The 115,343-nt window shown below is 56.1% G+C and carries 105 protein-coding genes, 5 tRNA genes and 1 riboswitch (1 of these 111 only partly in view); of the genes, 42 read left to right on the top strand and 68 right to left on the bottom strand.

Annotated features, from left to right (window positions below):
• The 3 genes in view from O1721_RS11005 to O1721_RS10995 are tightly spaced (at most 21 nt apart) and all read left to right on the top strand, a layout consistent with a single transcriptional unit that may run on beyond the window.
• Window positions 1-1,996 carry the 3' portion of a fimbria/pilus outer membrane usher protein gene (locus O1721_RS11005; protein WP_139152758.1) on the top strand. It extends 548 nt beyond the left edge of the window, so 1,996 of the gene's 2,544 nt are visible here — the last part of the coding sequence; its start codon lies off the left edge, out of view; its stop codon occupies window positions 1,994-1,996.
• A 21-nt stretch (window positions 1,997-2,017) separates the two neighbouring features.
• Window positions 2,018-3,007, top strand: coding sequence for a fimbrial protein (locus O1721_RS11000; protein WP_032647776.1), 990 nt, complete (start codon window positions 2,018-2,020; stop codon window positions 3,005-3,007).
• A 5-nt stretch (window positions 3,008-3,012) separates the two neighbouring features.
• Window positions 3,013-3,516, top strand: coding sequence for a fimbrial protein (locus tag O1721_RS10995; protein ID WP_017693769.1), 504 nt, complete (start codon window positions 3,013-3,015; stop codon window positions 3,514-3,516).
• Here the strand turns inward: O1721_RS10995 and dinG are convergent.
• Together dinG and rhlE are read right to left on the bottom strand one after the other, a co-directional pair.
• Window positions 3,503-5,680 carry an ATP-dependent DNA helicase DinG gene (gene dinG, locus O1721_RS10990; RefSeq protein WP_032647773.1) on the bottom strand — a complete coding sequence of 726 codons (2,178 nt, stop codon included), beginning with the start codon at window positions 5,678-5,680 and terminating at the stop codon, window positions 3,503-3,505. The genes O1721_RS10995 and dinG overlap by 14 nt on opposite strands.
• 97 nt (window positions 5,681-5,777) lie before the next feature.
• Window positions 5,778-7,160 carry an ATP-dependent RNA helicase RhlE gene (rhlE, locus tag O1721_RS10985; RefSeq protein ID WP_017693771.1) on the bottom strand — a complete coding sequence of 461 codons (1,383 nt, stop codon included), beginning with the start codon at window positions 7,158-7,160 and terminating at the stop codon, window positions 5,778-5,780.
• A 204-nt stretch (window positions 7,161-7,364) separates the two neighbouring features.
• On the opposite strand from rhlE, the gene cecR reads away from it, so the two are divergent.
• From cecR to O1721_RS10960, 5 genes are read left to right on the top strand one after another with little or no spacing between them, the layout of a single operon-like run.
• On the top strand, window positions 7,365-8,042 hold the full coding sequence (cecR, locus tag O1721_RS10980; protein WP_003858489.1) for a transcriptional regulator CecR: 678 nt from the start codon (window positions 7,365-7,367) through the stop codon (window positions 8,040-8,042).
• The gene (gene hlyD, locus O1721_RS10975; protein ID WP_032647772.1) at window positions 8,039-9,034 is read left to right on the top strand and encodes a secretion protein HlyD; all 996 of its coding nucleotides are present in this window, start codon (window positions 8,039-8,041) and stop codon (window positions 9,032-9,034) included. Before cecR ends, hlyD begins: the two co-directional genes overlap by 4 nt.
• Entirely contained in the window at window positions 9,027-10,766 is a 1,740-nt protein-coding gene (locus O1721_RS10970) for an ATP-binding cassette domain-containing protein (protein WP_032668742.1), read from the top strand. Before hlyD ends, O1721_RS10970 begins: the two co-directional genes overlap by 8 nt.
• Window positions 10,756-11,889 carry an ABC transporter permease gene (locus O1721_RS10965; protein WP_023296150.1) on the top strand — a complete coding sequence of 378 codons (1,134 nt, stop codon included), beginning with the start codon at window positions 10,756-10,758 and terminating at the stop codon, window positions 11,887-11,889. The genes O1721_RS10970 and O1721_RS10965 overlap by 11 nt, the downstream gene beginning before the upstream one ends.
• Window positions 11,890-11,946: 57 nt before the next feature.
• A complete protein-coding gene (locus O1721_RS10960) occupies window positions 11,947-13,053 on the top strand; it encodes an ABC transporter permease (RefSeq protein WP_017384932.1) in 1,107 nt (368 codons plus the stop codon).
• Here O1721_RS10960 and O1721_RS10955 read toward each other — a convergent pair.
• The gene (locus O1721_RS10955) at window positions 13,015-13,425 is read right to left on the bottom strand and encodes a YbhQ family protein (protein ID WP_003858499.1); all 411 of its coding nucleotides are present in this window, start codon (window positions 13,423-13,425) and stop codon (window positions 13,015-13,017) included. The two genes, O1721_RS10960 and O1721_RS10955, sit on opposite strands and share 39 nt — an antisense overlap.
• A gap of 133 nt (window positions 13,426-13,558) precedes the next feature.
• Between O1721_RS10955 and O1721_RS10950 the strand changes: the two genes are divergently transcribed.
• The 3 genes from O1721_RS10950 to O1721_RS10940 are packed head-to-tail and all read left to right on the top strand — an operon-like array spanning window position 13,559 to window position 16,517.
• Window positions 13,559-14,320 carry an endonuclease/exonuclease/phosphatase family protein gene (locus O1721_RS10950; RefSeq protein ID WP_017384933.1) on the top strand — a complete coding sequence of 254 codons (762 nt, stop codon included), beginning with the start codon at window positions 13,559-13,561 and terminating at the stop codon, window positions 14,318-14,320.
• Window positions 14,317-15,555, top strand: coding sequence for a cardiolipin synthase ClsB (gene clsB, locus O1721_RS10945; RefSeq protein WP_015571079.1), 1,239 nt, complete (start codon window positions 14,317-14,319; stop codon window positions 15,553-15,555). Before O1721_RS10950 ends, clsB begins: the two co-directional genes overlap by 4 nt.
• Window positions 15,555-16,517 (top strand): lysylphosphatidylglycerol synthase domain-containing protein, encoded by a 963-nt coding sequence (locus O1721_RS10940; RefSeq protein WP_015571080.1) that lies wholly within the window; start codon window positions 15,555-15,557, stop codon window positions 16,515-16,517. The genes clsB and O1721_RS10940 overlap by 1 nt, the downstream gene beginning before the upstream one ends.
• Window positions 16,518-16,643: 126 nt before the next feature.
• Here O1721_RS10940 and O1721_RS10935 read toward each other — a convergent pair whose 3' ends face one another.
• The 6 genes from O1721_RS10935 to moaA form a co-directional block, all read right to left on the bottom strand.
• On the bottom strand, window positions 16,644-17,351 hold the full coding sequence (locus tag O1721_RS10935; RefSeq protein ID WP_015571081.1) for a Bax inhibitor-1/YccA family protein: 708 nt from the start codon (window positions 17,349-17,351) through the stop codon (window positions 16,644-16,646).
• A 58-nt stretch (window positions 17,352-17,409) separates the two neighbouring features.
• Window positions 17,410-17,862 (bottom strand): molybdopterin synthase catalytic subunit MoaE, encoded by a 453-nt coding sequence (gene moaE / locus O1721_RS10930; protein WP_015571082.1) that lies wholly within the window; start codon window positions 17,860-17,862, stop codon window positions 17,410-17,412.
• Between the two features lies 1 nt (window position 17,863).
• Window positions 17,864-18,109 carry a molybdopterin synthase sulfur carrier subunit gene (gene moaD / locus O1721_RS10925; RefSeq protein WP_003858510.1) on the bottom strand — a complete coding sequence of 82 codons (246 nt, stop codon included), beginning with the start codon at window positions 18,107-18,109 and terminating at the stop codon, window positions 17,864-17,866.
• Window positions 18,102-18,587 carry a cyclic pyranopterin monophosphate synthase MoaC gene (moaC, locus tag O1721_RS10920; protein ID WP_017384934.1) on the bottom strand — a complete coding sequence of 162 codons (486 nt, stop codon included), beginning with the start codon at window positions 18,585-18,587 and terminating at the stop codon, window positions 18,102-18,104. The genes moaD and moaC overlap by 8 nt, the downstream gene beginning before the upstream one ends.
• Before the next feature lie 3 nt (window positions 18,588-18,590).
• Entirely contained in the window at window positions 18,591-19,103 is a 513-nt protein-coding gene (gene moaB, locus O1721_RS10915) for a molybdenum cofactor biosynthesis protein B (RefSeq protein WP_015571084.1), read from the bottom strand.
• Window positions 19,104-19,127: 24 nt separating this feature from the next.
• Window positions 19,128-20,117 (bottom strand): GTP 3',8-cyclase MoaA, encoded by a 990-nt coding sequence (gene moaA, locus O1721_RS10910; protein ID WP_032647768.1) that lies wholly within the window; start codon window positions 20,115-20,117, stop codon window positions 19,128-19,130.
• A riboswitch (molybdenum cofactor riboswitch) is annotated at window positions 20,105-20,238 on the bottom strand. (Overlaps the previous gene by 13 nt.)
• A gap of 226 nt (window positions 20,239-20,464) precedes the next feature.
• On the opposite strand from moaA, the gene yvcK reads away from it, so the two are divergent.
• Window positions 20,465-21,373 carry a uridine diphosphate-N-acetylglucosamine-binding protein YvcK gene (yvcK, locus tag O1721_RS10905; RefSeq protein ID WP_017384936.1) on the top strand — a complete coding sequence of 303 codons (909 nt, stop codon included), beginning with the start codon at window positions 20,465-20,467 and terminating at the stop codon, window positions 21,371-21,373.
• A 78-nt stretch (window positions 21,374-21,451) separates the two neighbouring features.
• Here the strand turns inward: yvcK and uvrB are convergent, their stop codons facing one another.
• Complete coding sequence (gene uvrB, locus O1721_RS10900; protein ID WP_023303330.1) at window positions 21,452-23,467, bottom strand: excinuclease ABC subunit UvrB; 2,016 nt, start codon at window positions 23,465-23,467, stop codon at window positions 21,452-21,454.
• Window positions 23,468-24,215: 748 nt separating this feature from the next.
• Between uvrB and O1721_RS10895 the strand changes: the two genes are divergently transcribed.
• On the top strand, window positions 24,216-24,938 hold the full coding sequence (locus tag O1721_RS10895; protein WP_017384938.1) for an ABC transporter ATP-binding protein: 723 nt from the start codon (window positions 24,216-24,218) through the stop codon (window positions 24,936-24,938).
• On the opposite strand, the gene bioD is transcribed toward O1721_RS10895, so the two are convergent.
• The 4 genes from bioD to bioB are packed head-to-tail and all read right to left on the bottom strand — an operon-like array spanning window position 24,901 to window position 28,528.
• Window positions 24,901-25,602 (bottom strand): dethiobiotin synthase, encoded by a 702-nt coding sequence (gene bioD, locus O1721_RS10890; RefSeq protein WP_072258129.1) that lies wholly within the window; start codon window positions 25,600-25,602, stop codon window positions 24,901-24,903. The two genes, O1721_RS10895 and bioD, sit on opposite strands and share 38 nt — an antisense overlap.
• On the bottom strand, window positions 25,595-26,350 hold the full coding sequence (gene bioC / locus O1721_RS10885) for a malonyl-ACP O-methyltransferase BioC (RefSeq protein WP_017694114.1): 756 nt from the start codon (window positions 26,348-26,350) through the stop codon (window positions 25,595-25,597). Before bioC ends, bioD begins: the two co-directional genes overlap by 8 nt.
• A complete protein-coding gene (gene bioF / locus O1721_RS10880; RefSeq protein ID WP_032647763.1) occupies window positions 26,334-27,491 on the bottom strand; it encodes an 8-amino-7-oxononanoate synthase in 1,158 nt (385 codons plus the stop codon). The genes bioC and bioF overlap by 17 nt, the downstream gene beginning before the upstream one ends.
• Window positions 27,488-28,528 carry a biotin synthase BioB gene (gene bioB / locus O1721_RS10875; protein ID WP_479953842.1) on the bottom strand — a complete coding sequence of 347 codons (1,041 nt, stop codon included), beginning with the start codon at window positions 28,526-28,528 and terminating at the stop codon, window positions 27,488-27,490. The genes bioF and bioB overlap by 4 nt, the downstream gene beginning before the upstream one ends.
• 86 nt (window positions 28,529-28,614) lie before the next feature.
• Between bioB and bioA the strand changes: the two genes are divergently transcribed.
• Together bioA and O1721_RS10865 are read left to right on the top strand one after the other, a co-directional pair.
• Window positions 28,615-29,904, top strand: coding sequence for an adenosylmethionine--8-amino-7-oxononanoate transaminase (gene bioA, locus O1721_RS10870; RefSeq protein ID WP_032647761.1), 1,290 nt, complete (start codon window positions 28,615-28,617; stop codon window positions 29,902-29,904).
• A 47-nt stretch (window positions 29,905-29,951) separates the two neighbouring features.
• Window positions 29,952-30,428, top strand: coding sequence for a kinase inhibitor (locus O1721_RS10865; protein ID WP_003858531.1), 477 nt, complete (start codon window positions 29,952-29,954; stop codon window positions 30,426-30,428).
• A 103-nt stretch (window positions 30,429-30,531) separates the two neighbouring features.
• On the opposite strand, the gene hutH is transcribed toward O1721_RS10865, so the two are convergent.
• The 5 genes from hutH to hutI all read right to left on the bottom strand — a co-directional run bounded on the left by hutH (window position 30,532) and on the right by hutI (window position 36,777).
• Entirely contained in the window at window positions 30,532-32,052 is a 1,521-nt protein-coding gene (hutH, locus tag O1721_RS10860; protein ID WP_032647759.1) for a histidine ammonia-lyase, read from the bottom strand.
• On the bottom strand, window positions 32,049-33,737 hold the full coding sequence (hutU, locus tag O1721_RS10855; protein ID WP_003858533.1) for a urocanate hydratase: 1,689 nt from the start codon (window positions 33,735-33,737) through the stop codon (window positions 32,049-32,051). The genes hutH and hutU overlap by 4 nt, the downstream gene beginning before the upstream one ends.
• 127 nt (window positions 33,738-33,864) lie before the next feature.
• On the bottom strand, window positions 33,865-34,599 hold the full coding sequence (locus tag O1721_RS10850) for a histidine utilization repressor (RefSeq protein ID WP_017384945.1): 735 nt from the start codon (window positions 34,597-34,599) through the stop codon (window positions 33,865-33,867).
• A gap of 19 nt (window positions 34,600-34,618) precedes the next feature.
• Window positions 34,619-35,557 carry a formimidoylglutamase gene (gene hutG, locus O1721_RS10845; RefSeq protein ID WP_032647757.1) on the bottom strand — a complete coding sequence of 313 codons (939 nt, stop codon included), beginning with the start codon at window positions 35,555-35,557 and terminating at the stop codon, window positions 34,619-34,621.
• Window positions 35,554-36,777, bottom strand: coding sequence for an imidazolonepropionase (gene hutI / locus O1721_RS10840; protein WP_015571093.1), 1,224 nt, complete (start codon window positions 36,775-36,777; stop codon window positions 35,554-35,556). The genes hutG and hutI overlap by 4 nt, the downstream gene beginning before the upstream one ends.
• A gap of 223 nt (window positions 36,778-37,000) precedes the next feature.
• Here hutI and O1721_RS10835 point away from each other — a divergent pair, with 223 nt between their 5' ends.
• On the top strand, window positions 37,001-38,284 hold the full coding sequence (locus O1721_RS10835; RefSeq protein WP_032647755.1) for a putative acyl-CoA thioester hydrolase: 1,284 nt from the start codon (window positions 37,001-37,003) through the stop codon (window positions 38,282-38,284).
• A gap of 103 nt (window positions 38,285-38,387) precedes the next feature.
• Here the strand turns inward: O1721_RS10835 and pgl are convergent, their stop codons facing one another.
• A complete protein-coding gene (gene pgl, locus O1721_RS10830; protein WP_015571095.1) occupies window positions 38,388-39,383 on the bottom strand; it encodes a 6-phosphogluconolactonase in 996 nt (331 codons plus the stop codon).
• 119 nt (window positions 39,384-39,502) lie between these two features.
• Between pgl and O1721_RS10825 the strand changes: the two genes are divergently transcribed.
• Entirely contained in the window at window positions 39,503-40,321 is an 819-nt protein-coding gene (locus O1721_RS10825; protein ID WP_017384949.1) for a pyridoxal phosphatase, read from the top strand.
• Here the strand turns inward: O1721_RS10825 and modC are convergent, their stop codons facing one another.
• The 4 genes from modC to O1721_RS10805 form a co-directional block, all read right to left on the bottom strand.
• Entirely contained in the window at window positions 40,322-41,380 is a 1,059-nt protein-coding gene (gene modC, locus O1721_RS10820; RefSeq protein ID WP_032647753.1) for a molybdenum ABC transporter ATP-binding protein ModC, read from the bottom strand.
• Window positions 41,380-42,072 carry a molybdate ABC transporter permease subunit gene (modB, locus tag O1721_RS10815; RefSeq protein ID WP_003858545.1) on the bottom strand — a complete coding sequence of 231 codons (693 nt, stop codon included), beginning with the start codon at window positions 42,070-42,072 and terminating at the stop codon, window positions 41,380-41,382. The genes modC and modB overlap by 1 nt, the downstream gene beginning before the upstream one ends.
• Entirely contained in the window at window positions 42,069-42,845 is a 777-nt protein-coding gene (modA, locus tag O1721_RS10810; RefSeq protein WP_017384951.1) for a molybdate ABC transporter substrate-binding protein, read from the bottom strand. The genes modB and modA overlap by 4 nt, the downstream gene beginning before the upstream one ends.
• Before the next feature lie 178 nt (window positions 42,846-43,023).
• On the bottom strand, window positions 43,024-43,176 hold the full coding sequence (locus O1721_RS10805; RefSeq protein ID WP_003858549.1) for an AcrZ family multidrug efflux pump-associated protein: 153 nt from the start codon (window positions 43,174-43,176) through the stop codon (window positions 43,024-43,026).
• Between the two features lie 127 nt (window positions 43,177-43,303).
• Here O1721_RS10805 and modE point away from each other — a divergent pair, with 127 nt between their 5' ends.
• The 7 genes from modE to gpmA all read left to right on the top strand — a co-directional run bounded on the left by modE (window position 43,304) and on the right by gpmA (window position 51,113).
• Entirely contained in the window at window positions 43,304-44,092 is a 789-nt protein-coding gene (gene modE / locus O1721_RS10800) for a molybdenum-dependent transcriptional regulator (RefSeq protein ID WP_015571099.1), read from the top strand.
• Window positions 44,093-44,159: 67 nt separating this feature from the next.
• Window positions 44,160-45,632 (top strand): molybdate ABC transporter ATP-binding protein ModF, encoded by a 1,473-nt coding sequence (gene modF, locus O1721_RS10795; protein WP_032647751.1) that lies wholly within the window; start codon window positions 44,160-44,162, stop codon window positions 45,630-45,632.
• A gap of 201 nt (window positions 45,633-45,833) precedes the next feature.
• Window positions 45,834-46,850: a UDP-glucose 4-epimerase GalE gene (gene galE / locus O1721_RS10790; protein WP_003858554.1), complete on the top strand. Its 1,017-nt coding sequence runs from the start codon at window positions 45,834-45,836 to the stop codon at window positions 46,848-46,850.
• A gap of 9 nt (window positions 46,851-46,859) precedes the next feature.
• A complete protein-coding gene (gene galT / locus O1721_RS10785; RefSeq protein WP_017694127.1) occupies window positions 46,860-47,906 on the top strand; it encodes a galactose-1-phosphate uridylyltransferase in 1,047 nt (348 codons plus the stop codon).
• A 3-nt stretch (window positions 47,907-47,909) separates the two neighbouring features.
• Window positions 47,910-49,058 (top strand): galactokinase, encoded by a 1,149-nt coding sequence (galK, locus tag O1721_RS10780; RefSeq protein ID WP_023324336.1) that lies wholly within the window; start codon window positions 47,910-47,912, stop codon window positions 49,056-49,058.
• Window positions 49,052-50,095 carry a galactose-1-epimerase gene (galM, locus tag O1721_RS10775; protein ID WP_032647749.1) on the top strand — a complete coding sequence of 348 codons (1,044 nt, stop codon included), beginning with the start codon at window positions 49,052-49,054 and terminating at the stop codon, window positions 50,093-50,095. Before galK ends, galM begins: the two co-directional genes overlap by 7 nt.
• A gap of 265 nt (window positions 50,096-50,360) precedes the next feature.
• Complete coding sequence (gene gpmA, locus O1721_RS10770) at window positions 50,361-51,113, top strand: 2,3-diphosphoglycerate-dependent phosphoglycerate mutase (RefSeq protein WP_006809557.1); 753 nt, start codon at window positions 50,361-50,363, stop codon at window positions 51,111-51,113.
• Between the two features lie 61 nt (window positions 51,114-51,174).
• Here the strand turns inward: gpmA and aroG are convergent, their stop codons facing one another.
• A complete protein-coding gene (aroG, locus tag O1721_RS10765) occupies window positions 51,175-52,227 on the bottom strand; it encodes a 3-deoxy-7-phosphoheptulonate synthase AroG (RefSeq protein ID WP_003858564.1) in 1,053 nt (350 codons plus the stop codon).
• 304 nt (window positions 52,228-52,531) lie between these two features.
• On the opposite strand from aroG, the gene O1721_RS10760 reads away from it, so the two are divergent.
• Both O1721_RS10760 and zitB read left to right on the top strand, forming a co-directional pair.
• Complete coding sequence (locus O1721_RS10760) at window positions 52,532-52,891, top strand: protein YbgS (protein ID WP_003858566.1); 360 nt, start codon at window positions 52,532-52,534, stop codon at window positions 52,889-52,891.
• Between the two features lie 99 nt (window positions 52,892-52,990).
• The gene (zitB, locus tag O1721_RS10755) at window positions 52,991-53,929 is read left to right on the top strand and encodes a CDF family zinc transporter ZitB (protein ID WP_015571102.1); all 939 of its coding nucleotides are present in this window, start codon (window positions 52,991-52,993) and stop codon (window positions 53,927-53,929) included.
• Here the strand turns inward: zitB and pnuC are convergent.
• The 20 genes from pnuC to mngA form a co-directional block, all read right to left on the bottom strand.
• Window positions 53,926-54,645, bottom strand: coding sequence for a nicotinamide riboside transporter PnuC (pnuC, locus tag O1721_RS10750; protein ID WP_017694131.1), 720 nt, complete (start codon window positions 54,643-54,645; stop codon window positions 53,926-53,928). The genes zitB and pnuC overlap by 4 nt on opposite strands.
• Window positions 54,646-54,667: 22 nt before the next feature.
• The gene (gene nadA, locus O1721_RS10745; RefSeq protein ID WP_032647746.1) at window positions 54,668-55,711 is read right to left on the bottom strand and encodes a quinolinate synthase NadA; all 1,044 of its coding nucleotides are present in this window, start codon (window positions 55,709-55,711) and stop codon (window positions 54,668-54,670) included.
• Window positions 55,712-55,941: 230 nt separating this feature from the next.
• Window positions 55,942-56,017, bottom strand: a tRNA-Lys gene (locus O1721_RS10740).
• A gap of 31 nt (window positions 56,018-56,048) precedes the next feature.
• Window positions 56,049-56,124, bottom strand: a tRNA-Lys gene (locus O1721_RS10735).
• 41 nt (window positions 56,125-56,165) lie between these two features.
• Window positions 56,166-56,241 (bottom strand) — tRNA-Lys (locus O1721_RS10730).
• Window positions 56,242-56,244: 3 nt separating this feature from the next.
• Window positions 56,245-56,320: transfer RNA gene (locus tag O1721_RS10725), tRNA-Val, on the bottom strand.
• A 27-nt stretch (window positions 56,321-56,347) separates the two neighbouring features.
• Window positions 56,348-56,423, bottom strand: a tRNA-Lys gene (locus O1721_RS10720).
• A 161-nt stretch (window positions 56,424-56,584) separates the two neighbouring features.
• The gene (gene cpoB, locus O1721_RS10715) at window positions 56,585-57,373 is read right to left on the bottom strand and encodes a cell division protein CpoB (protein WP_003858574.1); all 789 of its coding nucleotides are present in this window, start codon (window positions 57,371-57,373) and stop codon (window positions 56,585-56,587) included.
• A 9-nt stretch (window positions 57,374-57,382) separates the two neighbouring features.
• Window positions 57,383-57,904, bottom strand: coding sequence for a peptidoglycan-associated lipoprotein Pal (gene pal, locus O1721_RS10710; protein WP_003858578.1), 522 nt, complete (start codon window positions 57,902-57,904; stop codon window positions 57,383-57,385).
• 34 nt (window positions 57,905-57,938) lie between these two features.
• The gene (gene tolB / locus O1721_RS10705) at window positions 57,939-59,231 is read right to left on the bottom strand and encodes a Tol-Pal system beta propeller repeat protein TolB (RefSeq protein WP_017384962.1); all 1,293 of its coding nucleotides are present in this window, start codon (window positions 59,229-59,231) and stop codon (window positions 57,939-57,941) included.
• A gap of 100 nt (window positions 59,232-59,331) precedes the next feature.
• Window positions 59,332-60,564 (bottom strand): cell envelope integrity protein TolA, encoded by a 1,233-nt coding sequence (tolA, locus tag O1721_RS10700; RefSeq protein ID WP_059452746.1) that lies wholly within the window; start codon window positions 60,562-60,564, stop codon window positions 59,332-59,334.
• A 28-nt stretch (window positions 60,565-60,592) separates the two neighbouring features.
• A complete protein-coding gene (gene tolR / locus O1721_RS10695; RefSeq protein ID WP_032647739.1) occupies window positions 60,593-61,021 on the bottom strand; it encodes a colicin uptake protein TolR in 429 nt (142 codons plus the stop codon).
• Window positions 61,022-61,024: 3 nt separating this feature from the next.
• Window positions 61,025-61,717, bottom strand: a complete 693-nt coding sequence (tolQ, locus tag O1721_RS10690; RefSeq protein ID WP_003858590.1) for a Tol-Pal system protein TolQ — start codon at window positions 61,715-61,717, stop codon at window positions 61,025-61,027.
• Window positions 61,714-62,118, bottom strand: a complete 405-nt coding sequence (gene ybgC, locus O1721_RS10685) for a tol-pal system-associated acyl-CoA thioesterase (protein WP_003858593.1) — start codon at window positions 62,116-62,118, stop codon at window positions 61,714-61,716. Before ybgC ends, tolQ begins: the two co-directional genes overlap by 4 nt.
• A 148-nt stretch (window positions 62,119-62,266) precedes the next feature.
• On the bottom strand, window positions 62,267-62,557 hold the full coding sequence (gene ybgE, locus O1721_RS10680) for a cyd operon protein YbgE (protein WP_003858596.1): 291 nt from the start codon (window positions 62,555-62,557) through the stop codon (window positions 62,267-62,269).
• Window positions 62,557-62,670 (bottom strand): cytochrome bd-I oxidase subunit CydX, encoded by a 114-nt coding sequence (gene cydX / locus O1721_RS10675; RefSeq protein ID WP_003858598.1) that lies wholly within the window; start codon window positions 62,668-62,670, stop codon window positions 62,557-62,559. Before cydX ends, ybgE begins: the two co-directional genes overlap by 1 nt.
• A gap of 14 nt (window positions 62,671-62,684) precedes the next feature.
• A complete protein-coding gene (gene cydB / locus O1721_RS10670) occupies window positions 62,685-63,824 on the bottom strand; it encodes a cytochrome d ubiquinol oxidase subunit II (protein ID WP_023303309.1) in 1,140 nt (379 codons plus the stop codon).
• 15 nt (window positions 63,825-63,839) lie between these two features.
• Window positions 63,840-65,408 carry a cytochrome ubiquinol oxidase subunit I gene (gene cydA / locus O1721_RS10665; RefSeq protein WP_003858601.1) on the bottom strand — a complete coding sequence of 523 codons (1,569 nt, stop codon included), beginning with the start codon at window positions 65,406-65,408 and terminating at the stop codon, window positions 63,840-63,842.
• A gap of 679 nt (window positions 65,409-66,087) precedes the next feature.
• Complete coding sequence (gene mngB, locus O1721_RS10660) at window positions 66,088-68,724, bottom strand: mannosylglycerate hydrolase (protein ID WP_032668738.1); 2,637 nt, start codon at window positions 68,722-68,724, stop codon at window positions 66,088-66,090.
• 23 nt (window positions 68,725-68,747) lie between these two features.
• A complete protein-coding gene (gene mngA, locus O1721_RS10655; RefSeq protein WP_032647735.1) occupies window positions 68,748-70,664 on the bottom strand; it encodes a PTS 2-O-a-mannosyl-D-glycerate transporter subunit IIABC in 1,917 nt (638 codons plus the stop codon).
• Window positions 70,665-70,835: 171 nt separating this feature from the next.
• Here mngA and O1721_RS10650 point away from each other — a divergent pair, with 171 nt between their 5' ends.
• Window positions 70,836-71,552, top strand: coding sequence for a GntR family transcriptional regulator (locus tag O1721_RS10650; protein WP_017384967.1), 717 nt, complete (start codon window positions 70,836-70,838; stop codon window positions 71,550-71,552).
• A gap of 86 nt (window positions 71,553-71,638) precedes the next feature.
• Here the strand turns inward: O1721_RS10650 and sucD are convergent, their stop codons facing one another.
• From sucD to sdhC, 8 genes are all read right to left on the bottom strand, one after another.
• A complete protein-coding gene (sucD, locus tag O1721_RS10645) occupies window positions 71,639-72,508 on the bottom strand; it encodes a succinate--CoA ligase subunit alpha (RefSeq protein ID WP_003858609.1) in 870 nt (289 codons plus the stop codon).
• Window positions 72,508-73,674 carry an ADP-forming succinate--CoA ligase subunit beta gene (gene sucC / locus O1721_RS10640; RefSeq protein WP_017384968.1) on the bottom strand — a complete coding sequence of 389 codons (1,167 nt, stop codon included), beginning with the start codon at window positions 73,672-73,674 and terminating at the stop codon, window positions 72,508-72,510. Before sucC ends, sucD begins: the two co-directional genes overlap by 1 nt.
• A gap of 85 nt (window positions 73,675-73,759) precedes the next feature.
• On the bottom strand, window positions 73,760-74,986 hold the full coding sequence (odhB, locus tag O1721_RS10635) for a 2-oxoglutarate dehydrogenase complex dihydrolipoyllysine-residue succinyltransferase (protein ID WP_032647733.1): 1,227 nt from the start codon (window positions 74,984-74,986) through the stop codon (window positions 73,760-73,762).
• Between the two features lie 14 nt (window positions 74,987-75,000).
• Window positions 75,001-77,808, bottom strand: coding sequence for a 2-oxoglutarate dehydrogenase E1 component (gene sucA / locus O1721_RS10630; protein ID WP_003858615.1), 2,808 nt, complete (start codon window positions 77,806-77,808; stop codon window positions 75,001-75,003).
• A gap of 238 nt (window positions 77,809-78,046) precedes the next feature.
• Window positions 78,047-78,763 carry a succinate dehydrogenase iron-sulfur subunit gene (locus O1721_RS10625; RefSeq protein ID WP_023303307.1) on the bottom strand — a complete coding sequence of 239 codons (717 nt, stop codon included), beginning with the start codon at window positions 78,761-78,763 and terminating at the stop codon, window positions 78,047-78,049.
• A 15-nt stretch (window positions 78,764-78,778) separates the two neighbouring features.
• On the bottom strand, window positions 78,779-80,545 hold the full coding sequence (sdhA, locus tag O1721_RS10620) for a succinate dehydrogenase flavoprotein subunit (protein WP_003858619.1): 1,767 nt from the start codon (window positions 80,543-80,545) through the stop codon (window positions 78,779-78,781).
• The gene (gene sdhD, locus O1721_RS10615; RefSeq protein WP_003858621.1) at window positions 80,545-80,892 is read right to left on the bottom strand and encodes a succinate dehydrogenase membrane anchor subunit; all 348 of its coding nucleotides are present in this window, start codon (window positions 80,890-80,892) and stop codon (window positions 80,545-80,547) included. Before sdhD ends, sdhA begins: the two co-directional genes overlap by 1 nt.
• Window positions 80,886-81,290 (bottom strand): succinate dehydrogenase cytochrome b556 subunit, encoded by a 405-nt coding sequence (gene sdhC, locus O1721_RS10610; protein ID WP_026080740.1) that lies wholly within the window; start codon window positions 81,288-81,290, stop codon window positions 80,886-80,888. Before sdhC ends, sdhD begins: the two co-directional genes overlap by 7 nt.
• A gap of 639 nt (window positions 81,291-81,929) precedes the next feature.
• Here sdhC and O1721_RS10605 point away from each other — a divergent pair.
• Window positions 81,930-83,213, top strand: a complete 1,284-nt coding sequence (locus O1721_RS10605; protein WP_006809584.1) for a citrate synthase — start codon at window positions 81,930-81,932, stop codon at window positions 83,211-83,213.
• A 41-nt stretch (window positions 83,214-83,254) separates the two neighbouring features.
• On the opposite strand, the gene O1721_RS10600 is transcribed toward O1721_RS10605, so the two are convergent.
• The 4 genes from O1721_RS10600 to O1721_RS10585 form a co-directional block, all read right to left on the bottom strand.
• On the bottom strand, window positions 83,255-84,034 hold the full coding sequence (locus tag O1721_RS10600) for an oligogalacturonate-specific porin KdgM family protein (RefSeq protein ID WP_032647731.1): 780 nt from the start codon (window positions 84,032-84,034) through the stop codon (window positions 83,255-83,257).
• Window positions 84,035-84,115: 81 nt separating this feature from the next.
• Entirely contained in the window at window positions 84,116-85,306 is a 1,191-nt protein-coding gene (locus O1721_RS10595; RefSeq protein ID WP_032102685.1) for a glycoside hydrolase family 88 protein, read from the bottom strand.
• Window positions 85,307-85,327: 21 nt separating this feature from the next.
• The gene (locus tag O1721_RS10590; RefSeq protein WP_479953831.1) at window positions 85,328-86,590 is read right to left on the bottom strand and encodes an oligosaccharide MFS transporter; all 1,263 of its coding nucleotides are present in this window, start codon (window positions 86,588-86,590) and stop codon (window positions 85,328-85,330) included.
• Window positions 86,591-86,626: 36 nt separating this feature from the next.
• The gene (locus tag O1721_RS10585) at window positions 86,627-88,408 is read right to left on the bottom strand and encodes a DUF2264 domain-containing protein (protein WP_162875192.1); all 1,782 of its coding nucleotides are present in this window, start codon (window positions 88,406-88,408) and stop codon (window positions 86,627-86,629) included.
• 197 nt (window positions 88,409-88,605) lie between these two features.
• Between O1721_RS10585 and O1721_RS10580 the strand changes: the two genes are divergently transcribed.
• Window positions 88,606-89,454, top strand: a complete 849-nt coding sequence (locus O1721_RS10580) for an AraC family transcriptional regulator (protein ID WP_032647729.1) — start codon at window positions 88,606-88,608, stop codon at window positions 89,452-89,454.
• Window positions 89,455-89,456: 2 nt separating this feature from the next.
• Here the strand turns inward: O1721_RS10580 and nei are convergent, their stop codons facing one another.
• The 7 genes from nei to O1721_RS10545 form a co-directional block, all read right to left on the bottom strand.
• Window positions 89,457-90,248: an endonuclease VIII gene (gene nei / locus O1721_RS10575; RefSeq protein ID WP_032647727.1), complete on the bottom strand. Its 792-nt coding sequence runs from the start codon at window positions 90,246-90,248 to the stop codon at window positions 89,457-89,459.
• An 18-nt stretch (window positions 90,249-90,266) separates the two neighbouring features.
• Window positions 90,267-91,007: a 5-oxoprolinase subunit PxpA gene (gene pxpA, locus O1721_RS10570; protein WP_032649995.1), complete on the bottom strand. Its 741-nt coding sequence runs from the start codon at window positions 91,005-91,007 to the stop codon at window positions 90,267-90,269.
• Window positions 90,994-91,926 carry a 5-oxoprolinase subunit PxpC gene (pxpC, locus tag O1721_RS10565; RefSeq protein ID WP_032647725.1) on the bottom strand — a complete coding sequence of 311 codons (933 nt, stop codon included), beginning with the start codon at window positions 91,924-91,926 and terminating at the stop codon, window positions 90,994-90,996. Before pxpC ends, pxpA begins: the two co-directional genes overlap by 14 nt.
• A complete protein-coding gene (gene pxpB, locus O1721_RS10560) occupies window positions 91,920-92,576 on the bottom strand; it encodes a 5-oxoprolinase subunit PxpB (RefSeq protein ID WP_003858633.1) in 657 nt (218 codons plus the stop codon). Before pxpB ends, pxpC begins: the two co-directional genes overlap by 7 nt.
• 14 nt (window positions 92,577-92,590) lie before the next feature.
• Window positions 92,591-93,334: a type 2 GTP cyclohydrolase I gene (locus tag O1721_RS10555; RefSeq protein WP_026094364.1), complete on the bottom strand. Its 744-nt coding sequence runs from the start codon at window positions 93,332-93,334 to the stop codon at window positions 92,591-92,593.
• A 10-nt stretch (window positions 93,335-93,344) separates the two neighbouring features.
• Window positions 93,345-94,757 carry a deoxyribodipyrimidine photo-lyase gene (gene phrB, locus O1721_RS10550; RefSeq protein ID WP_032647724.1) on the bottom strand — a complete coding sequence of 471 codons (1,413 nt, stop codon included), beginning with the start codon at window positions 94,755-94,757 and terminating at the stop codon, window positions 93,345-93,347.
• A 598-nt stretch (window positions 94,758-95,355) separates the two neighbouring features.
• A complete protein-coding gene (locus tag O1721_RS10545) occupies window positions 95,356-95,562 on the bottom strand; it encodes a YbfA family protein (protein WP_003858637.1) in 207 nt (68 codons plus the stop codon).
• 309 nt (window positions 95,563-95,871) lie between these two features.
• Here O1721_RS10545 and kdpF point away from each other — a divergent pair, with 309 nt between their 5' ends.
• The 9 genes from kdpF (at window position 95,872) to potE (ending at window position 107,804) form a co-directional block, all read left to right on the top strand.
• Window positions 95,872-95,961 (top strand): K(+)-transporting ATPase subunit F, encoded by a 90-nt coding sequence (gene kdpF, locus O1721_RS10540; protein ID WP_080337305.1) that lies wholly within the window; start codon window positions 95,872-95,874, stop codon window positions 95,959-95,961.
• A complete protein-coding gene (gene kdpA / locus O1721_RS10535; RefSeq protein ID WP_023296127.1) occupies window positions 95,961-97,640 on the top strand; it encodes a potassium-transporting ATPase subunit KdpA in 1,680 nt (559 codons plus the stop codon). Before kdpF ends, kdpA begins: the two co-directional genes overlap by 1 nt.
• An 18-nt stretch (window positions 97,641-97,658) precedes the next feature.
• Entirely contained in the window at window positions 97,659-99,707 is a 2,049-nt protein-coding gene (gene kdpB, locus O1721_RS10530; protein WP_032647720.1) for a potassium-transporting ATPase subunit KdpB, read from the top strand.
• Between the two features lie 12 nt (window positions 99,708-99,719).
• A complete protein-coding gene (gene kdpC / locus O1721_RS10525; protein WP_015571119.1) occupies window positions 99,720-100,295 on the top strand; it encodes a potassium-transporting ATPase subunit KdpC in 576 nt (191 codons plus the stop codon).
• Window positions 100,296-102,983, top strand: coding sequence for a two-component system sensor histidine kinase KdpD (kdpD, locus tag O1721_RS10520; protein ID WP_023303300.1), 2,688 nt, complete (start codon window positions 100,296-100,298; stop codon window positions 102,981-102,983). It begins immediately after the preceding gene.
• Window positions 102,980-103,657, top strand: a complete 678-nt coding sequence (gene kdpE, locus O1721_RS10515; RefSeq protein WP_003858643.1) for a two-component system response regulator KdpE — start codon at window positions 102,980-102,982, stop codon at window positions 103,655-103,657. Before kdpD ends, kdpE begins: the two co-directional genes overlap by 4 nt.
• Before the next feature lie 278 nt (window positions 103,658-103,935).
• On the top strand, window positions 103,936-104,040 hold the full coding sequence (gene speFL / locus O1721_RS10510; protein WP_003858645.1) for a leader peptide SpeFL: 105 nt from the start codon (window positions 103,936-103,938) through the stop codon (window positions 104,038-104,040).
• Between the two features lie 255 nt (window positions 104,041-104,295).
• Complete coding sequence (gene speF / locus O1721_RS10505; RefSeq protein WP_032647717.1) at window positions 104,296-106,494, top strand: ornithine decarboxylase SpeF; 2,199 nt, start codon at window positions 104,296-104,298, stop codon at window positions 106,492-106,494.
• Complete coding sequence (gene potE, locus O1721_RS10500; RefSeq protein WP_003858648.1) at window positions 106,491-107,804, top strand: putrescine-ornithine antiporter; 1,314 nt, start codon at window positions 106,491-106,493, stop codon at window positions 107,802-107,804. The genes speF and potE overlap by 4 nt, the downstream gene beginning before the upstream one ends.
• Window positions 107,805-107,949: 145 nt before the next feature.
• On the opposite strand, the gene pgm is transcribed toward potE, so the two are convergent.
• Together pgm and seqA are read right to left on the bottom strand one after the other, a co-directional pair.
• Window positions 107,950-109,590, bottom strand: coding sequence for a phosphoglucomutase (alpha-D-glucose-1,6-bisphosphate-dependent) (gene pgm, locus O1721_RS10495; protein ID WP_032647715.1), 1,641 nt, complete (start codon window positions 109,588-109,590; stop codon window positions 107,950-107,952).
• Between the two features lie 24 nt (window positions 109,591-109,614).
• Window positions 109,615-110,160 carry a replication initiation negative regulator SeqA gene (seqA, locus tag O1721_RS10490; protein WP_003858650.1) on the bottom strand — a complete coding sequence of 182 codons (546 nt, stop codon included), beginning with the start codon at window positions 110,158-110,160 and terminating at the stop codon, window positions 109,615-109,617.
• A 183-nt stretch (window positions 110,161-110,343) separates the two neighbouring features.
• Between seqA and ybfF the strand changes: the two genes are divergently transcribed.
• From ybfF to fur, 4 genes are all read left to right on the top strand, one after another.
• Complete coding sequence (gene ybfF, locus O1721_RS10485) at window positions 110,344-111,117, top strand: esterase (protein WP_023296122.1); 774 nt, start codon at window positions 110,344-110,346, stop codon at window positions 111,115-111,117.
• Between the two features lie 128 nt (window positions 111,118-111,245).
• Window positions 111,246-111,533, top strand: a complete 288-nt coding sequence (gene ybfE / locus O1721_RS10480; RefSeq protein ID WP_003858652.1) for a LexA regulated protein — start codon at window positions 111,246-111,248, stop codon at window positions 111,531-111,533.
• A 155-nt stretch (window positions 111,534-111,688) separates the two neighbouring features.
• Complete coding sequence (gene fldA / locus O1721_RS10475) at window positions 111,689-112,219, top strand: flavodoxin FldA (RefSeq protein WP_003858653.1); 531 nt, start codon at window positions 111,689-111,691, stop codon at window positions 112,217-112,219.
• 291 nt (window positions 112,220-112,510) lie between these two features.
• On the top strand, window positions 112,511-112,957 hold the full coding sequence (fur, locus tag O1721_RS10470) for a ferric iron uptake transcriptional regulator (protein ID WP_010428651.1): 447 nt from the start codon (window positions 112,511-112,513) through the stop codon (window positions 112,955-112,957).
• A gap of 142 nt (window positions 112,958-113,099) precedes the next feature.
• On the opposite strand, the gene chiQ is transcribed toward fur, so the two are convergent.
• Both chiQ and chiP read right to left on the bottom strand, forming a co-directional pair.
• Entirely contained in the window at window positions 113,100-113,426 is a 327-nt protein-coding gene (gene chiQ / locus O1721_RS10465; protein ID WP_032649993.1) for a ChiQ/YbfN family lipoprotein, read from the bottom strand.
• A 47-nt stretch (window positions 113,427-113,473) separates the two neighbouring features.
• On the bottom strand, window positions 113,474-114,871 hold the full coding sequence (gene chiP / locus O1721_RS10460; RefSeq protein ID WP_032647711.1) for a chitoporin ChiP: 1,398 nt from the start codon (window positions 114,869-114,871) through the stop codon (window positions 113,474-113,476).
• Window positions 114,872-115,343 lie beyond the last annotated feature (472 nt).

Raw genomic sequence — 115,343 nt, 5'->3', positions numbered from 1 at the left:
CAGCCAGAGCCATGCGCGCCAGCAGGGTGAAGAGGATAGCAGCAGCCAGTACGTTAACCTGCGTCCCGGCTTCAACCTCGGGGCATGGCGCGTTCGTAACTACTCCACCTGGAATCGCAGCACCACGGGCCACGAGGAGGAACAGAAATTCACCTCCGTTTATACCTATGCGCAACGCGATATGGTGGCGATGAAAAGTGACGTGACGGTGGGTCAAAGCACCTCACCTTCCGACGTTTTTGACAGCGTCCCCTACACCGGCGTGGAGCTGAAATCCGACAACGACATGCTGCCGGACAGCGAAAAAGGCTATGCCCCTATTATTCGCGGCACCGCCCACAGTAACGCGCTGGTGATGGTCCGCCAGAACGGGTACGTGATTTATCAAAACACGGTCGCGCCGGGCGCATTCGAAATTAACGACCTCTACCCCACCGGCAGCAGCGGCGACCTCCAGGTCACGGTGAAAGAAACTGACGGCAGCGAAAGTCATTTCGTGGTGCCGTTTGCCTCCGTGCCGGTATTGCAGCGTGAAAAAAACCTGCGCTACAGCGTAACCGCCGGGCGTTATCGCTCTTATGACAAAGACGTTGAAAAGACCCCGTTTGCCCAGGGAAGCGCCATCTACGGTTTACCTCACGGCTTCACGGCCTACGGCGGCGTGCAGCAGAGCAGCCATTATCAGTCCCAGGCGCTCGGCGCCGGGAAAAACATGGGCGATTTGGGGGCGTTCTCCATTGACGTGACGCGCGCCAGAGCCCTGCTGAAAAAACAGCAGTCCAGCAAGGGCCAGTCGTGGCGCGTACGCTACAGCAAAGATTTCGCCGGTTCAGGCACCAACTTTTCGCTTGCGGGCTATCGCTATAACAGCAAGGGGTTTTACACCCTGGACGACACCATGGAGTCGTATACCCGCTCCGACGACTGGTCTGCTCCCCAGCAGCGCCGCGCCCGTACCGAAGCCACCGTTGACCAGACGCTGCCAGAAGGCTGGGGGTCGGTCACGCTGAGCATGGTGAAGGAAACCTACTGGAGCCAGAGTCAGGACATGACTTCCCTGAGCGTCAGCTACAACAACAGCTGGCACGGCGTGAGCTACAGCCTCAGCTACAGCATGAACAAAAACACCCACGACAGCGATGAAGACGGTAATGAGGTAACAAACGACAACCAGTTCTCGCTGAGCGTTTCGGTTCCGCTGGATCGCTGGATGCATAACACCTGGGCCACCTACAACCTGAACAATACCAAAGACGGCACCACGCAGAACATTGGCCTGAACGGTACGGCGCTGAAAGAAGACAACCTGAACTGGAATATCCAGGAAGGGCTGAGCAGCACCGGCAGCGGTAACTCCACCAGCATCAACACCGATTACAAAGCGACCTACGGCGAAGTGAGCGCAGGCGTCAGTCAGGATAAGTATCAGCAGACCCTGAACGTCGGTTTGCAGGGCGGCGTGGTGGCCCACGCTAACGGGATAACCCTGAGCCAGCCGCTCGGTGAAACCATCGCGCTGGTGAAAGCGCCAGGTACGCACGGCACCCATATCACCAACCAGACAGGCGTGGAGACTGACTTCCGCGGCTATACCGTCGTGCCGTTCGTGACCGCGTATCGCCATAACACCATCGCACTGGATACCGAAACGCTGCCGGAGGATGCCGACGTCACCCACGCGGCGCAGATCGTGACGCCGACCCGAGGGGCCGTGGTGCGCGCCAGCTTTACTACCCGCGTGGGTAATCGCGTCCTGATGACGCTTACACAAAATGGTAAACCGCTGCCCTTCGGCGCAACGGTCACCACCGGGGATAAGGACAGCGAATTTATTGTCGGAAATGACGGCCAGACTTACCTCTCGGGTCTGCCACAGCAAGGGCATCTCAACGTTTCCTGGGGACAGGAGGCGAGCGAGCACTGCGTCGCTGACTATGCGCTAACGGATGAGAAAGAGAAAACCAGCATCATTAACGCTGCCGCGCAGTGTCATTGATTACCGTTCAGGCTAACGATTATGCAAATGATTAAACAGTGCTTTTTCTTACTGGTTCTGGGAACCGCCGCGTTATTTATGCCGCATGCGAAGGCGACCTGCACCACGCCGGATCTGCCCAAAATGATTAACGTGGCCTCCATCTCTGTCCCGACGACGCTGGCCGTTGGCGCAACTATCCCGGGTACAGAGCAAAGCGTTCATGTTGCCGGGCACTGCGATCAGAGTATCGACAGCGGTCTGGAAATTGTTTCCTGCTACTACGGCACCGGCGCGGAAATTCCTGGGCTCAGGGGCGTTTATGATTCCGGCGTACCGGGGATTGGGGTCGCACTAATGAACGATCAGGGTCAGCGAATCAGCGGAGCCGGCGGAGTACAGTGCGATTCACGCGGAACGCCTGTTGCCTATGTTTCTACCGATGGCACACAGTCGTTTAACTTTGACGTCACGCTTGAACTGGTGAAAACAAGCGACGCCGTGACATCCGGCACGCTGGTGCAGTCTCAGACCGAATTCGGCATTGGCGTTTTTGGCCATGAAGGGATCGGCAGCCCTAACCATATTGCGTATTCAGGTAACGTCATTTTGCATCAGGTCACCTGCTCTGTTTCGCCAAAAAATCTCACCGTTAATTTGGGCGATTTTCCCGTCAGTGATTTTATGAGCGTGGGGTTTTTATCCAGCCCCGCTCAGACGTTTAATATCACCGTTAACTGTGACACAACCGTTCAGCCTGAGCTAAAAATCACCAGTGCTAACGGGTACGAAACGGCATTTGAGGGAGTGGTCAAACTGACGAAGCAGACGGGCATGGCAAGGGGCGTCGGGGTAAGAATGCTGTTTGATGACCATATCGCGACCTTTGACTCCTACGTCAACACCCAAAGCCAGGCCGTTGCCAATGAAACGCTGGATATCCCCTTTCAGGTTCGCTACGAGCAGACCAGCGATGTGGTGACGCCCGGCCCCGCCAACACCGTAGCAACCATCACTCTCGCCTATAAGTGACAAACATGAAAAAGACAATCGCGTTTCTGGCGGTGGGCTTACTGGCCCGGGCTCACGCAGACGACATTCAGATCCAGATGACGGGAAATATTTACGCCAATACCTGCGTTATTGACAGCGCCAGCCGCAACCTGACGGTGGACTTAGGCCAGGCGGTGTCGGGCAGTTTTAGAGACGTGGGGGATACCGGCGAGTGGAAAGACTTTTCCCTGTCAGTATCGCACTGCCCAGCCACGCTGGCGCTTGCCACGGCCTTTTTCTATGGCCAGGCAGACAGCGTGCATCCGACCAAATTTGCCAATATCGGTAGCGCAAAGGGACTGGCGCTGGAGCTGGCAGACCGACAGGACAAAATACTGATTGCCCCGCAGGCCGCCTTTAACGCCGCCATCAATCCGAGCGACCACACGGCAACCTTTCCTCTGTCCGCACGCTACTACGCCACCTCAATGCCCGTCACTGCCGGGACGTTCAGCAGCGTGATTCAGGTGACATTCACTTACCAGTAGGACCGCGCCTCTTTGCACGGATGCTTTTTGTACGCCCGGCAGAGGGTTTTGCCGGGCGTTTTTTTACCTCCGGCACGTCCGGCTGCTCAATCGGGAAGATCGGCAGCGCATTCAGCAGCCGCTGGCCATAGTTTTTGGTAAGCAGGCGTTTGTCATAAATCACCACCTCGCCCCAGCAGCCGTGGCTACGGATCAAGCGCCCGACCTGCTGGATCAGGTTAAACGACGCCGCAGGCAGGCTTTGCACTTCAAACGGATAACGGTTAAGGCTTTTCAGCCATTCGCCTTCGGTGATCACCACCGGGCTGTCGATGGGCGGAAAAGCGATTTTATGGATATGCACCTGCGTCAGGTAGTCGCCTTTTAAATCCAGCCCTTCCGCAAAGGACTGTAGCCCCACCAGCACGCTACGCTCGCCGTTATCAATGCGTTTACGGTGGGTTTCCACCAGCCGATAGCGCGGCTGATCGCCCTGCACCAGCAGGAGTAAGCGCAGATCGGTGACGTGCTCCAGAAAGCGTTGCATCGCGCGGCCGCTGGCAAACAGCACCAGCATACCGGGGTATTTTTTACTCTCAACCTGCTCGCGGAAGTAGGCCGCCATTTCCGCAATATGCTGCTCTTCGTTATCGATAAGCGGCTCATAGTTCATGCGCGGGATCACCAGCTTGCCCTGCTCACAGTGGTTGAACGGCGAGTCCAGGGCCACAAAACGGTCCCCCGCTTTCTCTTTCAGGCCGCTCATTTCCTGCAACCTTGAGAAGCTGTTCAGTGAACGCAGGGTCGCCGACGTCACTACCACGTGCGGCACGCTGCGCCAGATCAGCTTTTCCAGCTGATCGGCCACGCGGATGCCCACGCAGTGGAAGAACAGATGTACCTGCCCGTCTCGCACTTCGCGGGTGGCCCACTTTGTCACTGGCGCCCCGGATGCCTGCGCCATCGAGGCCAGCCGCCAGAGTTTGCTCTGCGCCTCAAACATGCCCAGCGCGCGGTTCATTTGCAGCAGAATGCGGTGCAAGCGCACCACGTCATGGGTACCGGTTTTCTCGCTGAGATCGTTTAAGAACATCTCCGCCAGCCCGCGCAGCTTTTCAAGGTGCTTCGCCAGCTGCTGGCAAATCTCCATCACTTCCTGCGGCAACTCCCCCATCGCAAAGCGGTGTTCCGCTTCCTGGGTGGCGGGGAGATACAGGTTGAGAATGTTATTCAGCGAGGCGATGAGGCCGTACACCTCTTCACAGTGCTCGCTCAACCGCTCCGGGACCGCCAGCGGCGGCGTGGTTTTCGGGCGGAACTGCTCCATGCAGGTTGCCACCAGCTTGCAGAACAGATCGAGTTGCAGGCGAAACCACGGGGCGGTAATTTCCGCACTCATCTCCAGCGCATCCCTCGCCACGTCGGGCAGATGATGACCTTCATCCAGCACCAGCAGCAGGTTTTTGGGCTCCGGCAGGACCGCTTCACTCTCCAGGGCAGCCATCACCAGCGCATGGTTGGCGACAACCACCTCCGCTTCCTGAATCTCACGCCGGGCGACAAAGAACGGGCACTCGCGATAGTAGTGACAGTTGCGGTTCAGGCAGCTCGCTTTATCGGTGCTGAGCCTGCGCCACAGGTCGTCGCCGATCGCCTGGCTGGTGTGATCCCGCAGGCCGTCCCACCTGTAGCCGTCGAGATCGGCCTTTAGCTTTGCGCACTGCTCCTGCTCCGCCTTGTTGTTTGGCGTCAGCTCGTCATCAAGAAACGCGAGCAGATCCTGCTGGGAGGGTTCACTGCTGGCCAGCGCCGCCAGATTGCGCGGGCAGACGTAGCGCCCGCGACCAAAGGCGGCGGTGAACCGTAAATCGGGGATAATTTTGCGCAGCAGCGGCAAATCTTTGCTGAAGATCTGATCCTGCAAGGCCACGTTAGCGGTACTGACCACCAGCGTTTTGTCGTCTTCCCGCGCGATGGCAATGCCGGGAATGAGATACGACAGGGTTTTCCCGACGCCGGTCGGGGCTTCAATCGCCAGATGTCGCCCGTCGTCCCCGGCGAGCGTTTTCGCCACGTCGGCAATCATCTGCCGCTGCGGGGCTCGGGGGATAAAATCGGGGATCTGCTGTTGTAGCGCCTTATACCATGCGCCAATTTGCGCCTTGAGCGCAGCGGTTAAAGCCATTGGAAAACCTGAAACACTGTATAAACAGCCACTATTGTGGCACTTTCTCTTCGCTGCCGCAAAAAGAAAAGCCCGGCTTTACGACCGGGCTTCCAGATTACTGCGGGTTAGCAGGTTTACGCGGGCGGCGTCGGCGCTGCCCCTCGCCTGCCGGTTTCCCTTCGCCGCTACGCCACGGGTTTTCACCGGCTGGTTTGCTGTCGTTATTACGACGCGGCGGTTTGCCCGAAGATTTCGGCGCGCCACCTTCGGCACGACGCGGCTGCTGACCGCGACCGCCGCCGCCCTGACCGCGACCGCCGCCCTGACGACCGTTCTGAATTGGCTCAGCTTTGATCGACGGGTCCACTTCATAACCCGGGGTTTCAATGCGCGGGATCTCTTTCTTCAGCAGGCGTTCGATGTCGCGCAGCAGCTTGTGTTCATCCACGCAGACCAGAGAGAGCGCTTCCCCGGTTGCCGCCGCACGGCCGGTACGGCCGATACGGTGCACGTAGTCTTCCGGCACGTTTGGCAGCTCGTAGTTCACCACGTGCGGCAGCTCTTCAATGTCCAGGCCACGGGCGGCGATGTCGGTTGCCACCAGCACACGTATGTCGCCGGATTTAAAATCAGCCAGCGCGCGGGTACGCGCACCCTGACTCTTGTTGCCGTGGATCGCCGCGCTGCGAATACCGTCTTTATTGAGCTGTTCCGCCAGGTGGTTAGCGCCGTGCTTGGTGCGGGTAAAGACCAGTACCTGCTGCCAGTTGCCCTGGCCGATCATCTGGGAGAGCAGTTCCCGCTTGCGCTTCTTATCCACAAAGTGCACGTGCTGCGTCACCTGCTCGGAGGCGGTATTGCGGCGCGCGACTTCCACTTCCAGCGGGTTATGCAGCAGCTTTTCCGCCAGTGCCTTGATCTCGTCGGAGAAGGTTGCCGAGAAGAGCAGGTTCTGACGACGCGTCGGCAGCTTCGCCAGCACGCGGCGAATATCGTGGATGAAGCCCATATCCAGCATACGGTCGGCTTCGTCCAGCACCAGAATTTCGATGTTATCGAGCTTCACCGCGTTCTGGTGTTCCAGATCCAGCAGACGCCCCGGCGTTGCCACCAGCACGTCCACGCCGCCGCGCAGCTTCATCATCTGCGGGTTAATGCTTACCCCGCCGAAAACCACCAGCGAACGAATGTTGAGGTAGCGGCTGTATTCACGCACGTTCTCGCCAATCTGGGCCGCCAGTTCGCGGGTTGGGGTGAGGATCAGCGCACGCACCGGACGACGGCCTTTGGCGTGCGGCTGGTTTTTTACCAACAGCTCCAGCAGCGGCAGGGTAAAGCCTGCGGTCTTACCGGTACCGGTCTGCGCGCTTGCCATCAGGTCACGGCCCTGCAAAACGGCCGGAATGGCCTGCTGCTGGATAGGGGTTGGCTCAACGTAGCCCTGCTCTGCGATGGCGCGCAGAATTTCCGGGTTCAGACCAAGGGAATCAAAAGACATAAAAACTCCGAACCGCCCCGACCATCACAGGTGTAGTTTTCAGGGAGATATAACGAATAGAAGGACAAAAACCACAATGTCGCGAAGGAGCGGAGTGTAGCAGCTTTTGTGACGTGGCGCATAAAATATCCCCGGCCATGACTCGACGTTTGCGCAAATCAGGCATAATCTTAATCAATCGATTGATTAATTTTTAATGCAGCTATGAATACAACCCCAACGACAACCAAAGGCGAACAGGCGAAAAGTCAGCTTATCGCCGCCGCGCTGGCGCAGTTTGGCGAGTATGGTCTGCATGCCACCACGCGGGATATCGCCGCTCAGGCCGGGCAGAATATTGCGGCCATCACCTACTATTTTGGCTCAAAAGAGGATTTATACCTCGCCTGCGCCCAGTGGATCGCGGATTTTATCGGCACCAGCTTTCGCCCGCACGTGGAAGAAGCCACCGCGCTGTTCAGCCAGCCAGAGCCTGACCGGGCTGCCATCCGCCAGCTGATCCTTAACGCCTGTCACAACATGATCCGCCTGCTGACGCACGACGATACGCTGAACCTGAGCAAATTTATCTCCCGCGAGCAGCTCTCCCCCACTGCCGCGTACCAGCTGGTGCACGATCAGGTGATCGCCCCGATGCACAGCCATCTGACCCGGCTGATCGCCGCCTATACCGGACGGGACGCCAGCGATACCGACACCATTTTGCATACCCACGCCCTGCTGGGCGAAGTGCTCGCCTTCCGTCTGGGGCGTGAGACCATCCTGTTACGTACGGGCTGGACACAATTCGATGAGGATAAAGCCGCGCAAATTAGCCAGGTCATTACCTGTCACGTTGATCTGATCCTGCAAGGCTTAACGCAAAGGAGCCAGAAGTCATGAAAAAACCTGTCGCCATCATTCTGGTGGTTGTTGTGTTACTTGCTGCGGGAATCGGTGGCTGGCTGTGGTATCAGAGCCAGCAGGATCGTGGCCTGACGCTGTACGGCAACGTGGATATCCGCACCGTGAACATGAGCTTCCGCGTCGGCGGACGGCTGGCCTCGCTGAACGTTGACGAAGGCGATGCCATCAAATCCGGGCAGACGCTGGGAATGCTGGACAAAGCCCCGTTTGAGAACGCGCTGATGCAGGCAAAAGCAGGCGTCTCCGTCGCACAGGCGCAATACGACCTGATGCTGGCGGGCTACCGTGACGAAGAGATCTCCCAGGCGGCCGCTGCCGTTAAGCAGGCAAAAGCCGCCTATGACTATGCGCAGAATTTCTATAACCGTCAGCAAGGCTTATGGAAAAGCCGTACTATTTCCGCCAACGACCTGGAAAACGCGCGCTCATCCCGCGACCAGGCACAGGCGACGCTGAAATCTGCCCAGGATAAGCTAAGCCAGTACCGCACCGGTAACCGTGCGCAGGACATTGCCCAGGCGAAGGCCAGCCTTGAGCAGGCGCAGGCGCAGTTAGCCCAGGCGGAGCTGGATCTGCACGACACCACGTTAGTCGCCCCGTCTGACGGCACGCTGATGACCCGCGCCGTGGAGCCGGGCAGCATGCTCAGCGCGGGCAGCACCGTGTTAACGCTCTCATTAACCCGTCCGGTGTGGGTGCGCGCTTACATTGATGAGCCAAATCTTGGCCAGATGCAGCCGGGCCGCGAACTGCTGCTCTATACCGACGGTCGCCCGGACAAGCCGTATCACGGCAAAGTGGGCTTCGTCTCCCCTACCGCCGAGTTCACGCCAAAAACCGTTGAAACCCCGGACCTGCGTACCGACCTGGTGTACCGCCTGCGCATCATCGTCACCGATGCGGACGACGCGCTGCGTCAGGGCATGCCTGTTACCGTGACCTTAAACGACGGGGAACGACATGAATGATGCGGTTATCCAGCTCAACAATCTGGTCAAACGCTTCCCGGGAATGGCCAAACCGGCAGTCGCACCGCTGAATTGTACGATTCAGAAAGGCTATGTGACCGGGCTGGTGGGGCCGGACGGCGCGGGTAAAACCACGCTGATGCGGATGCTGGCGGGATTGCTGAAGCCGGATGAAGGCAGTGCCAGCGTGCTTGGCCTCGATCCGATCAAAGACGACGCGGCGCTCCACGGCATGCTCGGCTATATGCCGCAGAAGTTTGGTCTGTACGAAGATCTGACGGTAATGGAAAACCTCAACCTGTATGCCGATCTGCGCAGCGTTACCGGCGAAACCCGGCAGAAAACCTTCCAGCGTCTGCTGGCGTTTACCTCCCTCGGCCCGTTCACCGACCGGCTGGCGGGCAAACTTTCCGGCGGGATGAAGCAGAAGCTGGGGCTGGCCTGCACGCTGGTGGGCGAACCGAAGGTGCTATTGCTGGATGAACCCGGCGTGGGCGTGGACCCGATTTCCCGCCGCGAGCTGTGGCAGATGGTGCACGAGCTGGCGGGTGACGGCATGCTGATCCTCTGGAGTACCTCTTACCTTGATGAAGCAGAGCAGTGCCGCGACGTGCTGCTGATGAATGAAGGCGAACTGCTCTATCAGGGCGAACCCACCGAGCTGACGCAAACCATGGCCGGGCGCAGTTTTCTGCTGCACAGCGCGCAGGAGTCCAACCGCAAGCTGCTGCAACGGGTACTGAAGCTGCCGCAGGTGAGCGACGGGATGATTCAGGGCCGTTCGGTGCGCGTGATCCTCAAAAAAGAGACTACCGCCGACGATATCCGCCGTGCGCAGGGTATGCCAGAGATCGACATGACAGAGACCGCGCCGCGCTTTGAAGATGCGTTTATCGATCTGCTGGGCGGGGCGGGAACCTCAGAATCACCGCTTGGCGCCATCCTGCACACGGTGGAAGGCACGCCGGGCGAAACGGTCATTGAAGCGAAATCGCTCACCAAAAAATTCGGCGATTTCGCCGCCACCGATAACGTCAATTTTGCCGTGAAGCGCGGCGAGATATTTGGCCTGCTCGGGCCGAACGGCGCGGGGAAATCCACCACCTTTAAAATGATGTGCGGCCTGCTGGTACCAACCTCCGGCAAAGCGCTGGTGCTGGATATGGATCTGAAAGTCAGCTCCGGCAAGGCGCGCCAGCATCTCGGGTATATGGCGCAGAAGTTTTCGCTGTATGGCAACCTGACGGTCGAGCAGAATCTGCGCTTTTTCTCCGGCGTGTACGGCCTGCGCGGGCGGGCGCAGAACGAAAAAATCCGCCGCATGAGCGACGCCTTCGCGTTAACCAACATTGCGTCCCACGCCACCGACGAGCTGCCGCTCGGCTTTAAGCAGCGGCTGGCGCTGGCCTGCTCACTGATGCACGAGCCGGATATCCTGTTTCTTGATGAACCGACTTCAGGCGTGGACCCCCTCACCCGCCGAGAATTCTGGTTGCATATCAATAGCATGGTGGAAAAAGGCGTGACCGTGATGGTCACCACCCACTTTATGGACGAGGCAGAGTATTGCGACCGCATCGGGCTGGTCTATCGCGGCAAGCTGATTGCCCACGGCACGCCGGATGACCTGAAAGCGCAGGCCGCCGACGACGCGCAGCCAGACCCGACCATGGAGCAGGCGTTTATCACCCTCATCCAAGACTGGGATAAGGAGAATACTCATGCGCAGTAACACCCTTTCCTGGCGCCGGGTGCGCGCCCTGTGCGTCAAAGAGACGCGGCAGATTGTGCGTGACCCCAGCAGCTGGCTGATTGCGGTGGTGATCCCCCTGCTGCTGCTGTTTATTTTCGGCTACGGGATTAACCTCGACTCCAGCAAGCTGCGGGTCGGGATTTTGCTGGAGCAGCAGAGCGAAGAGGCGCTGGACTTCACCCACGCCATGACCGGCTCGCCCTACATCGATGCCACCATCAGCGACAACCGGCAGGAACTGATCCAGAAAATGCAGGCCGGAAAAATTCGCGGTCTGATCGTCATTCCGGTCGATTTTGCCGCCAATATGGCACGCCCGGGCGCCGATGCGCCAATTCAGGTGATCACCGACGGCAGCGAGCCGAACACCGCCAACTTCGTGCAGGGCTACGCGGAGGGTATCTGGCAGCTCTGGCAGATGCAGCGCGCCGAAGACCGGGGGGAGGAGTTTGAACCGCTGATTGACGTGCAGACGCGCTACTGGTTTAACCCCGCCGCCATTAGCCAGCATTTTATTATTCCGGGGGCGGTCACCATCATCATGACGGTGATTGGCGCGATCCTCACCTCGCTGGTGATCGCCCGCGAATGGGAGCGCGGCACCATGGAGGCGCTGCTCTCGACCGAAGTGACGCGCGTCGAGCTGCTGCTCTGCAAGCTGATTCCCTACTACTTCCTCGGCATGCTGGCGATGCTGCTCTGTATGCTGGTCTCGGTATTTATTCTTGGCGTGCCGTACCGCGGCTCGCTGGTGCTGCTGTTCTTTATTACCAGCCTGTTTTTGCTCAGCACGCTGGGGATGGGGCTACTCATCTCCACCATCACCCGCAACCAGTTTAACGCCGCGCAGGTGGCGCTTAATGCCGCCTTCCTGCCGTCGATTATGCTCTCCGGCTTTATCTTCCAGATAGACAGTATGCCGGCGGTGATCCGCGCCGTGACGTACATCATTCCGGCGCGCTACTTTGTGAGCACCCTGCAAAGCCTGTTCCTGGCGGGAAATATTCCGGTGGTGCTGATTATCAACACCCTGTTTTTGCTGGCGTCGGCGGTGATGTTTATCGGGCTGACGTGGATGAAAACGAAAAGAAGATTAGATTAGCCATCGGATTTTGTAGGTCGGGTAAGCGCAAGCGCCACCCGACAGGAGGACGACGCGATGTTTCACCGTTTATGGACATTGATCCGCAAAGAGCTGCAATCCTTGCTGCGCGAGCCGCAGACCCGCGCCATTCTGGTGCTGCCGGTGCTGCTTCAGGTTGTACTGTTTCCGTTTGCCGCCACGCTGGAGGTCACCAACGCCACCATCGCCATTTACAACGAAGACAACGGCAAGCATTCCGTCGAGTTGACGCAGCGTTTCGCCCGCGCCAAAGCCTTTACCCATGTCCTGCTTCTGGAAAGCCCGCAGGCGATCCAGCCCACCATCGACACGCAGAAAGCATTATTGCTGGTGCGCTTCCCGGCGGACTTCTCCCGCAACCTGGACACATTCCAGACCGCGCCGATGCAGCTGATCCTCGACGGACGTAACTCCAACAGCGCCCAGATTGCGGCGAACTATTTGCAACAGGTGGTGAAGGATTACCAGCAGGAGCTGATGGCAGGCAAACCCAAACCCAACAACAGCGAGCTGGTGGTGCGCAACTGGTACAACCCGAACCTGGACTATAAATGGTTTGTGGTGCCGTCATTAATCGCCATGATCACCACCATTGGCGTGATGATTGTCACCTCGCTGTCCGTGGCGCGCGAACGTGAGCAAGGTACGCTGGATCAGCTGCTGGTCTCACCGCTCGCCACCTGGCAGATATTTGTCGGCAAGGCGGTGCCGGCACTGATTGTCGCGACGTTCCAGGCCACCATCGTGCTGGGAGTGGGAATATGGGCGTACCAGATCCCGTTTGCCGGATCGCTGGCGCTGTTTTACTTCACGATGGTAATTTACGGCCTGTCGCTGGTGGGGTTTGGGCTGCTGATTTCCGCGCTCTGCTCAACGCAGCAGCAGGCGTTTATCGGGGTGTTTGTCTTTATGATGCCGGCGATCTTGCTTTCAGGGTACGTTTCGCCAGTGGAGAACATGCCGGTGTGGTTACAGGATTTGACGTGGATAAACCCGATTCGTCACTTCACGGATATCACCAAGCAAATCTATCTGAAGGATGCGAGTCTGGATATTGTATGGGGAAGTTTGTGGCCGCTACTGGTCATCGCGGCCACAACGGGCTCAGTGGCCTATGCGATGTTTAGACGAAACATCGCGTAGTTTTTTCTCTTTGGTGAGCAATGACACCACCGCAGGCCCTGCGAGGATAGCCAGACCCGCCAGGGCCAGCAGCAGGTTGTTTTGCAGCACGCGTGACAACAGCCACAGGACGATCATTGCCGCACCAAAATACCAGGTGGTGGTGAGCTCTTCGAGCACATCACCCACTTCACGCCAGCGCGCGTCGTGGTGACGCTGTAAAAACAGCATCGACAGCACGGTCACGCCGTAAACCACGCATAACCCTAAGCCGACACGCACCAGCGTGCCGCTCATCCAGCCCATCACCAGTACGGCCACGACCAGTAAATGCAACATTATCTGCCAGCAACTCAAACCGGTTGCGACACGAACGCGTTGTTGCCACTTCATGGCTTCTCTCCTGAAGGATTTTTCTCTGCTAATTCAGACTACCGCACTTTACGGAAAATTCCGTAACGCCGCATCTTTTTGTGACGCCTACTACACTTTATTTTCATCGGGATAGTCACCCAGGAAGGTGTTTATGAGCAAAAAAACGCAGCATTTCTCGCTTAAGGTGCTGACGATAAACATTCATAAGGGCTTCACAGCATTTAACCGCCGCTTCATTTTACCGGAGCTGCGCGACGCGGTGCGCACCGTCAGCGCCGATATTGTCTGCCTCCAGGAGGTCATGGGCGCGCACGAAGTGCACCCTATGCATTTCGAAAACTGGCCCGACACGCCCCACTACGAGTTTCTGGCGGATACCATGTGGAGCGATTACGCCTACGGGCGCAATGCGGTCTACCCGGAGGGGCATCACGGTAACGCGGTGCTGTCGCGTTTTCCTATCGAGCATTATGAGAACCGCGACGTCTCCGTTGGCGAGAGCGAAAAACGCGGGCTGTTATACTGTCGTATCACCCCCCCGGCGCTCGATTTTCCCATTCATGTGGGCTGTGTTCATCTTGGCCTGCGTGAAGCCCACCGTCAGGCCCAGCTACAGATGCTGGCAGACTGGACCAATGCGCTGCCGGAGGGCGAGCCCGTCGTGGTGGCCGGTGATTTCAACGACTGGCGACAGCGGGCCAACCATCCGCTGAAGGTGAAGGCGGGGCTGGAGGAGATCTTTACCCGCTCACGCGGTCGTCCCGCGCGGACGTTTCCGGTGCGCTTCCCCCTACTGCGCCTTGACCGCATTTACGTAAAAAATGCCCACGCCAGCAGCCCGACTGCGCTGGCTTTACTCAACTGGCGACATCTCTCCGACCATGCCCCACTCAGCGCGGAGATTCACTTATGAAATGCACATGGCAGGAAGGTAACCGTATTACGCTGCTGGAAAATGGCGATAACTTTTATCCGGCGGTTTTTGAGGCGATTAGCCACGCACAGCAGAAAGTCTTTCTCGAAACGTTTATCTGGTTTGAAGACGATGTGGGCAGGCAGTTGCACAGCGCACTGCTGCATGCCGCCCGTCGCGGTGTAAAAATCGAGGTTCTGCTCGACGGATATGGTTCGCCGGATCTCAGCGACGAATTTGTTAACGAGCTCACCGCCGCAGGTGTGGTGTTCCGCTATTACGATCCCGGCCCGCGTCTGTTCGGCATGCGCACCAACCTGTTCCGCCGAATGCACCGCAAAATTGTGGTGGTGGATGAAACGGTGGCCTTCGTTGGCGGCATTAACTACTCCGCCGAGCATATGTCGGATTACGGTCCCGAAGCTAAACAGGACTACGCGATCCGTATCGAAGGACCGGTGGTTCAGGACATCCAGCTGTTCGTGCTGGAAAACTTACCCGGCAAAGAGGCCGCTCGCCGCTGGTGGCGACGCCGTCATCGCCCGGAAGAGAACCGCAAGCCCGGCGAGGCGCAGGCGCTGTTCGTCTGGCGGGATAACGAGGAGCACCGGGACGATATCGAGCGTCATTACCTGAAGATGCTGGCGAATGCGAAGCGTGAGGTGATTATCGCCAACGCCTATTTCTTCCCCGGTTACCGGATTTTGCACGCCATGCGCAACGCGGCCCGACGCGGCGTGAGCGTGAAGCTTATCGTGCAGGGTGAGCCCGATATGCCGATTGTGAAGGTCGGCGCGCGTCTGCTCTATCGCTATCTGGTCAAAAGCGGCGTGCAGATCTATGAATATCGCCGCCGCCCGCTGCACGGCAAAGTCGCCGTGATGGATGACCACTGGGCGACCGTTGGCTCCAGCAACCTCGATCCGCTGAGCTTATCGCTCAATCTGGAAGCGAACCTGATCATCCACGATCGCCAGTTTAATCAGACCCTGCGCGATAACCTTCAGGGTCTTATCAATAAAGACTGCGTGCGTGTGGATGAGTCCATGGTGCCGAAACGGAGCTGGTGGAACGTGGGCATCGGCGTGGTGGTGTTCCACTTCCTGCGCCACTTCCCGGCCATGGTGGGCTGGCTGCCCGCGCATACGCCGAAACTGGCGCTGGTGGATCCGCCTGTGCAACCCGAAATGGAAACCCAGGACCGCGTAGAGGCGGAAGATGGAGGGAAAACCTGATGTCGAAATCTCATCCTCGCTGGCGGCTGGCGAAAAAAATCCTGACCTGGCTGTTCTTCATTGCCGTCGCGGTCCTGCTGGTGGTGTATGCCCAAAAGGTGGACTGGGAAGAGGTGTGGAAAGTTATTCGCAACTACAACCGGACAGTCCTGCTGGGGGCCGTTGGGCTGGTGATTGTGAGCTACCTGATGTACGGCTGCTATGACCTGCTGGGACGTGCCTACTGCGGGCATAAGCTTGCCAAACGGCAGGTTATGCTGGTGTCATTCATCTGCTATGCCTTTAACCTGACGCTGAGCACCTGGGTGGGCGGGATTGGTATGCGCTATCGCCTGTACTCCCGCCTTGGCTTACCGGGCGGCACCATCACGCGTATTTTCTCCTTAAGCATCACCACCAACTGGCTGGGGTATATCCTGCTGGGCGGGGTGATTTTCACCATCGGCGTGGTGCAGCTGCCTGCGCACTGGTACATCGATGAGGCTACCCTGCGCATCCTGGGCATCGTACTGCTGCTGATCATCGCCGCCTACCTGTGGGCCTGCGCCTTTGCCAAACGTCGTCACATGACCATTAAAGGCCAGAAGCTGGTGCTGCCGTCATGGAAGTTTGCCGTCCTGCAAATGGTGGTTTCCAGCGCTAACTGGATGGCGATGGGGGCCATTATCTGGCTGTTGATTGGCGAAGATGTGAACTACTTCTTCGTGCTGGGCGTGCTGCTGGTAAGCAGTATTGCCGGGGTGATTGTGCATATTCCGGCGGGTATTGGCGTACTGGAGGCGGTGTTTATCGCGCTGCTTGCGGGGGAGCATGTGTCTCACGGGACGATTATCGCCGCCCTGCTCGCGTACCGCATGATCTACTACTTCCTGCCGCTGGCGCTGGCAACGGTCTGTTATCTGGTGCTGGAGAGTCGGGCGAAGAAGCTGCGCGCGAAGAACGAGAGGATGTTGGCGAAGTGAGTTGTGTCGGGTAGCGCTGCGGTCTGATGCCCTCACCCCGGCCCTCTCCCACGGGGAGAGGGAGAAAAGCCCGCACCGTGCAATCCCCTCTCCCTGAGGGAGAGGGTTAGGGTGAGGGGGAAATAACTAGCGACGGTTGCCGAAGATACGCAGCAGCATCAGGAACAGGTTGATGAAGTCCAGATAAAGCGTCAGCGCGCCCAGAATCGAGTATTTGCGCAGATTTGAACTGTCGCGAACATCAATTTGTTCACCGATGTTTTTCAGCTTCTGGGTATCGTAAGCGGTTAAGCCCACGAAGATCACCACCCCGATATAGGTCACCGCCCACATCAGCGCGTCACTCTTCAGCCACAGGTTCACCAGCGACGCCAGCACAATCCCAATCAGCCCCATAAACAGCATGTTGCCGAAGCCGCTCAGGTCACGTTTGGTGGTGTAACCGTACAGGCTCATCACACCGAACATCCCGCCGGTCACCACAAACGTGCTGGCGATGGAAGAGTAGGTGTAAACGATGAAAATACTGGAAAGCGTCAGCCCGGTCAGCGCCGAATAGAGCATAAACAGCGTGGTCGCCATACCCGCGCTGAGCTTGTGCACCAGCCCGGAGAGCACGAACACCAGCGCCAGTTGCGCAATAATCAGCCCAAAGAAGGTGATTTTGCTTGAGAAGATAAACATCATCAGTTCAGGCGTATTTGCCGCATACCACGCGATAAACGCGGTAAGCAGCAGGCCAACCGTCATCCAGCCATACACCTGAGCCATGTAGGTTTGCAGCCCGCTACGGGTCTGCTGAACTATCGAATCGGAACGCGGAAATCGGTCCATGATTCACTCCTGATTAAGTAAACACACACGTTAAGAGTAACACATCCGCGTAAACCAACTACCAACGGCTGGCGGCATGTTTATCGCTGTCGCGTGATTCCACCCAGCGCTCACCTTCCGGCGTCGCTTCACGCTTCCAGAACGGCGCTTTGGTTTTAAGGTAATCCATGATGAACTCCCCCGCCGCAAAAGCACTCCCGCGATGGGCGCTGGTGACGCCGACAAACACAATCTCTTCGCCGGGCCACATTTCGCCGATGCGATGGATAACCGTAACGCGCCCTAGTGGCCAGCGGCCTCGCGCCTCTTCCACAATGGCCGCCAGCGATTTTTCGGTCATTCCCGGATAGTGCTCCAGCGTCAGCGCTTTTACGCTGTCGCCGAGATTATGATTACGCACTTTCCCGGTAAACGTCACGACCGCGCCGTCTTCGTCGCGCCCGGCCAGCCAGTCATATTCCGTGCCCACGTTAAAACGCTCATGGCCGACCAGAATTCGGGTTTCCGTCATCTTAACCCCCTGTGACCGGCGGGAAGAAGGCCACTTCGTCCCCATCGGCCAGCGGGTGGGTCAACTCCACCAGCGTCTGGTTCACGGCGGCCAGCAGTTTGCCTTCGTCCAGCGCCAGCGCCCAGCGGTCGCCTTGCGCCGCCAGATGCGCACGCAGGGCGGCGACATTTTCGAAAGAGCCGTCCAGCGTCAGGCTGTCGGTATTGACCAGCTCACGGACCTGGGCAAAAAAGAGCACCTTAATCATGGCTTTCCACCTTAAAATCACCGGATTTGCCGCCGCTTTTTGCCAGCAGACGCACCGGGCCAATCACCATATCTTTCTGTACCGCTTTACACATGTCGTAGATGGTCAGCGCCGCCACGGAGGCCGCCGTCAACGCCTCCATCTCCACGCCGGTTTTCCCGGTTAAGCGGCACAGGGACTCGATACGCACACGGTTATGCGCCGGCTGCGCCTGCAAATTTACCTCCACTTTGCTGAGCATCAGCGGATGGCAGAGCGGGATGAGGTCCCAGGTACGTTTAGCGGCCTGAATACCGGCGATGCGGGCGGTGGCAAACACGTCACCCTTGTGATGGCTGCCGTCGATAATCATCGCCAGCGTCTCCGGCAGCATGGTGACGAACGCTTCAGCACGCGCCTCGCGCACCGTTTCGGCTTTGGCGGAGACATCCACCATATGCGCTTCGCCAGCGGCGTTTATGTGGGTCAGTTGTGACATAGCTTATTTCTTTAAATGGGGATGAAAATTACACGGACGGGTACGGGCATCCAGCTGCGGGGCAATAATGTTTTCCCACGCGGTGCGGCAGGCTTTGGTCGACCCCGGCATGGCGAAGATCAGCGTCTTATTCGCCACCCCCGCGACGGCACGGGACTGAAGCGTAGAGGTGCCAATCTCTTCAAAGGAGAGCATGCGGAACACTTCGCCGAAGCCTTCCACTTCGCGATCGAACAGCGGGAGCAGCGCTTCCGGTGCCTGGTCGCCTGCGGTAAAGCCGGTGCCGCCAGTGATCAGCACCACCTGGACGTCATCACCCGCAATCCACTGTGAGACCTGAGCGCGAATGGCGTAACGGTTTTCTTTGACGATCGCTTTATCAACAATCTGGTGTCCGGCTTCGTGTGCCGCCTCGCGCAGCCAGTGGCCAGAGGTATCATCCTCTTCACCACGACGTTCGGAAACGGTAAGAATAGCAATGCGTGTCGGGATAAATTCCGCGCTTACCTGACTCATCTTCTGGTTCCTTCTAAAGCCTGATTACCCGCCGATATAGGACAGGTTCTGAGTAATGCCGGTGTTGCCCTGATGCAGGAAATGGGTCTGCTTTTTGTGCGTCAGCGCCTCGGAAATACGTGCTTCAAGCGCGTCCTGCTGGGCGTCATCTTCCAGCAAATCGCGTAGATCGACGCCGCCATCCCCGAACAGGCAAAGATGGAGCTTGCCGACGGAGGAGACGCGCAGGCGGTTGCAGCTGGCACAGAAGTCTTTTTCATAGGGCATGATCAGGCCGATTTCGCCTTCATAATCCGGATGACAAAAGACCTGCGCCGGGCCATCGCTGCGCTGGCGGATCTGGTGGATCCAGCCGCGTTTCAGCAGTTCGTCGCGCAGAACCATGCCGGAGATATGATGGCGACGGAACAGCTCGCTACCCTCCCCGGTCTCCATCAGCTCAATAAAACGCAGTTGAATGCGGCGCGGTTTGATCCACGCCAGGAAAGTGTCCAGCTGATGGTGGTTCACATCACGCATCAACACGGTATTGACTTTGACCTTGTCGAAACCGGCGGTGAACGCGGCATCGATGCCGTCCATCACCTGCTGGAACTTATCCTGGCCGGTAATGGCGTGGAACTGATGGGCGTCCAGGCTATCGACGCTGACGTTGATCGCCGTCAGCCCCGCATCGCGCCAGTTCGCCACGTCACGCGCCATGCGGTAACCGTTGGTGGTCACCGCGATCTGGCGGATACGTTCGTTTTCACGCACGGCGGCAATGATGTCAGGGAAATCACGGCGCAGGGAGGGCTCTCCCCCGGTAAGACGCACTTTTTCCGTGCCAAGTTCAGAGAACGCGCGCGTGACGCGGCGTACTTCATCCACGGAGAGAAAGCCATTATTGGTGACGCTGCCCGGCTTGTAGCCATCGGGCAGGCAGTAGGTGCAACGGAAGTTACACACGTCGGTAATCGACAAACGTAAGTAGAAAAACTTACGCGCGAAAGCATCAGTAAGTTGTGAAGCCATGTACACCTTTCCAGATCGGGAGGCACAGTCATTTCTTTCTGTACCCTGGTGGCAAATCCGCCACGGCCAGGGCGCCATATCTCTCGACACAGGCGCCAGGGCTAGAGTGTATGTTTTCAGTTTTGAAAACGGGGTTATGGCGATAGTAGCGTGGAAATCGCCACTTCGCCATTGTCGCTTTTCGCTATATAAATTTATATATAACGATGTTATCGTGCATTTTCACTACAGAATACGCAAAAACAGCGCTTTCGCATTGATATACGTCATTATGGTTTGTGAGAGGCATCGTCTTTTAGGAGTAGTTGCGTTACTGTGACGCAAGCTTAACAGGATAAGGAATAGGTATGCGCAATCGCACTTTTGCGGATCTGGACCGTGTGGTCGCTCTTGGCGGAGGTCACGGTCTGGGACGAGTGATGTCGTCGTTATCGTCACTGGGCTCGCGCCTGACGGGCATCGTGACAACAACGGACAACGGCGGCTCAACCGGGCGGATCCGACGTGCTGAAGGCGGGATAGCCTGGGGTGACATGCGCAATTGCCTCAACCAGCTCATCACGGAGCCAAGCGTGGCCTCGGCAATGTTTGAGTACCGTTTTGGCGGAAATGGTGAACTTTCAGGCCATAACCTTGGAAATCTGATGTTAAAGGCGTTGGATCACCTGAGCGTGCGCCCTCTGGAAGCGATCAATTTAATTCGTAACCTGTTAAAGGTGGATGCATTCCTGATCCCGATGTCCGAACAGCCGGTGGATTTAATGGCGATCGATGCCGACGATCACGAAGTGTATGGTGAAGTGAATATCGACCAGCTTCTTCTTCCGCCAAAAGAGCTAATGACCTACCCCAGCGTACCCGCAACGCGTGAAGCGGTAGAAGCGATTGCCGAGGCCGATCTGATCCTGATTGGGCCGGGAAGTTTTTATACCAGCCTGATGCCGATCCTGCTGGTGAAAGAGCTGGCGCAGGCGCTGCGCAGAACGCCTGCGCCCATGGTCTATATCGGTAATTTAGGCCGCGAACTCAGCCCGGCGGCGGCAAGCCTGTCGCTGGCGGATAAGCTGGACCTGATGGAACAGTACGTTGGTAAGAAAATTATCGATGGTGTCGTGGTCGGGCCGAAAGTGGATGTATCGGGGATTGGCGATCGCGTGGTGGTGCAGGAGCCGCTGGAAGCCAGCGATATTAAATATCGCCACGACCGCCATCTGCTGCGCGAGGCGCTGGAGAAGGCGATTCAGGCATTAGGTTAGGTTCGTTTTGTGCGGCCTGATGCCCTCACCCCGGCCCTCTCCCACAGGGAGAGGGAGAAAACGCCACCGGGCAAAAAACTACGATGCCGCAATAAACAGATCCCGCAGCTGATGCAGCTGATCGCGGATTTGCGCGGCCTCTTCGAACTCCAGGTTCTGCGCGTGCTGCATCATCTGCCCTTCCAGCTCGTGGATCTTCTGCTGCAACGCTTTCGGCGTCAGCGCGACGGTATCCTCTTCCACCACTGAACGGGCCTTGCTGCGGCCTTTCGCTTTGGTCTTCGCAATGTTCTGACCCAGCGCCAGGATATCCACCACCTTCTTGTTCAGCCCCTGCGGCGTGATGCCGTGCTCTTCGTTGTAGCGCTGCTGCTTCTCGCGACGACGTTCCGTTTCGCCAATCGCTTTGGCCATCGACGGGGTGATTTTATCCCCGTACAGGATCGCCTTCCCGTTGACGTTACGCGCGGCGCGGCCTATGGTCTGGATCAGCGAGCGCTCGGAACGCAGGAAGCCCTCTTTGTCCGCGTCCAGAATCGCCACCAGCGACACCTCAGGCATATCCAGCCCTTCTCGCAGAAGGTTAATACCGACCAGCACGTCGAACTCGCCCAGACGCAGATCGCGGATGATCTCCATACGCTCCACGGTATCGATATCCGAGTGCAGATACCGCACCTTCTCACCGTGTTCTTCCAGATACTCCGTCAAATCTTCCGCCATACGTTTGGTGAGCGTGGTAACCAGCACGCGCTCGTTGATGGCGGAACGGGCACGTATTTCCGAGAGCAGATCGTCCACCTGCGTCGCCACCGGACGAACCTCGATAATTGGATCCAGCAGCCCGGTCGGACGCACCACCTGGTCCACCACGTCATCACCGGATTTTTCCAGCTCGTAGTTGCCCGGCGTCGCCGATACGTAGATGGTCTGCGGAGCAAGCGCCTCAAATTCTTCAAACTTCATCGGACGGTTGTCCAGCGCTGACGGCAGTCGGAACCCGTACTCCACCAGCGTCTCTTTACGCGCGCGGTCACCGCGGTACATCCCGCCGATCTGGGGGATCGTAACGTGGGATTCGTCGATCACCAGCAGGCCGTCCGCCGGAAGGTAGTCAAACAGCGTCGGCGGCGCTTCGCCCGGCCCGCGCCCGGAGAGGTAGCGCGAGTAGTTTTCGATGCCGGAGCAGTAGCCCAGCTCGTTCATCATCTCCAGATCGAACTGGGTACGCTGGCTCAGGCGCTGCTCTTCCAGCAGCTTATTGTTCGCCAGCAGCACCTTACGGCGGTCCGCCAGCTCGGTTTTGATCTCTTCCATCGCCTGCACAATACGCTCGCGCGGCGTTACATAGTGCGTTTTCGGGTAGATGGTGAAGCGCTGGATCACCGACTCGACGTGACCGGTCAACGGATCGAACAGCGACAGGCGTTCAACCTCTTCGTCGAACAGCTCCACGCGCAGCGCCATATCGTCCGACTCCGCCGGGAAGATATCAATCACCTCGCCGCGCACGCGGAAGGTCCCGCGCTGGAACGCCTGATCGTTACGGGTGTACTGCAACTCCGCCAGACGGCGCAAAATCGCACGCTGATCGATGATCATCCCCTGCGTCAGGTGCAGCATCATCTTGAGATAGAGATCCGGATCGCCCAGGCCGTAGATCGCCGACACCGAGGCCACCACCACCACATCACGACGCTCCAGCAACGCCTTGGTCGCCGACAAACGCATCTGCTCGATATGTTCGTTCACCGAGGCATCTTTCTCGATAAACGTGTCGGAGCTGGGAACGTAGGCTTCCGGCTGGTAGTAGTCGTAGTAGGAGACGAAATACTCCACCGCGTTTTCCGGGAAGAACTCTTTCATCTCACCATACAGCTGCGCCGCCAGCGTTTTGTTCGGCGCGAGAACCATCGTCGGACGCTGGAGATCGGCAATGACGTTGGCAATGGTGAAGGTTTTGCCCGAACCGGTAACCCCCAGCAGGGTCTGGTGCGCCAGCCCGTCCTCCAGCCCCTCTTCCAGGCGACGAATAGCCTCGGGCTGATCCCCGGAAGGACGGAAAGCAGAATTCAGTTTAAACGGTTTACTCATGGGCGACGACCTGATGACAGAATAAGCGGCAGGTGAGTAATTTTACTCGTTGTGGCCAGGATTGCCAGTAAAAAACACTGGATGAAAAACCAGTAGCGTGTCAGGATATTTAGCGTAGCGCAGAGAGGATTAGTGCGTTCGCGAGCCAAATTTCGACTGTGACAAAATAAAACACCAGCCTCAGGGGGTTATCCCCAGAACTATTACTTTTTTAACATTTGTCAAGGGCGGTTATGAAAGTTTTATGGCAACAGGTCTCGCTGGCGTTGAGGGAATTGCTTTTATCTAATTCGTTAAAAAATAAAGACTAATTTATTAAGCCGCGTTTCGCATCAATTTGGTTGTAACCCGCGTATTCTCTCGCTTATCGCGGGTTTTCTAACTCTAATGCACAAGGTTATCCACAGGAATAGTGGATAACTGCCTCCAGCCCGTACAGCATGCACTCCAGCAAATTCCCGGTTTTTCCCACGAAGCGGCAGTAAAAAATTTTTATCACTCTTTTTTGCCTGGAAAACGTTCATTTTTTCATAAGCGACTGGCGAGATCTTAATCACAATTCTGTCATTTCTCCTGCACCACAATTCGACATACGCAGCACCGGGAGTGTGCAATTCGTATAAACGTTCAGCTTTTGATAGTGAGTTATTCCTAAAAATGGCCTTTTTTTAATCATTATGAAGTTCCTGGCAGGCGTTTTGCAGACATCACTCTGTGCATCACCCCACACATTTTTAAGGAGAGAAAGATGTTGAGTCTGCGTGCTGTAAATCAGTTTTACGGAAGCCAACATACGCTATGGAACGTGAATATCGATTTCCCGCAAGGCATCTGTACGGGCATTGTTGGCCTGCCTGGCATGGGCAAATCCACGCTTATGAACTGCATTACCGGAAAGGTGCCCGTCGAGAGCGGCACCATCATCTGGCATGAGGCTGGCGCGCCGCCGCATAACTTGCTCAGCCCTGCGTCCGCATTCCCGGCGCCGCCGACGATAGGCTACGTCCCGCAGGATCGGCGAATATTTTCCCAGCTGACCGTCGATGAAAATCTGCATATCGCTATGCGGGCGACGGGGAAACCCGATCCGGCATCAAAAAGTGACGTGTATGCCCTGTTTCCGGAGCTCTATCCGCTGCGACAGAGCCGTGCCTCTGCGCTGTCCCCTGACGACCAGTATCAGCTGGCCCTCGCCAGTGCGCTGGTTAATCGTCCGCGCGTGTTGATTCTGGATGAGCCCATGCATGGCGCAGGGCACGGTTTCGCGCGCAGGCTGGGGCAGTTGCTGGTGCGGTTGAATCGGGAGCTGGGAATGACGGTGCTGTTAGCGGAGCAACAGCTGTCGTTTATCCGCCGGGTAGCGGATCGTTTCTGCATGCTCTATCGCGGACGTAACGTGGCACAGGGCCACGTTAACGAGCTGGATGACGACCTTATTGCGCACTGGATGGCGCGGGACATAAGGCGCTGAGGTCGAGATAGCGTCCGGTTTCCGCCTGCTCTGCGCCGTCGGCAAGCCACGGGATCTCGCCGAGAAACGGCGCAGGCAGCACCCGCTTCAGCGTCGCCAGATACTCAGCATGACGTTTACCCGGCGCTACCACGTCATTGGCAATCCACCCTGCCAGACGCAACCCGGCCTGCTGCACGGCCTGGGCGGTCAGCATGGCGTGATTGATACAGCCAAGCTTCACGCCAACCACCAGAATGACCGGAAGCTGCTCGGCCTGCACCCAGTCAGCAAATGTCTGCTCGTCGGACAGCGGGGTAAACCAGCCGCCAGCCCCCTCCACCAGCACCCAGTCGGCCAGTGTTTCCAGGTCGCGTAACCCGGAAGAGAGCACCGAAAAATCAATCGGACGATCTTCATCGGCGCTGACGATGTGCGGCGAGGTGGGTTCAGCAAAGGTATAGGGGTTCACCGCAGAATAGGCCAGCGCAAGGCTGCTGTTACGCTGTAGCGCCAGCGCATCGGTATTACGTAAGCCTTCCGGCGTCATCTCGCTGCCGGAGGCTACGGGCTTATACCCGGCCGTTGTTTTCCCCAGCAGACGCGCCGCCTGCAACAGCGCGGCGCTGGCAACCGTTTTACCGACTTCAGTGTCCGTGCCGGTAACAAAATAACGTTCAGTCACGTTCAATAATCCCATGAAAAAGATGATAAGAGAGCGGGAACCGGCCCCGCTCCTGCGGCCAGGCCAGCTCGAGACGCTGGAGTTGGCCACGGGTAAGGGGTTTCTTCTCCCGTCCGGCGTGCAGGTGCGTCGCGCCTATGCCCTTAAGCGATCGCATGGCGCTTAACGCATCGCTAAATTCGAGGGTGACGGTCTGGACCACGCTGCGATAGCGCCAGCCTGCCAGCGCCTGAGTGACCTGTACGTGCGAGAGAAACCGGTTGGCGTGCGGCTGCGCATCCACTGCCCTCCACGCCTGATTCAACTCTGGCAACGAACTTTCCAGCAGGGTGGTAAAGGCCACCGCTCCGCCGGGCCGCGCCACGCGGTACAGCTCGCGTAGGGCCTGCGGCAGGCTGGCGCACCACTGCACCGCCAGATGGCTCCAGACAAGGTCAAACAGCGCATCCTCCAGCGGGATGGCCTCGATATCGGCCACCAGATAACGGTCTGCTGACTGCTGCTGGCGGGCCTCATCCAGCATCTGCGCGGATAAATCCAGCGCCGTGACGTGGCTACCCGTTGCGCGCCAGTAGCGGCTATTGCCGCCAGGCCCGCAGCCAGCGTCGAGCACCTGCGCAAAACGCCCCTCACCGAGCGCGGCCAGCAGCCCGCGGGCGCTCAGGCGTTGCAGCTCATCGTGCTGTGAATAGCTTTGCGCAGCCCGGCCAAACGCGGCGGCAACGGCCTGTTTATTGACGGGAGACATACAGTGCCTCCAGAAGCGTATCGATATCCTGCGGCTCGTGCGCTGCCGTGAGCGTCAGACGCAAGCGCGCGGTGCCTGGCGGCACGGTGGGTGGGCGGATCGCCGTGACCCACTGCCCGCGTTCTCGTAGCGCCTGTGCCAGCATCAGCGCCCGATGGTTTTCACCCACAATCACGGGCTGAATGGCGCTGTGCGAGTCGGTAAGCCGGTAAGGCAGTGCGCTTACCCCCCGGCGAAAACGCTGAATATGGTCGGCCAGGCGCGCCCGGCGTTCAGCGCCGTCTTCGCCGCGGATCACCGCAAGCGACGCAGAGAGCGCCACGGCCTGCGCCGGGGGCATGCTGGTGCTGTAGATCAGGTGCCGGGCGAACTGCACCAGGTAATCGGCCACCGGCTCGCTGCACAACACCGCGGCGCCGCTGACGCCGAAGCCTTTGCCGAAGGTGACCACCAGCAGTTCCGGCCTGACGCGTTGCTGGTGCGCGCTTCCGCGCCCCTCCTCGCCGGTGACGCCAATGCCGTGGGCATCGTCGACCAGCAGCCAGGCGTTCTGCTGTTTTGCGACGTCATGCAAAGTGGCAAGCGGCGCGCTGTCGCCGTCCATGCTGAATACCCCTTCCGTCACCGCCAGCTGAAGCCCTGAACAGGGTTTACCCAGCAGGACGTTCAGCTGAGAGGCATCGTTATGGGCAAAACGCCGCAGCTGCGCCGGGCTGAGACTGGCCGCTTCAAGCAGGGACGCGTGGCTCAGGCGGTCCGCGATGATGCGGTCGTCTTTGCCCATCAGGGCGGTAATCACCGCCTGATTCGCGGCAAAACCGGAGATAAACAGCAGCGCCCGCGGGTAGCCCAGCCAGCCGGCCAGCTCTTCCTCCAGCGCCTGATGCGCCGTGGTGTAGCCGCTGACGTGCCCGGAGCCACCGCTGCCCACGCCGTAACGATCCGCGCCCTGCTGCCAGGCGCGAACGATCTGCGGGTGCTGGCTCAGGCCCAGATAATCGTTGCTGGAGAAATTACAGAACCGCTCTCCTTCCCGGGAGAGAAAACGGCCTGCACCGTTTTCCACTACCCTGCGCACCCGAAACGCATCCGCCGCCCGCCGCTCGTCGAGCGCGGTCCTGATACGTGCCTGCCAGGTCATACGGCTGCCGCGTTGTAGAACTGGTCGGTGTCGGCGTTAAAAATCTGCTGCTCCAGCTGCTGCTGTTGCTCGTTATCCCCCGCCTGTACCTCGGTCTGGTGTGGGTTCAGCCCCAGCTTGCGGAACAGCTGGACATCTTTGTCCTCTTCCGGGTTTGGCGTGGTCAGCAGTTTGCAGCCGTAGAAGATGGAGTTGGCCCCGGCCATGAAGCACATCGCCTGGGTCTGCTCGCTCATCTGCTCGCGACCGGCAGAGAGGCGAACGTAAGAGGTCGGCATCATGATGCGCGCCACCGCGATGGTGCGGATGAAATCGAAGGCATCCACGTCCTCGTTATCCGCCAGCGGCGTCCCTTTTACCTTCACCAGCATGTTGATGGGCACGCTTTCCGGCGGGGTCGGCAGGTTTGCCAGCTGTAACAGCAGGCCGGCACGATCTTTTACCGTCTCGCCCAGTCCCACGATCCCGCCGGAACAGACCTTGATCCCCGCATCACGCACTTTATCCAGCGTGTCCAGACGCTCCTGATAGGTGCGCGTGGTGATGATGTTGCCGTAGAACTCCGGCGAAGTATCGAGGTTGTGGTTGTAGTAATCCAGCCCCGCCGCCGAGAGACGCTGCGCCTGCTCCTCGTTCAGCGTGCCGAGGGTCATGCAGGCTTCAAGCCCCATCTCCTTCACCCCCTTCACCATCTGCTCCAGATAGGGCATGTCGCGGTCATGCGGATTTTTCCACGCCGCGCCCATGCAGAAGCGGGTCGAGCCAGCGTTTTTGGCCTTGCGCGCGGAGTCGAGCACCTGCTCGACTTCCGTCAGGCGCTCGGATTCGAGACCGGTTTTATAGCGCGCACTTTGCGGGCAATATTTGCAGTCTTCCGGGCAAGCCCCGGTTTTGATCGACAGCAGCGTGCTGACCTGAACATGACGCGGATCGAAGTGCTGGCGGTGCACCTGTTGCGCCTCAAACATTAGCTCCAGGAAAGGTTTGTTGAATAATTCAGTGACTTGCGACATCGTCCAGCGTGCGTGGTGAGCCATCGGGCTTCTCCAAAGGGTTTTGTTAATTGTCGGTTCGGTTTATACTTGTAAACCTAAAACTTTTCAAAATGGTTTACAAGTCGATTATGACCCAGGACGATCTCGCCTTCGACAAGCAGCATATCTGGCACCCTTATACCTCCACGACCCGCCCCCTTCCCGTCTATCCGGTGGCCTCTGCCCACGGCTGCGAGCTGCATCTCGCCAGCGGCGAGCGGCTTGTTGACGGGATGTCCTCCTGGTGGGCAGCGATCCATGGCTACAACCACCCGCGACTGAACGCGGCGATGAAAGCGCAGATTGACCAGATGTCACACGTGATGTTTGGCGGGATCACGCATCAGCCCGCGGTGGATTTATGCCGTCGCCTGGTAGCGATGACGCCTGAATCGCTGGAGTGCGTTTTCCTGGCCGACTCCGGCTCGGTGGCCGTGGAAGTGGCGATGAAAATGGCGTTGCAGTACTGGCATGCGAAGGGCGAAACGCGCCAGCGGTTCCTTACCTTCCGCAACGGCTATCACGGCGACACTTTCGGCGCGATGTCGGTATGTGATCCGGACAACTCCATGCACAGCCTGTGGAAAGGCTATCTGCCGGAAAACCTGTTTGCGCCAGCCCCGCAGAGCCGCTTCGACGGCGAATGGGACGAGATGGACATGGTGGGCTTCGCGCGGCTGATGGCGGCCCATCGCCACGAGATTGCCGCCGTTATTCTCGAACCGATTGTGCAGGGCGCGGGCGGAATGCGGATGTACCATCCCGAGTGGCTGAAGCGCATTCGGAAGATGTGCGACCGCGAAGGGATCCTGTTGATTGCCGATGAGATCGCCACCGGCTTTGGCCGCACCGGGAAATTGTTCGCCTGCGAGCATGCGGGGATCGCGCCGGATATTCTGTGCCTGGGGAAAGCGCTCACCGGCGGCACCATGACGCTCTCCGCCACGCTTACCACCCGCCAGGTTGCCGATACCATCAGCGACGGCGACGCGGGCTGCTTTATGCACGGCCCGACGTTTATGGGCAACCCGCTGGCCTGCGCCGTGGCAAGCGAAAGCCTCGCCATTCTGGAAAGCGGCGCATGGCAGACGCAGGTGGCGGCGATTGAGGCGCAGCTGAAGCAGCAGTTAAGCGCGGCGGCGGAGGCGGAATACGTCGCGGACGTCCGCGTACTGGGCGCCATCGGGGTAATCGAGACAACGCATCCGGTGAACATGGCCGCGTTGCAGCGCTTCTTCGTTGACCAGGGCGTGTGGGTGCGACCTTTCGGTAAGCTGATTTACCTCATGCCGCCGTACAGCATTTCTGCGGATCAGCTCCGCAAGCTGACCGGGGCAGTGGTTAAAGCCGTTAACATTTCAGCGCATTTCACGATTTAACCCCATGCGTTACACTTTCTGAATGAGTGAGTAACGAGGGAAATCGGATGAAAATCATCAGTAAAGATTTGCGCGACGGCGAAAAGCTGCCGGAACGTCACGTGTTTAACGGGATGGGTTATCAGGGGGATAATATCTCTCCCCATCTGGCGTGGGACGATGTGCCAGCGGGAACCAAAAGTTTTGTCGTGACCTGCTACGATCCGGATGCGCCAACCGGGTCGGGCTGGTGGCACTGGATCGTGGCAAACCTGCCCGCCGACACGCGCGTGCTGCCGCAGGGCTCCGGTTCCGATCTGGTTGCTCTGCCTGACGGTGCGATTCAGACGCGCACTGACTTTGGCAAAGCGGGCTACGGCGGCGCGGCGCCGCCAAAAGGGGAAACGCACCGCTATATCTTCACCGTGCACGCGCTGGATGTGGACAAGATTGAGGTCGACGAAGGGGCGAGCGGCGCGATGGTAGGCTTTAACGTGCATTTCCATTCGCTGGGTAGCGCGTCGATTACGGCGATGTATTCGTAATCGTGCGGGCTGATGCCCTCACCCCGGCCCTCTCCCACAGGGAGAGGGAGAAAACCTAACAATTCCCTCTCCCTGTGGGAGAGGGTTAGGGTGAGGGTAAAAATCACAGCACCGAAGGTAACAGCCCCACCAGCCGTCCTTCCTCCAGAAGTTGCATAGCCTTATCAATATCCGGCGCAAAGAAGCGGTCGTCATCGTAGTGCGTAACGTGCTCGCGCAGTGCCTGGCGCGCCTGCTCCAGCAGCGGGCTGGATTTTAGCCCTTCGCGCAAATCAATACCCTGACACGCCGCCAGCCACTCCACCGCCAGCACGCCGCGGGTGTTAGAGGCCATCTCCCAGAGGCGACGCCCGGCAGCCGGGGCCATCGAAACGTGATCTTCCTGGTTGGCTGAGGTTGGCAGGCTGTCCACGCTGTGCGGATGCGACAGGGCTTTGTTCTCGCTTGCCAGTGCCGCGGCGGTGACCTGGGCGATCATAAAGCCCGAGTTTACGCCGCCGTTACGCACCAGGAACGGTGGCAACTGGGACATGTGCTTATCCATCATCAGCGCGATTCGACGCTCAGACAACGCCCCGATTTCGGCAATCGCCAGGGCGATATTATCTGCGGCCATCGCCACCGGCTCGGCGTGGAAGTTACCGCCAGAAACCACCTCGTTTTCCTGAGCAAATACCAGTGGGTTATCGGACACCGCATTGGCCTCCACCAGCAGCACTTCTGCCGCCTGGCGCAGCTGCGTCAGGCAGGCGCCCATCACCTGCGGCTGGCAGCGCAGGGAATACGGATCCTGCACCTTCTCACAGTTGTGATGCGAATCGGCAATGTCGCTGGTATCGGTAAGTACGTGGCGGTACATGGCAGCGGCATCAATCTGCCCGCGCTGGCCGCGCACCTCGTGGATGCGGGCATCGAACGGACGACGCGAGCCGAGCACCGCCTCAGTGGTCAGTGCACCGCACACCACCGCCGAGGCGAACAGATCTTCCGCTTCAAACAGACCGCGCAGCGCGAAAGCGGTCGACGCCTGCGTGCCGTTGAGCAGCGCCAGCCCCTCTTTTGCCGCGAGGGTGATCGGCGTTAAGCCAGCTTTTTTCAGCGCCTCTTTCGCAGGCAGCCACTCCCCTTGCCAGCGCGCCTGGCCTTCACCCAGCAGGAGCAGCGACATATGCGCCAGCGGCGCCAGATCGCCGGAGGCGCCGACGGAGCCCTTCGCCGGGATCCACGGATAAACTTCCGCATTGACCAGCGCCATCAGCGCCTGGATCACGCTCAGACGAATGCCGGAAAACCCACGCGCCAGGCTGTTGATTTTCAACACCATCATCAGGCGGACGATCTCATCGTCCAGCGGCTGGCCAACCCCCGCCGCGTGCGACAGCACCAGCGAACGCTGTAAATTCTCCAGATCGTGCGTGGCGATGCGGGTCTGCGCCAGCAGGCCAAACCCGGTATTGATGCCGTAGGCGGTGCGCCCCTCCGCCACAATCGCCTCCACGCAGGCCACGCTGTCGTTAATGGCACGGTGGGCGCTTTCATCAAGGGAGAGTGTCACCGGATGACGCCAGACGTGACGCAGCTGTTTGAGCGTCAGCGAGCCGGGAGTAAGTGTTAACGCGTTCATGCAGGCTTTCCTTGTGTGGCGGGGATCATCGGCAGGTTCAGGCCCTGCTCTTTGGCACAATCAATGGCAATCTCGTAACCCGCATCCGCGTGACGCATCACGCCGGTTGCCGGGTCGTTGTGCAGCACGCGAGCGATACGCGCGGCCGCTTCATCAGTTCCGTCACAGACGATGACCATCCCGGAGTGCTGGGAGAAGCCCATCCCGACGCCGCCGCCGTGGTGCAGCGATACCCAGGTCGCGCCGCTGGCGGTGTTCAGCAGGGCATTCAGCAGCGGCCAGTCGGAGACCGCATCCGAGCCGTCGCGCATGGCTTCGGTTTCACGGTTCGGACTGGCGACAGAGCCGGAGTCCAGGTGGTCGCGGCCAATGACGATCGGCGCGGAGACTTCGCCGCTGCGCACCATTTCGTTAAAGGCGAGGCCGAGTTTTTGCCGCCACTCCAGCCCGACCCAGCAGATACGCGCCGGCAGGCCCTGGAAGTTAATGCGTTCGCGCGCCATATCCAGCCAGCGATGCAGGTGTTCGTCGTCGGCGACAATCTCTTTCACTCTGGCGTCAGTTTTGTAGATATCCTCCGGGTCGCCGGACAGGGCAACCCAGCGGAACGGCCCGATGCCGCGGCAGAACAGCGGACGAATATAGGCGGGCACGAAGCCGGGGAAGTCAAAGGCGTTATTCACCCCCATCTCTTTCGCCATCTGGCGGATGTTATTCCCGTAATCAAAGGTCGGAATACCCATCTTACTGAAGGCCAGCATCGCGGAGACGTGTTCCGCCATGGCGCGTTTAGCCGCCAGTACCGTGCCCTCAGGATCGGTTTCCGCTTTTTGCTGGTAGTCTTCCCACGTCCAGCCTTTTGGCAGGTAGCCGTGAAGCGGATCGTGAGCGCTGGTCTGGTCGGTGACCAGATCCGGACGCACGCCGCGCGCCACCAGTTCCGGCAGAATATCCGCCGCGTTGCCGCACAGGGCAACCGACACGGCTTTGCCTTCAGCGGTGTACTTTTTGATGCGCGCCAGCGCGTCATCGAGGTTGTCGGCCTGCTCATCGACATAGCGGGTACGCAGACGGAAATCGATGCGGCTCTGCTGGCACTCAATGTTCAGGGAGCACGCGCCCGCCAGCGTCGCGGCCAGCGGCTGCGCGCCGCCCATGCCGCCCAGTCCGGCGGTGAGCACCCAGCGGCCTTTCAGTGATCCGTTATAGTGCTGACGGCCCGCTTCCACGAAGGTTTCATACGTGCCCTGCACAATCCCCTGGCTGCCGATGTAGATCCAGCTACCCGCGGTCATCTGGCCGTACATGGCCAGCCCTTTTGCGTCCAGCTCGTTGAAGTGTTCCCACGTCGCCCAGTGCGGCACCAGGTTGGAGTTGGCAATCAGCACGCGGGGCGCATTTTTATGGGTTTTGAATACGCCAACCGGTTTGCCGGATTGCACCAGCAGCGTTTCGTCGTTTTCGAGATTCGTCAAAGACTCAACAATCGCGTCATAGCACGCCCAGTTGCGCGCGGCGCGGCCAATGCCGCCGTAGACCACCAGCTCGTGGGGATTTTCTGCTACCTCAGGATCAAGGTTGTTCATCAACATGCGCAGCGGTGCTTCGGTGAGCCAGCTTTTTGCGGTGAGCGTGGTGCCGCGCGCGGCGCGGACATCCTGCTTGCGGTATTTATCTGACGACATTGTGTGTTCCTCATAAGGGACAGGTGATGCATTTAGATATACTTGTATAGACAAGCACACACAAGGTCGGATTTAACAAAAAAGATACAATTTTGCTATATTGCGTTAGCGATCACGCTTATAAAACTTATGACATAAAGTGGCCCTGCAACCGGTAGCGATTCCCCGGGAATAGCAGCTTCGCATGCGACACAATTTGCGAGGACGACCAGGTACGACGGCGGATCAGCAGACAGGGATCGTGCTCTTTAATACGCAACAGCTCGCACTCCTGCGGCGTGGCGCGCACGGCTTCCACGATATGCTCCCCTTCCGTCAGCGGGGCGACGAGCGAGAGATACGCATGCGGTGTGGTTTGGGTGTAATCCTGGCTCAGGTAATCCGGTATCCGCTCCGCGTTGACGCAGCGATCTTCAATCTGGACCGGAATGTCGTTCTCATAATGCACCATCACCGAATGGAAAATCCGGGTGCCCTCGGTAACGTTCAGCTCGATGGCCTGTTCGGCGCTGGCCTGCGTCTCTTCAAGCACCAGCACCTCGCAGTGGTGCTGATGGTTGCGGGCGGCAATTTCATCGGCAATGCTGCGGATTTCAAACAGCGCCGACTGTCCTTTTGGCTCGGCGACAAAGGTTCCGACACCCTGCAAACGCACCAGCAACCCTTCATCGGTCAGTTCACGCAGTGCGCGGTTGATGGTCATTCGGCTAAAGCCAAACTGCGCCACCAGCTCGGCCTCGGACGGAATGCGGTCGTGCGGGCGCCAGACGCCGGCGGCGATTTTTTCGCTGATCGCCTGCTTCACCTTTTCGTAAAAAGGCGCGGGAGGGCTCGGCTGCGGCAGGGGCGAGCGTGAAAACATCATGACTCCTTGAATGTTGTTATGCCCACCAGTGAGCAATTTGCCAGGCCAGTCGGGCGGCGAGCTTAGCGCCCTGACCGTCCCGATCGTAGTGCGGATTAAATTCCACCAGATCCGCCGCCTGTAGTTTACCGCTTCGGCAGATACGCTCAATCACCGGGAACAGATCCAGCGCCGGGATCCCCAACGCCGCAGGGGCGGACACGGCGGGCATTTCTGCGGCAGGCAACACATCAAGGTCAACGGTGAGATAAACCCGGTCTGCCTGCGCAAGCACGCTATCCAGCGCGGATAGCGCATCCCGGCGAAAATCGAGATCTTCAACCAGCGTCACGTTCAACCGCTCAGCTTCCTCCCACAGCGCCTGAGTATTCGCCGCACGGCTTACCCCCAGGCAGGCGTAGTGAAACACCCGCGACTGAGACGCGCAGTAGTGCGCCAGCTGGCGGAACGGCGTGCCGGACGTTGCCCGTTCGGCCTTGCGTAAATCGAGGTGCGCATCCAGGTTGATCACCGCAAGGCGATCGTTCGGAAAGGCGTCCAGCACGCCGCGCCCGTGCGCCCAGGCGGTTTCATGTCCACCGCCGAAAACCAGAGTACGCATCCCGGATTGCTGGCACGCGGTTATGGCCTCGCTCAGCGCCTGCTGTGCCGCCTCCAGCGCGCGGCCTTCAACATAAATAGCGCCCATATCCACGAGGCGCGCATGACCCTGATGGCTCGCCATATTCGCCAGCGCGCCACGCAACACATCGGGCGCCTGTGCAGCACCGGGCCTGCCCTGGTTACGCTTAACCCCTTCATCACATTCAAAGCCCAGCAGGGCGATGCCTGACGGCGCGGGAGAAAAGTGTTCGCGCTGCTGTATGGTCTGGAAGAGACGTTTCGCGGTGCTGGACTCGGCGCTGTCGTCACGACCCTGCCAGACCTGCGGAGAAACGGGATGCCACAGTTTCATGCTACCTGCCCCCGAAACACGCGTTGATACATAGGATTCCGCCCCGGCTCGTAAACCATCTCAACCGGATGATTCGCCTCCCAGACGACGAAATCAGCCACATAACCTGGCTTTAACTGCCCGTGCGTCGCACCACGTCCTAGCGCCTGCGCCGCATGCCGCGTCACGCCAGCCCAGGCCTCTTCCGGCGTGAGGCCAAACTGGACGCAGGCCATGTTCATTGCCAGATGCAGGCTGGCAAACGGGCTGGTGCCCGGATTGTAGTCGGTAGCCACCGCCATCGGCACGCCCTGCTCTCTCAGCTGCGCCACCGGTGGACGCTGGCGCTCCTGAAGAAAATAGAACGCGCCGGGGAGCAATACCGCCACCGTGCCGCTTTGCGCCATCGCCTGAATACCTGCATCATCGAGATACTCAATATGATCGGCCGACAGCCCTTTATACTGGCTGACCAGCGCCGCGCCGCCGAGATTCGACAGTTGTTCTACATGCCCTTTTACCGGGATCCCGAGCGCGGCGGCGGCCCGGAACAGGCGCTCGGTTTGCGCCGGGGTAAAGCCGACGTTTTCACAAAACACGTCCACCGCTTCAAATAACTCTTTTTGCCACAGCGTGGGCATGATCTGCTCACAGACCAGCGCCAGATAGGCATCCGGATCCTGTCGGTACTCGGCAGGAACGGCGTGCGCGGCCAGCAGCGTCGGGCTGATATCGACCAGATTATTCAGGCTGAGCTGGCGGGCAACCAGCAGCATTTTCTCTTCGGCTTCGGCATTCAGTCCGTATCCCGATTTGATTTCAACGGTCGTTACGCCTTCATTCATCAGCCGCTGGAGTCGCTGCTGCGCCACCGTCAGGAGCGTTTCCGGCGAACTGTTGCGGGTGGCCGTGACCGTGGCGTTAATTCCGCCGCCCTGCGCGCTAATGGTCTGATATGACACGCCGTTAAGCCGTTGCTCCCATTCCGCTGCGCGATCGCCGCCGAACACCAGATGGGTGTGGCAATCGATCAGGCCGGGGGTAACCAGACGCCCGTCGAGATCGACACACTGACGATGCCCGGAGGGGATCTCGGATTCAGGAATAATGGCCAGAATCGTCTGGCCGCGCACAACGAGGGCATGTTGTTCTCTCAGGCCGTAGGGCTCCGCCTCACCTGTCGCCAGGGTTGCCAGTCGCGCATTTCGCCATATCACATCATCGGGATGAAGCTGCTGCATGTGCCTTCCACTTGTCATGGGTTGTATAGACATTTATTTTCATCTGCCGCCTGCTGTCAACCGCATTGGGGGAAAATGTTATTTATTTGTGATGACTTTCCCGTCGCCTGCGGGCAAAAATGCAACTTTTCCGGTTTTTATCTTCCCGTTTCGCTCAACTTAGTATAAAAAAGCAGGCTATTTCGTCTATCCAGATAAGACTTGCATACCCAGGAGCATTACCTTGAATATTTCCAGGATTTCCCGTCTGGCGTTGGCACTCGCCTTTGGCGTGACTTTATCCGCTTGCAGTTCAACACCACCGGATCAGCAACCTTCTGAGCAGGTTGCTCCGGGCACCGCTTCCCGTCCGATCCTGTCAGCGGCTGAAGCGAAGAACTTCACCCGTGCGCACTATTTCTCGGCGATGGATCCCAATGCAGCCCCGTGGACGCCTTCTTCTATTAACCTGCCGAAACAGCCAGACTTCGTTGTAGGCCCGGCCGGGGCAGAGGGCGTTACACACACCTCTATTCAGGCAGCCGTTGATGCCGCAATTACCAAACACAGCGCATCTCGTCAGTACATTGCCATCCTGCCGGGTGAATACGAAGGAACCGTTTATGTTCCGGCGGCACCGGGAAGCATTACGCTTTACGGCTTGGGCGAAAAAGCGGTCGACGTAAAAATTGGCCTGGCGATTGATTCAGAGATCGACAGCACCACCTGGCGCCATCTGGTGAACCCGGCCGGTAAATACATGCCAGGTAAACCGGCGTGGTATATGTTTGATAACTGCCAGCGCAAGCGTACCGCCACCATTGGCGTGATGTGTTCGGCGGTATTCTGGTCACAGAACAATGGCCTGCAATTGCAGAACCTGACCATTCAGAACACCCTGGGCGACAGCGTTGACGCGGGTAATCACCAGGCCGTGGCGCTGCGCAGCGATGGCGACAAGGTACAGATTAACAACGTCAATATCCTGGGCCGCCAGAACACCTTCTTCGTGACCAACAGCGGCGTGCAGAATACCCTTCAGAACAACCGTCTGACGCGTACTCTGGTCACCAACAGCTACATTGAAGGCGACGTGGATATGGTCTCTGGCCGCGGCGCGGTGGTATTTGATAACACCGACTTCCGCGTGGTGAATTCACGTACGCAGCAGGAAGGTTACGTCTTTGCCCCGGCCACGCAGTCTAACCTGTTCTATGGCTTCCTGGCCTTGAATAGCCGCTTTACTGCTGCTGGCGATGGCGTGGCGCAGCTTGGTCGCTCTCTGGACGTGGACTCCGCCACTAACGGCCAGGTCGTGATCCGCGACAGCGTGATTAACGAAGGCTTTAACATGGCAAAACCGTGGGCGGATGCGGCGATCTCGAAACGTCCTTTCTCCGGCAACACCGGCACGGTGGATGAGAAAGACAACGTGCAGCGTAACCTGAATGACGCTAACTTTAACCGCATGTGGGAATATAACAACCGCGGTCTGGGTAGCAAAGTGGTTGCTGAGCCGAAGCAGTAAAATGCCTGCTGCCGGGTGGCGGCTGCGCCTTACCCGGCCTACCTCATGCATTAACCGCGCATAAAAAAACCTCGCATTTGCGAGGTTTTTTTTCGTCTACGGATCAATGAGCGTTAATCACAACCCACATCGGCCCTTGTCCGACCGCATAGCGTCCTTTCTCTTCCAGTAGACCCTGCACGCCCTGGATTTCATAGAGCGCAATGTGGTGGGATTTCTGCCCCGCCGCAATCAGGTATTTGCCGCTGTGATCGACATTAAAGCCGCGCGGCTGGGTTTCTGTCGGCTGGAAGCCTTCAACTGCCAGAACGCTGCCGTCTTCAGAGACGCTGAAGATGGTGATCAGACTGGAGGTACGGTCACAGGCATACAGGTGACGGCCATCCGGCGTAATGTGAATGTCTGCCGCCCAGCGTGTGTCGGAGAAATCAGATGGCATCATGTCCAGCGTCTGTACGCACTCGATCTGCCCGTTAGGATCGTTCAGCTCCCACACGTCTACCGAGCTGTTCAGCTCGTTAACGACATAGGCATACTGCTGATTCGGGTGGAAGACCATGTGGCGCGGGCCTGCGCCTTCCACAGTGGTGACTTCCGCCGGGCTCTGCGCGACCAGATGGCCGTCATCGCTCAGGGTAAACAGGCAGATGCGGTCCTGCTTCAGCGCTGGCACCCACAGCGTGCGGTTATCCGGCGAAATGTTGGCTGAGTGGCAACCTTCGAGCCCTTCTACCACGTCGACGGTTTCAACGGGAATACCGTCTTCCAGGCGGGTGACGCTCACGCAGCCTGCATTGTAGGAGCCGCTGAAGATAAAGTTGCCTTTATGGTCAGTGGAAATATGGGTCGGGCTGCCCGGCAGCGGGGCTTCTGCGGTATAGGTCAGCGCGCCGTCATCAGGGGAGATGCGGTATGCCAGCACGCGGAATTCCGGGCGCACGCCGACATAAAGAAAACGTTTATCCGGGCTGACGACCATCGGCTGCACCTGGCCTGGCACATCAACAACCTGAACCAGCGTAAGCGAACCTTCTGTATTCAAACGCCAGACATGGATCTGCTGACTTTCAGGACTGGCGGTATAAACGGTTTGTTTCATGAATACTCCTGATTATTTTTAACGGTGAATGCTGAATTGTAGTCCGGGATTTTGCAGGGTTCCGCTCTCGGTGTACCATCCCGACAGACCTTAAATTCAACATTAACCCGGAAGAAAAAATGACCTCGCGAGTGATTGCCCTGGATTTAGACGGAACACTGCTTACCCCTCAGAAAACCCTGCTCCCCTCTTCTCTTGAGGCCCTCAAACGAGCCCAGGAAGCGGGGTATCAACTTCTTATCGTAACGGGTCGACATCACGTAGCCATTCATCCTTTTTATCAGGCACTGGGCTTAGATACACCTGCAATTTGTTGTAATGGCACCTATTTGTATGATTATCAGGCAAAAAAGGTTTTAGCCTCCGATCCGCTTCCCGTTACGCAGGCGCTGCAATTGATTGATTTACTGGATGAGCACGCCATTCACGGCCTGATGTATGTGGATAACGCCATGGTGTATGAACGCCCTACCGGCCATGTGATCCGCACCAGCAACTGGGCCCTGTCTCTGCCGGAAGCGCAGCGTCCGGTGTTCACTCAGGTTTCCTCCCTGCGCCAGGCGGCGGAAGACGTCGACGCAATCTGGAAATTTGCCCTGACCGATGAAGACACCGCCAAACTGAATACTTTCGCAAAACATGTCGAGCATACGCTGGGTCTGGAATGTGAATGGTCCTGGCACGATCAGGTGGATATCGCCCGCAAAGGCAACAGCAAAGGAAAGCGTCTGACCCAGTTCGTTGAATCGCAGGGCGGATCAATGCAGGACGTAATTGCCTTCGGCGATAACTATAACGACATCAGCATGCTGGAAGCGTCCGGAACGGGCGTGGCGATGGGTAATGCCGATGACGCGGTGAAAGCGCGCGCTGACGTGGTGATTGGCGATAACACCACCGACAGCATCGCGCAGTATATTTATACCCACCTGCTGTAATCAGGCGGTTATAGAAACGCTCTTGATTTGCGCGTAAAGCCACAGGCCAGGCTTGATGCCTAGCTCATCCCTGGCCCACGGGCTGATGCGCGCCCACAGCGTTCTGTTGCCTACTTCCAGCTGCACTTCCACCTGGCCGTTATCATCAAAACACTGCGCCACTTTTGCGCGCAAAATATTGCGGATACTGGTTTGCAGCGGCGGTTGCAGGACCAGGGAGACATCCGACGCCTGAATGCGGATCCGTAACGTGGACTGAATCGGCGTATCGATTTTATTCACCCACAAATGCTGATCGCCCAGCGCCAGCGCGGTCATCGCGTAGTGCGGATGGTGCTCCAGCACGCTCACCTTCAGAATGCTGCTCTGCTGCTCCTTTGGCAGCCATGGATGCATAACGCTGCTGCCCCACACCTCCTCCAGATTGCCGAATGCCTTCACCCTGCCCGCTTCCAGCACCAGCACTTTGTCGGCCAGATGTAAGATCTCATCCAGCGAATGGCTGACGTAGAGCATTGGCACATTGATTTCCCGCGCCAGACATTGCAGATACGGCAGCAGCTCGCGCTTGCGCGGAATATCCAGCGAGGCCAGCGGCTCATCCAGCAGCAACAGTTCCGGCGCGGTTAACAGGGCGCGGCCAATCGCCACGCGCTGTTTTTCACCACCCGACAGCGACGACGGCAGACGATCCAGCAGCGGTTCGATGCCCAGCAGCGCCACTAGCTTATCGAACTGTCCGGCCATGTTTTTTGCCATGCCGTAACGCAGGTTCCCGCGAACGCTGTAGTGCGGAAACAGGCGCGCATCCTGAAACACATAGCCGATACGGCGTTTGTCCGGTGACAGGCAGACCTTCTTCTCCGCGTCATTTAAGACGCGGTTATTTAGCACAATACGGCCAGACTGGGGACGCGTCAGGCCGCTAATCGCATTAATCAGCGACGTTTTCCCCGCCCCGGACACGCCAAAAATGGCGGTGATACCGCTGGCAGGCAGCGTTTCGTTCAGCGTCAGGGTGTGGCTGCCCAGGGTTTGCGTAAAGTTGAGTTCCAGCATCACGATTTCCCCATCCGTTCACGGCTGAGGCGCGCCAGCCACTCAGATACCAGCAGCGAGACCAGAGCGAGCACAATCGAAATAATACACAGCCGGGCCGCCGCACCTTCGCCGCCCGGGGTCTGAATCAGGGTATACATGGCCGACGGGATGGTCCGCGTCTCGCCGGGAATGTTCGACACAAAGGTGATGGTCGCGCCAAACTCACCCAACGAGCGGGCGAAGGCTAACACCGTACCGACAATAATGCCCGGTAACGTGAGCGGAAGCGTAATGGTCAGGAATACCCGCCAGCGGCCTGCGCCCAGCGTGCGGGCGGCCTGTTCTAACCGGATATCCACCCCTTCCAGCGCCAGGCGGATAGCGCGCACCATCAGCGGGAAGGACATTACTGCCGCGGCCAGAACCGCGCCGCGCCAGCTGAAAGCAAAGGTCAGTCCGAACCAGTCGTACAGCCATTCGCCGATAAAACCGCGTCGCCCCATGGAGATCAGCAGCAGATATCCGACCACCACAGGCGGTAAGACAAGCGGAAGATGGAGAACACTGTCGAGCAGGGCTTTGCCTGGAAACTTCACGCGAACCAGTAACCAGGCAAAGAACACCCCAAAGGGCAAACTCAGCGCAACCGCCAGGGAAGAGACTTTCAGGCTCAGCAGCACGGCCTGCCATTCAGGTTCGGTCAATATCATTCGTGAGTCGTAAATCCGTAACGTTTAAAGATCGCGGACGCTTCCGGCCCCTTCAGGTAGTCAACAAAGGCCGTCACGGTCGCATTTTTATGTCCATCAACTATCGCAACAGGATATTCTACTTTCTTATGCGAGTCTTCCGGGAAGGTGCCCACCACCTTCACACCTTTACTGGCGACGGCATCGGAGCCGTAAACGATCCCGAGTGGCGCTTCGTTACGCTCCACCAGCGCCAGCGCGCCACGCACATCTTCTGCGGGAGCCAGCTTCGGCGATAAGGTCTCCCATGCACCCAGTTTTTGTAGCGCTTCTTTCGCATAAATCCCGGCAGGAACATGCTCCGGATCGCCTACCGCCAGACGGCCACCGTTGAGCAGACGGGTCCAGTCCGTCTGTTTGTTGATGGCGATGTCGTCCTGCTTGCTGTTTGTGGGCGCGACCACCACCAGGCTATTTCCCAGCAGCGTTTCGCGGGTAGCCGTATCAACAGATTTTTTCTCCACCGCGTAATCCATCCATTTCTGATCGGCAGAGATGAACAGATCCGCGGGTGCCCCCGCTTCAATCTGGCGGGCCAGCGTGGACGAGGAGGCAAACGACGAGACCACCTCGACGTTTTTCTCTTTTTTGTATACCGCAGCAATATCCTGCATCGCGTTAGTCAGCGACGCCGCCGCAAAGACCGTGATTTTTCCTTCATCCGCCAGTGCGTGGGCGGTGAGTGAGAGAGTCAGCGTTGCCCCTGCGAAAAGGCGTACCCATGAACGTGCCATTTGAAGCTCCTGTGCGTGTCGTTATATACAAATAAATATAACGACATATCGCAGGCGTTCCTAGCGCTAAATCGTACCCATTAATGCGTAAACTCAAGGAACGTTGTAAAAGATATCGGCGGGAAAGGAATAAACTTGAGAGCAAAACGCCCGGGCTGGCCGGGCGTTTTGGAGGAAATCATTGCTGCTTTTTAGGCTGGTCACGACGATGACCAATGTTCGAAAAGACGTTGAACACTTCACCCAGGCCGTAGATGGCACCGAGGATGATAGCCATCACTACTGGCACCATGATTACCGCGAATACCAGACTTTTCAACAACTCTAACATGGTTTTCTCCAGATCTTGTGAACGGCTTATTCTACCCTGAAAAGTAAGAAAAACATCCCCTTTTGTGCGGTGCGCTTTCCGCCCCCGGGCATTTGGGTCACAATAGCCTTTTTACCGGGACACTGTTATGCAGGCCGAAATTCTCCTCACCCTACGACTTCAGCAGAAGCTTTTCGCCGATCCGCGACGCATCGCCCTGTTAAAACAAATAGAACAAACTGGCTCGATTAGCCAGGGAGCCAAAAACGCCGGCATCAGCTATAAAAGCGCCTGGGATGCGATTAACGACATGAACACCCTGAGCGAACATACGCTGGTTGAGCGCGCCACCGGCGGGAAAGGCGGCGGCGGCGCCGTGTTGACGCGTTATGGGCAACGTCTGATCCAGCTCTACGATTTACTGGCGCAGATCCAGCAAAAAGCATTTGATGTGCTGAGCGATGACGACAACCTGCCGCTGGATAGCCTGCTGGGCGCCATCTCCCGTTTCTCTTTGCAGACCAGCGCCCGCAACCAGTGGTTTGGTACGGTGACGGGGCGCGATCATTCGCAGGTGCAGGAGCATATAGAGATCCTGCTCGCGGACGGTACGACGCGCCTGAAAGCCGCCATCACCGCGCAAAGTGGTCAACGCCTTGGGCTGAACGAAGGTCAGGAGGTGCTGGTATTACTCAAAGCGCCCTGGATCAGCATCGCACTCAACCCTGAGCAGGCCGCAGAGGCCGACAACCAGCTACGCGGGCGTATCAGCCACATCGAGCGCGGCGCAGAACAGTGTGAAGTGCTGATGACCCTGCCGGATGGACAGTTGCTCTGCGCCACCGTTCCGGTGAACGACGCGACCGAATTAGACGAAGGTGCTGTGGTGACCGCATATTTCAATGCAGACAGGGTAATTATCGCCACATTGTGCTAAGCGCATTGACAACCCTGCTTACACTGAGTATCCCTGACATCTGTTGCTGCAAAAAATGGGATAACACATGTCATCATTGCATATTTCGCAAGGCACGTTTCGTCTTAGTGATACCCGTACCTTATCGCTGCCAGAGTTAACCCTTCGCGCCGGAGAAAGCTGGGCGTTTGTGGGCACGAATGGCAGCGGAAAATCCGCGCTGGCCCGCGCTCTGGCAGGCGAATTAACCCAACTGAAGGGTGAACGTCGGTGCACCTTTACCCGGCTGACGCGCCTTTCCTTCGAACAGCTGCAAAAGCTGGTCAGCGATGAGTGGCAGCGTAACAATACCGATTTGCTCAGCCCCGGCGAAGAAGATACCGGCCGCACGACGGCGGAAATTATCCAGGATGAGATAAAAGATCCTGCCCGCTGTCAGCAGCTGGCGGAGCAATTTGGCATTACCGCCCTGCTTAATCGCCGCTTTAAATACCTTTCAACCGGTGAAACGCGCAAAACGCTGCTGTGTCAGGCGCTGATGAGCGAGCCGGAACTCCTGATCCTGGATGAACCGTTTGACGGACTGGATGTGCAATCCCGCGCGCAACTGGCAGCGTTGCTGGCGTCGCTTAACCAGCAGGGATACACGCTTGTGCTGGTTCTTAACCGCTTTGATGAGATCCCGGATTTCGTACATTATGCGGGCGTGCTGGCGGACTGTAGCCTGACCGAAACCGGCGAGAAAGCCGTACTGCTTCGGCAGGCGCTGATTGCGCAGCTGGCGCACAGCGAGAAACTGGACGGTATTGCCCTGCCGGAGCCGGATGCGCCTTCAGCACGCCACGGGCTGGACCCTGACCAGCCGCGCATTGTGCTGCGCGATGGGGTGGTTGCTTACGACGATCGCCCTATTCTTAATCACCTCAGCTGGACGGTTAATCCTGGTGAGCACTGGCAGATCGTCGGCCCCAACGGGGCGGGTAAATCCACGCTGCTGAGCCTGATCACCGGGGATCACCCGCAGGGATACAGCAACGATCTCACCCTGTTCGGCCGTCGCCGCGGCAGCGGGGAAACCATCTGGGATATCAAAAAGCACATCGGCTATGTCAGCAGCAGCCTGCACCTGGACTACCGGGTGAGCACCACGGTGCGAAACGTGATCCTCTCTGGCTTCTTCGACTCCATTGGTATTTATCAGGCGGTATCCGACAAGCAGCACAAGCTGGCGCAGCAGTGGCTGGATATTCTGGGTATGGATAACCGGGTCGCCGATGCGCCATTCCACAGCCTGTCGTGGGGGCAGCAGCGGCTGGCATTGATCGTCCGCGCGCTGGTCAAGCACCCTACGCTGCTGATTCTTGACGAACCGTTGCAGGGGCTGGATCCGCTCAACCGTCAGCTGATCCGCCGCTTTGTGGATGTCCTGATTAGCGAAGGTGAAACCCAGCTGCTGTTTGTGTCCCACCATGCTGAAGATGCCCCGTCCTGCATCACCCATCGGCTGGAATTTGTCCCTGACGGCGAGCAATACCGCTACCTGCTGAGCAAAATCGATTAACACATGGAGGGCGCTGCCCTCCGCTTTTCAGACAACCTGCAACAATACATCTCTATCTCTTTGATCTACAATGCACTCAGTCTGTGAAAAAGCGCGTGTGAAAACCAGTGTAAACGATACCACTATTTTATCCCATGTCACACTTTTCGCGTCTCTGATATGCTATGGTTAATTCATACCATAAGCCTAATGGAGCGAAATATGCGAGTTCTGGTAACAGGTGGTAGCGGTTACATAGGAAGTCATACCTGTGTGCAACTGCTGCAAAGCGGCCACGATGTCGTCATTCTTGATAACCTGTGCAACAGTAAGCGCAGCGTGCTGCCGGTCATTGAACGCCTTTCGGGTAAACAGCCGACTTTCGTGGAAGGCGACATCCGCAATGAAGCATTGATGACTGAAATCCTTCACGATCACGCGATTGAAACCGTTATCCACTTCGCGGGCCTGAAAGCGGTTGGCGAATCGGTGGCAAAACCGCTTGAGTACTATGACAACAACGTTAACGGTACCCTGCGTCTGATCTCCGCCATGCGAGCGGCCAACGTTAAAAATTTTATCTTCAGCTCCTCCGCGACCGTCTACGGCGATCAGCCAAAAATCCCTTACGTTGAAAGCTTCCCGACCGGTACGCCGCAAAGCCCGTATGGCAAAAGCAAGCTGATGGTAGAGCAGATCCTGACCGACCTGCAAAAAGCCCAGCCTGAGTGGAGCATCGCCTTGCTGCGCTACTTCAACCCGGTCGGCGCACATCCGTCAGGTGATATGGGCGAAGATCCGCAGGGCATTCCTAATAACCTGATGCCGTATATCGCGCAGGTTGCCGTAGGGCGCCGCGATTCCCTGGCGATTTTTGGTAACGATTATCCCACCGAAGATGGCACCGGCGTGCGCGATTACATTCACGTCATGGATCTGGCCGACGGCCACGTGGCGGCGATGCAGCAGCTGGCTGATAAACCGGGCGTGCATATTTACAACCTCGGCGCCGGGATCGGCAGCAGCGTGCTGGACGTGGTGAATGCCTTCAGTAAAGCCTGCGGCAAGCCGGTGAAGTATCACTTCGCTCCCCGCCGGGATGGCGACCTCCCTGCTTACTGGGCCGATGCCACCAAAGCGGATAAAGAGCTTAACTGGCGTGTCACCCGCACGCTTGATGAAATGGCACAGGATACCTGGCACTGGCAGTCGCGCCATCCGCAAGGCTATCCAGATTAAGGATTTGTCATGACGCAATTCAATCCCGTCGATCACCCGCATCGTCGTTTTAACCCGCTCAGCGGGCAATGGATTTTAGTTTCACCGCATCGCGCCAAGCGCCCCTGGCAGGGGGCGCAAGAGACGCCGGCTAAACAGACGCTGCCGCAGCATGATCCGGACTGTTTCCTCTGCCCGGGCAATACGCGCGTGACGGGCGATAAAAACCCGGACTACCAAGGCACCTTCGTGTTTACTAACGACTTTGCCGCGCTGATGACCGATACGCCAGACGCGCCGGAAAGCCATGACCCGCTGATGCGCTGCGAAAGCGCCCGCGGCACCAGCCGCGTGATCTGCTTCTCGCCCGATCACAGTAAAACGCTGCCGGAGCTAAGCGTGGAGGCGCTGAAAGAGGTGGTCAGTACCTGGCAGGCGCAAACCGCAGAGCTGGGGCAGAGCTATCCCTGGGTGCAGGTGTTCGAAAACAAAGGCGCGGCGATGGGCTGCTCCAACCCGCATCCGCACGGTCAGATCTGGGCGAACAGCTTCCTGCCGAATGAAGCCGAGCGTGAGGACCGACTGCAAAAAGCGTATTTCACCCAGAACGGTTCGCCGATGCTGGTGGATTACACCCAGCGTGAGCTGGCGGATGGCAGCCGTACCGTGGTGGAAACCGAGCACTGGCTTGCGGTGGTCCCTTACTGGGCGGCGTGGCCGTTTGAGACGCTGCTGCTGCCTAAAGCCCATGTTCAGCGCATTACCGAACTCAGCGACGCCCAGCGTGACGACCTAGCGCTGGCGCTAAAAAAACTGACCAGCCGCTACGACAACCTCTTCCAGTGCTCCTTCCCCTACTCCATGGGCTGGCACGGCGCGCCGTTTAACGGCGAAGAGAATCAACACTGGCAGTTACATGCACACTTCTACCCGCCGCTGCTGCGTTCTGCGACGGTACGTAAATTCATGGTGGGCTATGAAATGCTGGCGGAAACCCAGCGCGACCTGACGGCGGAACAGGCGGCAGAACGTCTGCGTGCCGTTAGCGACGTCCATTACCGCGAATCAGGAGTCTAAAAAATGAGTCTGAAAGATAAAACACAATCCCTGTTTGCTGAAAAATTTGGCTACCCTGCCACCCATGTTATCCAGGCGCCAGGCCGCGTTAATCTGATCGGCGAGCACACCGACTATAACGACGGTTTTGTCCTGCCGTGTGCCATCGACTACCAGACGGTGATCAGCTGCGCGAAACGCGACGATCGTCATGTGCGAGTGATCGCCGCGGATTACGGCAACGAAATTGACGAATTTTCCCTCGATGCGCCGATCGTGACCCACGACAGCCAGCAGTGGTCGAACTATGTTCGCGGCGTGGTGAAGCACCTGCAAAAGCGTAACAAGAATTTCGGCGGGGCCGATCTGGTGATCAGCGGCAACGTGCCGCAGGGGGCGGGATTAAGTTCTTCCGCATCGCTGGAAGTGGCGGTCGGCACCGTGTTCCAGCAGCTTTATCATCTGCCGCTGGACGGGGCGCAGATCGCCCTCAACGGTCAGGAAGCGGAAAACCAGTTCGTGGGCTGCAACTGCGGCATTATGGATCAGCTGATTTCCGCGCTGGGCAAGAAAGAACACGCTTTGCTGATTGACTGCCGCTCCCTCGGGACCAAAGCGGTTCCACTGCCTAAAGGGGCGGCTGTGGTGATCATCAACAGCAACTTCAAACGCACCCTGGTGGGCAGCGAGTACAACACCCGTCGCGAACAGTGCGAAACCGGCGCGCGCTTCTTCCAGCAGCCAGCCCTGCGTGATGTCTCACTTGATGAATTTAACAAGGTTGCCCACGAGCTGGATCCGGTTGTCACGAAGCGCGTGCGCCATATACTGACGGAAAATGCCCGTACCGTAGAAGCCGCCTCCGCGCTGGCGAAAGGTGACCTGAAACGGATGGGCGAGCTGATGGCCGAATCGCATGCCTCCATGCGTGACGATTTCGAAATCACCGTGCCGCAAATCGACACCCTGGTTGAAATTGTGAAAGCCACGATTGGCGACAAAGGCGGCGTGCGTATGACCGGCGGCGGATTTGGCGGGTGCGTCGTCGCCCTGGTGCCGGAAGAGCTGGTCCCTGCCATTCAGGACGCGGTGGCTAAACAGTACGAAGCCAAAACGGGCATCAAAGAAACTTTCTATGTCTGCAAAGCATCACAAGGAGCCGGACAGTGCTAAACGAAACACCAACACTCGCACCGGATGGTCTGCCGTATCGCCTGTTAACCCTGCGCAACAGCGCCGGGATGGTGGTTACGCTGATGGACTGGGGCGCAACGTTACTTTCTGCCCGCGTACCGATGCCTGACGGCAGCGTGCGCGAAACCCTGCTTGGCTGCGCATCGCCGGAGCAGTATATCGAGCAGACCGCTTTTCTGGGCGCATCCATAGGCCGCTACGCTAACCGCATCGCCAGAAGCCAGTTTACGCTGGACGGCGTAACGTATTCCCTGCTTGCCAGCCAGGGCGAAAATCAGCTGCACGGCGGCCCGGAAGGGTTTGATAAACGTCGCTGGAAGATTGTGCAGCAAAATGACGGTGAGGTCTGGTTCTCTCTGGACTCCCTCGATGGAGACCAGGGCTTCCCGGGCAATCTCACCGCAACCGCGCGCTTCACCCTGACCGAAGATAATCGCATCGCCATTGAGTACCGCGCGACCGTCGATAAGCCGTGCCCGGTCAATCTGACTAACCACGCCTATTTCAACCTTGACGGTAATCAGACCGATGTCCGCAGCCACAAACTCCAGATCCTGGCGGATGAGTATCTGCCGGTCGATGAGATGGGTATCCCTTATCAGGGGCTGAAACCGGTAAGCGGAAATAGCTTTGATTTCCGTCAGCCGAAAACCATTGCTCAGGATTTCCTGAGTGATGACGATCAGCGCAAGGTGAAAGGCTACGACCACGCGTTCCTGTTGCAGGCAAAAGGCGATCTTTCTCAACCTGCCGCACAGATCTGGTCTGCTGATGAGAAGTTACAGATGACGGTCTACACCACCGCCCCCGCCCTACAGTTCTACTCCGGTAACTATCTGGAGGGTACCACGGCGCGTGAACATGACGCCTACGGCGCCTGGCAAGGACTGGCGCTGGAGAGCGAGTTCCTGCCGGACACGCCTAACCATCCTGAATGGCCGCAGCCGGACTGCGTGCTACGTCCGGGTGAAGAGTACGTAAGCGTCACCGAGTATCATTTCATTCCGCGCGCTTAATGTCCGGCGGCGCACGGGCCTACGAATATAGGCCTGATAAGCGAAGCACCATCCGGCAAAAAAGACTGGCCCTCATCGCGAGGGCTTTTTTATCTCCGCCTTGCTGAAAATAGCGGCGATCGCAGACAAAATCATAACCCTGGATTCACATGCATCTTACACTCTCGAACTATTTTCGCTATGGTTAGGGTTAAGCGTTGCTGCTGGCACAGTCACGGCAATATAATGAGAATTGTTATCATTCAAAATGCTTGAGGAGTAAGAAATGGCTAATACTAAGCTTGTCCTGGTGCGCCACGGCGAAAGCCAGTGGAACAACGAAAACCGCTTCACCGGTTGGTATGACGTTGATCTGTCCGAGAAAGGCGTGAGCGAAGCAAAAGCGGCAGGTAAACTGCTGAAAGAAGAAGGCTTCACCTTTGACTTTGCTTACACCTCTGTGCTGAAACGTGCCATCCATACCCTGTGGAACGTTCTGGACGAGCTGGATCAGGCCTGGCTGCCGGTTGAGAAATCCTGGAAACTGAACGAGCGTCACTACGGTGCGCTGCAAGGTCTGAACAAAGCGGAAACCGCAGAAAAATACGGTGACGAGCAGGTTAAGCAGTGGCGTCGTGGTTTTGCGGTCACGCCTCCAGAGCTGAGCAAAGATGACGAGCGCTATCCGGGCCACGATCCGCGTTACGCGAAGCTGACTGAGGCTGAACTGCCGCAGACCGAAAGCCTGGCGCTGACCATCGACCGCGTTGTGCCTTACTGGAACGAAACCATTCTGCCACGCCTGAAAAGCGGCGAGCGCGTCATTATCGCTGCTCACGGTAACTCCCTGCGTGCGCTGGTGAAATACCTGGACAACATGGGTGAAGATGAAATCCTCGAGCTGAATATCCCTACCGGCGTGCCGCTGGTGTACGAGTTCGACGAAAACTTCAAGCCAGTTAAACATTACTACCTGGGTAACGCCGACGAAATCGCTGCAAAAGCGGCGGCCGTGGCGAACCAGGGTAAAGCGAAGTAATATTCGCCGGACATAAAAAAAGCGTGGAGCAATCCACGCTTTTTTATTGCCCGGGACAAACTTAGCCGCGACGCGCTTTAACCGCATCCGCCAACTGACGCAGGATCGCATCGGTATCGTCCCAGCCAATGCAGGCATCCGTCACGCTCTTACCGTAGACCAGCGGCTCGCTGCCCTCCAGGTTCTGGTTGCCTTCCACCAGATGGCTCTCAATCATCACCCCAATCACTGCGCGTTCACCGCTGGCGATTTGCTGACACACATCTGCGCCGACTTCCATCTGCTTTTTAAACTGTTTGCTGGAGTTGGCATGGCTGAAATCGATCATCACCTGCGGTGCCAGACCCGCTTTCTCCAGCCCTGCTTTTACCTCCGCTACGTGTTTAGCACTGTAGTTAGGCTCTTTACCGCCGCGCAGTATGATATGGCAATCGCCATTACCGCTGGTATTCACGATAGCGGAGTGGCCCCACTTGGTCACCGACAGGAAGCAGTGCGGCGCGCCAGCCGCATTAATGGCGTCAATAGCGACTTTAATGGTGCCATCAGTGCCATTTTTGAACCCCACCGGGCATGACAGGCCAGACGCCAGCTCACGGTGAACCTGAGATTCCGTCGTACGCGCGCCAATAGCGCCCCAGCTCATCAGGTCAGCCAGATACTGCGGGGTGATCATATCGAGGAATTCTCCGGCAGCAGGCAGCCCGCTGTCGTTGATCTCCAGCAGCAGCTTACGCGCAATGCGCAGGCCGTCGTTGATCTGGAAACTGTTGTCCATATGCGGATCGTTGATCAACCCTTTCCAGCCCACGGTGGTACGCGGTTTTTCGAAATAAACGCGCATCACGATTTCCAGTTCGCCTTTCAGCTCTTCACGCAGGGCGAGCAGACGGGACGCATACTCTTTGGCCGCAGCAGGATCGTGAATGGAGCACGGCCCAATGACCACCAGAAGACGATCGTCGCTACCTTTCAGGATCTTGTGGATCGCCTTGCGGGCATGAGACACCGTGTTGGCGGCATTTTCGGTGGCGGGGAATTTTTCAAGGAGCGCTACGGGAGGTAATAACTCATTGATCTCTTTAATGCGTAAATCGTCGTTCTGATAATTCATCTTCTTTCCGGCTCTGCCATATCTTTAGTAATGAAAGCAATCCTTTCAATCTAACTTGTCGGCCACGAAGTGTAAACGGGCTTTTACACTTCGCGCAGATAATTCCTAGAATTCGCCTAAAATACACAACAAAATAGCGAAAAATGAGATCTGGCCTAAGCTTTTTACTTGTAACGACTGTTTTTAAATATTTATACGCGATTCCATCCTGACATAAATCAGGAAACTGGGATCTTTCGCCACTGAACAAGATGCACTGTTGGAGAATGTTATCCAGCGTAACGATAAGAACAGGAGCACCATGATGAAAATGACGAAGCTGACTACGCTTTTCCTGACGGCAACCCTTACTCTGGCAAGCGGTAGCGTACTGGCTGCTGACGCTGGCTCATCCGGCAGCAACGGCGACGCGAATGCCGCTGCCGAAGCGGGCCAGGTTGCGCCGGATGCAAAACAGAATATTGCGCCAAACAATGTTGATAACAGTAATATCAACACGGGCAATACCAACACCGGCGGGACGAACACAGGCACGATGAACCATGAGGGTATGACTACCGACGAGGTTCATAAAAACTCAGTGTGTAAAGACGGGAAATGCCCGGACCCGAATGACAAAGTAGGCAGCGATGCCAATACCAAAACGGACGGTACTACCCAGTAACCTTCCGTAAGGTAAAACAGGGAGAGCGAATGCTCTCCTTTTTTATTTAAGCTCTTAAAAACGCTACACTAAAAATAATAATAAATCAGGAACGATACCATGGCGCACTCCCACTCCCATTCCCACTCCACTGGCGATGAAAATGCCAAACGGCTTCTGCTGGCTTTTGGCGTCACTGCCACCTTTATGATAATTGAGGTCACAGGCGGGCTGATATCCGGATCGCTGGCGCTGCTGGCCGATGCCGGGCATATGCTGACCGACGCTGCCGCGCTCCTGTTTGCTCTGCTGGCCGTGCAGTTTGCCCGTCGCCCTCCCAATACCCGCCACACCTTTGGCTGGCTCAGACTGACCACGCTTGCCGCCTTTGTGAATGCGATTGCACTGGTGGTCATTACTCTTCTTATCGTCTGGGAGGCTTTTCAGCGCTTTCGGCATCCACAACCGATAGCCGGGACGACAATGATGGTTATCGCCATTGCCGGGTTGGTCGCCAATATTCTGGCGTTCTGGATATTGCACCGCGGCAGCAGTGAAAAAAATCTGAACGTACGGGCCGCGGCGCTTCATGTGCTGGGCGATCTGCTGGGTTCCGTAGGGGCCATCGTAGCCGCGCTGATCATTATGGGCACGGGCTGGACTCCCATCGACCCGATTCTTTCCGTGCTGGTATCGTGCCTTGTATTACGCAGTGCCTGGCGGCTGTTGAAAGAGAGCGTCAATGAGCTGCTGGAAGGCGCTCCCACGTCGCTGGATATTGGCGAGCTAAAACGCAATCTGTGTCGTTCCATTCCTGAAGTCCGTAACGTTCACCACGTTCACGTCTGGCTGGTGGGTGAGAAACCGCTTATGACGCTGCACGTTCAGGTTATTCCGCCCCACGATCACGATGCGTTGCTTGAACGTATTCGGCACTTCCTTGAGCATCACTACGAAATTGCGCACGCCACCATCCAGATGGAGTATCAGCCATGTAACGGGCCAGACTGTCACCTGAACGAGGCGCAGTCCGGCCACTCACACGCCCATCACCATTAACGGGAAAGCGCGCGCGAGCCACGCTCACGCGCGCTGTTAATCCACATGCGGCTACCGTTCAGGGCAATGACCGTCAGCAGCATGTACTCCAGCGACATGGCATAAACACCCTGGCGGGCAAAAATCACCACGCTAATGACGTTGATGACCACCCACAGCAGCCAGTTCTCAACGTATTTACGGGTCATCAGGATCATTGCGGCAATCGACAGTACCATCATGCAGGAATCCCAGAACGGGAAGGCATCCGGCTGAAGCTCAGGCATCGTCACGTTTAATCCCAGACCCGACATGACCGAGACCGCCACGCGCGTCAGGAAGGCAAATACCGGATCAATAAAGACGGTCATAAAGCCGATAGCTACCACGCAGGCCGCGAACCAGGTGATGGCTTTTGGCAACGGCAGCCAGCGGATTTGCAGTTCCGCCTCCTGCTGACTGTTTTGCCGAGACCAGGCGTACCAGCCATAGATATTGGCTGCGAAGAAGAACAGCTGTAGAAGCAGGCTGGCGTAGAGCTGGATCTGGAAAAAGATGATCGCAAACAGAGTGACGTTTATCAGCCCGAACGCATAGTTGCTGATCTTCTCAAGGCTGGCCAGCCAGATACAGAGTAAACCGGCCAGCGTACCCACCGCTTCAATCCACGACAGGTCATAGCCGCCCGCACCAATCGGGATATGAACCAGGATGTTCTGTGTGCTAAAAAAATCCATTTTTTCTCCGGGGCGTAATAAGTTAAGTACGTAGTGTAGCCGCAAAATCCAGCATACGGTTAAGTGGAATTAACGCGCCTTCACGCAGAGCGGCATCCACATGGATCTCATGCGCTGCGCCACCGTTCTCCAGGCCCTCCGCAATCGCTTTGAGCCCATTCATCGCCATCCACGGGCAATGCGCGCAGCTTCGGCAGGTCGCCCCTTCTCCGGCGGTCGGCGCTTCGATCAACGTTTTTTCCGGCACGGCCTGCTGCATCTTGTAGAAGATACCGCGATCGGTCGCCACAATGAGCTGCTTGTGTGACAGGGTTTTCGCAGCATGAATGAGCTGGCTGGTTGACCCGACGGCATCCGCCATGTCGACGATGGACTGCGGGGATTCCGGGTGCACCAGAATCGCGGCGTCCGGGTATAACCCTCTCATGCGCGTCAGGGCCTGGGTCTTAAACTCGTCGTGAACGATACAGGCGCCCTGCCAGCACAGCACATCCGCACCGGTTTGTTTTTGTACATAGTTTCCCAGGTGACGATCGGGCGCCCAGATGATTTTCTCCCCCAGGCTGTCCAGATGCTCAATCAGCTCAACGGCGATACTGGAGGTCACTACCCAGTCTGCCCGGGCTTTCACCGCCGCAGACGTGTTGGCATAAACCACCACGGTACGATCAGGGTGGGCATCACAGAAGGCGGTGAACTCATCAATCGGGCAACCGAGGTCAAGGGAGCATTCGGCATTCAGCGTCGGCATCAGTATGGTTTTTTCCGGGCTGAGAATTTTTGCCGTTTCGCCCATGAAGCGCACACCTGCAACCAGCAGCGTGGAGGCAGGATGTTTTGCACCGAAACGCGCCATTTCCAGGGAGTCTGAGATACAGCCGCCCGTCTCTTCTGCCAGCTGCTGAATTTCCGGGTCGGTGTAGTAATGCGCCACCATCACCGCATCACGCTCTTTAAGCAGGCGCTTAATTTTTTCACGATAGAACTGTTTTTCATCCCGGCTTAGCGGAGCGGGCTTCGGCGGGAAGGGATAGATTGCGGTTTCGGGATCAAACATCACACTCATTATGGCTTCTCGTTTTACTGGCTTAACAATATTGCCTTTGTTTTGCATGAGATAACAAAAATGAGGCAATGGTGTTTTGTATACTAAACAAGATAGCGAATTTGAGGGGGAATGTCATCGGGAATTGATGCCGGTAGCATCTGTCGGGTGGCGGCTTCGCCTTACCCGACCTACAAGGCACTGGCGAACGACAGATAGCAAAAAGGCGCCTTTAGGGCGCCTTTCAACACTGGTGGGTCGTGCAGGATTCGAACCTGCGACCAATTGATTAAAAGTCAACTGCTCTACCAACTGAGCTAACGACCCCTTGCGGGATGTACTTCAAATCTATTCAGGCTGGTGGGTCGTGCAGGATTCGAACCTGCGACCAATTGATTAAAAGTCAACTGCTCTACCAACTGAGCTAACGACCCATTCGGGTGTTGCCTGAATTATCACTCGGAACCAATAAAATTGGTGGGTCGTGCAGGATTCGAACCTGCGACCAATTGATTAAAAGTCAACTGCTCTACCAACTGAGCTAACGACCCGAGTGGTGGGTGATGACGGGCTCGAACCGCCGACCCCCTCCGTGTAAAGGAGATGCTCTACCAACTGAGCTAATCACCCACTCTGTACTGCCAGAACTGCTTTAAGTGGTGGGTCGTGCAGGATTCGAACCTGCGACCAATTGATTAAAAGTCAACTGCTCTACCAACTGAGCTAACGACCCACTTTTGCGCTGCTTTCACGTTGTTTGATATCCCGTGGCAACGGCGGCATATATTACTGATTTAAGAATTCTGCGCAACAAAAATTTCGATGAAGATCACTTAACTGCTTAGGAATCATGCTGCACGACCAGAAATGACGCGATTTCTGGTCATGCGATAATCAACCCATCGAACTCAAACGTTTTTGCGCTTGTTTGGCGCCGTCTGTACCCGGGAATTTTGCAACCACCTGCTGATAAACCGCTTTGGCTTTTGCAGTGTCGCCTTTGTCCTGCATGATCACGCCGACTTTATACATCGCATCAGGCGCTTTCGGTGATTTCGGGTAATTTTTCACCACAGAGGCAAAATAAAACGCCGCATCATCCTTTTTACCCTTGTTGTAATTCAACTGACCCAGCCAGTAGTTCGCATTTGGCTGGTAAGTGGAATCAGGGTACTTCTTAACGAAGTTCTGAAACGCAACGATAGCATCGTCCTGGCGCGATTTATCCTGCACCAGGGCAATGGCCGCGTTGTAGTCCGTATTCGCGTCACCGCTCTGTACAGGCGCACCAGACGACGCGGAGGCATCTGCCGCAGGTGCAGGCGTTGCCGCACCGCTTTGATCGCCTGCTGCTGGCTGTGCTGCTGCTCCGCCGCTGTTAAGGCTATCCATCTGCAACAAAATTTGCTTCTGGCGCTCCACAACCTGATTAAGCTGATACTGACTCTCCTGGATCTGACCACGAAGGGAATCAATATCATTCTGGTTATCGGAAAGCTGCTGCTGGAGTTGAGTTAAAAGCTGGCTGTGAGCGTTAGAAATACGCTCGAGTTGAGTGACCCGGTCTTCTACCGAGCCTGAGCCGACACTACTGATTGGTGCCTGAGCAAAAGCGGCCCAGGGGGCCGCTATTCCAACCAGTAACGACAGACTCATCAGATGATGTCTGAAGTTACTGCTCATGCAATTCTCTTAGTAAACGAGTACGGCACGACGGTTTTTGGAGTAAGCCGCTTCGTCGTGACCCAGTACTGCTGGTTTTTCTTTACCGTAAGAAACGATGGAGATCTGGTCAGCAGAAACGCCTTTACCCTGGAGGTACATTTTAACAGCGTTTGCACGACGTTCACCCAGGGAGATGTTGTACTCCGGAGTACCACGTTCGTCCGCATGACCTTCTACGGTGACTTTGTAAGACGGGTTGCTACGCAGGAAGTTTGCGTGCGCATCCAGCATTGCAGCGAAGTCAGAACGGATGTCGTATTTATCCAGATCGAAGTAAACGATGTTGTTCTGCTGTAACTGCTGCATCTGAAGACGCGCTTGCTCTTCAGAAGACATATTGCCATTGCCGTTAGCGTCCATACCGGTGCCGGCACCCATCATGCCTTCGCCGCTCTGGTCATTGCTTGCGTTCTTGTTAGAAGAACACGCTGCGATTGCCATAACAGGCAGAGCGATCATCAGCCCCTTCAGCACTTTGTTCAGTTGCATTTCTAAGATTCCTTTAGTAATCAATTAATTATTATTACAGATACGGCGACCAGGCAGGTGATTTTACCTGTCCATCAGTTGCCGGAAGACGCGCTTTGAAACGCCCATCTGTAGAAACCAGATTCAGCACGGATCCCATCCCCTGAGAAGAGCTGTAGATTACCATGGTGCCGTTAGGTGCCAGACTTGGCGTTTCATCCAGGAACGTTGACGACAGTACTTGTACGCCCCCCGTTACCAGATCTTGTTTGGCAATGTGCTGCTGACCACCCGCAGTACTGACCATTACCATTGTTTTACCATCGGCACTGACGTCAGCATCCTGGTTCTGAGAACCTTCCCAGGTAATACGCTGCGCTGCTCCGCCGTTGATATTCACTTTATAAACTTGTGGACGACCTGCCTGGTCAGACGTAAAGGCCAGATTCTGGCTGTCCGGGAACCAGGTTGGCTCAGTGTTGTTGCTACGACCATCCGTGACCTGACGGATCTGACCAGAACCAATATCCATCACGTACAGGTTCAGGCTACCGGTTTTAGACAGGGCAAACGCCAGTTTGGTACCGTCCGGAGAGAACGCAGGCGCACCGTTGTGACGCGGGAATGACGCAACCTGACGCACAGCACCGTTAGAGAGCGTCTGGATAACCAGCGCGGAACGGCCGCTTTCGAAGGTCACGTACGCCAGCTTAGAGCCGTCCGGAGACCATGCCGGAGACATCAGCGGCTGTGGTGAACGGTGTACGGTGAACTGGTTGTAGCCATCGTAATCAGAGACGCGCAGCTCATAAGGGAACTGGCCGCCGTTGGTCTGTACTACGTACGCGATACGAGTACGGAACGCACCTTTAATACCGGTCAGCTTCTCAAACACTTCGTCACTCGCCGTATGGCCTGCGTAACGCAGCCACTGCTTGTTCACCTTATACGTGTTTTGAGCCAGAACGGTACCCGGCGCACCGCCGGTATCCACCAGCTGATAAGCGACGTTATAGCCGCCGTCTGGCGCAGGAGTAACCTGTCCGACAACCACGGCATCAATACCCAGTGCAGACCATGCAGCAGGTTGAACTTCCTGAGCGGTACCCGGCTGCTGCGGCAGACGAGAACGATCTAAGGGGTTAAATTTACCGCTGTTACGCAGGTCAGCTGCAACAATGCCGCCAATGTCTTCAGGCGCAGCGCCCGGGCCTGCCCACTGGAACGGAACGACACCGATTGGACGCGCTGAGTCGTTCCAGTCGGTAATGTCGATGCTTACTGTGGCATGCACTGCTGACGTCAACAGTACTAAAAAACCAAAAGCTAATCGTAATGCCTGCTTCATCATATCTCCCTTATCCGAACAATAAGTCCTGGATAATTTAGCAGAAGGTTAACAAACTCAAATACACAAAACTATCAGAACCCGATAACCGCAGCTCTGCTTATGGCTTAAAGTTCAGCGAAGCGTCTTTGAACACTTCATAGACAGCCTGTGACGGAGGTTTTGGCAGTTTTGCCTGATTCACTGCCACAAGTGCAGCCTGGCATAATGCGTCATCGCCTCCTTCAGACTCAACGCTCAGCACGGTACCATCAGTATGCAGTTTAATATGCAGTCTGCATGTTTTCCCTGTATACAATGATTTATCGTTAAGCCTGCTGGATATAGCCGCAGCAATCTGGTTCTTGTAGTCGTTAATCTCAGCGCCAGAAGCACCGTTGTTCTTAGTGTTACCGCTTCCCGCCGGGGCTGCATTACTCCCTTTTGCCCCACCGCCAGTTTTCGGCGCATTCTTACCAGAACTCAGGTCGCCAATGATATCGTCAGCGGTGGCTGCTTCAGCGGCAGCTTTTTCAGCAGCGGCCTTCCTGGCAGCGGCTTTTTCAGCGGCAGCTTTCTTGTCGGCTGCGGCTTTTTCGGCAGCAGCTTTTTTATCAGCCGCAGCTTTTTCAGCCGCAGCCTTCTCGGCAGCAGCCGCTTTCTTCGCAGCATCGGCAGCAGCTTTCTTCTCTGCTTCCTGAGCGGCTTTCTTCGCGGCTTCTGCTTCCGCTTTCTTCTGGGCATCAGCAGCGGCTTTCTTCGCAGCTTCTGCTTCCGCTTTCTTCTGGGCATCAGCAGCGGCTTTCTTCGCAGCTTCTGCTTCCGCTTTTTTCTGAGCATCAGCAGCGGCTTTCTTCGCCGCGTCAGCCGCTAATTTCGCCTGTGCGTCAGCCTGCGCTTTTGCATCAGCCGCGGCTTTGGCTGCCGCCTCTTCCGCCTGCTTCTGCTGTTCCTGCGCCTTCTTCGCAGCGGCTTCAGCCTGCTTCTGCTGCTCTGCCTGCTCTTTCGCCGCTTCCTGCGCCTGCAAACGCTCTTTCTCAAGCTGCTTCAGACGTTCCTGCTCGGCGGCCTGCTTTTCACGCAGCTCTTCCGCCTGCTGTTGCGCCTGTTTTTCTCGCTGCTCTTCAGCACGTTTAGAGCTCGCCTGCTGCTGTTGCTGACGATTATAGTTCTGAACGATCGCACCGGGATCCACCATGACGGCGTCGATAGACGAGCCCCCACCGCCGCCTGATGCATCAAGGTGCTCATCGAACGAACTCCAGATCAGCGCTGCAAAAAGAATTACGTGCAGCACTGCGGAGACGATTATCGCTCGCTTAAGCTTGTCGTTCTGTTCGGTTGCCTTTGACACTATCGGTTCCCAAAAACTACGCAGATGATCAAATAGGCTGAGTCATTAAGCCAACTGACTTAACGCCCGCGCTATGTAGCAAGTTCAGCGCTTTGATAATTTCATCATATGGTACGTCTTTCGCACCACCGATTAAGAAGACCGTCTTCGGATTTGACTCCAGGCGTCGTTGCGCTTCAGCAATAACCTGCTCTGGCGGAAGCTGATCCATACGATCTTTCTCTACCACCACGCTGTACTGCCCTACGCCGGAAACCTCAATGATGACCGGAGGATCGTCATTGGTGCTTACCGCCTGTGATTCTGTCGCATCCGGCAGATTAACTTCCACGCTCTGGGTGATGATGGGCGCCGTCGCCATAAAGATCAGCAGCAGCACCAGCAGCACGTCCAGTAACGGAACGATATTGATTTCGGACTTGAGCTCGCGACGACCTCGTCCACGCGATCTGGCCATGGTTTACCCCTTGTTGCTCTCGGTGCTGGTAAACGCCTGACGATGCAGAATCGCGGTGAACTCTTCCATAAAGTTGTCGTAGTTCAGTTCCAGTTTGTTCACGCGCTGGTTCAGACGGTTGTACGCCATTACCGCCGGAATTGCGGCGAACAGACCGATTGCGGTCGCGATCAGTGCTTCTGCGATACCCGGCGCAACCATCTGCAACGTTGCCTGCTTCACCGCCCCAAGGGCGATAAAGGCGTGCATGATCCCCCACACCGTACCAAACAGGCCGATATACGGGCTGATGGAGCCAACGGTTCCGAGGAAAGGAATATGCGTTTCAAGATTTTCCAGTTCGCGGTTCATGGAGATGCGCATCGCACGCGACGCCCCTTCTACCACGGCTTCCGGCGCATGGCTGTTAGCGCGATGTAAGCGAGCGAACTCTTTGAAACCGCTGTAGAAAATTTGTTCGGAGCCTGAAAGGTTATCACGGCGTCCCTGGCTTTCCTGATACAGACGCGAAAGCTCAATACCCGACCAGAACTTATCTTCAAACGCTTCGGCTTCGCGGCCAGCGGCATTGAGGATACGCGTTCTCTGGATGATGATGGCCCAGGATGCGATTGAAAAACCAATCAAAATCAACATGATAAGTTTAACCAGAAGGCTTGCCTTCAGGAACAAATCAAGGATATTCATGTCAGTCACTGCTTAAACTCCGCGACAATAGACTTAGGAAGCGCACGAGGCTTCATTATGGTTGGATCAACACAGACAATCAGGACTTCAGCTGAGTTCAGTACCGTGTTCTCTGCATTGACTATCCGCTGCGTGAAAACCAGTGAAGTTCCGCGCATTGATGTAATTTCTGTTTGGACTTCGAGCATATCGTCGAGTCTGGCAGGCGCAAAATACTCAAGCGTCATCTTGCGTACCACGAAGGCAACTCGCTCAGCCAACAGCACCTGTTGACTAAAGTGATGATGGCGCAGCATCTCTGTGCGTGCCCGTTCATAAAAAGCAACGTAGCTGGCGTGGTAGACCACACCACCGGCATCGGTATCTTCGTAATAGACACGTACCGGCCATCGAAACAGCGTTGTATTCACTTTACATCCCGGTAATACAAGAAAAGTTGGAGCTTTCAAACTTCGCTACTATACGCGCGGGAATGATGGTTTGGAATGGGAGAAAGTAAACGGAGAGTAAATTTTTATGGGCCAGGGTAAGCCCATAACGTTAACGGACATTTCTTATTCAGAAGAAGAAGAAAATCAAACCGGCGAGGAGAACCAGATCGGCAATCAGTGGGCAGAAGATGCCCTGCCAGTGTAGCGCTTTCGGACGAAAGCCGACACCGTGAATCACGCCTGCGCACACCGCCCACATAATCAGGAAGCCGTGCCAGATTTCAAGCTCGCTGGTTTTCGCCGCGAAGCGCGACGGGTCCCAGAAGATACAGCCTGCCAGCAGTAATGCCATAATGAGGGAAAGCGCCCTCAAGGGGCGCTTATCCATTACCGCATATAACGTTGCGATAATATTCATTAGTGCTTTTCTTCACCTGCTTTGGTCGCTTCTACATGCTCAAGCGCCAGGGCAGTGATGACACCAAACGCACAGGCAAGAAGCGTCCCTAAAATCCATGCGAAATACCACATATTCAGCTCCTTACTTAGTACATAGAGTGGGTGTTGCTTTCGATATGTTCTTTAGTGATACGACCGAACATTTTCCAGTAACACCAGATGGTGTAAGCCAGAACAATCGGAACGAACACGCAAGCCACATAGGTCATTAAGTTCAGCGTCATATGGCTGGACGTTGCATCCCACATGGTCAGGCTGGCATTCATCATGGTGCTGGATGGCATCACGAACGGGAACATCGCAATACCGGCCGTCAGGATGATGCACGCCAGCGTCAGGGAAGAGAATACGAACGCCAGAGCGCCTTTCTCCAGACGAGACGTCAGCACGGTCAGCAGTGGCAGCAGCACACCCAGAGCCGGGATAGCCCACAGCACAGGGGTATTGTTGAAGTTCACCAGCCATGCACCGGCCTGACGCGCCACCTCTTTGGTCAGCGGGTTAGACGGTGCAGCATGGTTGATAGCGGACGTCACCACGTATCCATCAATACCATACACCACCCACACGCCTGCCAGAGCGAAGCAGACCAGCGTCACCAGCGCTGCCACCTGAGCGGTAGCGCGGGAACGCAGATGCAGTTCACCTACGGTACGCATCTGGAGATAGGTTGCCCCCTGGGTGATGATCATCGCCACGCTCACCACGCCTGCCAGCAGACCAAACGGATTCAGCAGCTGGAAGAAGTTACCGGTGTAGAACAGACGCATATATTCGTCGACGTGGAACGGTACGCCCTGCAACAGGTTACCGAACGCCACACCAATGACCAGCGGTGGAACGAAGCTACCGATGAAGATGCCCCAGTCCCACATGTTACGCCAGCGGGTGTCTTCAATCTTGGAACGGTAGTCGAAACCCACCGGACGGAAGAATAGAGAAGCCAGCACCAGAATCATCGCCACATAGAAGCCGGAGAACGCAGCCGCGTAGACCATCGGCCAGGCAGCGAACAGCGCGCCGCCTGCGGTGATCAGCCACACCTGGTTACCGTCCCAGTGCGGGGCGATGGAGTTGATCATGATTCGACGCTCGGTGTCATTACGACCGAGGAAACGGGTGAGCATGCCCACGCCCATGTCGAAACCATCGGTGACCGCGAAACCAATCAGCAGAACACCGATCAGCAGCCACCAGATAAAACGCAATACTTCATAATCGATCATTTGATGACTCCTGTCTTAGCGTGCCGGCTGAGTAGTCGCAACAGACTGCTCGTAGTGGTAGCGACCGGTTTTCAGGCTGCTTGGGCCAAGGCGCGCGAACTTGAACATCAGGAACAGTTCAGCCACCAGGAACAGGGTGTACAGACCGCAAATGAGCAGCATGGAGAAGATCAGGTCGCCTGCGGTCAGGGAGGAGTTCGCTACCGCTGTTGGCAGCACCTCACCGATCGCCCACGGCTGACGGCCATATTCCGCTACAAACCAGCCGGACTCGATAGCAATCCATGGCAGTGGGATACCGTACAGCGCGGTGCGCAGCAGCCATTTTTTCTCACCGATACGGTTACGAATGACTGACCAGAACGAGGCCGCGATGATCAGCAGCATGATAATGCCGCAACCCACCATGATGCGGAACGCGAAGTACAGCGGCGCAACGCGTGGAATAGAGTCTTTGGTTGCCATCTGAATCTGCGCTTCCGTCGCGTCGGAGACGTTCGGGGTATAGCGTTTCAGCAGCAGACCGTAACCGAGGTCTTTCTTCACGTCGTTAAATTGATCGCGAACGGCCTGGTCGGTAGAGCCGGCGCGCAGCTGTTCCAGCAGCGAGTAGGCTTTCATCCCGTTACGGATACGCTCTTCATGCTGCACCATCAGATCTTTCAGGCCAGTCACCTGTTTGTCGACGGAGCGCGTGGCGATAATACCCAGAGCGTAAGGAATTTGAATGGCGAAGCGGTTTTCCTGCGCTTCCTGGTCAGGCACACCGAACAGGGTAAACGCTGCCGGTGCCGGCTGGGTTTCCCATTCAGCTTCAATTGCGGCGAGTTTGGTTTTCTGCACGTCGCCCATTTCGTAACCGGATTCATCACCCAGAACAATCACGGACAGAATCGCGGCCATACCGAAGCTTGCTGCGATAGCAAAAGAACGCTTGGCGAACGCGAAGTCACGGCCGCGCAGCATATAGTAGGAGCTGATGCCCAGCACGAACATCGCGCCGCACACATACCCAGACGCCACGGTGTGAACGAATTTAACCTGAGCAACCGGGTTCAGGACCAGCTCAGCGAAGCTGACCATCTCCATACGCATGGTTTCGAAGTTGAAATCAGATGCGATTGGGTTTTGCATCCAGCCGTTCGCCACCAGGATCCACAGTGCGGACAAGTTGGAGCCTAATGCCACCAGCCAGGTTACCGCCATATGCTGGACTTTACCCAGACGGTCCCAACCGAAGAAGAACAGACCTACAAAGGTGGATTCGAGGAAGAAGGCCATCAGACCTTCAATGGCCAGCGGCGCACCGAAAATATCCCCCACATAGTGGGAATAGTAAGACCAGTTTGTCCCGAACTGGAACTCCATGGTCAGACCGGTTGCCACGCCCAGCGCAAAGTTGATACCAAACAACTTGCCCCAGAACTTGGTCATATCTTTATAAATCTGTTTGCCGGAGAGGACGTAAACCGTTTCCATGATGGCCAGCAGGAACGCCATACCGAGCGTCAGCGGCACAAACAGGAAGTGGTACATCGCGGTCAAGGCAAACTGTAAGCGCGACAGTTCGACTACGTCTAACATTATGACTCCTTGCTCATCGCATGAAGACTCCGAGAGTGAACCCCGTTAGATAAGGATCCACACGCATGCCCCAATACAAAGTTATCTGCTTCCCTTCTTCGTTGCTTATTCTCTTCAGGAGGAAAAAGCAATGATGAAAGGTTACAAATACGTTAAGAAAAAACCAAATTGATCCCGTAAATATAATACGCTGCAAAACCCTTACAATAAACAGGTTTTTAGTCGAACAGATTTACGTTTTTCGACGGCGATCAATTTATAGCAAAATTACCACTTTTCGGCCATTTTGATCGGGAACAATTTAACGCCTTTCGGAGGCTTTTTCCAAGGATTAAACATTGATTTAAATCAAAAACAGTCAGAGCTGTTAATGATGTTTCTTTGTGGTGCGGATAGTAAAAACCTTGTTAACAATATGTATATTTAAAGGCGTTATTGGTTATAAAAGCCAGAAGATAATATAAACAGTTGTGATTTTTATTAACGCGCAAGAAAAAACGCATTTTGCCGGAAGATAAACATATAATGTTATCTGCTTCACAGTATTTTTCTTTCGCTTTGCTACCCGCCGAAAAGATTACATTTCATTCACCTTTAATAATCTTAAAATTAACACCCTTTCGTGACTATTTGATGAAATAAAGGCCGCAGGAATGCGGCCTTTATTTTGTTCGGAGGATTACCTTTCAATTTTTATGCTAAAGGTGCGTGACTGGCATGGCCGGAACGACCCCGTAATGGCTGAACCCTCCTCCCCTTGCGCCTTGCGCACCTCATTCATGTCCGTTTCGCAACAGGCCTGGACCTCACGGTTCACAGACAAAGCCACGTCACAGGAGCGGGTCCCCGAAGGGTTGTACAGACGAAGAATCATCTCGTCACGATCCTCCGCTTTTTTCAGCGCACTGAGTAAGCATCCGTTAGGCGCCAGCGTTAACAGGCTATAGCTACAAGGGGTGGTGAAAGAGGCGCGGTTAAGCTTCATCGCATCCCACGGGATTTTGTTATAACAGTGCACTGGCGTTAACCACGACTTCGCCTGCTGCGCAACGCCAGCACTGACGGGCGTACCATTAAAACTGAACAGGCTAAAGCGACAGGTTAACTGGCCCCGCATCTGCGAATCAGGCACCGGCATTTTGATCCCGGACGGTCTGCCGGGGCGCAGCAGTAAATCTTCCTTCCCAAGCACCCCCACGCCGCGAAGCAACGTCAGGGCAAACGTTTTTTGACGCTCGCCAGTCACTTCAAATTCGCGCAACCCTTCGGTAAACAGGGCCATTCCGTTACGCCGTTCCTGGAGCACCGCGTAGTTGAGCAGATTCCACACCGGCAGCGGCGCTTCCTTCCAGCCCTCCTCCTGCCAGTTCGCCATCGCTTCATCCTGTACAGGTCGTGTCAGCGAACCGAACTGGGTATCGGCTAACACCGTGTCTGTGGTAAATGGCGTCGGGATCAGCACCCGCACACGGTGGTCATCCACGTGATTTCCGAGACGTGCCTCAACGTCGATACGTCGGCTGTTATGGCTGAGCGTGACCGTGAGTTCTGCCTCAAGCGTTCCCGTCTGCTGACGCGCAGAACGTTCAGCGAGATCCGCTGGCACCGCCATGCGATGGCGGATCACCGCCCTGCTCTGCCAGGCCTCGTGGATCACCTCAACCTCATGCTCGCCCTGAGCGGAAGTGAGTCTCCACTCTTCCCGTGAAGGCGAGTAGTCGTACTCATCGCCATCATCCGAGCTCTCTTCTATTTCCAGCGCGCGGTCATAGATAAGCCCGGACGCTTTATCGAGCAGACGCAGGGTGCCGTCGTCGTTTAACGTTATTTCCCAGAAAGCATTTTCCAGCAACGCCTCCGACGATTTTTCTGCCGCCAGCAGCTTGCCGGCCACGTGCGGCTCGATATAGAGCGTGCGGTAACCCATTGATGGCAGGATCTGATTGAGCTGGATATCAAACTCCATAAAGGGATCGTAGTTGCCGTAATGCACAATTTGCCGGTCAATCAAGCCGGGGTCGATTTCACGCGCGCTGCGCAGGCAGTAAGGGATTTCATTCCCCCTATCGTCCAGCAGGCGGAACTGGCTGGCGCGCAGACGTATCGTGGTGTTAATCACTTCCTCACGCGGCCAGGGCGTGAGGTTAAACATCACCAGTTTGTCTTCCTCGCTCTGCGGCATGTTGTCGGCAATCTTGCGCATATAGAAGCATGTCAGGTTATCGGCCATGTCTTCCGCCAGCTCGAAGCGTGACATCACCTCACGATGCACTTTGTCACTACAGCAGCAGCCGATACTGTCGTGGGCGTGATTCTTGAGGATCTCTTTCCACATTTTTTCCAGCAAGCCGTGGTGATACTCAAAGCCCAGCGTCCAGGCAAGCGTGGCCAGCGGCTCAAGGACGTTGACGATTTTATTCTCTATCCGGGCGTGGGCGATTTTGATATCCATCCGCGTGGAGCCTATCGTCCGGTGCACTCGCATATATTTACCGTCAATAAACTCCCCTTTCAGCGTCGCCAGTTCATCGCGGTGCGCGTCAATGTGGTCAAACACCTCCTCGAAGCGGCTCATCACAAACTGACGCTGCGGATAGATTTCGCGCAGCTTATCCATCACCGCAAAGATGTTCTGCTGGAGCGGCATCTGATCATGGCCGTTAGGCAGTAAAATTTCTTTCGTCACGGAGGCTTTTTCCAGCACCTCGAAGTACGTGTCGAGCCGTTTGCGCAGCCCGGCCTCATCCTCCGGTAAGTACTTACCAATCGCGTAGCCCAGCGGCAGCACCTGTGCCGTCACTTCGCTGCCGTCCTGGCTTTGCCAGAGAAATTCGGTTTTATCGGTACCGTGCCGCTCGGAACACCCGCGCCAGAACATGGTGCGCGTGATGCCAAAACCGTTGTAAATGTGCGGCAGCTGGGAAGACATGCCGAAGGAGTCCGGCAGATAGCCAATTTTCATCGGCTCGCCAAAGGCCAGACAGTCGCGTATACCGTACATCAGATTTCGGACAATCGACTCGCCGGAAACAAGGGTGGTATCCGTCTGGGTATACCACGGCCCAATAATCAGCTTCCCGGCCGCCACCAGCGCCTTCACGCGTGGCCTGTTTTCCGGTTTCACGGCAAAATAATCTTCCAGCACCGCCGTCTGGCCGTCGAGTACGTAGTATTTATACTCTGTGTCCTGCTCAAGACGAGTGAGGATCTCTTCCATATTATTGACCAGAAGAATACGTGACGCTTCGGTGGTGAAGTACCACTCCCGGTCCCAGTGCATATGTGGCGTGATATGAACGCGAGATACAGCTTTCATCTTCGTTTCCTGTCAGTGCGTGTTTACGATGGTATGTCTTCAGTCACGTAGGTGCCGCTCTTCACGGCCTGGCGTCGCCATAGCAGTAAAATGAGCGTAGAGATTGCGGCGCCAGCCAGCGCGGCGCCAAACCAGCCGACAGCGGCCATCACGCCGCCCAGCCCGGCATCATGCAGTAAGAAGAGCGAGAAAATGCCCGCGCCGGGGGTGGATAGCCCAATCCCCATCGCCCCGACAATCGCTCCGGTCACCATTGACCCCAGAACAAATGAGCCAATGACCCGCAACGGATCCTCGATAGCCATCGGAATTGCCCCTTCGGTGATGCCCGCCAGCCCCAGCAGCCAGGTGGACTTGCCGGTTTCAATTTCGAACTGTTTGAACAGGTTCGGAGCCAGCATCGTTGATGCCGTCACGGTAAAGGCCGATACCATTTTGACGGAGGCAAAAATCGCATAAGGCCCGTATACGCCATTGGCCATCGCTCCCAGACAGAACGCGTAAGAGGCTTTGTTGACCGGACCGCCCAGATCGAACGAGCACATAAAGCCCAGGATCGCCCCCAGCAGCAGCGCGTTCGCGCCGGACAGACCGTTAAGCCAGGCGGTCAGGGCATTATTGATCCAGGCCACCGGTTCGCCGATCACAAACAGCATCAGGCTGCCTGCGCCCAGCACGCCAATCACCGGATAGAGATAAAAGGTCAGAAAGCCGTTGTAGCGGCTACTCAGTCGGATGTGGTTTTTTACCCAGCGCATCAGGTAGCCCGCAATCAGCCCGCCGACGATGGCCCCGAGAAAACCAGAGCCGATCATATTGGCGGCAAGACCCGCCGCAAAGCCCGGCGTTAGCGCAGGTTTATCCGCCAGCGAGTAAGCGGTATAGGCTGCCAGAACAGGCACCATCAGAATACCGAGCATCCCGCCGCCCAGTTTGCGGTACATCCACAGCCACGAATTTTCCTGATCGAACAGATGCTGCAAGCCCAGGATTTGCGCCAGCAGTACCGACACCGCCAGCACCGTGCCGCCAGCGACAATCAGCGGCACCGCAAAGGAGATACCGCTGAGCAGCGCCTGCTTGAGTTCGGTTTTAACGCACTTTTTCGCGTCCGTGTCGACGTGCGCAGGACGCGCATCGGATACAGGCTGTAGCGCCAGCGCACGCTCAATGAGCGCTTCCGCATGGCGTAAGGGTTCCGCGACGGGCACGGAAATGGCGGGCATCCCCTGAAAACGCTCACGCTCTTTGATCGCCACTTCCGCCGCGAAGATACACGCTTTTGCCTCCTGCAACTGCTGCGCGGTGATGCGCCCCTCAATACCATTTGCCCCCTGCTTTTCGACCACCACATTGACGCCGAGCTTACGTCCCGCTTTTTCGAGATATTCCGCTGCCATGTAGGTATGGGCGATCCCGGCCGGACAGGCGGTAACGCAGACGATCGTCGGGGCATTCTCCGCAACGGCGGTTTCTTGTGTGTCAGGCGCTGTTTCCAGCGCCGCAAGCACCGCTTCCGCGCTGGTCGCCGTCATCACGCGCGCCCTGAGCTCGTCATCCGCCAGGCGAGACGTCAGTTCCGTCAGGACCTGAATATGCGTTGACCCCGCTTGAGCGGGAGGAATGGCGAGCAGAAAAATCAGCTCGACCTCCTCCGGCCCGTCCACGCCTTCCCAGGCCAGCGGCTCGCGCAGTGTGGCCACGGCAAAAGCCGCTTCCTTTACCGCCACTGATTTACCATGGGGTACGGCCAGCCCCTCGCCCAACGCCGTCGGGCCAAGCGATTCCCGATGGAAAACGTCTGCCAGAAACGTATCGGCGTCGGCTATTTTGCCCAACGCCACCAGCCGCGTCGCAAGCTGACGGATTGCCTCATCACGGCTGGTAAACTGCGCCTGCACGCAGACAGCACGGGGGTCGGTCAGAGTCGTCAGGTTCATAAAGATCCTCACCTATCCAAAGTTATTGTCTGGGGAGGATTGTGGCAGACAGGATAATACATTTATGTGATCATTTTCACTAACACCGATATTTGTATCTTATTTGTATTATTTACAAATTTACCACTGAAGGCATAATTCCCTGAAAACGTATTAAAAAGGCGCGACACAATGGGCAATAAACCGATGTACCGGCAGATCGCCGATGCGTTCCGCGAGAAAATTAATGCCGGTGAGTTAAAACCTGGCGACGCGCTGCCGACGGAATCCAGCCTTCAGGAGGCGTTTAGCGTCAGCCGGGTCACCGTGCGGCAGGCTTTGAAGCTGCTCGCCGACGAGCAGATCATCGAAAGTATTCAGGGCAGCGGCTCGTATGTAAAAGAGGAGCGGGTGAATTACGATATTTATCAGCTCACCGGCTTTTACGAAAAGTTAGCGGATCGCAACGTCGATACGCACAGCGACGTCAGCGTCTTCGAAGTGGTGAAAGCCGATGAGCGGCTCGCGGCAAAACTTGCGCTCAATCCGGATGATAAGGTCTGGCACGTCAAGCGCGTACGCTTCATCAGGGAAAAGCCGGTGAATCTGGAAGAGACATGGATGCCGCTGGCGATGTTCCCCGACCTCACCTGGGAAGTGATGGAACAGTCGAAATACCATTACATTGAGCAGATCAAAAAGATGGTGATCGATCGCAGCGAGCAGGAGCTGGTGCCAGTCATGCCATCGGACGAGGCGATTGCCGCCCTGGCGCTCGATCCGGCAAAACCGATTCTGGAAAAAGTTTCCCGTGGCTTTCTGAAAGACGGCCGGGTATTTGAATACAGTCGCAACGTGTTTAACACCGACGACTATAAATTCACTCTGGTGGCTAAACGCAGGCAATAAAAAAAGGCCGCTTTACAGCGGCCAACCATGTCGAAACGGACATTTTTTTATACTTCAACGCGCCCCATTTGGGGAGCAGAGAGGACTTACTTAATGATGGATTTCAGTGCTTCACCGATATCCGCCAGGCTGCGAACGGTTTTCACGCCTGCGGCTTCCAGTGCTGCGAATTTCTCATCAGCCGTACCTTTACCGCCTGCGATAATCGCGCCCGCGTGACCCATACGTTTGCCTTTCGGCGCGGTCACACCCGCGATGTAACCCACCACCGGCTTGGTCACATGATCTTTGATGTAAGCAGCCGCTTCTTCTTCCGCGCTACCACCGATCTCACCGATCATCACGATCGCTTCGGTCTGTGGATCTTCCTGGAACAGCTTCAGGATGTCGATGAAGTTAGAGCCCGGGATCGGGTCACCGCCGATGCCCACGCAGGTGGACTGGCCGAAACCGTAGTCGGTGGTCTGCTTAACCGCTTCATAGGTCAGGGTACCGGAACGGGACACGATACCCACTTTGCCTGGGCGATGAATGTGGCCCGGCATGATGCCGATTTTGCATTCGCCTGGAGTGATAACGCCTGGGCAGTTCGGGCCGATCATGCGCACGCCTGCTTCGTCCAGCTTCACCTTCACGGTCAGCATATCCAGCGTCGGGATGCCTTCGGTGATGGTGATGATCAGCTTAATGCCTGCGTCGATCGCTTCCAGAATAGAGTCTTTGCAGAACGGCGCCGGTACGTAGATCACGGTCGCGGTTGCGCCCGTCGCTTCTACCGCTTCACGCACGGTGTTGAACACCGGCAGGCCCAGGTGCGTGGTGCCGCCTTTACCTGGCGTTACGCCGCCAACCATCTGCGTACCGTAGGCAATCGCCTGTTCGGAGTGGAAAGTCCCCTGGCTACCGGTGAAGCCCTGGCAGATAACCTTGGTATCTTTATTAATTAAAACGGACATTATTTCCCCTCCACTGCGGCAACAACCTGCTGAGCTGCATCCGTCAGACTTTTCGCTGCAATAATATTCAGGCCGCTGTCAGCCAGTTTTTTCGCGCCGAGTTCAGCGTTGTTCCCTTCCAGACGTACAACAACCGGAACGTTAACGCCCACTTCTTCTACCGCGCCGATGATACCGTCGGCGATCAGGTCGCAACGTACGATACCGCCGAAGATGTTCACCAGAACCGCTTTCACGTTGCTGTCAGAGAGAATGATTTTGAACGCTTCGGTTACGCGCTCTTTGGTTGCGCCACCGCCCACGTCGAGGAAGTTCGCTGGCTCACCGCCGTGCAGCTTAACGATGTCCATGGTGCCCATTGCCAGGCCCGCACCGTTAACCATGCAGCCGATGTTGCCATCCAGCGCCACGTAGTTCAGTTCCCACTGTGCAGCCTGCGCTTCACGCGGATCTTCCTGAGACTGGTCGCGCATTTCGCGCAGATCGGACTGGCGGAACAGCGCGTTGCCGTCAGCGCCCAGCTTGCCGTCGAGGCAGATCAGGTCGCCTTGGGTGGTGATCACCAGCGGGTTGATCTCGATCAGCGCCAGATCGCGCTCCAGGAAAATGGTCGCCAGACCCATGAAGATCTTGGTGAACTGCTGAACCAGCTTGCCTTCCAGACCCAGTTTGAATGCCAGCTCACGACCCTGGTAAGGCATTGGGCCCGCCAGCGGATCGATAGCCACTTTGTGGATCAGGTGCGGGGTTTCTTCCGCCACTTTTTCGATTTCCACGCCGCCTTCGGTAGACGCCATGAACACCACGCGACGGGAGCTACGGTCTACGACTGCGCCGAGGTACAGTTCTTTCGCGATGTCGGTTGCCGCTTCAACCAGGATCTGGTTAACCGGCTGGCCGTTCGCATCTGTCTGGTAGGTTACCAGACGCTTGCCGAGCCAATGTTCAGCAAACGCACGGATCTCTTCTTTGCTCTTAACAACCTTCACACCGCCCGCTTTACCACGGCCACCAGCGTGAACCTGACATTTAACTACCCACGGGCCGGAACCGATTTTAGACGCGGCTTCTTCTGCTTCACGCGGGGTAGTACAGGCATAACCCACCGGAGCCGGTAAGCCATACCGGGCAAACAGCTGTTTGGCCTGATATTCATGTAAGTTCATGTGTTCTATCCATCCTTCAGGTAATCGTTAGGTAGTGCTTTTGTAGGCCCGGCAAGCAACGCGCCGCCGGGCAAGACTGCAAAAACTAGACGTCCAGCAGCAGACGCGTTGGATCTTCCAGCAGCTCTTTAATGGCAACCAGGAAGCCTACGGACTCGCGGCCGTCGATCAGGCGGTGATCGTAAGAGAGCGCCAGGTACATCATCGGCAGGATCTCCACTTTACCGTCTACCGCCATTGGACGATCTTTAATGGCGTGCATACCCAGGATCGCGCTCTGCGGCGGGTTGATGATCGGGGTAGACATCAGCGAGCCGAACACACCACCGTTGGTAATGGTGAAGTTACCGCCAGTCAGGTCCTCAACGGTCAGCTTGCCGTCGCGGCCTTTCACGCTCAGCTCTTTGATTTTCTTCTCGATGTCAGCCATACCCAGGGTATCCACGTCACGCAGAACCGGGGTAACCAGGCCGCGTGGGGTAGAAACCGCCATGCTGACGTCGAAGTAGTTGTGGTAAACCACGTCATCGCCATCGATAGACGCGTTCACTTCCGGGTAGCGTTTCAGCGCTTCAACTACCGCTTTCACGTAGAAGGACATGAAGCCCAGACGGATACCGTGACGTTTTTCAAACGCGTCACCGTACTGCTTGCGCAGATCCATGATTGGCTTCATGTTGACTTCGTTAAAAGTGGTCAGCATCGCGGTGGAGTTTTTCGCTTCCAGCAGACGCTCGGCCACGCGCTTACGCAGGCGGGTCATCGGCACGCGTTTTTCGCTACGTGCGCCCAGAGCTGGCTGTGCCGCTGGTGCTGCCGCAGGGGCTTTCGCTTCCGCTTTCGCCTCAGAAGGCGCTTTTGCCAGATGCTTGTCGATGTCTTCGCGCGTCAGACGGCCACCCACGCCGGTGCCTTTGATGGCTGCCGGATCGAGGCTGTGCTCAGCCAGCAGGCGACGGATCGCCGGGCTGAGCGCGTCGTTGGTCTGATCGGACAGAGACGCCTGCTGGCGCTGGGCCGGGGTAGACGCTTTTTCTTCAGATTTGGCGCTGGACTCTTTGCCCGCGCTGTTGCCTTCACGCAGGCGACCCAGGATCTGGCGAGAAGTGACGGTCGTACCTTCATCTTCCAGGACTGCATCCAGAATGCCATCCGCTGAAGCCGGTACTTCCAGTACCACTTTGTCAGTTTCGATTTCTACCAGCACTTCGTCACGGGTTACCGCGTCGCCTGGTTTTTTGTGCCAGGTGGCGACGGTTGCATCTGCTACGGACTCAGGCAGGTCGGGAACAAGAATATCTACGCTACTCATTATGTATCCTTTAATTAATCGACGTTCAGCGCGTCATTGACCAGATCTTGTTGCTGCTTCTGGTGAACGGACATATACCCTACCGCCGGAGAGGCGGAGGCCGGGCGACCTGCATAACGCAGGGCAGACCCAAATGGAATCACTTCACGGAAATGATGCTGGCTGCAATACCATGCGCCCTGGTTGAGCGGCTCTTCCTGGCACCAGACAAAATCATGAACGTGAGCGTACTGTTTCAGCACTTCCTGCATCGCCTGATGCGGGAACGGATAAAGCTGTTCGATACGCACGATGGCGACATCTTTCTGATCGTTCTTACGGCGCTGTTCCAGCAGGTCGTAATAAACCTTACCAGAACACATTACGACACGCTTAACGGCCTGCGGATCCAGCTCGTCAATTTCACCGATGGCCGGCAGGAAGGTGCCGTTTGCCAGCTCTTCCAAGCTGGAGACCGCCAGTGGATGGCGCAGCAGGGATTTTGGTGACATGACTACCAGCGGACGGCGCATACCGCGCAGCGCCTGACGACGCAGCATGTGGTAAACCTGAGCCGGAGTGGACGGCACGCAAACCTGCATATTCTGCTCGGCGCAGAGTTGCAGATAACGCTCCAGACGCGCGGAGGAGTGCTCCGGACCTTGTCCTTCATAGCCGTGCGGCAGCAGCATCACCAGACCGCACATACGGCCCCACTTCTGCTCACCGGAGGAGATGAACTGGTCGATGACGACCTGCGCACCGTTGGCGAAGTCACCGAACTGCGCTTCCCAGATGGTCAGAGTGCGGGGTTCTGCGGTGGCGTAGCCGTATTCGAAGGCCAGAACTGCTTCTTCTGACAGCACGGAGTCCCAGACCTTGAACTGGCCCTGACCGTTATGCACGTGCTGAAGCGGAGTGTACGTTGAACCGTTAGACTGGTTGTGTACAACCGCATGACGGTGGAAGAAGGTGCCACGACCCGCATCTTCACCGGACAGACGAACCGGAATACCTTCGTCAACCAGCGTCGCATAGGCCAGCGTTTCCGCGCCGCCCCAGTCGAACAGCTTCTCACCCGCTGCCATGGCCTGGCGGTCGCCATAGATCTTGGCCACGCGGGACTGCATCTCGATCGCTTCCGGCACGGTGCTGATGCGTTTAGCCAGTTCCTGCAAACGCTTCATCTCAACCTTGTTCGGGTAGCTCTCGTCCCACTCGTGGTTGAGATACGGCGACCAGGTAAAGGAGTGCATGTTCATTGGGCGCAGCTCTTTCACTACGCATTCACCCGCATCCAGCGCGTCGCGATAAAGATTGACCATCTCGGTCGCATCTTCCAGCGTCGCCACTTTTTCGCTTTCCAGCTTGTCAGCGTAGATTTTACGCGGCGTCGGGTGTTTTTTGATTTTCTGGTACATCAGCGGCTGGGTTGCACTTGGCTCATCCGCTTCGTTGTGGCCGTGACGGCGGTAGCAGAAGAGGTCAATGAACACATCGCGCTTGAAGGTGTTACGGAAGTCCAGCGCCAGACGGGTAACGAAAGCAACGGCTTCAGGGTCATCCGCGTTAACGTGGAAGATGGGCGCCTGAACCATTTTACCGATGTCGGTGCAGTACGGGGTGGAACGCGCATCCAGCGGGTTAGAGGTGGTGAAGCCCACCTGGTTGTTGATTACGATGCGAACGGTACCGCCCACTTCATAACCACGCGCTTTCGACATGTTCAGGGTTTCCTGAACCACGCCCTGCCCTGTGACCGCCGCATCACCGTGAATAGTGATTGGCAGTACTTTATTGCTGCTCGGCTCGTCCAGACGATCCAGACGCGCACGCACGGAACCGATAACCACCGGGCTGACGATTTCCAGGTGCGACGGGTTAAACGCCAGCGCCAGGTGAACCTGACCGCCCTCGGTTTCGATATCCGACGAGAAGCCCATGTGGTACTTCACGTCACCGGTGCCGAGGTGCTCTTTATGTTTACCCGCAAATTCGTCGAACAGATCCTGCGGCTTTTTACCCAGCACGTTAACCAGCACGTTCAGGCGACCACGGTGCGCCATGCCCAGCACCACTTCGCGCGTGCCGCTCTTACCGGCATGACGAATCAGCTCTTTCAGCATCGGGACTAACGCATCGCCGCCCTCCAGTGAGAAGCGTTTTGCGCCAGGGAATTTCGCGCCCAGATAGCGCTCAAGGCCTTCCGCTGCGGTCAGTTCGCTGAGGAAACGTTTTTTCTCTTCTGCTGAGAAATTCGCGTGGCCTGCCACGGATTCGATACGCTGCTGGATCCAGCGTTTCTCTTCGGTGGAGGTAATGTGCATATATTCCGCGCCGATGGAGCCGCAGTAGGTTTGCTTGAGCGCGTCAATCAGATCGCCCAGCTTCATCGTGTCTTTGCCGATGGCAAAGGAACCTACGTTAAAGCTTTCCTGGAAATCGGCCTCGGTCAGATCGTGATAAGCCGGATCGAGATCCGCTACACGTTCCTGCTGCCACAGTCCCAGCGGATCGAGATTCGCATGCTGGTGACCACGGAAGCGATAAGCGTTGATAAGTTGCAGGACTTTAACCTGCTTCGCATTGGTGTCAGGGTCGGAAATCGCAGAAGAGTAACGTGAGGCATCCTTCGCCAGACGACGGAAATAATCACGTGTTTTTGAATGGAATTGATCCGGTTTGACCCCTGTACCAGGCAACTGCTGGAACATGGAACGCCAGTTTGCGTCCACTGAGTCAGGATCGGTTAAGAAGTCTTCATAGAGCTGTTCTATCCAGCTCTGGTTTGAACCAGAGAGGTAAGAAGAGTCCAGCCAGGCTTTCATTGCGCCGTTCTGCATCGTGATCCCTTAAGCATTTTTATGCTTACTTTCGCCGTAGAAACTACCACGCACACCACGTGTACGTGCCGGGGTTCACCTGCGAGCTCTTTTCATTTGGCCCGCGAAGGAACCTTTAGAAACTGTCTAAACTTCAGGGCAGTTTTTAAAGGTTTCTGCAATTTGCCCGGTGACGCTACGCTTACCGGGCCTACTGTTACGTAGGCCGGATAAGCGCAGCGCCATCCGGCGTTGTTACTTACGCACTGCGCTGCAACAACATCGACTTAATATGGCCGATGGCGCGCGTCGGGTTCAGCCCCTTAGGACACACACTGACGCAGTTCATGATGCTATGGCAGCGGAATACGCTGAAAGCGTCACTTAGCCCTTCCAGACGATTCTCGGTTTCGGTATCGCGGCTGTCGATCAGGAAGCGATAGGCAGCCAGCAGACCCGCAGGGCCGATAAATTTATCCGGGTTCCACCAGAATGACGGGCATGACGTAGAACAGCATGCACAGAGAATACACTCGTACAACCCATCGAGTTTTTCACGCTGCTCAGGAGACTGTAAGTGCTCGCGAGCGGGTGGATTTTGCCCATTATTCAATAAGTAAGGCTTAATCTTCTCATATTGTGCATAGAATTGCCCCATGTCCACCACCAAATCACGCACGACCGGCAGGCCAGGCAGAGGACGGATCACAATTTTCTGGCCAGAACGCTGTAGCGCTGAAATTGGCGTAATACAGGCCAGACCGTTTTTGCCGTTCATGTTTACACCGTCAGAGCCACACACCCCTTCACGGCAGGAGCGGCGGAACGACAGCGTAGGATCTTTCTCTTTCAGCTGGATTAAGGCATCCAGCAGCATCATGTCACGACCTTCTTCCGCTTCAAGGGTGTAATCCTGCATACGCGGAGCATCGTCTACATCCGGGTTATAACGATAAACTGAGAATTCGAGTTTCATTATCCTGTCTCCGCATTAGTAAGTACGAATCTTCGGCGGGAACGCCGGACGCAGTTTCGGTTCCATGTTAACGCTACGACGCGTCATGGTTTCCGACTCTGGCAGATACAGGGAATGGCACAGCCAGTTTTCGTCATCACGATCCGGGAAGTCGAAGCGGCTATGGGCGCCACGGCTTTCGGTACGGAAGTTTGCCGACATCGCAGTGGCGAACGCGGTTTCCATCAGGTTATCCAGCTCCAGGCACTCAACGCGCTGGGTGTTGAACTCGCTGGAGGTATCATCCAGACGGGCATTCTTCAGACGCTCGCGGATCGCTTTCAGCTGCTCAAGCCCTTTGGCCATCGCGTCACCTTCGCGGAATACCGAGAAGTTGTGCTGCATACACTCTTGCAGCGCTTTACGAATTTCCACCGGATCTTCGCCGTTACGGTTGCCGTTCCAGCGGTTGAGGCGCTCAAGAGAGGCATCGATTTCGTCGTCGGTCGCATCACGCAGCGCGCCCTGCTCGGCAATAGACTCCTGGAGATGCAGACCCACCGCACGACCAAATACCACCAGGTCCAGCAGGGAGTTGCCGCCCAGACGGTTTGCGCCGTGCACGGATACGCAGGCAATTTCGCCTACCGCGAACAGGCCAGGGATGACTACGTCTTCGCCCTGCTCGTTCACGGTCAGCGCCTGACCGGTCACTTTGGTCGGAATACCGCCCATCATGTAGTGACAGGTTGGGATAACCGGAATTGGCTCTTTCACCGGGTCGACGTGAGCGAAGGTGCGGGACAGTTCCAGAATGCCCGGCAGACGGGATTCCAGCACTTCTTTACCCAAATGGTCGAGTTTCAGCTTCGCGTGTGGACCCCAAGGGCCGTCACAGCCGCGGCCTTCACGGATTTCGATCATGATGGAACGCGCCACCACGTCACGGCCCGCAAGGTCTTTTGCGTTTGGCGCATAACGCTCCATGAAGCGCTCGCCATGTTTGTTCAGCAGGTAACCACCTTCACCACGGCAGCCTTCTGTCACCAGTACGCCCGCACCGGCGATACCGGTTGGGTGGAACTGCCACATCTCCATGTCCTGCACCGGCACGCCAGCGCGGATCGCCATCCCAACGCCGTCACCGGTGTTGATATGGGCGTTGGTAGTGGACTGATAGATACGGCCTGCGCCGCCGGTCGCCAGCACGGTTGCGCGGGCTTTGAAGTAGACCACTTCACCGGTTTCGATGCACAGGGCGGTACATCCCACCACGGCGCCATCGGCGTTTTTCACCAGATCCAGCGCATACCACTCGGAGAAGATGGTGGTGTGGTTTTTCAGGTTCTGCTGATACAGCGTGTGCAGCAGCGCGTGGCCGGTACGGTCAGCCGCCGCTGCGGTACGTGCCGCCTGCTCGCCGCCGAAGTTTTTCGACTGGCCGCCAAACGGACGCTGATAGATGGTGCCATTTTCCAGACGAGAGAACGGCAGACCCATGTGGTCCAGCTCCAGAATCGCTTCCGGGCCGGTTTTACACATATATTCGATGGCATCCTGGTCACCGATGTAATCGGAACCTTTTACCGTATCGTACATATGCCATTCCCAGTTATCTTCATGGGAATTACCCAGCGCAACGGTGATACCGCCCTGCGCAGACACAGTGTGGGAACGGGTCGGGAATACTTTAGAGAGCAGCGCACAGGTCTGGCCGCTCTGGGAAATTTGTAGTGCGGCGCGCATACCTGCGCCACCCGCACCAATCACAACAGCATCAAATTCTCTGACTGGCAGTTTCATTACACACCCCACACCACAACAAATCCATAAATGACGTAAACCAGCAGAGCAACAACAATAATCAGTTGCAGCGGAAGGCGAATCGCCAGCGGTTTAACGTAATCGGTCAACACCTGCCACATGCCGATCCAGGCATGAATAAGGATGGAGAACAGAGCCAGCAGGGTGAACACTTTGGTGAAGGCCGATCCGAAGAAACCACTCCAGATTTCCCACGTCAGCGTGCCGCTGGTCGCGAAGAAACCGATCATATAGATGATGTAAAGGGTGAGAACGATGGCGGTAGCACGGACCAGGATGAAGTCATGTACGCCGTTGCGTCCTAATGCGGAGGCGTTGCTTACCATACGAGAACTCCTGCGAGAAGTGAAAGCACGACAGTGATCACAAATGAAATGTTAGCGGTACGTTTACCGGCCTCGAACGTCTCTTCCAGGTAGCCAAAGTCCATCAGCATATGGCGAACGCCGCCAACCACGTGATAGGCCAGCGCGGTCAGAATGCCCCACATGATAAATTTCACGAAGAAGCTGTTCATAATGGCTGAGGCCTGGAGGAATCCTTCAGGGGATGAGAGGCTGGTTCCCAGTAACCACAGCAAGATACCGACCGCCACAAACGTAATCACACCAGAAACACGGTGCAGAATGGACGCTATTGCTGTTACAGGGAATCGGATCGTTTTGAGATCCAGATTGACAGGTCTTTGTTTTTTCACATTTCTTATCATGAATAACGCCCACATGCTGTTCTTATTGTTTCCTTCCTCCGGACTGCGATGCGGGTCAGACAGCGTTCCTTTTCTATAACTGCGCGTCATGCAAAACATTGCTTCCAAATGCTAAAACGACACGTTACAACGCTGGGTGGCTCGGGATTGCAGGGTGTTCCGGAGACCTGGCGGCAGTATAGGCCGTTCACAAAATCATTACAATTAACCTACATACAGTTTGTTGGGTTTTCTCTGGAACAGTGATCGGGGTCACGATAACAACATCTTTTTAATTTTTAATCATCTGATTTGACAAATGTTAAACAATATTGTTACAAACGTCATCAGAAAAGGCATATAATGCGCAAAAGTTATGAGGTCTCTCTTTCACCTGACAAATAGTTATGTAACAGTGTGATGGTATTGACCGAAGTTATCAGGACAGTTATTAGTGATATACAGGTTTGAATAATTCGGACTGCAAAAACGCTGATTTGCTGTTGTTTCACTGATATTTCATTCGTTTACCTGCAAGGCGCCATAGCTCTGTACCCTGGTTTCTCCTCGTGAGCTGAGCGGTAAGCCAAATAACAATCTGGTAACGATGATTAACAGCTGAAAGCAAATCCGGTAAAGCGCAGTCTTAAGCATAAGGCGCTAAGGAGACCGTAAATGGCTGATACAAAGGCAAAACTCACCCTAAATGGTGATGATGCTATTGAACTGGATGTGCTAAAAGGCACGCTCGGTCAGGATGTTATTGATATCCGTACGCTGGGTTCCAAAGGGGTATTCACCTTTGACCCTGGATTCACCTCCACCGCATCTTGCGAATCCAAAATCACCTACATTGACGGTGACGAAGGTATCCTGCTCCATCGCGGCTTCCCCATCGATCAGTTAGCCACCGAATCCAACTATCTGGAAGTGTGCTACATCCTGCTGAACGGCGAAAAACCGACGCAGGCCCAGTACGATGAATTTAAAACCACCGTGACCCGTCACACCATGATCCATGAGCAGATTACCCGTCTGTTCCATGCGTTCCGTCGTGACTCTCATCCGATGGCGGTCATGTGCGGTATTACCGGTGCGCTGGCGGCGTTCTACCACGATTCTCTGGACGTGAATAACCCACGTCACCGTGATATCGCGGCGTTCCGTCTGCTGTCTAAAATGCCTACCATGGCGGCGATGTGTTACAAATACTCTATCGGTCAGCCGTTTGTGTACCCACGCAACGACCTCTCCTACGCGGGTAACTTCCTGCGTATGATGTTCTCCACGCCGTGCGAAGAGTACGAAGTGAACCCGGTGCTGGAACGCGCGATGGACCGTATTCTGATCCTGCACGCTGACCACGAACAAAACGCCTCGACCTCTACCGTCCGTACCGCGGGCTCTTCCGGCGCGAACCCGTTCGCCTGTATCGCTGCGGGCATCGCCTCCCTGTGGGGACCGGCGCACGGCGGCGCGAACGAAGCGGCACTGAAGATGCTGGAAGAGATCAGCTCCGTTGAGCACATTCCTGAGTTCGTGCGCCGCGCGAAAGACAAGAATGACTCCTTCCGTCTGATGGGCTTCGGTCACCGTGTTTACAAAAACTACGACCCGCGCGCGACCGTCATGCGTGAGACCTGCCACGAAGTGCTGAAAGAGCTGGGCACCAAAGATGATCTGCTGGAAGTGGCGATGGAGCTGGAACACATCGCGCTGAACGACCCGTACTTCATTGAGAAGAAACTCTACCCGAACGTCGATTTCTACTCTGGCATTATTCTGAAAGCGATGGGCATTCCGTCTTCCATGTTCACCGTAATCTTCGCCATGGCCCGTACCGTGGGCTGGATTGCGCACTGGAACGAAATGCACAGCGAAGGCATGAAAATCGCGCGTCCTCGTCAGCTGTATACCGGCTACGAGCAGCGTGATTTCAAATCAGATATTAAACGTTAATTCGTTACATCTGCAAAAACGCGCCCACGGGCGCGTTTTTTTTAGTTTAAATTGTATTTGAACCCCACTCGCAGCTGATATTCACTTTTTGTATCATCGCCATCTTTATATTCATCAAGATAGCCAAGTTCAAAGAAGGGATAAAACCGTGGCGTAGTATGGAAATTAAAAACAACGTTGTGCTGTAAGGTGTGGTTTTTACCATTGGCATACACGAATTTATCAGAGTGCGTTTTACTGTAATACGTTGGGTTATATTGCACCCAAAAGTCTGGAGTAAAATATTTTGTCAGATAAATATCCACGCGATGCTCCGACGAATCATCCCACTCACCCTGACGTGTTTCACTGTCATGATTCTGATGATTGTAGCGATAGCGCAGTACCGCCCCCAACGTTGGATCAAAATGGTAACCAATGCCAATGTAGGGATCGATGCGTGACCCTGCCGATTCCCAATGAAAAACGGTTCCTGGTTCCAGCCAGAACTGGCTGGCACCTAGCGAGAAGGGCTTATTGAACTCCGCTTCCTGGTAACTGCTTTTCCACTGATCCATGTGCTTACCTAAATCGGCATCGGTTTCAAAACTCCAGTACATGCTTTTCAGGATGCTGTCAGGATCCTGAACAACGCCTGTTAACATCAACCGTTGTAAAAAACTTTCACTGGCGGTGCGGTATTGCGTACGCGGGGCAAAGAACACCGTAGTATACGGTGTCGCTTTTACCTGCGCAGCAGTAATAGTATTATTATTTTCTGCACACACACCCAGTGAAGAAAACGTTATTGCAGCGAATATAATTACGCTTTTTCTTTTCATTATATTATCCTTGCCATTACAGAGATAAGCGCTCCCCTGCCTGATTAAAGACATAATTTAGAGAACAGGGAGAGCGAGATATTACCAGTAACTATTCCATGACGACGTTGCCCGCGCGATGGCTTCCATCAGGAAATAATCTCCCCAGGCACAGCATTCATTTACGCCAACGTTACCTTTAAAATGATAAACAGAATGGTTGAGAAGTCCTTCCCCCTGCTGATGCGTCAGATTGAAATAGCGATCGATCATGCTTTCAATGATTTTTAACCCTAGCGCCTCATAGCTTTCACGATCAGGATGGGTCACCGGTAGCTGTTTCACCAGCTCCAGCAGTGCACAAGCGAGAATGGCGCTGGCAGAACTGTCTCGCTCACTATTCGGGTCGGTTAACGCCAAATCCCAATAGCAAATAAGATCGTCCGGCAGCCGGTTGATAAAGTAGTTTGCCAGGGTCTGGCTCAGCGCCAGCAGCTTTTTATCACCGGTGTAGAGATAATTAAGCAGAAAACCATACACGCCCCAGGCCTGCCCGCGCGACCAGCAGGAATCATCAGAGAACCCCTGATGGGTATTGCCAAACCGTGGCTCACCGGTTCTGACATCCATATAGTACGTATGGAATGTAGAACCATCTTCACGAACGATATAGCGTCGGGCCTGTTCAATATGCCTTTTCGCCGCTTCAGCATAGCGTGGCTCCCCGGTGGCAAGGCTGGCCTGATATAACAGCGGCAAATTCATATTGCAGTCGATGATCATTCTTCCCTGCTGCTCAGGGTTATCCAGCTCTCCCCACGCCTGAATAATGCCGCAGCGGTGATGGTAGCGCTCCATTAACAATTCAGCAGCCTGTAGGGCGATGTATTTTGCCTCTCTATCGCCCGTCAGTTTGCTGCCTGCGATACAGGAAAGACTGTATAAGAACCCCAGATCGTGGTGGTTAGTACAATCTCGTTTGGCAATCCGCTCGCCAAATGAGCGGACGTGCTGTTCGGCTAATGTGCGATAGCTCGCTTCCCCGGTCCACTCCCAGGCGAGCCACAGCTGCCCGGTCCAGAAACCGGTCGTCCATTCCTGATTATCAATCACCGGATACTGACCGTTACGGCAGGCCGCATCGGGAAAGCGCTGTCCGAACCAGGTCATGTTCCGTTCAACAGCGCTGGCGATAAGCGGCATGGCATCACGGATTTTCGTTGCAATCGCCGCGCGCTCACCATGGCGAAGCATAACAGGGACAATCGGTTCCTTACGTATATTCTCAGACATCATTCTCTCGTTCTCGTTGCTTCAGTGAAGGGCTTCCTGACCCGGTGACGGAAGGTCCGGGACCTTTTTATGCTGGTAACACGCGGAGAGGGTAAAAGCAGAAATCCCCGTAAACACCAGTGCTATCAGCCCCATAACCAGATAGGTGTGTTCAAACCCAATTGTCTGGTAGGCATAGCCGGCCGGAGGCGCAACAACGATTGATCCCACATAGATCATCGCCTGATACCCCAGCAGATACATCGTGGCGTTGACACGCTTATCAAAATGTTCGGCAATGTACTTAAAGACCGAGACCAGAATCAGGGCGATTTCGATCCCGTACAGGGGTTTGATAAGGCAGATAATGACCGGATCGTTTGTCAGCCCGGAAACAATTAATCGCAGGCTGATCACCAGTCCGGTGAGCAATAACCCCTGTTTTGCTCCAATGCGATTTATGAGGGCAGGCACTAACATCATGCCGAAAAACTCCGTCGCAGATTGCGTTGTACTCATATAACCAAACATGGCATTCCCCTCTTCTTTTGTGCTGAAGAAGGTGACGAAGTAGCGTGAAAACTGTTGTTCAGCGATAAACATCATCCATGCCACGCCGGCGATGTAGAGCGCAAAGGTCCAGAATTTTTTGTTACGTAGCAGGTTATATACATCGCCAATCACAATTTTTTCTTTCGACAGAACGTTATTCTCTTCCTGACCGAAATGATCGACTTTGAGCGTCAGCAGCACCGCAAGCATGCACAGTGCGGAAGCGCTACTGATAACAAAGTTAATTTTTGGCGAGATGTTATAGAGGTAACCGGAAAATGAGGAGGCCGACGCCCATCCCAGTGCGGCCCACATGCGGATACGGCCAAACTCCATATCGTATAAACGGCTGAAACGATCGACATAAGACTCTTCGGCCGCAACGCCTGCGTACCATCCAAGACTGAAAAACAAGGCGCCGACGATCATGCCGCTGGCAAAATGAGTCTCCAGCAGCGGCAGATAGCACCAGATAAAAAAGGGAGCCATCAATGCTGAAACGGCGCAGACAAAGTAAAGCAGATGTTTTTTCATGCCCATTTTGTCCATGATATAGCCATAAATAGGCTTAAAAATGACAGCAAAAACGCCGTTAACGGCGAACACGGTGCCAATTTCTATGCCATCAAGTCCGGCTTTATCCCCCAGCCAGATGGCATAAAGCCCAAAACTTGCAGCCCAGGTAAAGGTAAACAGAAAAACGAAGAGGCTTAGTTTGATATAAGCCGAACGTGTTGATTGAACAGGGTTCATGGTTATCTTTCTCCGCACGCACGCCAGGTGCGCCAGCTATTGTATGTGTAGGGTTTTCGTGTTCAGCGTGAGAACCTGGCTCAGGCGATCGAAGGCCAGCGTCATCGGTGGCGGCAGGACAGAGGCCATCGTGGCCGTTACGGCACACGCCAGCCAGTGCGTACCGGGTTCAAGCACGGCGCCCAGGCAGGGGATCTCGCCCGGTGCAGCATGGAGAATGTGGCTGTTGGGAGGCGTCGTGACGGTCAGCGCGTGACGCTCGCAGAGCAGATCCACAATCTGGCTACACCCGGACAAGGTGTTCAGGGCTACCTCATGAGAAGCTTTACTTGTTTCCGCGAGTAAATGACGATTGATGGCGAATCCACCCTCGACGCTGTCGAGCGCGCGCTGGGTTTCAACCCGGTGGAGTCGGATGTGCCCCTGTTGATGCGGGATAAGCCAGGTCGTGACAAATACATCCGGCCAGGGTTGCCAGGTGCTGCGGAGCCAGGCGTCAGTCATGTCGACAGAGGTGCACTCGCGGCGTCCGCGCCAGTAGTTGTCCTGCTCACTGAATATCAGCATCGAATCGCATGCCGCATGATTCAGGGCGTCATTTCCCCGCGTAAGCGTGAATCCAAAATGGCTGGAATAGGCAAACTTGCTGTATTTCGCCTCGAAATTGACGAAGTTATTACGATCGTACTGACCCGACATCAGCATCCATGCGTGCCGGTTTTCGTCGGCATGTACGATGATTTGCCCGGCCTCTTTTATCTGATGAATATTTTCCCGCGCTGGCAGCGGTGCGGCCTCAGCCTGCCAGAACGGGCTATCATCCGGTAATGCAAGAATCAATAATGTTTTGCATGCCCACCAGGGTGAGCACGGGCTATTGTAATCTTCCGTCATCACCAGGTTCGGATAGGTATAACCCAGGGTAAATAAGCCGTCATTATCCATAAAGGGCTGCGCCATCCACCAGTCAAGATGGCGAAGGATCAGGCCTTTGACGACCCCTGGCGAGAAAACATCCAGCCCGGTATAGGCCACTGCGCTCCAGAATGCGGCCTGCACAAAGCGGTAGGTCAAGCTACGGCCAAAGGGGATGGCATTGCCGTCGCAGGTGAAATAGTGGAGGTAGTCGCCCGCGAACTGATGCGCCCGCTGGCGATAACAGAGACAACGCGACGGATCGACATCCTGCATAAAGTGGCTATACAACAGGCTGTAAAAATGAAAACCGCTGGAAATGTAGTAATCGCGTGGCTTTCCGGCGCCGTCGGAATACCATCCGTTACCCAGCCAGAAGGGTTCAACCGCGTTCAGATGCTTATCAATCACCATCATATCGTAATGGCGCCCTACCCGTTTCAGTCCAACCTGAACCAGGACCGGGAAAAAATGCCAGTTATTATCGGGGATGGTTATTTCGGCACTCTGGCGCAGCCAGCGTTCCAGATTGTCCTGTTCAGTAGCCGAAAGCGCCTGCCAGATCCCGGTGTCAGGTAGCGCCAGCGCCAGGCCAAACGCCGCCATTTCGACACAGCGTTGGTCGTTGTCAGACAGATCGCCCCAGTAGTCTGGATGCTGAGGGTCGCAACCACTACGGATGCCCTGTAAAAATATTTCCCTATACCCTTCCGCTTCGCCGCCGCTCAACAGCGGCGCAAGCGCCCACATCAGGCGTGCAAAGCCCTCAATACCCGCGATATCGTCTGTATAGTGAGCTGCCGTTTCCCCAATGTGCAAACGGGTATTTTCCCGGGTCAGATGGGGCACAGCAGCGGCAATCCAACCCTCTGCGAGTTGGCAATAATCGTTCCTTACCTGCATAATGAAACCTCGTTTCATTTGATGATTTCGGGGCATCATAAGGAGTCAGAGACGCAGACAAATGTGATAATTGTCGTATTTTCAAACAGCGCAGTTTATTGAGAACAATATTGGCTGGAATTTTGGCGGTAAAATTTGGTTAAGATGATAAAAATTTAAGTTTGTTCACATCCTCTCCGAGGCAGCCAGGGGCTACCATGCAGCGTTCCGAAGACAACAGTTATCTGGAACATATCAATCTCACAGACAGGTCGATCTACTTTAACCGCATGAAAGATATGCCAGCGAATTACTATCATTGGCATCAATGTGTGGAAATTTTATCGGTGTCCCAGGGGGTTGGGATCGCGTTGATGGAGCATCAGCAATATACCGTTAAACCCGGGCGGATCTTTATTTTCCCACCGGGGAAACTTCACAAAGTTTACGTCGAGCAGGACGCACGCAATATCTACCACCGCACGACGCTGCACTTTAACGGCTCAGTGATTGACCACTATCTGCGTGATTTCCCCCGTCAGCAAAAACTGCTTCGCCAGTTGTGTGGTCGCGGAGAAAAAGCCCGGGTCTTTGATGTGCACGATGTACAACCCGTCATTGAGAACGTACTGGATCGCTTTGAAGCCATGATGAAAAGTGAAACATTCAGCATCAGTGACAGCGCATTTCTGGTGATGCAGTTGATCAGCCTGTTACCCTGGCAGGAGCAGGCCACCGGGCAGAATACCTTTTCGGCGAATATTATCCGCTGGCTCGAAACCCGCTTTCATCAGCGCTGTACGCTGGAAGAGATCGCCAGAGCCATGGGTTGTTCCCGAGGACATGCATCCCGCCGGTTCCACGATGAAACCGGCGGGACGATTCAGGAATATTTGACGATGAGGCGCATCCGCCAGGCGTGCGAATTATTACTGCACAGCAATGCTACGGTACGGGAGATTGCCGCACAGGTTGGCTTCTCCGAATACGCCTGGTTTATTACCTGCTTTCGTAAAAATATGGGGAAAACGCCCCTACAGTATCGCAAGACCTACGCTACACCATGACGTCATCTCTGACAGTTCGGACACCAGTAAAACGGCCTGGAAGAGATCGTCGCCTTCTCAATCACCCCGCCGCACCGCTCACACTTTTTACCTGCCCGATGAAACACCTTGAAGCGGAACAGCGCCCCGTGATGCTTGTTCTCATCCACCACGCCGCGCGTGTTGTACGACAGCCGTGGGATATCCAGTAACGCGTACGACAGCGCCTCCAGCTGTTCATCGCTCAGCTGCGACGCTTTGCGCTGCGGCGCCAGCCCCACTTCCCAGAGGATCTCCACCCGCAGGTAGTTTCCCAGCCCCGCCAGAAATGCCTGATCGAGCAACAGCCCGGAAAACTGCCGGTTGCGGAATGTGGCGGATAACAACCGGGCTTTCACATCGCTTGCCGTCAGACGCATGTCGAGCACGTCCGGCCCGACCCGCTGTAAGAACGGATGCGTCAGCAGCTGCTCCGGCGTTAACATTTCGATATCAGAGGCGCTGTAAAGCAGGATCGCCTTATCCGCCGTTTGTAGCCGCACGCGCAGCACGCGGGTCGTTTGCGGCTGCTCGTCCGCCTCCACCACCCGCCAGACACCGTAAAGCTGATTATGGCTGTATAACGTCAGGTTATGGGAAAAGTGGGTGAGTAACGCCTTGCCGCGCGTTTCAATGTGGGTCACCGTCTGCCCCACCAGCTGCGATTCAAACGGCTTGAGTTGAGGAAAGGCAAACCAGACGTGTGTCAGAGGTTTGCCCTTTATCGCCGCCTCCAGGCTATCCGCCGCGCGGCGGATCTCCGGACCTTCTGGCATGTTATTGTCCTTTCATGATTATTCTGCGCTGACAACAATGCCCTCTTCCGAGAACGCCGCCCGCAGGCGTCGCGCAAACTGGAGCGCATGCTCGCCGTCACCGTGTAAGCACACCGTATCAGCCTGAACGTTTGCCGTTGTCCCCTCCGTTGAGGTTACTCGCCCGAAGCGCACCATCTCCAGCGTCTGCGCCAGTGCTTTACCTTCGTCGGTGATCAGCGCACCGGCCTGCGTACGCGGAACAAGGCTACCGTCCGGCAGGTATCCCCGATCGGCAAACACTTCCTGCCGCGTAGTCAGCCCCAGCCGTTCTCCGGCACGAATAAGCTCGCTGCCCGCCAGGCCTACCAGAATCAGTTGCGGATTACAGTCCCGCACCGCACGGGCAATGGCATCCGCCAGCGCCGGATCTTTCGCCGCCTGGTTATAGAGCATGCCGTGCGGCTTGACGTGGCGCAACACGCCATTCTCAGCGCGCACTATCGCCTCCAGCGCGCCGATCTGGTAGAGCATTTGCGCGTAAACCGTCTCAGGCGGCAGATCCATCGCTGTGCGACCAAAGTTTTCCCGGTCGGGAAAGCTGGGGTGAGCGCCAATCGCCACGCGGTTTTTCATGGCATTGCGCACGCTCGCCAGCATGGTCTGCGCATCGCCGGCATGAAACCCGCAGGCGATGTTCACCGAGGAGACCAGCGTCATCAGCGCCGCATCGGCGCTGCTGCCCTCCCCCAGATCGGCGTTTAAATCAATCTTTACCATCGAGCCTCCACGCCAGCTGATCGAGATAACGCTGCTGATCCTGCCGGGCTTTCAGCGCCTCCTCCAGCGAACACTGCACAAAATGAATGGGCTGACCGAGAGGAATTTGCGCCAGATGGTAGCGATCCGCTTCGATAATGCAGGCAATACGCGGATATCCCCCCGTGGTTTGCGCATCGTTCATCAGTACGATGGGCTGCCCGTTGCCCGGCACCTGAATCACCCCGGGCAACAGACCATGGGAAAGCAGCTCCCGGTCAGTCGTGCGGGTCAGCGGCTGGCCCTGAAGCCGGTAACCCATGCGGTTACTCTGCGGGCTGATCTTCCATGGCGAGCGCCAGAAAGACTCTTTCGCGGCTTCATCAAACTCATGGTATTCCGGTCCTGGTAAGGCGCGGATCACGTTCCCCCACAGCAGCTGTTTCACGCCCTGCGTGGTGGTGAAATGGCGCGTTGAGGTCTTTATCCGCAGACGATCGCCGTCACGCAGCAGCCGTCCTTCATGGCCGCCCATTCCCGCTTTCTGGTCGGTGCTGGATGAGCCCAACACCTCCGGCACGTCGATCCCCCCCGCCACCGCAAGATAGCTGCGCACGCCGTGCAGAGGACGCTTGAGCGTCAGACGCTGCCCGGCCTTCGCCCGCAATCGCCAGCCGGTCCACACCGCTTTGCCGTCCAGCGTCGCGTCACAGCCCGCGCCGGTTAAGGCAAACCAGGTTTCCTGACCAAACTCAATCACGCACTGACCCAGCGTAATTTCTAACGCCGCCGTGCTGCCTGCGTTACCTACCAGCAGGTTGGCAATCTCCAGCGAAGGGCGATCGAGCGCACCGCAGTAGCTCACGCCCGACTGACGCAGCCCAAAACGCCCGGCATCCTGTACCGAGGTGTAAAGCCCTGCGCGAATAAGCGTTAACATACCCCCTCCTTCTGCGGGATAAAGCGCAGGGTATCCCCCGGACGCAGGAGTATGGGCGCATCCTGGCCTGGTTCAAATAACGGCGTGGACGTGTGCCCAATCAGCTGCCAGCCTCCCGGTGAGGCGAGCGGATAAATTCCCGTTTGCTCGCCACCAATCGCCACGCTGCCCGCCGGTACGCTCAGGCGCGGCTCAGCCCGGCGCGGCGTATGCAGCTGGGGCGATAACCCGCCCAGATAGGGGAAACCCGGCTGAAATCCCAAAAACCAGACAACATAGTCGACTGAGCTATGCAGCTCCACAACCTGCTTCTCCGTTAATCCACAGTGTTCGGCCACCACGCCAAGGTCGGGACCTCCCTTGCCGCCATAGACAACCGGGATCTCAATCGTCCGCGATTCCGGCTCCAGCGCCTCGCTCTCCTCCCACCAGCGTTGCAGACGCTCAATGGCATCCAGCGCCCCCGTGTGCGGATCACGCAGCACCACGGTGATATTATTCATACCCGGAATAGCTTCAACCACGCCGGGTAGCTCGGGCAGTCGCTGAGCCAGACGCCAGATACGCTTTTGCGTGGCAAGCGTCACCGGAGGCTCAAGCTCCAGAACTACCGCGGTTTCACCCAGAAGATAACAACGCGCTCGCTGCACTTAACTACCTCTCATCAGGCCGGATTAGGGATATCAATAAACGTCACATCCAGATCGGTATTTTCCGTCAGCCACTCGCTGAGGGCGCGGATGCCGCCACGCTCGGTGGCGTGATGGCCCGCCGCGTAAAAATGCAGGCCTTGTTCACGGGCTGAGTGAATGGTCTGCTCGGAGACTTCGCCGGTAATGAAGGCGTCGACACCAAAACGCGCCGCGCTGTCAATAAAGCCCTGGCCGCCGCCGGTGCACCATGCCACGCGCTTCACGGTATCCGGCCCGGTGTCGCCGCACCACAGCGGACGACGCCCCAGGCGCGCTTCGATCCACGAAGCCAGCTCCAGACCCGGAACCGGCATCGACAGTTCGCCCCACGGCACCAGAGGTTCAATTTCACCCATCACGGTAATCCCCAGCAGCTGCGCAAGCTGAACGTTATTTCCCAGTTCAGGATGCGCATCGAGCGGCAGGTGATAGCCGTACAGGTTGATGTCATTCGCCAGCAGCGTTTTGAGTCGGTTGCGCTTCATGCCGCGAATAATCGGTGATTCGTTTTTCCAGAAATAACCGTGGTGGACAATCACCGCATCGGCTTCCTGACGCACCGCCTCATCCAGCAGCGCCTGGCTTGCCGTTACGCCGGTGATGATTTTTTGCACCGCCTCGCGCCCCTCCACCTGCAAGCCATTCGGGCCGTAGTCGCTAAACGAAGCCGTGTTGAGTTTTTCGTTAATCAGGCGTTCCAGTTCACTGTTTTTCATCATCATTCTCTCAAACTTTTCGGGCGGCTTCGTACGCCGCCAGCGTGGCGACGCGCGCCTGTTTATGGTCGACAATGGGACGGGGATAGTTCAGGGTAACACGCTGTTTATCCGCCCATACCCAGGGTTCATGAATGGCTTTGGCCGGGACATCCTTAAGCTCCGGCAGCCAGCGACGGATAAACTCGCCGTCGGCGTCAAATCGTTGTCCCTGCGTGGTCGGATTGAAGATCCGAAAATAGGGAGCCGCATCCGTTCCGGTGGAGGCCGCCCACTGCCAGCCGCCGTTATTCGCCGCCAGATCGCCATCGATCAGCTGAGAGATAAAATAACGCTCTCCGGTTCGCCAGTCGATAAGCAGATCCTTCACCAGGAAGCTGGCGGTAATCATACGCAGACGGTTATGCATCCACCCGGTTTCATTGAGCTGCCGCATAGCCGCATCAACAATCGGGAAGCCGGTGAGCCCACGCTGCCATGCTTTAAGCAGCTTCTCATTCGACTGCCACTGTACCTGTTCGGTCCAACGAATAAAGGGCCGATGTTTACACAAATCAGGATGATACGTCATCAGATGGCGATAAAACTCACGCCAGATCAGTTCGTTCAGCCACACTGCGCCCGCCCCCCCGTCTAAGGCCTGAGGCTGTTCCGCCAGCAGGCGATGTAAACACTGGCGCGGAGAGAGCGCGCCCAGCGCTAAACAGGCCGACAAGCGGCTGGTGCCTTCAGTCGCTGGAAAATCCCGACGCGCCTCGTACTCCGCCGCCCCCTGCGTGCAGAACTGACGCAACCGGGCAATAGCTGCTTTCTCACTGGCGGGGAATACCGTTTCATCGAACGACTGCTGGGGATAATTCAGCCTGATCGCCGGCAGATCCGTTATCGTTTCCCCTCTCACGGTCGGGGCGGTAACGCACTCAGGTAGTCCCTCTTTCAGGCGTTTGATAAAGGCATTTTTAAACGGCGTGAAAACTTTATACATTTCGTGGCTACCGGTCATTACGCTGCCCGGGGCGAGCATCACGCTGTCATCAAAGCCTTCACAGACCACGCCCGCAAGGGTTTTCTCCAGCTGACGATCCCGCTGTTGCTCGTTGAATTCATACTGATAGTTGTAATAAAGATGCGTTACTGCGTGCTGCTGGCAGATTGCCTGCACCGTCTGGCGCTGCGCGGCAAAATCATGGGCCTCTTTATAGATCAGCGGAATGCCTTTTTCAGCCAGTGAATGTTGCAGGTCATTCAGATACGCGCTGAGTAGTGCCGCTTGCCGGGGCGCCATGTCATGCTGCCGCCACTGTTCAGGCGTGGCGATAAACAGGGCCAGCACATTCGCGTCTTTAGCGCGGCAGGCCGCCGCGAGAGCGAAGTTGTCGTGAATGCGTAAATCCGCGCGAAACCAAACCAGATGGGTGGGCATAAAACTCCTGGCAATTGTCCATTATGTCCGTAAGGGCATGCCGTAAAAGGAAAAAGGCATGCATTGAACTACTTTGCCATGAAGTGTAGACGGGATGAAATAAAAAAGGCCGCCCGAGGCGGCCTTAACGCTACTTGTCCTGCGCTATCAGGGTAAAGGCAATAAACACATCCGGTTTATCACTCTTTACAACGAGTGCGCTGGCGACAATGAACGCGATGCATAAATAGCGTTTCACTATGCGGTCCCTGCTGCTAACCGCTCCACCTATCACCACCGGTGATAAATCGGTGGACACAAGCCCGGGTAGGTGGGCTGCTTTACGGCTATGGATACACCTTTCCCAGGACCGATGCCCATTTGCGAGATGGCGGAAAGGGACGTGGCATCATAATTAGCACCAACGCCAAAAGTAAGTTATTTCAGTAAAATTAGGAATTTATAAAGGTGAAGTGGATTGTGAACTTTTTAAAGAAGGGTATGATAAAAATCCCGGGTAGGGGCTGCAAGATTACCCAAAGGACCGCGAATCCCGAGGGACAAAAAAACCGCCACATTGCTGTAGGCGGTTTTTTTATGGCTACGATGTCACACCGTATCAGTAGAAATCGCAGGTCGCTTTCTCGGCCTGATCCATCCACACCGGCTTCTCGCTGGTTTTCGCCCAGACGCGGTGCAGGTAACTGTAGAAACGTGCGCGATCTTTCCAGAACAGCATCACCGGCAGGGCCAACACGCCAGCCACTACGGCGAAAGTGCGACGCATGAAAATGATATGAGCCGGAAACTCTTTATAAAGATCCATAATTTTCTCCCCTGTAGTTGGCCGGAAACCGTCTCCGGAAAATGTGAAATCTGTGACCTGGTTAAAATAATACCGCTTTGTTTGTAATTTTACTACTCATCCGACCACTTATTTTCATTCATTTCGTGAATATTTACATTCCCGCCTGTAATTAAGTTACAAAAAAGTTAACGATTTACTTACCAATAGTTAAATTGTGGTCTTTCCCTTTTTATACTTTTTTTACACCTGCCCTTCTGATTTTTGCGAAATCTTTGCGCCATAAATCCTACCGTTTGTACAACAACAAAAGTCACCCGGAGGTGGATTGTGAGTGCAGGTCTGATTGCCGGCATCGTGCTGGTGTTCCTGTTATTGGGTTATCTGATTTATGCCCTGATTTATGCGGAGGCATTCTGATGGCTGCTCAGGCGTTTTTGCTTATTGCCAGCTTTTTACTGGTGCTGTTTGTGCTCGCCAGGCCGCTGGGAACAGCGCTGGCGCGTCTGATAAACAACGTGCCATTGCCGGGCACGCGAAATATTGAAAACGTGCTCTGGCGCATTTCAGGTATCAGCGATCGGGAAATGAACTGGCGCCAGTACCTGATGGCGATACTGCTTCTGAATATCCTGGGGCTTATTGCCCTCTTTACGCTGCTGATGCTCCAGGGCAGTCTGCCGTTGAACCCGCAGCAGTTACCGGGTTTATCCTGGCATCTGGCGCTGAACACGGCGGTCAGCTTTGTCACCAACACCAACTGGCAGTCTTACGCTGGTGAAACCACGCTCAGCTACTTCAGCCAGATGGCCGGGTTAACCGTGCAAAACTTTCTTTCTGCGGCCAGCGGTATCGCGGTGATCTTCGCCCTGACGCGCGCGTTTGCCCGTCAGAATGTCAGCACCCTCGGCAACGCCTGGGTTGATGTCACGCGCATCACCCTTTGGATCCTGGTGCCTGTTGCGCTGATTATTGCCCTGTTCTTTATTCAGCAAGGCACTCTGCAAAACCTTCTGCCTTATACCCCTTACACCTCGCTTGAAGGGGCCAGGGAACTCCTTCCAATGGGGCCGGTGGCGTCGCAGGAAGCGATCAAGATGCTGGGCACCAACGGCGGCGGCTTCTTCAACGCCAACTCATCGCATCCGTTTGAAAACCCAACGGCATTAACCAATTTTGTACAGATGCTGGCGATCTTCCTGATCCCCGCCGCGCTCTGCTTCGCCTTTGGCGATGTGGTTAACGATCGCCGCCAGGGACGTACGCTGCTGTGGGCGATGTCGTTGATCTTCGTGGTCTGTGTAGCACTGGTGATGTGGGCCGAATGGAACGGCAACAGCCACTTCATGCAGCTGGGGGCTAACAGCAATATCAACCTGGAAGGCAAAGAGAGCCGCTTCGGCATTCTTGCCAGCAGCCTCTATGCGGTGGTCACCACGGCGGCCTCCTGCGGGGCAGTGAACGCCATGCACGACTCTTTTACCGCGCTCGGCGGCATGATCCCGATGTGGCTGATGCAGATTGGCGAGGTAGTTTTCGGTGGGGTCGGTTCGGGGCTGTACGGCATGCTGTTGTTCGTTCTGCTCGCCGTGTTTATCGCCGGGCTAATGATCGGTCGCACGCCGGAGTATCTCGGCAAAAAAATCGACGTCCGCGAAATGAAATTAACCGCGCTGGCAATTCTGGTCACCCCCACCCTTGTGCTGCTCGGTACCGCGCTGGCGCTGATGACCGACGCCGGGCGCAACGGCATCTTTAACCCGGGCATTCACGGCTTTAGCGAAGTGCTTTACGCCGTTTCGTCTGCCGCCAACAACAACGGCAGCGCCTTTGCAGGATTAAGCGCCAACTCGCCGTTCTGGAACTGTTTGCTGGCGTTCTGCATGTTCATCGGACGTTTCGGCGTGATTATTCCCGTCATGGCGATCGCTGGAACACTGGTGAATAAGAAGATCCAGCCGACCACCACCGGTACGTTACCGACTCACGGCGCGCTGTTCGTCGGCCTGCTGATTGGCACCGTTTTGCTGGTGGGTGCCCTGACCTTTATCCCCGCCCTCGCGTTAGGCCCGGTTGCGGAATATCTCTCTTTACGCTGATTTTGCGGAGAATTTGTCATGAGTCGTAAACAACTGGCCCTGCTCGAACCGACGTTAGTTCGTCAGGCCCTCATGGATGCGGTAAAAAAACTGAGCCCGCGCGTGCAGTGGCACAACCCGGTGATGTTTATTGTCTGGACTGGAAGTTTACTCACTACCGCACTGGCGATTGCCATGGGAACGGGACACCTTTCAGGGAATGCAACCTTTACCGCCGCCATCAGCCTGTGGCTGTGGTTTACCGTGCTGTTCGCCAACTTCGCCGAAGCGTTAGCGGAAGGCCGCAGTAAGGCACAGGCCAACAGCCTGAAAGGGGTAAAAAAGACCGCCTTTGCGCGCAAATTACGCGAACCTAAATACGGCGCGCAGATGGACCACGTTCCGGCGGGTGAACTGCGCAAAGGTGACGTGGTGCTGGTGGAAGCTGGCGACATCATCCCCTGCGACGGTGAGGTGATTGAGGGCGGCGCGTCGGTAGACGAAAGCGCCATTACCGGGGAATCCGCACCGGTGATCCGTGAGTCGGGCGGAGATTTCGCCTCAGTTACCGGCGGAACGCGCATTCTTTCCGACTGGCTGGTGATCCAGTGCAGCGTTAACCCGGGCGAAACCTTTCTCGACCGGATGATCGCCATGGTGGAAGGCGCACAGCGTCGTAAAACGCCGAACGAGATCGCCCTGACCATTCTGCTGGTGGCGCTCACCATTGTTTTCCTGCTGGCAACGGCGACCCTGTGGCCTTTCTCCGCCTACGGCGGTACAGCGGTTAGCATCACCGTACTGATCGCCCTGCTCGTCTGTCTGATCCCCACCACTATCGGCGGCCTGCTTTCCGCGATTGGCGTGGCGGGGATGAGCCGGATGCTGGGCGCGAACGTCATCGCCACCAGCGGACGCGCCGTTGAAGCGGCGGGTGACGTAGACGTGCTGCTGCTGGATAAAACCGGGACCATCACCCTGGGCAATCGTCAGGCCTCTGACTTTCTACCTGCTCCCGGCGTGGATGAAAAAACGCTGGCTGACGCGGCGCAGCTTTCCTCGCTGGCCGATGAAACGCCGGAAGGCCGCAGTATCGTGATCCTCGCCAAGCAGCGCTTTAACCTGCGCCAGCGCGACGTTCAGAGCCTGCACGCCACGTTCGTGCCCTTTACGGCGCAAACCCGAATGAGCGGAATTAACATTCAGGACCGGATGATCCGTAAAGGGTCCGTTGATGCCATTCGCCGTCATATTGAAGCCAATAATGGACACTTCCCCCCGGAAGTCGACAACCTGGTGGAAAGCGTGGCGCGTCAGGGAGCAACCCCGCTGGTGGTGGCGGAAGGTGCAAGCGTTCTGGGGGTTATCGCCCTGAAGGATATCGTTAAAGGCGGTATTAAAGAGCGTTTCGCCCAGATGCGTAAGATGGGCATTAAAACAGTGATGATCACCGGGGATAACCGTCTGACTGCGGCGGCCATTGCCGCCGAAGCGGGCGTGGATGATTTCCTTTCCGAAGCGACGCCGGAAGCGAAGCTGGCACTCATTCGCCAGTATCAGGCGGAAGGCCGTCTGGTGGCGATGACCGGCGACGGCACCAACGACGCCCCGGCGCTGGCGCAGGCCGACGTGGCGGTGGCGATGAACTCCGGTACCCAGGCGGCAAAAGAGGCGGGCAACATGGTGGATCTCGACTCGAACCCGACCAAGCTGATCGAAGTGGTACATATCGGGAAGCAGATGCTGATGACGCGCGGCTCGCTGACCACGTTCAGTATCGCCAACGACGTGGCGAAGTATTTCGCCATCATTCCGGCGGCTTTTGCGGCAACCTACCCGCAGTTGAATGCCCTGAACGTGATGCACCTGCACTCTCCGGCCTCGGCCATTTTGAGCGCGGTGATCTTCAACGCGCTGATTATTGTCTTTCTTATTCCGCTGGCGCTGAAAGGGGTGAGCTATAAGCCGCTGACGGCCGCCGCCATGCTGCGCCGTAACCTGTGGATTTACGGTCTGGGTGGGCTGGTGGTGCCCTTTATTGGGATCAAGGTTATCGACATGCTGTTAACGCTGTTCGGGCTGGTTTAAAAGGTGGATCCAATGACGATGTTACGTCCCGCTATACTGTTGTTTATTCTGCTGTCTCTGATTACCGGCGGGCTTTACCCGCTGATGACTACCGCGCTGGGCCAGTGGTGGTTTAAAGATCAGGCCAACGGCTCGCTGATTATCCAGAACGGTGAAAACCGCGGCTCGCGTCTGATTGGGCAGAACTTTACGGACCCGCGCTACTTCCAGGGACGCCCTTCCGCCACTGCGGAAAGCCCGTATAATCCAATGGCCTCCGGCGGCAGCAATCTGGCTGGCAGTAATCCTGACCTGGACAAAGCCGTTGCTGAACGCGTTGCCGCCCTGCGCGCCGCGAATCCGCAGGCCAGCCGTGAGGTGCCGGTTGAGCTGATCACCGCTTCCGCGAGCGGGCTGGATTACAGCCTGACGCCGGATGCGGTGGTGTGGCAGATCCCACGCGTGGCAGCCGCCCGTCAGCTGACCGTCGAGCAGGTGAGCCAGCTGGTCGCAGAACATACGCAAAAGCCGCTGGTCAGCTTCATCGGCATGCCGGTAGTGAACATTGTTGAGCTGAATCTGGCGCTGGACGCGCTAAGGAAGAACTAAATGACCGACGAGCCCATGCGCCCGGATCCGGACAGGCTGCTTGAACAGACGGCTGAAGCCCACCGCGGCAAGCTGAAAATTTTCTTCGGCGCCTGCGCGGGCGTCGGGAAAACCTTCGCCATGCTGACGGAAGCCCAGCGGCTTCGGGCGCAGGGGCTTGATATTCTCATCGGCGTGGTGGAAACCCACGGTCGCAAAGAGACGGCTGCGCTGCTGAAGGGGCTGGCGACGCAGCCGCCCCAGCGTATCAGCCATCGCGGGCGGCTGGTCACGGAGTTTGATCTTGATGCCGCCCTCGCCCGCCGCCCTGCCCTGATCCTGATGGACGAACTGGCGCACAGCAATGCGCCAGGCTCCCGCCATCCGAAGCGCTGGCAGGATGTTGAGGAGCTGCTTGAGGCAGGCATTAACGTCTTCACCACGGTGAATGTTCAGCATCTGGAAAGCCTGAACGACGTAGTGAGCGGCGTAACCGGTATCCAGGTGCGGGAAACCGTCCCCGATCCGTTTTTTGATTCTGCCGATGAAGTCGTACTGGTTGACCTGCCGCCGGACGATCTACGCCAGCGCCTGCACGAAGGCAAAGTGTATATTGCCGGCCAGGCCGAACGCGCCATCGAACATTTTTTCCGCAAAGGAAACCTGATTGCCCTGCGCGAGCTGGCCCTGCGCCGCACCGCCGATCGCGTTGATGACCAGATGCGCGCCTGGCGAGACCTACAGGGACAAGAGCGCGTCTGGCACACGCGGGACGCCATTCTGTTATGCATTGGTCACGGCAGCGGCAACGAAAAACTGGTTCGCACCGCCGCCCGGCTGGCAGCGAAATTTGGCAGCGTCTGGCACGCGGTCTACGTCGAAACGCCGCAGCTGCATGGCCTGCCAGAAAATCAGCGTCGCGCCATTTTGAGCGCGCTGCGGCTGGCGCAGGAGCTGGGTGCCGAAACCGCCACCCTTTCCGAACCGCAGGAAGATAAAGCCATTCTGCGCTACGCGCGCGAGCACAACCTGGGCAAGATTGTCATTGGACGTCGACAGCATCGCCGCTGGTTTAGCCGCGAATCTTTTGCCGACAGGCTGGCCCGCCGCGCGCCGGATCTTGATTTAGTCATCGTCGCGCTGGATGACAAGCCCGCCCCTCTGCCCAACCGTACGCCGGATGCTCGCACCTTTGGCGATAAATGGCGCATTCAGATCCGGGGTTGCCTGGTGGCCGTGGTCCTTTGCGCCCTGATTACGGTGATTGCCAGCCAGTGGCTCATCGCCTTCGACGCCGCCAATCTGGTCATGATTTATCTGCTCGGCGTCGTTGTGGTCGCGCTCTTTTATGGCCGCTGGCCGTCGGTGCTGGCAACGGTGATCAACGTCATCAGCTTCGACCTTTTTTTTATCGCTCCGCGCGGGACGCTTGCTGTCTCGGACGTGCAGTACATTCTGACCTTTGCCGTGATGCTTACCGTCGGGCTGGTGATCGGGAATCTGACGGCAGGCGTACGCTACCAGGCACGCATTGCCCGCTATCGCGAGCAGCGCACGCGCCATCTGTATGAAATGTCAAAATCGCTGGCGGTTGGCCGCACGCAGCGGGATATCGTGCAGACCAGCGAGCAGTTTATCCGTTCGACCTTTCATGCCAGTAACCTGATTTTGCTCCCCGACGAACAGGGGCGCCTTCGCCCGCTGACCTCCCCTTCGGGGATGACGCCCTGGGATGAAGCGATTGCCCGCTGGAGTTTCGATAAGGGGTTACCTGCCGGCGCCGGCACCGACACGCTGCCCGGCGTGCCTTACCAGATCCTGCCGCTGCGCAGCGCGGATAAGAATCACGGGCTGGTCATCGTCGAGCCGTCTAACCTGCGTCAGCTGATGATCCCAGAGCAGCAGCGCCTGCTGGAAACCTTCACCCTGCTGGTCGCCAGCGCCCTTGAACGGCTGGCGCTCACCGCCAGCGAAGAGCAGGCGCGGCTGGCAAGCGAGCGCGAAAGTATTCGCAATTCGCTGCTGGCAGCGCTGTCTCACGATTTGCGCACCCCGCTTACCGTGCTGTTTGGCCAGTCCGAAATTCTGACGCTGGATCTGGCAGCGGAAGGATCAAAGCACGCGATGCAGGCCAGCGAAATTCGCCAGCACGTGCTGAATACCACGCGCCTGGTGAACAACCTGCTGGATATGGCGCGCATTCAGTCCGGCGGGTTTAACCTCAAAAAAGAGTGGCTCACCCTTGAGGAGGTTGTCGGCAGTGCGCTGAAGATGCTGGAGCCGGGTCTCGGCGGGCGACATATTGAGCTGGACATGCCGGAACCCCTGACGTTAATCCATGTGGATGGCCCGCTGTTTGAGCGCGTGCTGATTAATCTGCTGGAAAACGCGGCTAAATACGCCGGGACAAAGGCCCGGCTGGGGATTGCTGCCAGGGTGGATAAACGTGTGCTGCGGCTCGACGTCTGGGATAACGGGCCGGGTATTCCGGCCGGTCAGGAGCGCGCCATATTCGAAAAATTTGCGCGCGGTAATAAGGAATCCGCCATTCCGGGCGTTGGGCTGGGTCTGGCGATCTGCCAGGCGATTGTCGACGTGCATGGTGGCACCATTTCCGCAGAGAACCGCCCGGAAGGTGGGGCACGCTTTTGTGTTACACTTCCTCTTGAAACCCCACCAGAACTTGATGAATTACCAGAGGATTTGTGATTAACGTTCTGATTGTTGAAGATGAGCTCGCTATCAGCCGATTTCTGCGTACCGCGCTGGAAGGCGACGGCTTGCGCGTGCATGAAGCCGGTACGCTTCAACGGGGGTTAATTGAAGCCGCCACCCGCAAGCCAGATCTGGTGATCCTGGATCTGGGACTTCCGGATGGCGACGGCATCGATTTTATTCGTGAGGTGCGTCAGTGGAGCCAGATGCCCATTCTGGTGCTCTCTGCCCGCACCGAAGAGACGGATAAAATCGCCGCGCTGGATGCCGGAGCGGATGATTATCTGATCAAACCGTTTGGCATTGGCGAGTTACAGGCCCGGCTTCGTGTGGCGCTGCGTCGACACAGTGCCACGTCCCCTTCCGATCCGGTGTACGCCTTTGGCGATATCCGCGTCGATCTTGCCGCCCGCCGCATCGTGCGTGGGGAAGAAGAGATCCACCTTACGCCTATCGAATTTCGTCTGCTGGCCGTGCTGCTCAATAACCACGGAAAAGTGTTAACGCAGCGACAGCTGTTAAGCCAGGTCTGGGGACCGAATGCTGTCGAGCATAGTCACTATTTACGCATTTATATGGGACACCTTCGCCAGAAACTTGAAGCCGATCCCGCGCGTCCTCGTCATTTATTAACAGAAACCGGTATCGGATATCGGTTTATGATCTGAATAAGTATTCACTTTAATTTTAAATAAAAAACATACCAGCCTTAATATAGCCATGAAAATAACGATGAGTTTATTTTCATAGCTATACCCGCCCTCTTTAAACACAATTAAAACATCAATTTAACACCGAACCAACAAAACAGCATTTTGATCTGCGTTATTCACTCAAAACGACTAATTATTTCTGAAATGATCGGTTATTGGTGATCTGTTTCACAGTTAATCCCTTTCTCCTGGATAAAATGACCATGCTTTCAATTACTGAAAGGAAACTGAACATGGAAAACAATAATCGTTTAATGCCCCATATAAGGCGGACAACACATATCATGATGTTTGCCCACCGTAACTGTTTTGACTTTCATCTCTTTAACGCCCGGTAGTCCTTCGACTTCTGGCGCATCTGCTTACAGGTTATCCTGAAAAACGCTATTTTACAGGCTGTTGCCTGTGAACACCTGCGCTCATTCCTTGTGATTCAGATTCTCCGCAACCGGGCGGACTGAATTCTACTCAGCAAAAAAGCAATTAACTGATTTCGTATCAGCGGACACGCTTTGCTTTTTTTTCCGGAAATAATCGATTTCTTTACCGCAAGAAGTCGAGGGCCCCATATTGCCTGAAATAAAGAGATAAAGATGAAAACGTTAAAAATTGCCGTCAGCCGTGCCTGCCCTGAATGCTTTACCACTTCGCGCGACATCGTGGATATCACCGCATCAGATTATATTGATGTGGCAGCCGTGGTTCTGGCCGTCAGCGATATTTTCAATGGCGCCATAGAAGAAATAGAAGCCACGGGATTCGGCATCCCGGTGTTTATTGCCACGCATAAAGAAGAAAGGGTTCCGGCTGAATTTCTGTCGCGTATTCACGGCGTTTTTGAGTACTCCGACACCAGCAATGCGTACTACGGACGCCAGCTTGAAGCGGCTGCGCAGAAGTACGAAACCCAGCTCCGCCCGCCGTTCTTCCGCGCGCTGGTCGATTACGTCCAGCAGGGGAACAGCGCGTTTGACTGCCCCGGACATCAGGGAGGCCAGTTCTTCCGCCGCCATCCGGCCGGAAACCAGTTTGTCGATTTCTTTGGCGAAACGCTTTTCCGCGCCGATCTGTGCAATGCCGACGTGGCAATGGGCGATCTGCTGATCCACGAAGGCGCGCCATGCATCGCCCAGCAGCATGCGGCAAAAGTCTTTAATGCGGATAAAACCTACTTCGTGCTGAACGGCACCTCCTCTTCCAACAAGGTGGTGCTCAATGCCCTGCTCACGCCAGGCGATCTGGTGCTGTTCGATCGCAATAACCATAAATCTAATCACCACGGGGCGCTGTTACAGGCGGGCGCGACGCCGGTGTATCTGGAAACGGCGCGCAACCCGTACGGATTTATCGGCGGTATCGACGCACACTGTTTCGACGAGAGCTACCTGCGGGAGCTGGTGTCAGAGGTCGCGCCTGGCCGTGCGCGGGATGAACGTCCGTTCCGTCTGGCGGTGATCCAGCTGGGCACCTACGACGGTACCATTTATAACGCCCGTCAGGTGGTGGATAAGATTGGTCACCTGTGCGATTACATTCTGTTTGACTCCGCCTGGGTGGGTTACGAGCAGTTTATCCCGATGATGGCCGACTGCTCGCCGCTGCTGCTGGAGCTGAACGAAAACGATCCGGGCATTCTGGTGACCCAGTCGGTGCATAAGCAGCAGGCGGGCTTCTCGCAAACCTCGCAAATCCATAAGAAGGACAGCCACATAAAAGGCCAGCCGCGCTATGTCCCGCATAAACGCCTCAACAACGCCTTTATGATGCACGCCTCCACCAGCCCGTTTTATCCGCTGTTTGCCGCCCTGGATATCAACGCCCGCATGCACGAGGGGCAAAGTGGGCGCAACATGTGGATGGACTGCGTGGTGACGGGTATTGAAGCGCGGAAACTGATCCTTCAGAACTGTCAGTTTATTCGTCCGTTCGTGCCGGAGACGGTGGATGGCCGTCCATGGGAAAGCTGGGATACGGCAGAGATTGCTACCGATCTGCGCTTCTTCCATTTCGTTCCGGGCGAACGCTGGCACGCCTTTGAGGGATATGCCGAGCATCAGTATTTTATCGATCCCTGCAAACTGCTGCTGACTACGCCGGGCATCAACGCCCGCACCGGTGAGTACGATGATTTCGGCGTGCCCGCGACCATCCTCGCCAACTTCCTGCGTGAAAACGGCATCGTGCCGGAAAAATGCGACCTCAATTCCATTCTGTTCCTGCTCACCCCGGCGGAGGACATGGGCAAATTGCAGCAGCTCGTCGCCCAGCTGGTGCGCTTCGAAAAACTGCTCCAGAGCGATGTGCCGCTGAAAGAGGTTCTGCCCTCTCTTTATAAGCAACATCCGGAACGTTATGCGGATTATACCCTGCGTCAGATTTGTCAGGAGATGCATGACCTCTACGCCCGCCATAACGTGAAGCAACTGCAAAAAGAGATGTTCCGCAAGTCTCACTTCCCACGCGTCATGATGAACCCGCAGGAGGCGAACTATACCTATCTGCGCGGTGAGGTCGAGCTGGTGTCCCTGCGCGACGCGGAAGGACGTATCGCCGCGGAAGGCGCGCTGCCTTACCCACCGGGGGTGTTGTGCGTGGTGCCGGGAGAAGTCTGGGGCGGTTCCGTGCTGCGCTATTTCGCCGCGCTGGAAGACGGGATCAATCTGCTGCCGGGTTTTGCGCCGGAGTTACAGGGGGTTTACGTCGAGGAGTGTGACGGTCGCAAACAGGTGCGCTGCTACGTCATCAAACAACCTGCCGCTCAGCCATCGCTGCTGAAAGGAGAAAAATTATGAGTAAGGCCAACAAGATGGGCGTGGTGCAACTCACTATTCTCACCATGGTGAATATGATGGGTTCGGGGATCATCATGCTCCCCACCAAGCTCGCTGAAGTGGGGACGATTTCGATTATCTCCTGGCTTGTTACCGCCGTGGGTTCGATGGCGCTGGCGTGGGCGTTTGCCAAGTGCGGTATGTTCAGCCGCAAGTCCGGCGGCATGGGCGGCTATGCCGAATATGCGTTTGGTAAGTCCGGTAACTTTATGGCGAACTATACCTATGGCGTGTCGCTGCTGATCGCCAATGTGGCGATTGCCATTTCCGCTGTCGGTTACGGCACAGAGCTGTTTGGCGCGACGCTGACCCCGGTGCAAATTGGGCTGGCGACCATCGGCGTGCTCTGGATCTGCACCGTCGCTAACTTTGGCGGCGCGCGCATCACCGGACAGCTCAGCAGCATCACCGTCTGGGGCGTCATCATCCCGGTTGTCGGCCTGTGCATCATCGGCTGGTTCTGGTTCAGCCCGACGCTGTACGCCAATTCCTGGAATCCGCATCACGTACCGTTCTTCACCGCCGTGGGATCGTCCATCGCCATGACGCTGTGGGCCTTCCTCGGGCTGGAGTCGGCCTGTGCGAATGCGGAAGTGGTGGAAAACCCGGAGAAAAATGTGCCGATCGCGGTACTCGGCGGGACGCTGGGGGCGGCGGTGATCTATATCGTCTCGACCAACGTGATTGCAGGAATTGTGCCCAACATGGATCTGGCTAACTCCACGGCGCCGTTCGGACTGGCGTTTGCGCAGATGTTTACGCCGGAGGTAGGGAAAGTGATCATGGGACTGATGGTGATGTCCTGCTGCGGCTCGCTGCTGGGCTGGCAGTTCACCATCGCCCAGGTATTCAAATCTTCCGCTGACGAAGGTTATTTCCCGAAAATCTTCTCCCGCGTCACCAAAGCGGATGCACCGGTGCAGGGCATGCTGGCGATTGTCATCTTCCAGAGCGGATTGTCGCTGATGACCATTAGCCCGTCGCTGAACAGCCAGTTTAACGTGCTGGTCAACCTGGCGGTGGTGACGAACATCATTCCGTACATTCTGTCGATGGCGGCGCTGGTGATTATTCAGAAGGTGGCGAAGGTGGATCCGCGCAAAGCCCGGGCGGCCAATATCGTGGCGCTGATTGGGGCGATTTACAGCTTCTATGCGCTCTACTCGTCCGGTCAGGAGGCGATGCTGTATGGGGCGATGGTGACATTCATGGGCTGGACGCTGTACGGTCTGGTCTCACCACGGTTTGAACTGAAGAATAAACATAGTTAAAAAAGAAGCCCGGTGGCGCTGGCGCTTACCGGGCCTACGAGGTCAATGCAAAACGGCAACCCTGAGGTTGCCGTTTTTTATGTTTTCTCCCTCTCCCAGTGGGAGAGGGCCGGGGTGAGGGCATCAGCCCGCACCAGATCACGACTTACGCGTTTTTCAGCACTTCGCTGACAATCTCTACCGCTTCTTTCTCAATCTGCTGACGGTGCTCAGCGCCGAGGAAACTTTCGCAATAGATTTTGTACGCATCTTCCGTACCGGATGGACGCGCGGCGAACCAGCCGTTTTCGGTCATCACTTTCAGGCCGCCGATGGATGCGCCGTTACCCGGCGCCGCCGTCAGACGCGCGGTGATCGGGTCACCTGCCAGGGTACTGGCACTGACCATCTCCGGAGAGAGTTTTGACAGAGCTGCTTTTTGCGCAGACGTGGCGCTAGCCTGAATACGGTTATAGCTTGGCGCACCAAAACGTTCCGCCAGCTCGTTGTAATGTTCCTGCGGGTTCTTACCGGTGACCGCGGTGATTTCCGCCGCCAGCAGGCACATGATGATGCCGTCTTTATCGGTTGACCATGGGGTGCCGTCGAAGCGCAGGAAGGATGCCCCCGCGCTCTCTTCACCGCCAAAGCCGAAGCTGCCGTCGTGCAGACCATCAACAAACCACTTAAAGCCCACCGGCACTTCCACCAGCTTGCGACCCAGCGCGTCGACCACACGGTCAATCATAGCGGAAGAGACCAGCGTTTTACCCACCGCGACCTCTTTGCCCCACTGCGGACGGTGCTGGAAGAGATAATTGATTGCAACAGCCAGGTAGTGGTTCGGGTTCATCAGCCCTGCCGGGGTGACGATACCGTGGCGGTCGTAGTCCGGGTCGTTGGCAAACGCCAGATCGAACTTGTCGCGCAGCGCCAGCAGGCCAGCCATTGCGCATTCGGAGGAGCAGTCCATACGGATCGCGCCGTCTTTGTCCAGGTGCATAAAGCGGAAGGTCTGATCGACGTGATCGTTCACGATGGTCAGATCCAGCTTGTAGTGCTCGGCAATGCGTTTCCAGTATTCAATACCGGAGCCGCCCAGTGGATCCACGCCCAGCTTCAGACCGGCTTTCTGGATAGCGGCCATATCGACGATATCCGCCAGCCCTTCCACGAACGGCTGCACCAGATCCTGCTCTTTCACGTGGCCGGAGGCCATGGCTTCATCCAGCGAGATGCGTTTCACACCGTTCAGACCGTTAGCCAGTAACGCGTTGGCACGATCTTCCACCACTTTCGTGACGTTGGTATCCGCCGGGCCACCGTTAGGTGGGTTGTACTTGATGCCGCCATCTTCCGGTGGGTTGTGGGACGGGGTGATCACAATGCCGTCAGCCTGCGCGCCACCTTTTTTGTTGTGTACCAGAATAGCGTTAGAAACCGCTGGCGTTGGCGTAAAACCGTTGTTCTCCTGAATAATCACGTCTACGCCGTTCGCCGCCAGCACTTCCAGCACGGAGATAAAAGCAGGTTCAGACAGGGCGTGGGTATCTTTCCCTACATAGCACGGACCGGTGACGCCATTTTTGGCGCGCTCTTCCGCGATGGCCTGAGCAATGGCCAGAATGTGCGGTTCGTTAAAGCTGTGGCGCGCCGCACTACCGCGGTGGCCAGATGTACCAAACTTCACTGCGTGTTCTGCGTTGCCCACCACCGGCTTCAGCACGTAGTACTGCGCGGTCAGTTGAGCGACGTTAATCAAATCGCGTTGTTGTGCAGGTTGTCCTGCACGGCTGTGATTTGCCATTGCCTGGTCCTTCTGATGCAAGGGTTAAATTGTACCGCAAACCTTTTCGATCAATTCCGCCGGGAACTGCATGGACTGCATGATATGTTCGATCATGCTGCACTTACGGCCCGTATTGGTGTTGGTGATCACCCAGTATGGTGTACCGGGAACGTGTTTGGGTTTGGTTTGGTTGCCATTTTGCAGCAGGGTCTGCTCGTCGCCTGCGAAGTAAACGCGCGTGCGACCGTGCAGCGACTCTGTCGCTTCTGCAAATGCGTTGTTATCCAGTGAGTAAAGTGTAGACAGCACCAGCATAAAGCGGTTAACCGCCTTTTTCTGCTCGGCATATTCATCGGACAGCAGCAGCTCGCGCATCGCTCGCACTTTGTCTTTTGCCGGCATGACGGCAGGTTTTACTTGTGCAACAACGCTCGGCTGAGACACGACATCTTTAGTGACAGGAGTGGGCTGTGAGGCGGCGGAAATTTTGAGCATGCGCCGTAAAATGTCGGACGCGCTCTCCCCAATATGCCGCGTCTGGCTGGCAATATACTGATAGAGTTCGTCATCAACTTCGATTGTTTTCATCTTAATCCAGTGCGATATCTTATCTGAATACAAGTCGTTGAGATTATAAGGTCAAATCCCAACAGCGGATAGCGTCAAACCAGGTTGGCGGCAAAAGTCAGATTAAACTGGATCCTTGCCCCCGGGCGGCAGAATGGTCAACATGATACCCTAACCTGACAAACCTAAAAAAAGAACTTTGCCATGAAATTGAATACCCGAGCGCAAACTGCACAATCGCCGAACAATAATTCTCCCATCGTACTGGTTCACGGCCTGTTTGGTAGCCTGGATAATCTGGGTGTGCTGGCGCGCGATTTAGTGACCGATCACGCGATCCTCCAGGTTGATATGCGCAATCACGGTCTTTCTGGGCGCTCGGAGGAGATGACCTACGCAGCCATGGCGCAGGATCTGCGGGACACCCTCGATGCGAATAATATCCAGAAAGCGACGCTTATCGGGCATTCAATGGGCGGCAAAGCGGTGATGGCGCTCACTGCGCTGGCCCCTGAGCGAATTTCCGGGCTGGTGGTCATCGACGTTGCGCCCGTCAATTACGACGTTCGCCGTCACGATGAGATTTTTGCCGCCATCAATGCGGTCACCGAAGCGGGTGTCGCAACCCGCCAGCAGGCGGCTGCCGTTATGCGTGAGCATCTTGATGAGGAAGGCGTAGTTCAGTTCCTGCTGAAATCGTTTGTTGACGGACAATGGCGCTTTAACGTCCCGGTATTGTGGGATCAGTATTCGCATATTGTGGGCTGGGAAACCGTCCCCGCCTGGCCGCACCCTACCCTTTTTATTCGCGGCGGCAACTCCCCTTACGTCACTGACGCGTACCGTGACACGCTGCTGGCGCAATTCCCGCAAGCTCGCGCTCACGTCATTGCCGGTGCCGGGCACTGGGTACACGCGGAAAAACCGGATGCCGTCCTGCGCGCCATTCGCCGCTATCTTACTGATACAGCGAATTGATTAAAAAGCCAGCGACCGGAAGACGACGGGCTTCCAGTCGTTGGCGTGTGGATTTGGGTGATGTATGATGGCGCGCTTATCGCCCGGGCATTAGCAGGGCGGCGTGTTTCCCCCGAAGTCTCAGAATCATGGCCAAAGAACAAACGGACCGTACGACACTAGATCTGTTCGCGAATGAGCGTCGACCGGGACGACCGAAAACGAATCCGCTTTCGCGCGATGAACAGCTGCGTATCAATAAACGCAACCAGCTTAAACGCGATAAAAATCGTGGGCTTAAGCGTGTCGAACTGAAGCTGAATGCCGATGCCGTCGATGCGCTTAACGAATTAGCTGACGCGCGCAACATCAGCCGCAGCGAACTGATCGAAGAGATGCTGATCGCCCAGCTTGAGACGTTACGCGGCAAGGCGTGAGTCAGAAAATCCCCAATATTACCTTTTTCATGTAGCACAGAGTGCAGTCCTGCGTGATAGCTGTTTCCGCAGGGTTGCCTGTTCTGCTATTATTGCCCTTATCCGTGGACAATTTGCGCCACCATACCATTAAGTTTCAAGAGGTTATTTTACTCATGGCAATCATCGGCATTTTCTTTGGCAGTGATACCGGCAATACTGAAAATATCGCAAAAAACATTCAAAAACAGCTCGGTAAAGACGTTGCTGATGTGCATGACATCGCCAAGAGCAGCAAAGAAGATCTCGAGGGCTATGACATCCTGCTGCTGGGCATCCCGACCTGGTACTACGGTGAAGCACAGTGTGACTGGGACGATTTCTTCCCGACGCTGGAAGAAGTAGACTTCAACGGCAAGCTGGTTGCCCTGTTTGGCTGTGGCGATCAGGAAGACTATGCTGAATATTTCTGTGATGCGCTGGGCACTATTCGCGACATCATTGAGCCACGCGGTGCGGCGATCGTCGGTCACTGGCCAACGGCGGGTTACCATTTCGAAGCGTCCAAAGGTCTGGCAGATGACGATCACTTCGTTGGCCTGGCCATTGATGAAGACCGTCAGCCAGAGCTGACCGCTGAGCGTGTAGAAAAATGGGTTAAGCAGGTTCGTGAAGAGCTGAACCTGGACGATATCCTTAACGCCTGATATCCCTGCGGCGCAACTCCGGTTGCGCCCGTTTTCCAGGTAAAACCGATTAAATTAATTGCTACAAACTTTTAACTTTTTCGCCCAGACCTGTACAATATCCCCCTGGTAAAAAGTGGGTGCCATCGAACAAGTTTGTTGGTGATACCACGTTTTTATAAGCATACTTTGCTTGAGACTTGCAGTTTTCATTTAGCCATGGCAGTTCTATAATGAGACGCATTATCCCAAGTGCATTTTCTGTCACTTCTTCTTTTGAAGTGAATCGTTTAGCAACAGGACAGATTCCGCATGACTGACAACAATACCGCATTAAAGAAAGCTGGCCTGAAAGTAACGCTTCCTCGGTTAAAAATCCTTGAAGTGCTTCAGGGGCCAGACAATCACCATGTCAGTGCGGAAGACCTTTATAAGCGTCTTATCGATATGGGTGAAGAGATTGGGCTGGCAACCGTCTATCGTGTGCTGAACCAGTTTGATGACGCGGGCATTGTTACTCGTCATAATTTCGAAGGCGGTAAATCCGTGTTCGAGCTGACTCAGCAGCATCACCACGATCACCTGATCTGCCTCGACTGTGGCAAGGTCATTGAATTTAGCGATGATTCCATTGAATCACGCCAGCGTGAAATCGCCGCCCGTCATGGCATCCGCCTGACCAACCACAGCCTGTACCTGTACGGTCACTGCGCTGAAGGCGATTGCCGCGAAGACGACCACGCGCACGACGCGAAATAATATCGTGTTCATACTCTGAGCCAGCCGTAAGGTTGGCTTTTTTTTGCCTGAAAAAAGTCCGGTGGCGCTGCGCTTACCGGGCCTACGGGCTGTGACACCGTTGTAGGCCCGGTAAGCGCAGCGCCACCGGGCATAAAGCAACTTATTTATTGTTATTGCGAATCTCGTCCCAGATCTTATCGCAACGCTTCGCCACTTCCTGATCGTTACCGCTTTTCCGCGCCTGGATACAGGCCTGGTAATCCATCACGCGAACATTTTCCTGCGTCGCAAACTGCTCATGCGCTTTCTCTTTTTTCAGCACATTCAGCACGCTCTGGCAGGCTTCAATCTTCTCTGGCGATCCTTGTGCTGTATTGATGCAGGCGCTATACGCCTCCTTCAGACGGAAGTCTTCTTTCTGCGCCTGATCCTGCGCACACGCCACCAGCCCCGATGCCAGCAGCGCAACGATTACCATTTTTTTCATCATATGCAGTCTCCATGCAGGCGGGATTTCGCCCGCCTGCGTGTTCATCAGAAGATTGTGAATGGCGCAATGACCATGAATTTCACGTCACGTTCATCCTGGAAGATGTTGCCGTAACCGCCCGCGTAGCTCGGGATATCGGAGTGGTTGTCATACTGGGTGAAGTGCAGTTTGAACATCGTGCCTTTCGCACGGCCCTCCTGAAGGGTGTAAATCGCATCCAGGCTGTATGAAGACTCTTTCAGACGGTAGTTCGGATCGTAGTAGGCGTCTGGCGTAGCCATATCTGCTGGCTTCGCGTCCCAGGCGTACGCGTAGGACGCACCCACCGCCCAGCCAGGCAGGTTCCAGTTCTTCAGGTCATACATTGCGCCGAAGAAGACCGCCTTTTCGCCGTCGGCGTTGAAGTCAGAGCGGTTATCCCACCAGATATCCAGACGACCATTGGAAGAGGCGTAGGTTGGCGTCATACGTTGCAGGAAGTAGCCCTGCTGCCCTTCTGCCTTGACCCATGTTCCCTCCAGACGTAAATCAACCTGACCTACCTTGTAGCCGAAGGTCAACGCCTGTAACCACGCGGTGCCGTCATAGATATCATTTACGCTGCCATCACTGACTTTGTCGCGCGTACCGTAGAACTGATAGCTGGTGCTCAGCGGGCTACCCGCGATATCAAATTTGTAGCTGGCTTTAGCAAAGTACTGATCGATATAGCCTTCAGCCTGACCAAAAGCAGCTTCCAGCACCAGATCGTTTTTGAAGTCGTACTTCGCCCCCAGCGAGTGGAGATAATCAACTTTGGTTTTTTTATCATTCTGATAGAACTTGTCCATCTCAATGTGCCACGGCGCTTTGTACTCGTTGGTCCACATATAGGAGAAGCTCAACGCCCCCGCATCGCCGTAGTCAAAATTAGCACCGGCTTCCGCACCCTGATAGGTACCTGGCATAAAGCTCCAGTGCGGTGCTAACAGCGTCTGACCGGTTGGCTGGATATAACCTCCACGCGCCCAGACCGGACCATATTTGAATTTTGCAGCCGCTTTATACAGGCTGATTCCGCTTTTATCGCCGGACCAGTCTTCGTCGTAGGCTTTATTGCTGGAGGAGAACGCAATTTCGTTCGGATGGCCGCTGTCGCCATTTTCGGCCATTTCAATTGCGGTGAACGCGGCAATATCGATCCCGAACATATCGGCGGCATATCCCGACTGGAAATCCAGGTTGGCGTTCCAGGTCGAGTGAGAAAGGTTGGTTTTGTATCTATCTTCAGTGACGTCTTTACGGTCACGCTCACGCTGCCAGTAATAAATACCGCCCGTGAGGGTGGAATCTTCAATGAAACCTGCTGCTTTTGCCTCTGGCGCAACCACCAGGCCCGACATTGCTGTCACACCGGCGATAGCCAGCGCCAGCGCACAACGTTTGCCACTGAACGTACGCATATGTTTATCCTCTTTGACGTATAAATTGCTGTTACCAAAGGCAAACAGCGAAAAAATAAAAAAGTAGCGTTGAGAAAAACCTCGTTGACTACAATGGTTAGACTATTTTTCGCGACGCGAATTATCAATCTCTTTCTGTAACGGGAATGTAAGAATATGAGCAACCGCACATATTTCATCGTTTTCTGTTACATTTCATTCATAACTCCAAAAATGCGGGCGTTTGACAGAAAACCTTTTATTTCCATAAACATGCAATCGGTTTCATCGTTTAAACATTTGAGATGTTTATTTTTTAATTGAAATCATTTATGAAAATAATAAATTTTGAATTGTTATTAATTCGCTGCGCAAAGCGGGTTCTCCCTTACTCTGACAATACCCGTTAAAGGATGTGAGATTGCTCGCTTTTTCTAAATTAACCGTCTGTTTTTACTGTTTCTCGTCTTGACGCCGCCAAAAGACCTCATTG

It is taken from the genome of Enterobacter cloacae complex sp. HYC033_NIDB, assembly GCF_056673335.1.
This window is presented reverse-complemented; position numbering and strand designations above follow the sequence as displayed.

What these genes read in the sequence shown, in the direction of transcription:
- sucD (WP_003858609.1), bottom strand. Translation starts at nt 72,508, where the DNA reads ATGTCCGTTTTAATTAATAAAGATACCAAGGTTATCTGCCAGGGCTTC.
- chiQ (WP_032649993.1), bottom strand. Translation starts at nt 113,426, where the DNA reads ATGAAAAAAATGGTAATCGTTGCGCTGCTGGCATCGGGGCTGGTGGCG.
- modA (WP_017384951.1), bottom strand. Translation starts at nt 42,845, where the DNA reads ATGGCACGTTCATGGGTACGCCTTTTCGCAGGGGCAACGCTGACTCTC.
- fur (WP_010428651.1), top strand. Translation starts at nt 112,511, where the DNA reads ATGACTGACAACAATACCGCATTAAAGAAAGCTGGCCTGAAAGTAACG.
- ybgE (WP_003858596.1), bottom strand. Translation starts at nt 62,557, where the DNA reads ATGAATATTATCGCAACGTTATATGCGGTAATGGATAAGCGCCCCTTG.
- modF (WP_032647751.1), top strand. Translation starts at nt 44,160, where the DNA reads ATGTCATCATTGCATATTTCGCAAGGCACGTTTCGTCTTAGTGATACC.
- moaD (WP_003858510.1), bottom strand. Translation starts at nt 18,109, where the DNA reads ATGATTAAGGTGCTCTTTTTTGCCCAGGTCCGTGAGCTGGTCAATACC.
- hlyD (WP_032647772.1), top strand. Translation starts at nt 8,039, where the DNA reads ATGAAAAAACCTGTCGCCATCATTCTGGTGGTTGTTGTGTTACTTGCT.
- hutH (WP_032647759.1), bottom strand. Translation starts at nt 32,052, where the DNA reads ATGAACGCGTTAACACTTACTCCCGGCTCGCTGACGCTCAAACAGCTG.
- O1721_RS10935 (WP_015571081.1), bottom strand. Translation starts at nt 17,351, where the DNA reads ATGGACCGATTTCCGCGTTCCGATTCGATAGTTCAGCAGACCCGTAGC.
- cydB (WP_023303309.1), bottom strand. Translation starts at nt 63,824, where the DNA reads ATGATCGATTATGAAGTATTGCGTTTTATCTGGTGGCTGCTGATCGGT.
- O1721_RS10995 (WP_017693769.1), top strand. Translation starts at nt 3,013, where the DNA reads ATGAAAAAGACAATCGCGTTTCTGGCGGTGGGCTTACTGGCCCGGGCT.
- O1721_RS11000 (WP_032647776.1), top strand. Translation starts at nt 2,018, where the DNA reads ATGCAAATGATTAAACAGTGCTTTTTCTTACTGGTTCTGGGAACCGCC.
- pxpA (WP_032649995.1), bottom strand. Translation starts at nt 91,007, where the DNA reads ATGGTAAAGATTGATTTAAACGCCGATCTGGGGGAGGGCAGCAGCGCC.
- dinG (WP_032647773.1), bottom strand. Translation starts at nt 5,680, where the DNA reads ATGGCTTTAACCGCTGCGCTCAAGGCGCAAATTGGCGCATGGTATAAG.
- galK (WP_023324336.1), top strand. Translation starts at nt 47,910, where the DNA reads ATGAGTCTGAAAGATAAAACACAATCCCTGTTTGCTGAAAAATTTGGC.
- sdhD (WP_003858621.1), bottom strand. Translation starts at nt 80,892, where the DNA reads ATGGTAAGCAACGCCTCCGCATTAGGACGCAACGGCGTACATGACTTC.
- fldA (WP_003858653.1), top strand. Translation starts at nt 111,689, where the DNA reads ATGGCAATCATCGGCATTTTCTTTGGCAGTGATACCGGCAATACTGAA.
- O1721_RS10625 (WP_023303307.1), bottom strand. Translation starts at nt 78,763, where the DNA reads ATGAAACTCGAATTCTCAGTTTATCGTTATAACCCGGATGTAGACGAT.
- O1721_RS10760 (WP_003858566.1), top strand. Translation starts at nt 52,532, where the DNA reads ATGAAAATGACGAAGCTGACTACGCTTTTCCTGACGGCAACCCTTACT.
- cecR (WP_003858489.1), top strand. Translation starts at nt 7,365, where the DNA reads ATGAATACAACCCCAACGACAACCAAAGGCGAACAGGCGAAAAGTCAG.
- O1721_RS10850 (WP_017384945.1), bottom strand. Translation starts at nt 34,599, where the DNA reads ATGTTTTCACGCTCGCCCCTGCCGCAGCCGAGCCCTCCCGCGCCTTTT.
- speFL (WP_003858645.1), top strand. Translation starts at nt 103,936, where the DNA reads ATGGAAAACAATAATCGTTTAATGCCCCATATAAGGCGGACAACACAT.
- galE (WP_003858554.1), top strand. Translation starts at nt 45,834, where the DNA reads ATGCGAGTTCTGGTAACAGGTGGTAGCGGTTACATAGGAAGTCATACC.
- sucC (WP_017384968.1), bottom strand. Translation starts at nt 73,674, where the DNA reads ATGAACTTACATGAATATCAGGCCAAACAGCTGTTTGCCCGGTATGGC.
- O1721_RS10590 (WP_479953831.1), bottom strand. Translation starts at nt 86,590, where the DNA reads ATGAACCCTGTTCAATCAACACGTTCGGCTTATATCAAACTAAGCCTC.
- kdpC (WP_015571119.1), top strand. Translation starts at nt 99,720, where the DNA reads ATGACGATGTTACGTCCCGCTATACTGTTGTTTATTCTGCTGTCTCTG.
- phrB (WP_032647724.1), bottom strand. Translation starts at nt 94,757, where the DNA reads ATGCCCACCCATCTGGTTTGGTTTCGCGCGGATTTACGCATTCACGAC.
- pgm (WP_032647715.1), bottom strand. Translation starts at nt 109,590, where the DNA reads ATGGCAAATCACAGCCGTGCAGGACAACCTGCACAACAACGCGATTTG.
- O1721_RS10650 (WP_017384967.1), top strand. Translation starts at nt 70,836, where the DNA reads ATGGGCAATAAACCGATGTACCGGCAGATCGCCGATGCGTTCCGCGAG.
- odhB (WP_032647733.1), bottom strand. Translation starts at nt 74,986, where the DNA reads ATGAGTAGCGTAGATATTCTTGTTCCCGACCTGCCTGAGTCCGTAGCA.
- O1721_RS10895 (WP_017384938.1), top strand. Translation starts at nt 24,216, where the DNA reads ATGTTGAGTCTGCGTGCTGTAAATCAGTTTTACGGAAGCCAACATACG.
- aroG (WP_003858564.1), bottom strand. Translation starts at nt 52,227, where the DNA reads ATGAATTATCAGAACGACGATTTACGCATTAAAGAGATCAATGAGTTA.
- sdhA (WP_003858619.1), bottom strand. Translation starts at nt 80,545, where the DNA reads ATGAAACTGCCAGTCAGAGAATTTGATGCTGTTGTGATTGGTGCGGGT.
- hutG (WP_032647757.1), bottom strand. Translation starts at nt 35,557, where the DNA reads ATGAAACTGTGGCATCCCGTTTCTCCGCAGGTCTGGCAGGGTCGTGAC.
- modC (WP_032647753.1), bottom strand. Translation starts at nt 41,380, where the DNA reads ATGCTGGAACTCAACTTTACGCAAACCCTGGGCAGCCACACCCTGACG.
- uvrB (WP_023303330.1), bottom strand. Translation starts at nt 23,467, where the DNA reads ATGAGTAAACCGTTTAAACTGAATTCTGCTTTCCGTCCTTCCGGGGAT.
- hutU (WP_003858533.1), bottom strand. Translation starts at nt 33,737, where the DNA reads ATGTCGTCAGATAAATACCGCAAGCAGGATGTCCGCGCCGCGCGCGGC.
- cpoB (WP_003858574.1), bottom strand. Translation starts at nt 57,373, where the DNA reads ATGAGCAGTAACTTCAGACATCATCTGATGAGTCTGTCGTTACTGGTT.
- pgl (WP_015571095.1), bottom strand. Translation starts at nt 39,383, where the DNA reads ATGAAACAAACCGTTTATACCGCCAGTCCTGAAAGTCAGCAGATCCAT.
- mngA (WP_032647735.1), bottom strand. Translation starts at nt 70,664, where the DNA reads ATGAACCTGACGACTCTGACCGACCCCCGTGCTGTCTGCGTGCAGGCG.
- O1721_RS10950 (WP_017384933.1), top strand. Translation starts at nt 13,559, where the DNA reads ATGAGCAAAAAAACGCAGCATTTCTCGCTTAAGGTGCTGACGATAAAC.
- bioF (WP_032647763.1), bottom strand. Translation starts at nt 27,491, where the DNA reads ATGACCTGGCAGGCACGTATCAGGACCGCGCTCGACGAGCGGCGGGCG.
- modB (WP_003858545.1), bottom strand. Translation starts at nt 42,072, where the DNA reads ATGATATTGACCGAACCTGAATGGCAGGCCGTGCTGCTGAGCCTGAAA.
- bioC (WP_017694114.1), bottom strand. Translation starts at nt 26,350, where the DNA reads ATGTCTCCCGTCAATAAACAGGCCGTTGCCGCCGCGTTTGGCCGGGCT.
- pxpC (WP_032647725.1), bottom strand. Translation starts at nt 91,926, where the DNA reads ATGTTAACGCTTATTCGCGCAGGGCTTTACACCTCGGTACAGGATGCC.
- O1721_RS10955 (WP_003858499.1), bottom strand. Translation starts at nt 13,425, where the DNA reads ATGAAGTGGCAACAACGCGTTCGTGTCGCAACCGGTTTGAGTTGCTGG.
- chiP (WP_032647711.1), bottom strand. Translation starts at nt 114,871, where the DNA reads ATGCGTACGTTCAGTGGCAAACGTTGTGCGCTGGCGCTGGCTATCGCC.
- O1721_RS10605 (WP_006809584.1), top strand. Translation starts at nt 81,930, where the DNA reads ATGGCTGATACAAAGGCAAAACTCACCCTAAATGGTGATGATGCTATT.
- O1721_RS10865 (WP_003858531.1), top strand. Translation starts at nt 29,952, where the DNA reads ATGAAAATCATCAGTAAAGATTTGCGCGACGGCGAAAAGCTGCCGGAA.
- O1721_RS10580 (WP_032647729.1), top strand. Translation starts at nt 88,606, where the DNA reads ATGCAGCGTTCCGAAGACAACAGTTATCTGGAACATATCAATCTCACA.
- kdpA (WP_023296127.1), top strand. Translation starts at nt 95,961, where the DNA reads ATGGCTGCTCAGGCGTTTTTGCTTATTGCCAGCTTTTTACTGGTGCTG.
- O1721_RS10555 (WP_026094364.1), bottom strand. Translation starts at nt 93,334, where the DNA reads ATGAAAAACAGTGAACTGGAACGCCTGATTAACGAAAAACTCAACACG.
- tolB (WP_017384962.1), bottom strand. Translation starts at nt 59,231, where the DNA reads ATGAAGCAGGCATTACGATTAGCTTTTGGTTTTTTAGTACTGTTGACG.
- kdpD (WP_023303300.1), top strand. Translation starts at nt 100,296, where the DNA reads ATGACCGACGAGCCCATGCGCCCGGATCCGGACAGGCTGCTTGAACAG.
- nadA (WP_032647746.1), bottom strand. Translation starts at nt 55,711, where the DNA reads ATGAGTGTGATGTTTGATCCCGAAACCGCAATCTATCCCTTCCCGCCG.
- moaA (WP_032647768.1), bottom strand. Translation starts at nt 20,117, where the DNA reads ATGGCTTCACAACTTACTGATGCTTTCGCGCGTAAGTTTTTCTACTTA.
- moaC (WP_017384934.1), bottom strand. Translation starts at nt 18,587, where the DNA reads ATGTCACAACTGACCCACATAAACGCCGCTGGCGAAGCGCATATGGTG.
- pal (WP_003858578.1), bottom strand. Translation starts at nt 57,904, where the DNA reads ATGCAACTGAACAAAGTGCTGAAGGGGCTGATGATCGCTCTGCCTGTT.
- O1721_RS10545 (WP_003858637.1), bottom strand. Translation starts at nt 95,562, where the DNA reads ATGGATCTTTATAAAGAGTTTCCGGCTCATATCATTTTCATGCGTCGC.
- potE (WP_003858648.1), top strand. Translation starts at nt 106,491, where the DNA reads ATGAGTAAGGCCAACAAGATGGGCGTGGTGCAACTCACTATTCTCACC.
- sdhC (WP_026080740.1), bottom strand. Translation starts at nt 81,290, where the DNA reads ATGTGGGCGTTATTCATGATAAGAAATGTGAAAAAACAAAGACCTGTC.
- O1721_RS10965 (WP_023296150.1), top strand. Translation starts at nt 10,756, where the DNA reads ATGCGCAGTAACACCCTTTCCTGGCGCCGGGTGCGCGCCCTGTGCGTC.
- clsB (WP_015571079.1), top strand. Translation starts at nt 14,317, where the DNA reads ATGAAATGCACATGGCAGGAAGGTAACCGTATTACGCTGCTGGAAAAT.
- O1721_RS10825 (WP_017384949.1), top strand. Translation starts at nt 39,503, where the DNA reads ATGACCTCGCGAGTGATTGCCCTGGATTTAGACGGAACACTGCTTACC.
- ybfF (WP_023296122.1), top strand. Translation starts at nt 110,344, where the DNA reads ATGAAATTGAATACCCGAGCGCAAACTGCACAATCGCCGAACAATAAT.
- hutI (WP_015571093.1), bottom strand. Translation starts at nt 36,777, where the DNA reads ATGCAGCAGCTTCATCCCGATGATGTGATATGGCGAAATGCGCGACTG.
- O1721_RS10940 (WP_015571080.1), top strand. Translation starts at nt 15,555, where the DNA reads ATGTCGAAATCTCATCCTCGCTGGCGGCTGGCGAAAAAAATCCTGACC.
- bioA (WP_032647761.1), top strand. Translation starts at nt 28,615, where the DNA reads ATGACCCAGGACGATCTCGCCTTCGACAAGCAGCATATCTGGCACCCT.
- O1721_RS10805 (WP_003858549.1), bottom strand. Translation starts at nt 43,176, where the DNA reads ATGTTAGAGTTGTTGAAAAGTCTGGTATTCGCGGTAATCATGGTGCCA.
- kdpB (WP_032647720.1), top strand. Translation starts at nt 97,659, where the DNA reads ATGAGTCGTAAACAACTGGCCCTGCTCGAACCGACGTTAGTTCGTCAG.
- O1721_RS10960 (WP_017384932.1), top strand. Translation starts at nt 11,947, where the DNA reads ATGTTTCACCGTTTATGGACATTGATCCGCAAAGAGCTGCAATCCTTG.
- O1721_RS10970 (WP_032668742.1), top strand. Translation starts at nt 9,027, where the DNA reads ATGAATGATGCGGTTATCCAGCTCAACAATCTGGTCAAACGCTTCCCG.
- cydX (WP_003858598.1), bottom strand. Translation starts at nt 62,670, where the DNA reads ATGTGGTATTTCGCATGGATTTTAGGGACGCTTCTTGCCTGTGCGTTT.
- yvcK (WP_017384936.1), top strand. Translation starts at nt 20,465, where the DNA reads ATGCGCAATCGCACTTTTGCGGATCTGGACCGTGTGGTCGCTCTTGGC.
- galT (WP_017694127.1), top strand. Translation starts at nt 46,860, where the DNA reads ATGACGCAATTCAATCCCGTCGATCACCCGCATCGTCGTTTTAACCCG.
- O1721_RS10595 (WP_032102685.1), bottom strand. Translation starts at nt 85,306, where the DNA reads ATGTCTGAGAATATACGTAAGGAACCGATTGTCCCTGTTATGCTTCGC.
- zitB (WP_015571102.1), top strand. Translation starts at nt 52,991, where the DNA reads ATGGCGCACTCCCACTCCCATTCCCACTCCACTGGCGATGAAAATGCC.
- gpmA (WP_006809557.1), top strand. Translation starts at nt 50,361, where the DNA reads ATGGCTAATACTAAGCTTGTCCTGGTGCGCCACGGCGAAAGCCAGTGG.
- O1721_RS10600 (WP_032647731.1), bottom strand. Translation starts at nt 84,034, where the DNA reads ATGAAAAGAAAAAGCGTAATTATATTCGCTGCAATAACGTTTTCTTCA.
- moaB (WP_015571084.1), bottom strand. Translation starts at nt 19,103, where the DNA reads ATGAGTCAGGTAAGCGCGGAATTTATCCCGACACGCATTGCTATTCTT.
- ybfE (WP_003858652.1), top strand. Translation starts at nt 111,246, where the DNA reads ATGGCCAAAGAACAAACGGACCGTACGACACTAGATCTGTTCGCGAAT.
- modE (WP_015571099.1), top strand. Translation starts at nt 43,304, where the DNA reads ATGCAGGCCGAAATTCTCCTCACCCTACGACTTCAGCAGAAGCTTTTC.
- pnuC (WP_017694131.1), bottom strand. Translation starts at nt 54,645, where the DNA reads ATGGATTTTTTTAGCACACAGAACATCCTGGTTCATATCCCGATTGGT.
- rhlE (WP_017693771.1), bottom strand. Translation starts at nt 7,160, where the DNA reads ATGTCTTTTGATTCCCTTGGTCTGAACCCGGAAATTCTGCGCGCCATC.
- tolR (WP_032647739.1), bottom strand. Translation starts at nt 61,021, where the DNA reads ATGGCCAGATCGCGTGGACGAGGTCGTCGCGAGCTCAAGTCCGAAATC.
- cydA (WP_003858601.1), bottom strand. Translation starts at nt 65,408, where the DNA reads ATGTTAGACGTAGTCGAACTGTCGCGCTTACAGTTTGCCTTGACCGCG.
- nei (WP_032647727.1), bottom strand. Translation starts at nt 90,248, where the DNA reads ATGCCAGAAGGTCCGGAGATCCGCCGCGCGGCGGATAGCCTGGAGGCG.
- mngB (WP_032668738.1), bottom strand. Translation starts at nt 68,724, where the DNA reads ATGAAAGCTGTATCTCGCGTTCATATCACGCCACATATGCACTGGGAC.
- moaE (WP_015571082.1), bottom strand. Translation starts at nt 17,862, where the DNA reads ATGACGGAAACCCGAATTCTGGTCGGCCATGAGCGTTTTAACGTGGGC.
- O1721_RS10585 (WP_162875192.1), bottom strand. Translation starts at nt 88,408, where the DNA reads ATGCAGGTAAGGAACGATTATTGCCAACTCGCAGAGGGTTGGATTGCC.
- speF (WP_032647717.1), top strand. Translation starts at nt 104,296, where the DNA reads ATGAAAACGTTAAAAATTGCCGTCAGCCGTGCCTGCCCTGAATGCTTT.
- seqA (WP_003858650.1), bottom strand. Translation starts at nt 110,160, where the DNA reads ATGAAAACAATCGAAGTTGATGACGAACTCTATCAGTATATTGCCAGC.
- bioB (WP_479953842.1), bottom strand. Translation starts at nt 28,528, where the DNA reads ATGGCTCACCACGCACGCTGGACGATGTCGCAAGTCACTGAATTATTC.
- sucA (WP_003858615.1), bottom strand. Translation starts at nt 77,808, where the DNA reads ATGCAGAACGGCGCAATGAAAGCCTGGCTGGACTCTTCTTACCTCTCT.